Origin of the sequence: Pseudomonas sp. (assembly GCF_049300855.1) — a bacterium.
Lineage (GTDB): Bacteria > Pseudomonadota > Gammaproteobacteria > Pseudomonadales > Pseudomonadaceae > Aquipseudomonas.
Genome location: NZ_JBAQKH010000030.1, coordinates 57,672 through 173,014 on the forward strand (window position 1 = coordinate 57,672; position 115,343 = coordinate 173,014).

100 protein-coding genes and 1 pseudogene (2 of these 101 cut by a window edge) are annotated in these 115,343 nt (G+C 59.6%); 47 read left to right on the forward strand and 54 right to left on the reverse strand.

Features of this window, described 5'->3' with window-relative positions; genetic code table 11:
- The 6 genes from WA225_RS17910 to WA225_RS17935 form a co-directional block, all read left to right on the forward strand.
- Positions 1-152 carry the 3' portion of an alanine/glycine:cation symporter family protein gene (locus WA225_RS17910; protein WP_422608962.1) on the forward strand. It extends 1,297 nt beyond the left edge of the window, so 152 of the gene's 1,449 nt are visible here — the last part of the coding sequence; the start codon falls outside the window, past its left edge; its stop codon occupies positions 150-152.
- A gap of 171 nt (positions 153-323) precedes the next feature.
- The gene (locus WA225_RS17915; RefSeq protein ID WP_422608963.1) at positions 324-1,328 is read left to right on the forward strand and encodes an asparaginase; all 1,005 of its coding nucleotides are present in this window, start codon (positions 324-326) and stop codon (positions 1,326-1,328) included.
- A 248-nt stretch (positions 1,329-1,576) separates the two neighbouring features.
- Positions 1,577-2,572, forward strand: coding sequence for an AraC family transcriptional regulator (locus WA225_RS17920; protein ID WP_422608964.1), 996 nt, complete (start codon positions 1,577-1,579; stop codon positions 2,570-2,572).
- A 168-nt stretch (positions 2,573-2,740) separates the two neighbouring features.
- Positions 2,741-3,766 carry a histone deacetylase family protein gene (locus tag WA225_RS17925; RefSeq protein WP_422608965.1) on the forward strand — a complete coding sequence of 342 codons (1,026 nt, stop codon included), beginning with the start codon at positions 2,741-2,743 and terminating at the stop codon, positions 3,764-3,766.
- Complete coding sequence (locus tag WA225_RS17930; RefSeq protein WP_422608966.1) at positions 3,763-4,863, forward strand: polyamine ABC transporter substrate-binding protein; 1,101 nt, start codon at positions 3,763-3,765, stop codon at positions 4,861-4,863. Before WA225_RS17925 ends, WA225_RS17930 begins: the two co-directional genes overlap by 4 nt.
- Positions 4,864-5,007: 144 nt before the next feature.
- Entirely contained in the window at positions 5,008-9,612 is a 4,605-nt protein-coding gene (locus WA225_RS17935; protein ID WP_422608967.1) for a dermonecrotic toxin domain-containing protein, read from the forward strand.
- On the opposite strand, the gene WA225_RS17940 is transcribed toward WA225_RS17935, so the two are convergent.
- Positions 9,569-11,122: a PLP-dependent aminotransferase family protein gene (locus tag WA225_RS17940; RefSeq protein WP_422608968.1), complete on the reverse strand. Its 1,554-nt coding sequence runs from the start codon at positions 11,120-11,122 to the stop codon at positions 9,569-9,571. The genes WA225_RS17935 and WA225_RS17940 overlap by 44 nt on opposite strands.
- Before the next feature lie 92 nt (positions 11,123-11,214).
- Here WA225_RS17940 and WA225_RS17945 point away from each other — a divergent pair, with 92 nt between their 5' ends.
- From WA225_RS17945 to WA225_RS17955, 3 genes are read left to right on the forward strand one after another with little or no spacing between them, the layout of a single operon-like run.
- Positions 11,215-11,838, forward strand: coding sequence for an FMN-binding negative transcriptional regulator (locus tag WA225_RS17945; protein WP_422608969.1), 624 nt, complete (start codon positions 11,215-11,217; stop codon positions 11,836-11,838).
- A 10-nt stretch (positions 11,839-11,848) separates the two neighbouring features.
- On the forward strand, positions 11,849-12,295 hold the full coding sequence (locus WA225_RS17950) for a GNAT family N-acetyltransferase (RefSeq protein WP_422608970.1): 447 nt from the start codon (positions 11,849-11,851) through the stop codon (positions 12,293-12,295).
- A gap of 12 nt (positions 12,296-12,307) precedes the next feature.
- A complete protein-coding gene (locus WA225_RS17955) occupies positions 12,308-12,979 on the forward strand; it encodes a GNAT family N-acetyltransferase (RefSeq protein WP_422608971.1) in 672 nt (223 codons plus the stop codon).
- A gap of 94 nt (positions 12,980-13,073) precedes the next feature.
- Here the strand turns inward: WA225_RS17955 and WA225_RS17960 are convergent, their stop codons facing one another.
- Positions 13,074-13,973 (reverse strand): homocysteine S-methyltransferase family protein, encoded by a 900-nt coding sequence (locus tag WA225_RS17960; protein WP_422608972.1) that lies wholly within the window; start codon positions 13,971-13,973, stop codon positions 13,074-13,076.
- A gap of 113 nt (positions 13,974-14,086) precedes the next feature.
- On the opposite strand from WA225_RS17960, the gene WA225_RS17965 reads away from it, so the two are divergent.
- The 4 genes from WA225_RS17965 (at position 14,087) to WA225_RS17980 (ending at position 21,217) form a co-directional block, all read left to right on the forward strand.
- Positions 14,087-14,908: an ABC transporter substrate-binding protein gene (locus WA225_RS17965; protein ID WP_422608973.1), complete on the forward strand. Its 822-nt coding sequence runs from the start codon at positions 14,087-14,089 to the stop codon at positions 14,906-14,908.
- Positions 14,905-15,744, forward strand: a complete 840-nt coding sequence (locus WA225_RS17970; protein ID WP_422608974.1) for an amino acid ABC transporter permease — start codon at positions 14,905-14,907, stop codon at positions 15,742-15,744. The genes WA225_RS17965 and WA225_RS17970 overlap by 4 nt, the downstream gene beginning before the upstream one ends.
- Before the next feature lie 81 nt (positions 15,745-15,825).
- The gene (locus tag WA225_RS17975) at positions 15,826-18,783 is read left to right on the forward strand and encodes an autotransporter outer membrane beta-barrel domain-containing protein (RefSeq protein WP_422608975.1); all 2,958 of its coding nucleotides are present in this window, start codon (positions 15,826-15,828) and stop codon (positions 18,781-18,783) included.
- Between the two features lie 199 nt (positions 18,784-18,982).
- Positions 18,983-21,217: an autotransporter outer membrane beta-barrel domain-containing protein gene (locus WA225_RS17980; RefSeq protein WP_422608976.1), complete on the forward strand. Its 2,235-nt coding sequence runs from the start codon at positions 18,983-18,985 to the stop codon at positions 21,215-21,217.
- 132 nt (positions 21,218-21,349) lie between these two features.
- On the opposite strand, the gene oadA is transcribed toward WA225_RS17980, so the two are convergent.
- Positions 21,350-23,158 (reverse strand): sodium-extruding oxaloacetate decarboxylase subunit alpha, encoded by a 1,809-nt coding sequence (gene oadA, locus WA225_RS17985; RefSeq protein WP_016984008.1) that lies wholly within the window; start codon positions 23,156-23,158, stop codon positions 21,350-21,352.
- An 11-nt stretch (positions 23,159-23,169) separates the two neighbouring features.
- Entirely contained in the window at positions 23,170-24,585 is a 1,416-nt protein-coding gene (locus WA225_RS17990) for an acetyl-CoA carboxylase biotin carboxylase subunit (RefSeq protein ID WP_025112637.1), read from the reverse strand.
- 190 nt (positions 24,586-24,775) lie between these two features.
- Between WA225_RS17990 and WA225_RS17995 the strand changes: the two genes are divergently transcribed.
- Positions 24,776-25,738, forward strand: coding sequence for a LysR family transcriptional regulator (locus tag WA225_RS17995; RefSeq protein ID WP_016984010.1), 963 nt, complete (start codon positions 24,776-24,778; stop codon positions 25,736-25,738).
- On the opposite strand, the gene WA225_RS18000 is transcribed toward WA225_RS17995, so the two are convergent.
- The 3 genes from WA225_RS18000 to WA225_RS18010 all read right to left on the reverse strand — a co-directional run bounded on the left by WA225_RS18000 (position 25,680) and on the right by WA225_RS18010 (position 29,895).
- Complete coding sequence (locus WA225_RS18000) at positions 25,680-25,883, reverse strand: PA3496 family putative envelope integrity protein (RefSeq protein WP_008078845.1); 204 nt, start codon at positions 25,881-25,883, stop codon at positions 25,680-25,682. The two genes, WA225_RS17995 and WA225_RS18000, sit on opposite strands and share 59 nt — an antisense overlap.
- Positions 25,884-26,030: 147 nt before the next feature.
- Complete coding sequence (hexR, locus tag WA225_RS18005) at positions 26,031-26,897, reverse strand: transcriptional regulator HexR (RefSeq protein WP_007912071.1); 867 nt, start codon at positions 26,895-26,897, stop codon at positions 26,031-26,033.
- A 127-nt stretch (positions 26,898-27,024) separates the two neighbouring features.
- Positions 27,025-29,895, reverse strand: a complete 2,871-nt coding sequence (locus tag WA225_RS18010; RefSeq protein ID WP_422608977.1) for an EAL domain-containing protein — start codon at positions 29,893-29,895, stop codon at positions 27,025-27,027.
- A gap of 257 nt (positions 29,896-30,152) precedes the next feature.
- Here WA225_RS18010 and uvrD point away from each other — a divergent pair, with 257 nt between their 5' ends.
- From uvrD to WA225_RS18030, 4 genes are all read left to right on the forward strand, one after another.
- Positions 30,153-32,336 carry a DNA helicase II gene (uvrD, locus tag WA225_RS18015; protein ID WP_007912069.1) on the forward strand — a complete coding sequence of 728 codons (2,184 nt, stop codon included), beginning with the start codon at positions 30,153-30,155 and terminating at the stop codon, positions 32,334-32,336.
- A gap of 141 nt (positions 32,337-32,477) precedes the next feature.
- Entirely contained in the window at positions 32,478-32,918 is a 441-nt protein-coding gene (locus WA225_RS18020) for an EamA family transporter (RefSeq protein ID WP_016984014.1), read from the forward strand.
- A 177-nt stretch (positions 32,919-33,095) separates the two neighbouring features.
- Positions 33,096-33,971: a Tim44 domain-containing protein gene (locus WA225_RS18025; RefSeq protein ID WP_422608978.1), complete on the forward strand. Its 876-nt coding sequence runs from the start codon at positions 33,096-33,098 to the stop codon at positions 33,969-33,971.
- Positions 33,972-34,109: 138 nt separating this feature from the next.
- The gene (locus WA225_RS18030) at positions 34,110-34,517 is read left to right on the forward strand and encodes an SMI1/KNR4 family protein (RefSeq protein WP_008078852.1); all 408 of its coding nucleotides are present in this window, start codon (positions 34,110-34,112) and stop codon (positions 34,515-34,517) included.
- A 26-nt stretch (positions 34,518-34,543) separates the two neighbouring features.
- On the opposite strand, the gene WA225_RS18035 is transcribed toward WA225_RS18030, so the two are convergent.
- Positions 34,544-36,307: a cation:proton antiporter gene (locus WA225_RS18035; protein ID WP_422608979.1), complete on the reverse strand. Its 1,764-nt coding sequence runs from the start codon at positions 36,305-36,307 to the stop codon at positions 34,544-34,546.
- A gap of 280 nt (positions 36,308-36,587) precedes the next feature.
- Between WA225_RS18035 and WA225_RS18040 the strand changes: the two genes are divergently transcribed.
- A complete protein-coding gene (locus tag WA225_RS18040; protein ID WP_003229693.1) occupies positions 36,588-37,070 on the forward strand; it encodes an acyl-CoA thioesterase in 483 nt (160 codons plus the stop codon).
- Positions 37,071-37,197: 127 nt separating this feature from the next.
- Here WA225_RS18040 and pdxY read toward each other — a convergent pair whose 3' ends face one another.
- Positions 37,198-38,070 carry a pyridoxal kinase PdxY gene (gene pdxY / locus WA225_RS18045; RefSeq protein ID WP_422608980.1) on the reverse strand — a complete coding sequence of 291 codons (873 nt, stop codon included), beginning with the start codon at positions 38,068-38,070 and terminating at the stop codon, positions 37,198-37,200.
- 117 nt (positions 38,071-38,187) lie between these two features.
- On the opposite strand from pdxY, the gene WA225_RS18050 reads away from it, so the two are divergent.
- The gene (locus WA225_RS18050; RefSeq protein ID WP_064389782.1) at positions 38,188-38,601 is read left to right on the forward strand and encodes a DUF3301 domain-containing protein; all 414 of its coding nucleotides are present in this window, start codon (positions 38,188-38,190) and stop codon (positions 38,599-38,601) included.
- Between the two features lie 6 nt (positions 38,602-38,607).
- On the opposite strand, the gene WA225_RS18055 is transcribed toward WA225_RS18050, so the two are convergent.
- Entirely contained in the window at positions 38,608-39,573 is a 966-nt protein-coding gene (locus WA225_RS18055; RefSeq protein WP_422608981.1) for a CobW family GTP-binding protein, read from the reverse strand.
- 29 nt (positions 39,574-39,602) lie between these two features.
- Between WA225_RS18055 and WA225_RS18060 the strand changes: the two genes are divergently transcribed.
- Complete coding sequence (locus tag WA225_RS18060) at positions 39,603-39,959, forward strand: NADH:ubiquinone oxidoreductase (protein ID WP_212545393.1); 357 nt, start codon at positions 39,603-39,605, stop codon at positions 39,957-39,959.
- Between the two features lie 14 nt (positions 39,960-39,973).
- On the opposite strand, the gene WA225_RS18065 is transcribed toward WA225_RS18060, so the two are convergent.
- Together WA225_RS18065 and zigA are read right to left on the reverse strand one after the other, a co-directional pair.
- Entirely contained in the window at positions 39,974-40,618 is a 645-nt protein-coding gene (locus WA225_RS18065) for a DUF1826 domain-containing protein (protein ID WP_422608982.1), read from the reverse strand.
- The gene (gene zigA / locus WA225_RS18070) at positions 40,618-41,823 is read right to left on the reverse strand and encodes a zinc metallochaperone GTPase ZigA (protein ID WP_422608983.1); all 1,206 of its coding nucleotides are present in this window, start codon (positions 41,821-41,823) and stop codon (positions 40,618-40,620) included. The genes WA225_RS18065 and zigA overlap by 1 nt, the downstream gene beginning before the upstream one ends.
- A 222-nt stretch (positions 41,824-42,045) precedes the next feature.
- Between zigA and WA225_RS18075 the strand changes: the two are divergent.
- Both WA225_RS18075 and WA225_RS18080 read left to right on the forward strand, forming a co-directional pair.
- Positions 42,046-42,168: pseudogene (locus tag WA225_RS18075) on the forward strand (glutamine synthetase); the annotation flags it as partial.
- Complete coding sequence (locus WA225_RS18080) at positions 42,151-42,423, forward strand: glutamine synthetase (protein WP_422609118.1); 273 nt, start codon at positions 42,151-42,153, stop codon at positions 42,421-42,423. The pseudogene WA225_RS18075 and the gene WA225_RS18080, both read left to right, overlap by 18 nt.
- Here WA225_RS18080 and WA225_RS18085 read toward each other — a convergent pair.
- Positions 42,420-43,622 carry an N-acetylmuramoyl-L-alanine amidase gene (locus WA225_RS18085; protein ID WP_422608984.1) on the reverse strand — a complete coding sequence of 401 codons (1,203 nt, stop codon included), beginning with the start codon at positions 43,620-43,622 and terminating at the stop codon, positions 42,420-42,422. The genes WA225_RS18080 and WA225_RS18085 overlap by 4 nt on opposite strands.
- An 84-nt stretch (positions 43,623-43,706) precedes the next feature.
- On the opposite strand from WA225_RS18085, the gene folE2 reads away from it, so the two are divergent.
- The 6 genes from folE2 to WA225_RS18115 are packed head-to-tail and all read left to right on the forward strand — an operon-like array spanning position 43,707 to position 48,913.
- Positions 43,707-44,603, forward strand: a complete 897-nt coding sequence (gene folE2, locus WA225_RS18090) for a GTP cyclohydrolase FolE2 (RefSeq protein WP_422608985.1) — start codon at positions 43,707-43,709, stop codon at positions 44,601-44,603.
- Positions 44,600-45,268, forward strand: a complete 669-nt coding sequence (locus tag WA225_RS18095) for a metal ABC transporter ATP-binding protein (protein ID WP_422608986.1) — start codon at positions 44,600-44,602, stop codon at positions 45,266-45,268. The genes folE2 and WA225_RS18095 overlap by 4 nt, the downstream gene beginning before the upstream one ends.
- Complete coding sequence (locus WA225_RS18100; RefSeq protein ID WP_422608987.1) at positions 45,268-46,134, forward strand: metal ABC transporter permease; 867 nt, start codon at positions 45,268-45,270, stop codon at positions 46,132-46,134. The genes WA225_RS18095 and WA225_RS18100 overlap by 1 nt, the downstream gene beginning before the upstream one ends.
- Positions 46,135-46,145: 11 nt before the next feature.
- Complete coding sequence (locus tag WA225_RS18105; protein WP_422608988.1) at positions 46,146-47,021, forward strand: metal ABC transporter substrate-binding protein; 876 nt, start codon at positions 46,146-46,148, stop codon at positions 47,019-47,021.
- Positions 47,018-47,578 carry a carbonate dehydratase gene (locus tag WA225_RS18110; RefSeq protein WP_122842141.1) on the forward strand — a complete coding sequence of 187 codons (561 nt, stop codon included), beginning with the start codon at positions 47,018-47,020 and terminating at the stop codon, positions 47,576-47,578. The genes WA225_RS18105 and WA225_RS18110 overlap by 4 nt, the downstream gene beginning before the upstream one ends.
- Before the next feature lie 3 nt (positions 47,579-47,581).
- Positions 47,582-48,913: a dihydroorotase gene (locus tag WA225_RS18115; protein WP_422608989.1), complete on the forward strand. Its 1,332-nt coding sequence runs from the start codon at positions 47,582-47,584 to the stop codon at positions 48,911-48,913.
- Between the two features lie 54 nt (positions 48,914-48,967).
- On the opposite strand, the gene WA225_RS18120 is transcribed toward WA225_RS18115, so the two are convergent.
- A complete protein-coding gene (locus WA225_RS18120; RefSeq protein WP_034152149.1) occupies positions 48,968-49,486 on the reverse strand; it encodes a DUF3617 domain-containing protein in 519 nt (172 codons plus the stop codon).
- Positions 49,487-49,617: 131 nt separating this feature from the next.
- Between WA225_RS18120 and cls the strand changes: the two genes are divergently transcribed.
- Positions 49,618-51,057 carry a cardiolipin synthase gene (cls, locus tag WA225_RS18125; RefSeq protein WP_422608990.1) on the forward strand — a complete coding sequence of 480 codons (1,440 nt, stop codon included), beginning with the start codon at positions 49,618-49,620 and terminating at the stop codon, positions 51,055-51,057.
- 36 nt (positions 51,058-51,093) lie between these two features.
- On the opposite strand, the gene cfaB is transcribed toward cls, so the two are convergent.
- From cfaB to hflK (WA225_RS18165), 8 genes are all read right to left on the reverse strand, one after another.
- Positions 51,094-52,281, reverse strand: coding sequence for a C17 cyclopropane fatty acid synthase CfaB (gene cfaB / locus WA225_RS18130; RefSeq protein ID WP_422608991.1), 1,188 nt, complete (start codon positions 52,279-52,281; stop codon positions 51,094-51,096).
- A gap of 85 nt (positions 52,282-52,366) precedes the next feature.
- Positions 52,367-53,152 carry a putative DNA-binding domain-containing protein gene (locus WA225_RS18135; RefSeq protein ID WP_422608992.1) on the reverse strand — a complete coding sequence of 262 codons (786 nt, stop codon included), beginning with the start codon at positions 53,150-53,152 and terminating at the stop codon, positions 52,367-52,369.
- Positions 53,143-53,988 carry a DUF692 domain-containing protein gene (locus WA225_RS18140; protein WP_422608993.1) on the reverse strand — a complete coding sequence of 282 codons (846 nt, stop codon included), beginning with the start codon at positions 53,986-53,988 and terminating at the stop codon, positions 53,143-53,145. Before WA225_RS18140 ends, WA225_RS18135 begins: the two co-directional genes overlap by 10 nt.
- 66 nt (positions 53,989-54,054) lie before the next feature.
- Positions 54,055-54,306 carry a hypothetical protein gene (locus WA225_RS18145; protein WP_422608994.1) on the reverse strand — a complete coding sequence of 84 codons (252 nt, stop codon included), beginning with the start codon at positions 54,304-54,306 and terminating at the stop codon, positions 54,055-54,057.
- Between the two features lie 110 nt (positions 54,307-54,416).
- Positions 54,417-56,324 carry a heavy metal translocating P-type ATPase gene (locus WA225_RS18150; RefSeq protein WP_422608995.1) on the reverse strand — a complete coding sequence of 636 codons (1,908 nt, stop codon included), beginning with the start codon at positions 56,322-56,324 and terminating at the stop codon, positions 54,417-54,419.
- Positions 56,321-57,382: a protease modulator HflK gene (hflK, locus tag WA225_RS18155; RefSeq protein WP_422608996.1), complete on the reverse strand. Its 1,062-nt coding sequence runs from the start codon at positions 57,380-57,382 to the stop codon at positions 56,321-56,323. The genes WA225_RS18150 and hflK (WA225_RS18155) overlap by 4 nt, the downstream gene beginning before the upstream one ends.
- Entirely contained in the window at positions 57,379-58,419 is a 1,041-nt protein-coding gene (gene hflC / locus WA225_RS18160; RefSeq protein WP_422608997.1) for a protease modulator HflC, read from the reverse strand. Before hflC ends, hflK (WA225_RS18155) begins: the two co-directional genes overlap by 4 nt.
- On the reverse strand, positions 58,416-60,374 hold the full coding sequence (gene hflK / locus WA225_RS18165) for a protease modulator HflK (RefSeq protein WP_422608998.1): 1,959 nt from the start codon (positions 60,372-60,374) through the stop codon (positions 58,416-58,418). The genes hflC and hflK (WA225_RS18165) overlap by 4 nt, the downstream gene beginning before the upstream one ends.
- A 210-nt stretch (positions 60,375-60,584) precedes the next feature.
- Here hflK (WA225_RS18165) and lpdA point away from each other — a divergent pair, with 210 nt between their 5' ends.
- On the forward strand, positions 60,585-61,985 hold the full coding sequence (gene lpdA, locus WA225_RS18170) for a dihydrolipoyl dehydrogenase (protein ID WP_422608999.1): 1,401 nt from the start codon (positions 60,585-60,587) through the stop codon (positions 61,983-61,985).
- A gap of 93 nt (positions 61,986-62,078) precedes the next feature.
- On the opposite strand, the gene WA225_RS18175 is transcribed toward lpdA, so the two are convergent.
- The gene (locus WA225_RS18175; protein ID WP_064116528.1) at positions 62,079-62,552 is read right to left on the reverse strand and encodes an Lrp/AsnC family transcriptional regulator; all 474 of its coding nucleotides are present in this window, start codon (positions 62,550-62,552) and stop codon (positions 62,079-62,081) included.
- 144 nt (positions 62,553-62,696) lie between these two features.
- Between WA225_RS18175 and WA225_RS18180 the strand changes: the two genes are divergently transcribed.
- Positions 62,697-63,326: a LysE family translocator gene (locus tag WA225_RS18180; RefSeq protein WP_422609000.1), complete on the forward strand. Its 630-nt coding sequence runs from the start codon at positions 62,697-62,699 to the stop codon at positions 63,324-63,326.
- On the opposite strand, the gene WA225_RS18185 is transcribed toward WA225_RS18180, so the two are convergent.
- The 6 genes from WA225_RS18185 to WA225_RS18210 are packed head-to-tail and all read right to left on the reverse strand — an operon-like array spanning position 63,323 to position 71,537.
- The gene (locus WA225_RS18185; protein ID WP_422609001.1) at positions 63,323-65,461 is read right to left on the reverse strand and encodes a hypothetical protein; all 2,139 of its coding nucleotides are present in this window, start codon (positions 65,459-65,461) and stop codon (positions 63,323-63,325) included. The two genes, WA225_RS18180 and WA225_RS18185, sit on opposite strands and share 4 nt — an antisense overlap.
- Positions 65,448-66,632 (reverse strand): DUF3142 domain-containing protein, encoded by a 1,185-nt coding sequence (locus WA225_RS18190; protein ID WP_422609002.1) that lies wholly within the window; start codon positions 66,630-66,632, stop codon positions 65,448-65,450. Before WA225_RS18190 ends, WA225_RS18185 begins: the two co-directional genes overlap by 14 nt.
- Before the next feature lie 60 nt (positions 66,633-66,692).
- On the reverse strand, positions 66,693-67,520 hold the full coding sequence (locus tag WA225_RS18195; protein WP_422609003.1) for a class I SAM-dependent methyltransferase: 828 nt from the start codon (positions 67,518-67,520) through the stop codon (positions 66,693-66,695).
- Positions 67,514-68,668: an acyltransferase family protein gene (locus tag WA225_RS18200; protein WP_422609004.1), complete on the reverse strand. Its 1,155-nt coding sequence runs from the start codon at positions 68,666-68,668 to the stop codon at positions 67,514-67,516. The genes WA225_RS18195 and WA225_RS18200 overlap by 7 nt, the downstream gene beginning before the upstream one ends.
- Entirely contained in the window at positions 68,665-69,966 is a 1,302-nt protein-coding gene (locus WA225_RS18205) for a glycosyltransferase (protein ID WP_422609005.1), read from the reverse strand. The genes WA225_RS18200 and WA225_RS18205 overlap by 4 nt, the downstream gene beginning before the upstream one ends.
- Positions 69,960-71,537: a glycosyltransferase gene (locus WA225_RS18210; RefSeq protein WP_422609006.1), complete on the reverse strand. Its 1,578-nt coding sequence runs from the start codon at positions 71,535-71,537 to the stop codon at positions 69,960-69,962. Before WA225_RS18210 ends, WA225_RS18205 begins: the two co-directional genes overlap by 7 nt.
- A 425-nt stretch (positions 71,538-71,962) precedes the next feature.
- On the opposite strand from WA225_RS18210, the gene WA225_RS18215 reads away from it, so the two are divergent.
- The 8 genes from WA225_RS18215 to WA225_RS18250 are packed head-to-tail and all read left to right on the forward strand — an operon-like array spanning position 71,963 to position 80,951.
- Positions 71,963-72,877 (forward strand): GDP-mannose 4,6-dehydratase, encoded by a 915-nt coding sequence (locus tag WA225_RS18215; protein ID WP_422609007.1) that lies wholly within the window; start codon positions 71,963-71,965, stop codon positions 72,875-72,877.
- Positions 72,874-73,845 carry a GDP-mannose 4,6-dehydratase gene (gene gmd / locus WA225_RS18220; RefSeq protein ID WP_422609008.1) on the forward strand — a complete coding sequence of 324 codons (972 nt, stop codon included), beginning with the start codon at positions 72,874-72,876 and terminating at the stop codon, positions 73,843-73,845. Before WA225_RS18215 ends, gmd begins: the two co-directional genes overlap by 4 nt.
- A 3-nt stretch (positions 73,846-73,848) precedes the next feature.
- Complete coding sequence (locus WA225_RS18225) at positions 73,849-75,291, forward strand: mannose-1-phosphate guanylyltransferase/mannose-6-phosphate isomerase (RefSeq protein WP_422609009.1); 1,443 nt, start codon at positions 73,849-73,851, stop codon at positions 75,289-75,291.
- The gene (locus WA225_RS18230; RefSeq protein ID WP_422609010.1) at positions 75,292-76,089 is read left to right on the forward strand and encodes an ABC transporter permease; all 798 of its coding nucleotides are present in this window, start codon (positions 75,292-75,294) and stop codon (positions 76,087-76,089) included.
- Entirely contained in the window at positions 76,089-77,342 is a 1,254-nt protein-coding gene (locus WA225_RS18235; RefSeq protein ID WP_422609011.1) for an ABC transporter ATP-binding protein, read from the forward strand. The genes WA225_RS18230 and WA225_RS18235 overlap by 1 nt, the downstream gene beginning before the upstream one ends.
- A complete protein-coding gene (locus WA225_RS18240; RefSeq protein ID WP_422609012.1) occupies positions 77,339-78,706 on the forward strand; it encodes a glycosyltransferase family 4 protein in 1,368 nt (455 codons plus the stop codon). The genes WA225_RS18235 and WA225_RS18240 overlap by 4 nt, the downstream gene beginning before the upstream one ends.
- Complete coding sequence (locus tag WA225_RS18245) at positions 78,690-79,820, forward strand: glycosyltransferase family 4 protein (RefSeq protein WP_422609013.1); 1,131 nt, start codon at positions 78,690-78,692, stop codon at positions 79,818-79,820. The genes WA225_RS18240 and WA225_RS18245 overlap by 17 nt, the downstream gene beginning before the upstream one ends.
- Positions 79,821-80,951: a glycosyltransferase family 4 protein gene (locus tag WA225_RS18250; protein ID WP_422609014.1), complete on the forward strand. Its 1,131-nt coding sequence runs from the start codon at positions 79,821-79,823 to the stop codon at positions 80,949-80,951. It begins immediately after the preceding gene.
- A gap of 49 nt (positions 80,952-81,000) precedes the next feature.
- Here WA225_RS18250 and WA225_RS18255 read toward each other — a convergent pair whose 3' ends face one another.
- The 20 genes from WA225_RS18255 to mnmG form a co-directional block, all read right to left on the reverse strand.
- On the reverse strand, positions 81,001-83,031 hold the full coding sequence (locus WA225_RS18255; protein ID WP_422609015.1) for a pyridoxamine 5'-phosphate oxidase family protein: 2,031 nt from the start codon (positions 83,029-83,031) through the stop codon (positions 81,001-81,003).
- Between the two features lie 45 nt (positions 83,032-83,076).
- Positions 83,077-83,703: a glutathione S-transferase family protein gene (locus WA225_RS18260; RefSeq protein ID WP_422609016.1), complete on the reverse strand. Its 627-nt coding sequence runs from the start codon at positions 83,701-83,703 to the stop codon at positions 83,077-83,079.
- Between the two features lie 105 nt (positions 83,704-83,808).
- Positions 83,809-84,735 (reverse strand): LysR family transcriptional regulator, encoded by a 927-nt coding sequence (locus tag WA225_RS18265; RefSeq protein ID WP_422609017.1) that lies wholly within the window; start codon positions 84,733-84,735, stop codon positions 83,809-83,811.
- Between the two features lie 11 nt (positions 84,736-84,746).
- Complete coding sequence (locus WA225_RS18270; protein ID WP_422609018.1) at positions 84,747-85,946, reverse strand: Fic family protein; 1,200 nt, start codon at positions 85,944-85,946, stop codon at positions 84,747-84,749.
- A 206-nt stretch (positions 85,947-86,152) separates the two neighbouring features.
- Positions 86,153-87,985 carry a glutamine--fructose-6-phosphate transaminase (isomerizing) gene (glmS, locus tag WA225_RS18275; RefSeq protein ID WP_422609019.1) on the reverse strand — a complete coding sequence of 611 codons (1,833 nt, stop codon included), beginning with the start codon at positions 87,983-87,985 and terminating at the stop codon, positions 86,153-86,155.
- Between the two features lie 2 nt (positions 87,986-87,987).
- Positions 87,988-88,764: a DeoR/GlpR family DNA-binding transcription regulator gene (locus tag WA225_RS18280; protein ID WP_110718201.1), complete on the reverse strand. Its 777-nt coding sequence runs from the start codon at positions 88,762-88,764 to the stop codon at positions 87,988-87,990.
- A gap of 231 nt (positions 88,765-88,995) precedes the next feature.
- Positions 88,996-90,363, reverse strand: a complete 1,368-nt coding sequence (gene glmU / locus WA225_RS18285) for a bifunctional UDP-N-acetylglucosamine diphosphorylase/glucosamine-1-phosphate N-acetyltransferase GlmU (protein ID WP_422609020.1) — start codon at positions 90,361-90,363, stop codon at positions 88,996-88,998.
- Between the two features lie 118 nt (positions 90,364-90,481).
- Complete coding sequence (locus WA225_RS18290) at positions 90,482-90,907, reverse strand: F0F1 ATP synthase subunit epsilon (protein ID WP_053125284.1); 426 nt, start codon at positions 90,905-90,907, stop codon at positions 90,482-90,484.
- A gap of 45 nt (positions 90,908-90,952) precedes the next feature.
- The gene (gene atpD / locus WA225_RS18295; protein WP_016984062.1) at positions 90,953-92,332 is read right to left on the reverse strand and encodes a F0F1 ATP synthase subunit beta; all 1,380 of its coding nucleotides are present in this window, start codon (positions 92,330-92,332) and stop codon (positions 90,953-90,955) included.
- 27 nt (positions 92,333-92,359) lie between these two features.
- Entirely contained in the window at positions 92,360-93,220 is an 861-nt protein-coding gene (gene atpG / locus WA225_RS18300; RefSeq protein WP_008084419.1) for a F0F1 ATP synthase subunit gamma, read from the reverse strand.
- Between the two features lie 50 nt (positions 93,221-93,270).
- A complete protein-coding gene (gene atpA / locus WA225_RS18305; RefSeq protein WP_007911958.1) occupies positions 93,271-94,815 on the reverse strand; it encodes a F0F1 ATP synthase subunit alpha in 1,545 nt (514 codons plus the stop codon).
- 21 nt (positions 94,816-94,836) lie between these two features.
- Positions 94,837-95,373: a F0F1 ATP synthase subunit delta gene (locus tag WA225_RS18310; protein WP_007911956.1), complete on the reverse strand. Its 537-nt coding sequence runs from the start codon at positions 95,371-95,373 to the stop codon at positions 94,837-94,839.
- A gap of 12 nt (positions 95,374-95,385) precedes the next feature.
- Complete coding sequence (locus WA225_RS18315) at positions 95,386-95,856, reverse strand: F0F1 ATP synthase subunit B (RefSeq protein ID WP_064116541.1); 471 nt, start codon at positions 95,854-95,856, stop codon at positions 95,386-95,388.
- A gap of 59 nt (positions 95,857-95,915) precedes the next feature.
- Positions 95,916-96,173 (reverse strand): F0F1 ATP synthase subunit C, encoded by a 258-nt coding sequence (gene atpE / locus WA225_RS18320; protein WP_003097235.1) that lies wholly within the window; start codon positions 96,171-96,173, stop codon positions 95,916-95,918.
- A 133-nt stretch (positions 96,174-96,306) separates the two neighbouring features.
- Complete coding sequence (atpB, locus tag WA225_RS18325; protein WP_008084413.1) at positions 96,307-97,176, reverse strand: F0F1 ATP synthase subunit A; 870 nt, start codon at positions 97,174-97,176, stop codon at positions 96,307-96,309.
- A 16-nt stretch (positions 97,177-97,192) separates the two neighbouring features.
- Positions 97,193-97,600, reverse strand: coding sequence for a F0F1 ATP synthase subunit I (locus WA225_RS18330; RefSeq protein ID WP_003229783.1), 408 nt, complete (start codon positions 97,598-97,600; stop codon positions 97,193-97,195).
- A 148-nt stretch (positions 97,601-97,748) separates the two neighbouring features.
- Positions 97,749-98,621, reverse strand: coding sequence for a ParB/RepB/Spo0J family partition protein (locus WA225_RS18335; protein ID WP_158830524.1), 873 nt, complete (start codon positions 98,619-98,621; stop codon positions 97,749-97,751).
- 9 nt (positions 98,622-98,630) lie between these two features.
- Positions 98,631-99,428 (reverse strand): ParA family protein, encoded by a 798-nt coding sequence (locus WA225_RS18340; protein ID WP_003229787.1) that lies wholly within the window; start codon positions 99,426-99,428, stop codon positions 98,631-98,633.
- Positions 99,429-99,446: 18 nt separating this feature from the next.
- Positions 99,447-100,091 carry a 16S rRNA (guanine(527)-N(7))-methyltransferase RsmG gene (gene rsmG / locus WA225_RS18345; RefSeq protein WP_422609021.1) on the reverse strand — a complete coding sequence of 215 codons (645 nt, stop codon included), beginning with the start codon at positions 100,089-100,091 and terminating at the stop codon, positions 99,447-99,449.
- Positions 100,088-101,986 (reverse strand): tRNA uridine-5-carboxymethylaminomethyl(34) synthesis enzyme MnmG, encoded by a 1,899-nt coding sequence (gene mnmG, locus WA225_RS18350; protein ID WP_422609022.1) that lies wholly within the window; start codon positions 101,984-101,986, stop codon positions 100,088-100,090. Before mnmG ends, rsmG begins: the two co-directional genes overlap by 4 nt.
- 571 nt (positions 101,987-102,557) lie before the next feature.
- Between mnmG and WA225_RS18355 the strand changes: the two genes are divergently transcribed.
- The 3 genes from WA225_RS18355 to WA225_RS18365 all read left to right on the forward strand — a co-directional run bounded on the left by WA225_RS18355 (position 102,558) and on the right by WA225_RS18365 (position 106,566).
- Entirely contained in the window at positions 102,558-103,064 is a 507-nt protein-coding gene (locus tag WA225_RS18355) for a sigma-70 family RNA polymerase sigma factor (protein ID WP_422609023.1), read from the forward strand.
- The gene (locus WA225_RS18360; RefSeq protein ID WP_422609024.1) at positions 103,064-104,011 is read left to right on the forward strand and encodes a FecR domain-containing protein; all 948 of its coding nucleotides are present in this window, start codon (positions 103,064-103,066) and stop codon (positions 104,009-104,011) included. The genes WA225_RS18355 and WA225_RS18360 overlap by 1 nt, the downstream gene beginning before the upstream one ends.
- A gap of 119 nt (positions 104,012-104,130) precedes the next feature.
- The gene (locus WA225_RS18365) at positions 104,131-106,566 is read left to right on the forward strand and encodes a TonB-dependent siderophore receptor (protein ID WP_422609025.1); all 2,436 of its coding nucleotides are present in this window, start codon (positions 104,131-104,133) and stop codon (positions 106,564-106,566) included.
- Positions 106,567-106,608: 42 nt separating this feature from the next.
- Here WA225_RS18365 and mnmE read toward each other — a convergent pair whose 3' ends face one another.
- The 5 genes from mnmE to rpmH all read right to left on the reverse strand — a co-directional run bounded on the left by mnmE (position 106,609) and on the right by rpmH (position 110,531).
- Entirely contained in the window at positions 106,609-107,979 is a 1,371-nt protein-coding gene (gene mnmE / locus WA225_RS18370) for a tRNA uridine-5-carboxymethylaminomethyl(34) synthesis GTPase MnmE (RefSeq protein WP_422609026.1), read from the reverse strand.
- A gap of 79 nt (positions 107,980-108,058) precedes the next feature.
- Entirely contained in the window at positions 108,059-109,738 is a 1,680-nt protein-coding gene (yidC, locus tag WA225_RS18375) for a membrane protein insertase YidC (RefSeq protein WP_422609027.1), read from the reverse strand.
- A 2-nt stretch (positions 109,739-109,740) separates the two neighbouring features.
- Complete coding sequence (yidD, locus tag WA225_RS18380) at positions 109,741-109,986, reverse strand: membrane protein insertion efficiency factor YidD (protein WP_003213574.1); 246 nt, start codon at positions 109,984-109,986, stop codon at positions 109,741-109,743.
- Positions 109,979-110,380, reverse strand: a complete 402-nt coding sequence (gene rnpA, locus WA225_RS18385; RefSeq protein ID WP_011336726.1) for a ribonuclease P protein component — start codon at positions 110,378-110,380, stop codon at positions 109,979-109,981. The genes yidD and rnpA overlap by 8 nt, the downstream gene beginning before the upstream one ends.
- Before the next feature lie 16 nt (positions 110,381-110,396).
- Entirely contained in the window at positions 110,397-110,531 is a 135-nt protein-coding gene (rpmH, locus tag WA225_RS18390; RefSeq protein WP_003213577.1) for a 50S ribosomal protein L34, read from the reverse strand.
- A 565-nt stretch (positions 110,532-111,096) separates the two neighbouring features.
- Here rpmH and dnaA point away from each other — a divergent pair.
- The 4 genes in view from dnaA to gyrB are tightly spaced (at most 39 nt apart) and all read left to right on the forward strand, a layout consistent with a single transcriptional unit that may run on beyond the window.
- On the forward strand, positions 111,097-112,623 hold the full coding sequence (gene dnaA / locus WA225_RS18395) for a chromosomal replication initiator protein DnaA (RefSeq protein WP_422609028.1): 1,527 nt from the start codon (positions 111,097-111,099) through the stop codon (positions 112,621-112,623).
- A 39-nt stretch (positions 112,624-112,662) separates the two neighbouring features.
- A complete protein-coding gene (gene dnaN / locus WA225_RS18400; RefSeq protein WP_007911887.1) occupies positions 112,663-113,766 on the forward strand; it encodes a DNA polymerase III subunit beta in 1,104 nt (367 codons plus the stop codon).
- 14 nt (positions 113,767-113,780) lie between these two features.
- A complete protein-coding gene (gene recF, locus WA225_RS18405) occupies positions 113,781-114,884 on the forward strand; it encodes a DNA replication/repair protein RecF (RefSeq protein WP_102355512.1) in 1,104 nt (367 codons plus the stop codon).
- Between the two features lie 5 nt (positions 114,885-114,889).
- On the forward strand, positions 114,890-115,343 hold the 5' portion of the coding sequence (gyrB, locus tag WA225_RS18410; RefSeq protein ID WP_422609029.1) for a DNA topoisomerase (ATP-hydrolyzing) subunit B. The gene runs 1,964 nt beyond the window's last position; only the first 454 of its 2,418 coding nucleotides appear in the window; its start codon is at positions 114,890-114,892; the stop codon falls past the right edge of the window.

Genomic DNA, 115,343 nt, shown 5'->3' on the forward strand with positions numbered 1-115,343 from the left:
GGCAGCGCCGCGCCGGCGTCAAACAACCGGTGTTCGATTCCAGCAAATTTGCTGATCTGGACCTCGACCTGAAAGCCTGGCCAGCCAACCCGCCAGCAGCAGCGGGCAAGACCGAAGCCGAGCCGCAAGGCGTGCCTGCAGCGCAACGCTGACAGGTGAATGACGGGCGCATCCCCTGCGCCCGTCAGTTAAAGTGCAACGCATGACCTGTGGGAGCGAGCTTGCTCGCGAAGGCGGTGTGTCAATTGAGTAGATGTCGACTGACACGACGCCTTCGCGAGCAAGCTCGCTCCCACAAGGTATTCATCGTTTCGGAGAATCCTATGAACCCTTCGACTTATCCCGCCGCCCAACACGTCATGGTGCTCTACACCGGTGGCACCATCGGCATGCAGGCCAGCGCCAACGGTCTGGCCCCGGCATCCGGTTTCGAAGCGCGGATGCGCGACTACCTGCACAGCCAGCCAGAACTCGTTGTACCGCAGTGGCGCTTTAGCGAGATGGCGCCGCTGATCGACAGCGCCAACATGACCCCGGCCTATTGGCAGCAACTGCGTGAAGCCGTAGTCGATGCCGTCGACGTGCAAGGTTGCGACAGCGTGCTGATCCTGCACGGCACCGACACGCTGGCCTACAGCGCCGCAGCGATGTGCTTCCAGTTGCTCGGCCTGCACGCACGAGTGTGCTTCACCGGCTCGATGTTGCCGGCGGGCGTCGCCGACAGCGATGCCTGGGAAAACCTCGGCGGCGCACTGGTCGCCCTCGGCCAGGGCCTGGCGCCGGGCGTGCACTTGTACTTCCACGGCGAACTGCTCGCGCCGACCCGTTGCGCAAAAGTGCGCAGCTTCGGCCGGCATCCGTTCAAGCGTCTGGAGCGCCAGGGCGGCGGCGTGAAAGCCTCTTCGATTCCAGCGTCGTTGAACTACAACCAGCCGAAACAACTGGCCAAGGTTGCCGTGTTGCCCCTGTTCCCCGGCATCAGCGCTGAAGTCCTCGATGGTCTGCTCGACAGCGGCATTCAGGGCCTGGTGCTGGAGTGCTACGGCAGCGGCACCGGGCCGAGCGATAACCCTGAGTTTCTCGCCAGCCTCGTCCGGGCGCGGGATAACGGCGTGGTGGTGGTTGCCGTGACGCAATGCCATGAGGGTGGCGTCGAGCTGGATGTTTACGAGGCAGGCAGTCGCTTACGCAGTGTCGGCGTATTGTCAGGTGGCGGCATGACCCGTGAAGCGGCGTTCGGCAAGTTGCACGGGTTGCTGGGTGCTGGCCTTGAAACTCAAGAAGTGCGCCGGCTGATCGAACTGGATTTGTGTGGTGAGTTGCTCTGAGCAAGGCTCTGGAATGGCCCTCACCCTGGCCCTCTCCCGGAGGGAGAGGGGACTGACCTGAGTGTCTCGCGCTATACGCCGACCTGAAAAAAACAGTCGATTATGGATTCGCCAGCGTTTTTTCAGGTCGGCGTATCTGGCCAACATCCCCCAATCGGCCCCCTCTCCCTTTGGGAGAGGGCTGAGGTGAGGGGCTGCTGCGGCATGCAACTTGCTGCGCTCCAGCCACCCTCAGGCTGGAAGATCTTATGCTCCACTCCCACCTCACCACCCTCAACGCCGTTTCGCTGGTGCTCAACACCTTCAAGGCCGAAGGCTTGTCGAGCGAGGCGCTGCTGACCGGCAGCGGCATCAGTGCGGCGGATCTCAGCCGGGCCGACACGCGCATCACCACCAATCAGGAGATGCAGGTCTGCGCCAACGCGGTAGCACTCAAGCATGATATTGGTCTGGAACTGGGCCGGCGCATGCACGTTTCCTGCTACGGCATCCTCGGTTACGCCTTGCTGACCTGTGCCACCTTCGGTGACGCTTTGCGCCTGGCGATCCGCTATCCGGCGCTGTTGGGAACACTTTTCGAACTGAGTCTGGAAGACGATGGCGAGCGCGTCTGGTTCGTTGCCGCCGATTATCGCGAGAGCCCGGCGATGGCGGTGTTCAATGCCGAGTTCTGTCTGGTGTCGCTGAAAGTCATTTGCGATGACTTGCTCGGGCATCCGCTGCCGTTGCTGGCGACGCGGTTCGAACACGCCGCGCCGGACTATCGCGACAGTTATGCCGAGCACTTCGACAGTGCGCTGCACTTCGGCGCCAGGGACAACGCCTTTGCCTTCGACCGGCGCTGGCTCGAGCAGCCGCTGCCGCTGGCGGATGCGATCACCCATCAGGCCATGGCCGAACGCTGCCGCAAGCAGAATCTGGAGTTCACTGGACGTCAGGCGTGGCTGGGGCGGATTCGTCAGTTGCTCAGCGCGCAGTTGAATGCTGCGCCGGGGCTGGAAGGTCTGGCGCTACAGATGAAGTGTTCGCCGCGCACCCTGCGCCGGCATCTCAAAGACATGGGCAGCAGCTATCAGGAACTGCTCGATGAACTGCGTTTCGAGCGCGCCAAGCAGATGTTGTGTGAGGATCAGTTGCCGATCTATCGCATTGCCGAGACGCTCGGCTTCAGCGAGACCGCGAGTTTCCGCCATGCCTTTGTGCGCTGGAGCGGCGTGGCCCCGAGCCAGTTCCGGCCACACTGAAGATCCCACTGGGTTGGTATTTCATGGCCAGATCCGAGTCATTGAGGGGCCAATTGCGGTCAGAGTTTTTGGCCATATCGATCCCCTTTTGGCCTTTCCTGCCGTTCTCCGATTGATGCCTTGCCGCAACACTGGACGCAACCGAATCAGCCCTGCGGAGAACAACAAATGCTGACGATCTACTCAGACGATCACCACCTGCACCATGGCCGCTGCGAACTCATCGATGGCCAGCTCAAGCCGTGCTTCGAGATGCCGTCGCGTGCCGACCACGTGCTGCAACGGGTACAGAATCAGAACCTCGGCCCGGTCGAGGCGCCGAAGGATTTCGGCCTGGAGCCGATCGCGCGCATCCACAGCCGCGAATACCTCGACTTCTTCAAAGGCGCGTGGGCACGCTGGACGCAATTCAACACCGACGGCGACTTGCTGCCCTACACCTGGCCCGCGCGCACGTTACGTGCAATCAAACCAACCAGCCTGCATGGCCAGCTCGGCTATTACAGCTTCGACGGCGGCGCACCGATCACCGCCGGCACCTGGCAAGCGGCGTACAGCGCAGCGCAAGTTGCCCTGACCGCACAAGCGCAAATCCAGCGCGGCGCACGCAGTGCCTTCGCCCTGTGCCGGCCACCGGGACACCACGCCGCCAGCGATTTGATGGGCGGTTATTGCTACCTCAACAACGCCGCCATCGCCGCGCAAGCGTTCCTCGACCAGGGCCACAAGAAAGTCGCGATCCTCGACGTCGACTATCACCACGGCAATGGCACGCAGTCGATTTTCTATGACCGCAGCGACGTGTTGTTCACCTCGATTCACGGCCATCCGGAAGCAGAGTTTCCGTTCTTCCTCGGCTATGAAGATGAGCGCGGCGAAGGCGCCGGTGAAGGCTTCAACTTCAATTATCCGCTGCCGGCCGGCTCCGGCTGGGACGTATGGAGTGCGGCACTGGATCAGGCCTGCAACGAGATCGACGCCTACGGCGCCGACATCATTGTCGTCTCGCTGGGCGTCGACACCTTCAAGGACGACCCGATCTCGCAGTTCAAGCTCGACAGCCCGGACTATCTGGCGATGGGCAAGCGTATTGCCGCCCTCGGCAAGCCGACGCTGTTCGTCATGGAAGGCGGCTACGCCGTCGAAGAAATCGGCATCAACGCGGTGAACGTGCTGGAAGGTTTCGAACAATGAAAACCCTCAAGCAGGTCATCGCGCCAGCCGTGTGCGTCGCGCTGCTGAGCGGTGCCGTACACGCTGAAGAACGCACGCTGCGCGTCTATAACTGGTTCGACTACATCACGCCCAAGGCGCTGGAAGACTTCAAAGCACAGAACACCCAGACCAAACTGGTCTACGACATCTTCGACACCAACGAAGCGCTGGAGGCCAAGTTGCTCACCGGTAATTCCGGTTACGACGTAGTGGTGCCGTCCAACGTGTTCCTCGCCAAGCAGATCGAAGCCGGGGTGTTCCAGCCGCTGGACCGCAGCAAGTTGCCGAACTGGAATCACCTCGATCCGAAACTGATGAAGCTGATCGAAGCCAATGATCCGGGGAATAAATTTGCCGTGCCGTACATGTACGGCACCATCCTCATCGGTTTCAACCCGGCCAAGGTCAAAGCCGCGCTGGGCGACAATGCGCCGGTGGACAGCTGGGACCTGATCTTCAAGGAAGAAAACATCAGCAAGCTCAAGCAGTGCGGCGTCGCCCTGCTCGACTCGCCGTCGGAGATTCTGCCGCTGGCCCTGCAACACCTGGGGCTGGATCCGAACAGCAAGAACCCGGCGGATTACGCCAAGGCTGAAGCGCTGTTGATGAAGATCCGCCCGTACGTGACCTACTTCCATTCGTCCAAGTACATGGCCGACATCGCCAACGGCGACATCTGCGTGGCGGTCGGCTATTCCGGCAGCTTCTCGCAAGCCGCCAATCGGGCGAAGGAGGCCAAAAACGGTGTGGTGGTCGATATGCGCTTGCCGAAGGAAGGTGCGCCGATCTGGTTCGACATGCTCGCGATTCCCAAGGGCGCGAAGAACACCGACGACGCCTACACCTTCATCAACTACCTGCTGCAACCGGCGGTGATTGCTCCGGTCAGCGACTTTGTCGGCTATCCGAACCCGAACAAGGACGCCACCGAATTGGTCGATCCGGCGATCCGCAACAATCCCAACCTGTACCCGACCGACGCGGCCATGAACACGCTGTACACCCTGCAACCGCTGCCGCGCGATGCCGAGCGCGCACGCACCCGGGCGTGGACCAAGATCAAGTCCGGCACCTGAAAACCCCGCCCCCCCGAAGACCCGCCCATGCGGGTCTTTTTTTGCCGGCAAGATTTATCTACCGCACGCCAGCCCGGTGCGCGCCCTACCTTGCTGCGATCCGCTGCCCTTGTGGCGCGCCCCGATCAGAGCAGGAACTTGCCCATGCCCGAAATCACCTCCACCAGCGCCGTCGATGTGGTGACGCAACTGGTCACCGGCCCATCGCTGCAGGAAGTCGCCACCCAGGCACTGCGCCCGGCCCTCAAGACGTTGTACCCGGATCTGGATATCGATCCGCAACGGGCCGTGGTCGTGACGCCGACCTGGCTGAACATCGACGATCAAGTCATCGCCGGCCCCAGTCACCTCGAGTCGCTGAGCGATGCCTTGGTCCGCCTGGGCCTGTCCGGTACGACAGTGACTTACCTGGACGGCGAACATTTTCTGACCTTGCAGCCTGACGTTGAAGCGACGCTCCATTTGCCCGTAAAGATTGACGCCGTCGGCGGTCTGCTCAACGACCTCGCGCCGCTGCTGTTCGTAGCCTACAAGGAACAACAGGTCAGTTACTGGGATGAATTCACCTACCCGGGCCAACCGCGCTGGCAGCAATTGTCGGCGGCCTTGCAGAACCTCTGGAACGTCGACACCAGCCTTGGCTGGGATGCTGACCAAGTGGCCATGGCCCACACTGTGTTCAAACAGCCGGACCAAAGCCTGCGACCGTCCGACGATAAATACCGGAGCCGTGCCTGCCTGATCGACATCGACCGCGATCAACCCGGCAACTCGCACTTGATCCTGCTCGACATCGCGGTGCTGATCGGCAGCGTCGACAGTCGCGAATTGATCCTGACGTTCTCGGTGGTCGAGGGCTTCCAGAGCTTCGATTCGCTGGATGCCCTTGGCGAGGCGTTGCCGCGCCGATTCTGGCGCGACACCCCGGGCAGCCCGATCAAATGGCGACTGGTCGAGCCGCAGGGCAACTTCTTCGATCATCAGGCCTGCACCTTGATCGCCCTGGAAGCAGAGGCCCTCGGGGAGATCAATTTCTTTTCCGGCTCGACCGCTGACCGGCTCTACCCGCATGTCGGCACGGCCGGCAATCCGCGGCAACCGACACCGCGTCTCGAACCGAATTTCGAGCGCTTGCGTCCGAAGCTGCCGCAGTGGCTGGACAACGCCGCGGCCGCCGATCAAAGCCGTTACAGCCGGCACCTGCTGAACCTGACCACGGTGCAGCATGCCAACAAGGGCAAGTCCTTTCAGAACGAAGTGGCCAGCCTGCATGATTTCACTCGTAACGCGCTGAGCCGGCAACTGCTCAAAGACCACCCGACGGCCAGCGACGTGAAGATCGATCAGCTCGAAATCAGCATCACCAGTCTGGTGGTCTGGGGCACGTTCATGTTGCCCGGCAATACCCAGACCCAGACCCTGTCGCTGATCGAACTGGCCCTGCAAAACCTGGCAGGACAGCCGCTGGGCAATAAGACCGTGCGCTACAAAGACGACAGCGCCGTGCCAGACTGGATGACCGTGCCTTACCTGGAAAAACTGGTGAGCGCCGTCGACATCGGCACGACGTACCCGGAGCACCTGAAAAAACGGCTGGTCGATGACGATGAACAGGCAACCGCGCTACAGGCGCTTTACACCAGCCAGTTGACCATCGAGCTGCCGCTGCTGGCGTTGCAACACAAAATTCAGGGCAAGGCCGGCATCAGCGAACTGGGTTACCGCTACATCTGTGCTGCATTGGCCAACACGGACGCGGAGCGCCACGTCGATCGCGAGGAAATCATCATCCGTCCGCTGGCGTTCGTTGCCCACCGCCGTGGTGCACAAGCCGATACCGTCACCAACATGTTCATCATCGGCCCGCGCCAGGCGGACAAGGGACCCTGCGTGCTCTATCGTCCGTTGTTCGAAATGGCGCTGATGGAATATCCCGCACACGCCAATTTGCTGTACGCCATCCAGCATTCGCGGCAACTGCGTGAGTCGGTATTGGCCTGGCTGCCGGATGACGTGCGCTTCAACTACAGCCAGTTCGTGTTTCCCGCCCGACTGCCATCGGTGTGGACGATCCCGCTGTTGCTGGTCAACCCGAGCACTGCCCTCGACATGTCCGGGCCTTTCACGCTGGGCAACGCAAGCATCACCAGCGATGTGCTGGCAACCTTGCATCACAGCAATGTCGAGGCCCTCATCGCGCAAGCCGATCGCAAATCGGTGTCCAACGCCGAAGCGCGCTGGGCGACGCTGAAACACGGCGGCTGGATGGCATTCAACGCAGCCTTGCCGTTTCTCGGCCGCAGTGTCGGTACGGCGGCGTGGATCTGGCAGATCATGGACGACCTGCAGGAAGTCAGCGATGTGGCCAATCAGCAAACCGGCCAGACCGCCTGGGCCGCCATCGCCGATATCTTCCTCGCGTTGGGCATGGTGCTCGCCCACCGTGCGGCGTTCGGCAACAAGCCGCCGCCTGAATCGGCCACTGCGAGCGAACACGCGCTGGTGGTCGACGGACCACAGCCCTCCAGCGCCAAGCCATTGCAACTGCCGGACGTCAGTGACACGCAACTGCCTGCCACGCATGCCACCGTACTCAACGCTGTCACCGCACTGCAGCGCTCTCCCGGGGCCCTGTCGACGCTGCTCGACACGTTCAAAATCGACAAACCCAAAGGGCTCGGCAGCGCCGCCACTGCCGGCACACATCAGTACCTCTACGCGCACGACAACCGCTGGTACGCCCCTGTCGGCGAGCGCTGGTTCGAAGTCCTGATCAATGAGCACGCGGCCGTGCAAATCACCGACTCACGCCCGCTGACGCCGCGCGCCGGACCACTGCTCAGGCACCTCGCAAGCGGACAATGGGTGATCGATCTGCGCCTGCGTTTGCGTGGCGGCGGACTCGAAGACCGTTTGCAGAAAGTCAAAGACAAGAAACCCGCACGGGTGAAAAAACTGACCGCAGAGATCAGCGCTTTCGACACGACCATGGACGCCAAACAGACCCGGCTCAATACGGACTGCAACGCCGTACTCAATGCCCGGCCGGAGGCGCGCAAGGCGGCGCACAAGACCTATATGGCCACCCTCGTTGCGCAGCACAAGGCATACGGCGATGTCGTCGAAAAGATCAAGGAACTGAACCTGCTGGAAACCATTCCCAACTACCGCACGACCATGATCCAACGGCTGGAACTGCAGCTGTTTCTGGGGCAGGAATGGCTGAACGGGCACATCCCTGAATACCGCAACAGCCTGCGCAAGATGACAGTGATGCTCGACAATGAAGCCACTGTCAAACCACAAGCGTTTGTTGTGGCCTTCGAAAACATGACCGATCTGGTCCAAGGCATCATCGACAAAATGGAGTCCGCCGAAAGCCGTTTCAAAGAACTGAAACTGCTCGGAAAAGAAGCCGTCGAAGCGCTTGCCACCTATGAGGAGGCACTGCCGAATTTCAATCTGGATGACCTCAAACTTCTGCAGATCTGCCTGGGCCAGGAACTCTGTACCAAGGCCGGCACCTCAGCGATTCATGGCGAGGCGTATCAGGCGGTGAAAGTGCTTCTGGAAGACGCGGCGCTGAACATCCAGAGTTCGCGAAACCTCACGGGCGATGAAGGTCTGGGCAACCTGCGTGAACGGCTCGACGCCTTGAACAAGGCTTCAGAGCAGTTCGCTGCCGTCGAACAACGCTTCGCCAACGTGCTCAGCGAATATTCCACGCAGCTCAACCGCGAACGGCTGGAGCATCTGCGCAATCGGGTCAGAGCGTTCAGCGCTGCGGTGGAAAAGCGCCTCGCCGACTTGCTGCGCAACCGCCATCTACTGGAACCACAGCCAGGCCCGTCGCGGCCGGCCACGGCCTCCACACATAAAATCATCAAGACCAAACACAAGGGCACGCTCGTCGGCGCGCGGAAAAAGACCAGCGATGGCCAGGACACCGACCAGGTTGAAGTACGCTCAGACCTGACCGGCGTCATTGCCACGTTCCAGGAAGAATCACCCGGTGTCTGGGTCGAGCAAGGCACAGCGAGCCCGCCCCGCCCGCCCGCCAAAGCCAGGCCGGGGCTGAAAAAAGCCACCCGTGACGGCCAAGCCTTGATCGACGGTGTCGCGGCCTTCCATCGGCTGATGGATGCGCGGATCAAACGCGGATCTCGGCTGCCTGTTGAAGCCGAAGAAGATTACTTCACGCATGCCGCCCTGTTGCGCGAAGCCAATGCCGCCATTGATGAGGCGTTGACTGGCAGCAACCTCACCGAAGACCTCAAGGCGCCGACAGTGGCGCTGGGGCACTCGCTCGACAGGATGGCGAAAACCCTCGAAGCAAAAGGTACCAGCACCCGGATCACCATGATCAAGCAACGCTCACCGACTGCGGCGGGCGTCGAGTGGCTGAAAAGCAAAGGCGAAGTGACGATTGCGCAAACCGTCACGCGCCAGCCGCTGCGTACCCACGCCAATGACTTTCTCGACGAATACGAGGTCCGCGACGCCCACACCAAACGGGTGTTGTGCTACGCGCATTTTCATTACGACAGCGCCACCGCGCCTGCCGTGCCCTTTCGCAAAGGGCATATGAAAACCGTCGCGCAACAACGCCTGGGCGGTGCTTACGAGCCAGTCAACCCGAATAATCAGGTGCTCATCGACATCCACCGCAGCGAAATCTCCAGGCAGTCGGCCGAGGCCTTGTTCTTTAACCTTGCCAAGCCTGCCGCAACCGGCTCAACGCCGCTTTGATCGCAGGCTCCGGTACGGCGGCGAAGCCCAGTACCAGACCGGCGCGCAGAGCCGCAGGCGTTGTCGAATCCGGCAGCCAGTAATTGCTCAAGCCGCCGATTTCCACGTCCACGCGAGCGGCTTGTTCAATCAGTTGCTGCTCGCGCTCGATGCTGCTGACGGCGACCGACAAATGCAGCCCGGCGGAGACCACCGGCAGATTGCCGACCCCGGCCAGGCCCAGCGGCCAGCCCTCGAGCAACGTATTGCGGCGGCTGAGCGCCGCCCGGCGCATACGCCGGATATGCCGCTGAAAATGTCCGGCGGCCATGAACTCGGCCATCACCGCTTGCGTACTCACCTCGGAATGCCGGACGTCCACCGCGCGGCGTCGCGAAAACGCTTCCACCAACGCCGCAGGCAACACCAGATAGCCGAGCCGCAACGCCGGGAAGGCGACTTTGCCGAACGTGCCGACGTACAGCACGCGTGCGTTCTGGTCGAGCGCCGCCAACGGTGCCAAGGGTGCGCCGGTGTAACGGTACTCGCCGTCGTAGTCGTCTTCGATGATCCAGCCGTTTGTGCGTTCGGCCCAGGCGAGCAATTCCAGACGCCGCGCCAGACTCATCACCACGCCAGTCGGATATTGATGAGACGGAGTCACGTAAGCCACCCGGCAATCGCTGAGCCCGGCCATGGCGGCGCAATCAATGCCCTCGCTGTCCACCGCCACCCCGTGCAATCGTGCCCCGGCCACGGCGAACGCGTGACCGGCGGCGCGATAGCCCGGATTCTCGATCGCGACAGCGTCGCCAGGCTCCACCAGCAGCTGTGCACAAAGGCTGATGCCTTGCTGCGCGCCGCTGGTGATCACAATTTGTTCAGCCGAGCACTGCATGCCACGCGAGCTGCGCAAATACGCCGCGATCATCCCGCGCAAGCGGGCATCACCCGCAGGATCGCCGTAACACAGTTGCTGCAAATCCGGTTTTCGCCAAAAAGCCGCGTTCAGCTTGGCCCAGACCTCGAAAGGGAACAGATCGAATGCCGGTACGCCCACCCGGAAAGCCCGCGGCGGACCGCTCGGTGGACGGGGTAAATGGTTGTTTTCCAGACGCGAAAAAGTCCCGCTGTGGATAACTTTACTGGATGAAATTACAGGCAAATCCAGCCAATCTGTGGATAAGGCTGTGGGTAAGCCTGTCGATAAGCCTGTGGATACTTTTGTGGATAGTTTTTTTGCCGGGGTCAGTGGCTGCGCCAATTGCGCGACATAAGTGCCGTCCCCGACCCGCCCCTCGATAAAACCTTCGGCATACAGTTGGTCGTAGGCCCGTACCACGCTGTTGCGAGAAATTTCCAGAGCCGCCGCAAGATCACGGCTGGCGGGCAAGCGCGTACCACTGGCCAAGCGGCCATCGAGCACGCGCAAGCGTAATGCCTGATAGAGCTGACGGCTCAAACCCTGACGGCGATCGAGCTCGATACCGGCCGGATTGAACGGCATGGACAACGTCGGCGAATCGGACATGGCAATGGACCTATGAAATTGGTCGGTAATGGCTCTTACAACAGACCAATAGCCTGCCTACGATGCAAGCATTCGCCAAGGAAAATTTCTCCATGTATACGCCGCGCGCTTTTGCCATCGACGAGTTGTCCCAACTGCACGAGCTGATCCTCAATACCCGCCTCGCCGTGCTGGTAACCCATGGCGAAAACGGCCTGCAGGCCAGCCATATACCGGTACTGCTGCATTGCGAGCAGGGTGAAAACGGCACGCTTTACGGGCACTTGGCCAAAGCCAATCCACAGTGGAAAGACCTGCGTGACGGCGCCGAGGCGCTGGTGATTTTTTCCGGCGCCGACGCCTACGTCAGCCCGGGTTTTTACCCGAGCAAGGCCGAGCACGGCAAAGTCGTACCGACCTGGAACTATGTCGCCGTCCACGCCTATGGGCATGCCGAAACCTTCAGCGATGGCGGACGCCTGCTCGACATCGTCAGCACCCTCACCGACCGTCACGAAGCCGGCCGCGCACAACCGTGGTCAGTTGCCGATGCGCCCGCCGATTACATCGACGGCATGCTCCGGGCGATTGTCGGTTTCGCCATTCCCATCGAGCGCCTCGAAGGCAAACGCAAACTCAGCCAGAACCGCAGCGCCGAAGACATCGCCGGCGTACGCGACGGTTTGGCCGCCAGCCCGGAAATCAATGATCAAACCCTCGCCCAATTGATGCGCTAAGGAAATCAGCATGAGTCAGATCGACATTCGCCAGGTCAGCGCCGCCGACCACGCCGCGTGGCTGCCGCTGTGGCAGGCCTACCTGCGGTTCTACAACACCGAACTACCCGACGCGGTCACCGGCAGCACCTGGCAACGCTTTCTCGACCCCAACGAACCGACCCACGCGGCATTGGCCTGGACCGATGGCAAAGCCGTGGGCATGGTGCATTACATCTACCATCGCTCGAACTGGAGCATCGAAAACTCGTGCTACCTGCAGGATTTGCTGGTGGTACCGGAAACCCGCGGCAGCGGTGTCGGCCGCCTGTTGATCGAACATGTTTACGCCACCGCCAAGGCTGACGGCTGCGGCAAAGTGCACTGGCTGACCCACGAAACCAACGCCACCGCGATCCAGCTCTACGAGCGCATCGCCGAACGCCCGGGCTTCATCCAGTTTCGCAAAGCCATTTAAGGAGACGCACGCATGACCGCTTCACTCACTGACTGGAAAGGCGTCCCCGCCCCCACCGCCACACTGCTCGAAGGGCGCTTTATCCGCTTGGAAAGGCTTGACCCGGCGCGCCATGGCGAGCAACTGTTCGCCGCACTGGAAGGCCCTGGCGCGGACCCGAAACTCTGGGATTATTTGCCCTACGGTCCGTTTCCGGAACGCACCGTTTTTGACGCCTGGCTGAAGAACCATGCCGCCAGCAGCGAGCCGTATTTTTTCGCTGTCATCGACCGCGCGAACAACCAGGTGCAAGGCATCCTCAGCCTGATGTCGATCGTCCCGGCCCAAGGCCGCATCGAGATCGGCCACGTCACCTTCGGCGCACCGATGCAGCGCTCGCCGAAAAGCACCGAGGCGGTGTATCTCCTGGCCAAGCACGCCTTCGACCTCGGTTACCGTCGCCTCGAATGGAAGTGCAACAACGGCAACGCCCGCTCCAAATACGCCGCCGAACGACTGGGCTTCAGCTTCGAGGGCGTGTTCCGCCAGCACATGGTGGTCAAGGGCCAGAACCGCGACACCGCGTGGTACTCGATTCTGGATGGCGAGTGGCCGGCGATTGCGGCAGGTTTCGAGCAGTGGCTGTCGGATGATAATCAGACGCCCGACGGGCAGGTGAAAGGCTTGGTTGAATGTCGTTCCTGATTGCTTGAAAGCAGATCGCCGCCTGCGGCAGCGCCTAAAGGGTGAATTAATCCCATGCAGGAGCTGCCACAGGCGGCGATCTTTTGCTCTGCTGTCAGCCGAGCTTTTGCGCAAGCACCGCAATGTGTTCCGGCCCGATCCCGCAGCAACCCCCCAAATGGCTGGCGCCGCGCTGCTGCCAGTCAATCGCCCAGTGCAAGTAACCCGGCGGATCGAGGTCATCGCGCAACGGATCGAGTCCATCATTGGCCGTGGCTTCTTTTGGCTGCGGTGGAAACGCATTGGCGTAAGCACCAATGTTTATCTTCACCCCCAGACGCTCGAAGGTTTCACGCGCGGCATCAATCGCGCCACCGATCACTTCCGGCTGACTGCAGTTGAACAGCAACGTCTCGACGCCCAACTCAGCCGCCACCGCCGCCGCTTCGGCGACCGGCTCGCCAGAGCGCAGGCGCGGCACTTCATCAGTGTCTTCGTCCTTCAAGGTGAACGACAGCCAGAACGGTTTGCCATCCTTCGGCAACCCGGCGTGAATAGCTCGCGCCTCGATGATCGAACTCTGGGTTTCCGCCAACCACAGATCAACATGCGGAGCCAGGCCATTGACCAAGGGCGTCAGCAACTCAGTCACTCGGTCGGCGTTGAACAGATCCGGACGATAGGAGCCGAACAGCGGCGGCAATGAGCCGGCCACACGCACGGATTTCCCCGACGCTTGCACCGCACGCCGCGCCAGTTCGCCGGCCAACGCCGCCAGCGCCTGCCCTTCAGCGGCGAAACGCTCTTCGCCAATATGGAACGGCACCACGGCATAACTGTTGGTGGTAATCACATTGGCGCCACTGGCGATATAAGCCGCGTGTACCGCCTCGACCGCTTGCGGCGCTTCGCTCAACGCCAGCGCCGACCACTCCGGCTGACGAAACGGCGCACCGGCGCGCTGCAGTTCACGGCCCATGCCGCCGTCGAGAATAATCGTGCTTGCTGCGCCCATATGCTTTTCACTCATATGCTTATGAAAATAACTCACTATCAGAGTCGTTCTTATAACTATTTAATACGCACCATTCGGTTAATAACAACCTCTTTTTCGCTCAGGGATCGACTGTGAAATTTCAACCGCTACTGGCCCTGGGCCTGACGATTCTGGCCGCCTCCACGCAAGCCTTCGGTGGCACAACGCTGGACCGTATCGAGCAAAAAAAAGAACTGGTCGGCGTGCTGATGGAAAGCTATCCACCGTTCTCGTTTCTCAATGACCAGAACCAACTCGACGGCTTCGACGTGGATGTCGCCAAAGCCGTAGCCGATAAATTGGGCGTCACGTTGCGCCTCGAAACGCCATCGTGGGACGTCATTGCCGCCGGACGCTGGAGCGGGCGCTACGACATCTGCATCTGCTCGATGACGCCGAGCAAGGCCCGCGCCGAAGTGTTCGATTTCCCGGTCGAGTACTACGCTTCGCCAGCGGTGATCGTGGTCAACGCCAAGGATGAGCGGATCCACGCTGCCAAGGATCTGAGTGGCAAAAAAGTCGGCCTCACCAGCGCATCCAGTTACGAAAGCTATCTGAACAAGAACCTGGTCATCGAAGGCGCCGAAGACACGCAGTTGCAGTACCCATTCGAAGACGTGCAGATCGCCCCGTACGACACCGACAACGTCGCCTTCCAGGATTTGGGCCTGGGCGCCGGCGTGCGCCTGGATGCCATCCTCACTAACCTCGTCACCGCGCAGCCACGCCTGAACCAAGACAAACGCTTCAAACTGGCGGGTCCGGCGCTGTACTCGGAGCCGAACTCGGTGGCCATCGAAAAGGGTGACGCGCAATGGGACGCCAAGGTGCGTGAAGTCTTCGCGCAACTGAAGCAGGACGGCACCCTGAGCAAGCTGTCGCAAAAATGGATCGGCGCTGATATCAGCCAATGACTTCTTTCCCGACACCGCCACAGCCGCCGCAACCGGTGGCTGAAACTCGCCTGCAACGGATGTTCGGTTTTCGTACGCGGCTGTACCTGACCTGGGCAACGCTGTTCTGCCTGTTCGCCGGGTTCTTCCTGAGCTTCGACCTGAAGTTCTCGATCATCCTCGACAAACTGCCCAATCTGGTCGGCCTGCACCTGGCACCCAACGGCTTTTTGCAAGGCGCAGCGCTGACGCTTTTCCTCTGTGCCTGCTCGATTGTCGCCTCGTCCCTGCTGGGCTTCATCACGGCATTGGCACGCCTGTCGACAAGCGCCGTGGCGTTCGGCATCGCCAGTTTTTACACCTCGTTCTTTCGCGGCACGCCACTGCTCATCCAGATTTTGCTGATCTACCTGGGCTTGCCGCAATTGGGCATCGTGCCTGGCGCCATCGTCGCCGGAATCATTGCCCTGTCGCTGAACTACGGCGCCTATCTCAGCGAGATCTTCCGCGCTGGCATCCTCGGAGTCGACCACGGCCAGCGCGAAGCTTCGCTGGCATTGGGAATGCGCGAGACAGTGATTTTCTGGCGCATCACCCTGCCGCAAGCCATGCGCACGATCATCCCGCCCACCACCAACCAGTTCATCTCAATGCTTAAGGACTCGTCACTGATTTCGGTGATGGGCGTCTGGGAAGTGATGTTTCTCGCACAGTCATACGGGCGCTCAAGCTACCGCTACATCGAAATGCTGACGACGGCGGCGATCATCTACTGGCTGATGTCGATTGGTCTGGAGTTGATTCAGGCACGGATGGAGCGGCATTACGGCAAGGCTTACGTGCGTCGCGATCAGTGACTCATCACCTCAAAGACATCATTCTGTAAAAACCCTTCGCTATACAGGACGGCCCGCTTATAACAAGAAGGCCGTCCACTCATGCCGTTCCCGCCCCAGCGTCTGTCCCTCGCCATTGCCCTGTTGATCACCGCCACGACAGCCCACGGCAAAACCGTGCAGATCGACACCGCCACCACCGCAGCGCAAACGCTGGGTGGCAGCGACACGCTGACGATTTCGGCGCCGGGCAGTATCACCAACAGCGGCAAGGCCGTGAGCCTGAAAGACAAGACCAGCGGTGCCGGTGTGGTGATCGATAACGCTGGCAAAATCGTTTCCAGCGGTGGCCGCGCGATCGACAGCAGTGGCGACCTGAGCCAGGCGCGCAACTACACGATCTACAACCGCAGCGGCGGGCAGATTCTCGGCGCCAACGACGCATTACGCATCGACAGCAACTTTGTCAACGGCAGCCTGTTGATCGACAACAGCGGCGTGATTCGCTCCACCACCGGCCAGGGTCTGGATCTGGATGCGCTGCGCACTGACGGCGTGAAGACCACCATTATCAACCGCGCCGGCGGGCTGATTCGCGGCGACGCCAGCGACGGCATGAAGACCGGCGCCAACGCGACGATCACTAACTACGGTGAGATCTCCACCGGCGATTCGCACAATGCCGACGAGAAGTTCGACGGCATCGATATCGATTCCGCGAGCGGTGTCAGCGTGACTAACTATGAAGTGATTTCCGGCGGCCGGCACGGCATCACTACCGACCTTGGTGCGACGCTGATCAACTACGGGCAGATCACCGGGCGCAACGGTTCGGGTTTCGGCTCCGATGGCTACGGTACGGTGATCAACCACGGCACCATTACCGGCGCCTATTCGGGCCTGCAAGCCAACGGTGATGGTGACGGCGTGGACATCGACAAGATCGCCCACATCGAAAACTACGGGACCATTCAGGGCGTCGGTGCCGGCGGCGTAGACAAGGGCGGGTTCGCCAATGGCAGCGAAGGCATTGCCTTGGGTGGCGGCTACATTCTCAACGCCAACAGCGCTTTGATCAGCGGCGCCGACAGCGCCATTCTGGTCGACGATGGCAGTGGCGGCTCGGGACTGGCGGCGACCACTCTGGAGAACTTCGGCACCATTCAAGGCTTAAACGGCTTCGGTGTGAAATTCGTCGGCGAGTTTGCCGACAACGTCATCAACGGCGGCACGATCAGCGGCAGCAATGGCCTGGCGCTGGATCTGGGCGCTGGCAACGACAACCTGACGCTGCGCAACGGCAGCCGTTTTGTCGGCGTGGTCGACGGCGGCAGCGGTTACGACCGCGTGGTGATGGACGACGCGGCCGGCGGCAGCTTCGGCAGCAGTCGCAACTTCGAATGGCTGGAGGTCAAGCAAGGTACCTGGACGCTGTCCGGCAGCGGCGATTTCAGTGACGGCGGCGCAGTGCGCAACGGTGCAACGCTGATCAACCAGGGTGGCATCGCCGGCAGCCTGACCGTGGACACGGGCGGTGTGTATGCCGGCGGCGGTTCCGTCGGCACGCTCAACGTCAACGGCTCATTGCGCACCGACACCAGCATCGGTCGCGCAACCATCGTTCGCGATTTGAACATGGGCAGCGCTGCCACCCTCGCCTACGGCGTTAATGCCGATGGCAGCAGCGCACCCGTGCAGGTCGGCGGCATCGCCAATCTGAATGGCGCGACCCTCGCCGTGAATCCCGGCAGCGGCACGTACCCGTGGCAGAGCCATTACACGGTGCTGCAGGCGGCGCAGGTCAACGGTACGTTCGGCACAGTCACCAGTGACTACGCGTTTCTTACGCCGACCCTTGCCTACACGCCGACTCAGGTCGACCTGACCTACACCCGTAACGACGTGGCCTTCAGCCAGTTCGCCGCGACCGGCAACGGCAGCAACGCCGCCAACAGCCTGGCCTCGATCGGTAAAAACAACACGCTCTACAACGCCCTGCTCAACACCACACAAAGCAGCGCCGGTGCGGCGATCGAACAACTGGCCGGCGCCAGCAACGCCAATCTGACCAGCGCGACCTTGGGCGCCAGCAGTCAGGTCGGCAGCAGCATGCTCTCGGCGATGCAGCAAATGGGCGGCAGCCCGGGCCTGATGGTCGGTCTCGATCAGCGCGACACCCCCGTGCTGGCGGCCAACGGCGTGCCGTCCGAAGCACGCAATCTGAATGACCCGAACGCTCGCGGCCGTCTCTGGCTGCAAGGCATTGGCGGCTACGGCAAGCTCGACGGCGAACACGGCAGCAGTGGTCTGGAACAACGCACCAAGGGCAGCGTGCTCGGCGCCGACTGGTCGCTGAGTCCGGCCTGGCGTGTGGGCGTGCTGGGCGGTTATTCGAAAACCGATCTGGACGCCAGCGGCGTCGACGGCAATGTCGAAAGCTGGCACGCCGGCGTTTACGCGCTGCATCAGAACGGCCCGATTTCGCTACGTTTGGGCGCGGCGTACAGCGGCCATCAGGGCGACAGCAAACGCACCATTGCCTTCAATGGTTTCAGCGATCGCCCGAAAGGCGACTACGACGCCGACAGTCAGCAAGCCTTCGTCGAACTCGGCTACGCCATGGGCAGCGGCCGTCTCAGCGCCGAGCCATTCGCCAGCCTCGGCTATCAGCGCTACCACCGCGACCGTTACCAGGAAAAAGGTGGCGCCGCCGCGCTGCAAGTCGACAGCCAGACCCAGGACAACTTCAGCAGCACCTTCGGCCTGCGCCTGGCGCACCTGAGCAGTCTGGACAACGGCATGAGCCTGACCCCACGCATGGCGGCCGGCTGGAAACACACTTACGGCGATGTCAGCAGTTCGACGCGGCAGGCGTTCGTCACCGGCGGCACGGCGTTCAATGTCGATGGCAGCTCGCTGGATCGTGACAGTCTGGTGCTTGAGGCCGGGCTGGATGTGGGGATCTCGGCGCGGCATACATTGGGTCTGGGTTACAGCGGCGAGATCGGCAGCAACAGTCGCAACCACGGGCTGATCGGGCAGTGGCAGATGAGTTTTTGAGGGTTGAACAGCCGGCGGGGTCTTGATTGAGTGTAGGAAAAGGCGCCGCTGGTGCCAAGTAAAAATACTGGTTCCGGATCTCACGGTAATTTTCTACAAAATGATCCGATGTCGCCTGCAACACTGCGGGAAGCAGCCGACATCGGATTTTTCAGTGCATCAATAAAGTTAGGTCTCCTGTCAAAAGAGGCCGTACTCAATGCCCGTTCAACACACCTGCAAACCGAAACATCTGGCTCTGGCGATTGCACTGGCAATCGGATGCGTAGAGACCTCGATAGCACAACAACCCGAACCTGCTATCGCCGCAGAAACAGATGACAGCAAGCCGCGAAAAAAAACGCGCGCAGCTAAAGCATTGGCACCTGTGGTTCCTGGCGATGTAATGGAACCGATCGAGGACCTCTTCGCGATCGAAGAATTTATCGGACCACTCGAACACACTTCACCATTCCTCAGGAATCTGAGAAGGCCCGTCACTACTGTCGAATTTGACGATTCCTTTTACGCGGGCCTGGAATTTCCCGAGATCGTAATGGAAGAACACAGTGATGCCGGGGTTGACTTGGTCGCTCCTTTTGATCGGGACATGAATGTCTACACGACGGCCGTTTCGTTTCTTTCCGGTCCGGCTGAGAGTGTCAATGGCGTGTCCCTGCAACTGGGCGAAGGAGATGACTTACTGGTGATCAACAACGGCGCCCGCTGGAATGGGCGACTGGATGGTGGCGCTGGCATCAACGGCCTGCTACTCAATGGAACCGAGGGCGGCGAGATCGGCGAGACGCGTAACTTTTCAAGTCTGCGTGTCGCCCGAGGCCTATGGACGCTCAGCCATGAGTTTAGCGGTGACGCTGACGTCCAATCGGGGGCAGCCCTCGTCAACTCAGGCTCGATTGGCGGGGTCACTGTAGACAAAGGTGCGGTATTCGGTGGTTCCGGCCATGTTGCCAACTTGTATGTCGGCGGATCGCTGTTGGCGTCCCAGTTGCATGGAGCGCCCAAAATACAAGGCGATCTGGTGTTTGATAAGGGCGCGATACTTTCCTATGGCGTCTCTGCTGACGGTGGATCAGACCCTGTGGTCGTCAAAGGCACCGCGACTCTGGGGGGCGCTCAGGTTCAGGTTTACGGGAAGCCCGGAGTCTACGCGATCAACACGGAACACTTGATTCTGACCGCTGACACCATTGAAGGTGAATTTGGTGAGGTCACCACTAACCTCGCCTATATGACCCCTACGCTGTCTTATGAAAAACAAAAGGTGAACCTGAATTACACCCGCAGTGGGGTAGCGCTCGCAGACCTTGCAAAAACCCGTAATGGACGATCGATTGCAGACAGTATTGTCGAGCCGACGGCGCGAACAGCAAATCAAGCAACAAAGCCTTCAAACACCGCCGTTGCATCATTGCTCACCAGCGACAAAGCCACCGCACCTGTCGCCCTCGAACAACTCGCTGCCGGCAGCAACGCCAACCTCGCCAAAGCCACGCTGAGCAGTATCACCCCCGTGAGCGCGAGCATGCTCTCGGCCATGCAACAACTGAATAGCCGTTACGGCTCCGCTTACAGATCCGGCAACTCGCCGCGTCAGGCGACCGGCGCGGCCGATTCCGGGCGGGTGTGGATTCAGGCGCTCGGCCATGGCGGCAAGGTCGACCGCGACTTCGACAGCACCCTCAAACACGCGACCCAGGGTCTGGTCATGGGCGCCGACTGGCTGTTGAATGAGCAATGGCATGTCGGCGTGGTGGGTGGCAAATCGCAGACCAGACTCGACGCCCGGCAGTACGATGGCGACCTCGACAGCTGGCACCTCGGTGCTTACGCCGTGCGTCAGGACGGACCGCTGGCCCTGCGCCTCGGCGCGACCTACGCCAGTCATGACGGCGACAGCAAACGTCGCGTGGCTTTCAACGGCTTCAGTGATCATCTCAAGGGCAACTACAACGCCAACACCCAGCAAGCCTTTGCCGAACTGGGTTTCAACCTTGGCCGAAACAACGCGACCATAGAGCCGTTCGCCAGCCTCGGTTATCAGCGTTACCAACGCGACAGCTACAACGAAAAGGGTGGCGATGCAGCGCTGAAAGTCTTTGGCCAAACCCGCGACAACATCAGCAGCACCTTTGGTTTGCGTACGGCGAAAATCACTCGGCTGGATAACGGCATGAGTCTGACGCCTCGCTTCAGTGCCGGCTGGAAACACACCTTTGGCGAGATTGAAAACGACACCCGCCAGCAACTGGTCAAGGGTGGCAAGAGGTTTGAGGTTGCCGGTGCAGCGCTGGATCGCAACAGCCTGTCGGTGGATGCCGGCCTCGACCTTGGGCTGTCTGCCAATCACACGGTCGGTGTGGGTCTCACCGGTGAAATGGCCACTGACAGCCGCACTCACGGCGTGATGGGCCAGTGGCGCATGGCGTTCTGATCGGCTAAACATTGCCCCTATAGGAGTAGGCCTGCGCCTATAGGGGACTTGTGTCAGCAGACAAATTCCGGTCAAAAAAAAGGGGAGCACATGCTCCCCCGAGGTTTAAAGCGTTGGATCGCGGCCGTTATCTCAGCCTTCGATCTCGATCAGAATTTCACCCGGATTGACCCGATCGCCCTTGGCCACATGAATCGCGGTGACCTTGCCGGCGATGGCGGCCTGGACTTCGGTTTCCATCTTCATCGCTTCGGTGATCAACACAGCCTGGCCGGCCTTCACGGTGTCGCCTTCCTTGACCAGCACATCGACGATGTTGCCGGGCATGGTGGTGCTGACGTGGCCAGGTGCCGACGCCTGTTTGCGCTTGCTGCTGCCACCGCTGACGAATTCGTTGAGCGGTTCGAACACCACTTCTTCCGGCATGCCGTCGATGGACAGGTAGAAGTGACGCTTGCCTTCCGCCTTGACGCCGACACCGGTGATGTCGACGCGGTAGGTTTCACCGTGGACGTCGATGACGAACTCGGTCGGCACACCTTCGCCGCCCGCCTTGGTCACACCGCCCGCTTCCGGAATCGGCAGCAGCACTTCCGGCGTCAGGGTGCCGGCGGCACGCTCTTCGAGGAATTTGCGGCCGATGTCCGGGAACATGGCGAAGGTCAGCACGTCCTCTTCCGACTTGGCCAGTGCGCCGATGTCAGCGCGCAGCTTGGTCATTTCCGGCTTGAGCAGATCGGCCGGACGCACATCGATAACTTCTTCGCTGCCGATGGCCTGACGCCGCAGCTTCTCGTTGACCACGCCCGGCGCTTTGCCGTAGCCACCTTGCAGGTAGAGCTTCACTTCGTTGGTGATGGTCTTGTAGCGCTCGCCGGCCAGCACGTTGAAGAACGCCTGGGTGCCGACGATCTGCGAAGTCGGCGTCACCAGCGGCGGGAAGCCGAGGTCTTCACGCACCCGCGGGATTTCTGCCAACACTTCGGCCATGCGGTTGAGGGCGCCCTGCTCTTTCAACTGGTTGGCGAGGTTGGAAATCATCCCGCCCGGCACCTGGTTGACTTGCACACGGGTGTCGACGGCGGTGAATTCGCTTTCGAACTGGTGGTACTTCTTGCGCACGGCATAGAAGTACAGGCCAATCTCTTGCAGCAGCTCGAGGTTCAGGCCGGTGTCGTACTCGGTGCCCTTGAGTGCAGCGACCATCGACTCGGTGCCCGGGTGGCTGGTGCCCGACGCGAAGCTGGAGATCGCGGTGTCGATGTGGTCGGCGCCGTTTTCGATCGCCTTGAGCTGGCACATGGTCGCCAGACCGGCAGTGTCGTGCGAGTGGATGAACACCGGCAGCGACTGCTCGGCTTTCAGTGCGCGAACCAGTTCACCGGTGGCGTACGGGGTCAGCAGACCGGCCATGTCCTTGATCGCCACCGAGTCGCAACCCATGGCTTCCATCTGCTTGGCTTGCGCCACGAACGCATCGATGGTGTGCACCGGACTGGTGGTGTAAGCGATGGTGCCTTGGGCATGTTTGCCGGCAGCCTTCACCGCTTCGATGGCCACGCGCAGGTTACGCACGTCGTTCATCGCGTCGAAGATACGGAACACGTCGATGCCATTCACCGCCGCCTTGGCGACGAAGGCTTTGACCACGTCGTCGCTGTAGTGGCGGTAGCCCAGCAGGTTCTGCCCGCGCAAAAGCATTTGCAGACGGGTGTTAGGCAGCGCCGCGCGCAGTTGGCGCAGACGCTCCCACGGGTCTTCTTTCAGAAAGCGTACGCAGGCGTCGAAGGTCGCGCCGCCCCAGCATTCCAGCGACCAATAGCCGACTTTGTCGAGCTTGTCGCAGATCGGCAGCATGTCTTCGGTGCGCATGCGGGTGGCGAGCAGCGATTGGTGAGCGTCGCGCAGGATGGTATCGGTAACGAAGATCTTCTTGGACATTGTTGTATTCCTCACAGGCCTGCGTGGGCGGCGATGGCGGCGGCGATGGCCAGGGCCAGCTCTTCGGGTTTGCGCTTGATCGAGTAGTTGGTCAGTTCAGGATGGCTTTCAACGAAGCTGGTATTGAACTGGCCGCTACGGAATTCCGGGTTGCGCAGGATTTCCTGGTAGTACGCGGCGGTGGTCTTCACACCCTGCAGACGCATGTCATCCAGCGCACGCAGGCCACGGTCCATTGCCTCTTCCCAGGTCAGTGCCCAGACCACCAGTTTCAGGCACATCGAGTCGTAGAACGGCGGAATGGTGTAGCCGGTGTAGATCGCGGTGTCGGTGCGCACGCCCGGACCACCGGGGGCGTAGTAACGGGTGATCTTGCCGAAGCTCGGCAGGAAGTTGTTCTTCGGGTCTTCGGCGTTGATACGAAACTGCAAGGCGAAACCACGGTGCTGAATGTCTTCCTGCTTCACCGACAGCGGCAGGCCGGAGGCGATGCGGATCTGTTCGCGGACGATGTCGATCCCGGTAATTTCTTCGGTGATGGTGTGTTCCACCTGCACCCGGGTGTTCATCTCCATGAAGTACACCTCGCCTTCGGCGAGCAGGAACTCCACGGTGCCGGCGTTCTCGTAACCCACCGCCTTGGCCGCACGTACCGACAAGTCGCCGATGTAGGCGCGTTGCTCCGGGGTCAGTTGCGGGCTCGGGGCGATTTCGATGAGCTTCTGGTTGCGACGCTGGATCGAGCAGTCACGCTCGAACAGATGCACGACGTTGCCGAAGCTGTCGCCGAGGATCTGCGCTTCGATGTGCTTGGGATTGACGATGCATTTTTCCAGGAACACTTCGGCAGAACCGAAGGCCTTGGTCGCTTCGGAAATCACCCGAGGGAAATTCTGTTCGAGCTCTTCACGGCTGTTGCAGCGACGAATGCCGCGACCACCACCACCGGAGGTGGCCTTGAGCATCACCGGGTAACCGATGCGGTCACCTTCGGCCAAGGCCTCTTCGATGTCGGCAACGTTGCCTTCGGTGCCCGGCGTGACCGGAACGCCGGCCTTGATCATGCTGCGGCGTGCTTCGGTCTTGTCGCCCATGCGGCGAATGACTTCCGCCGACGGGCCGATGAATTTGATCCCGCGCTCGGCGCAGATGTCTGCCAGTTCGGCATTTTCCGAAAGGAAACCGTAACCGGGGTGCAATGCATCGCAGCCGGTTTCAACCGCCAGGTTCACCAGCTTGCGCGGGTTCAGGTAACCGGCCAGTGGCTCGGCACCGATGCTGTGGGCCTCGTCCGCTCGCTTCACATGCAGTGCATGACGGTCGGCGTCGGAAAAAATCGCAACCGAGCGAATGCCCATTTCGGCGCAGGCTCGCACGATTCGTACGGCAATCTCACCACGGTTGGCGATCAGGATCTTTGTTATCACTTGGAGGTTCCCTTGAGCCGGTGGCACCACGACCTGCTAGACCCAGGTCGACGCGTGACCAAATGTTTCAATTTAGTCGCAGGTCCACACTAGCGCTCATGAGGGATTAACAAAAATGAATAAAAATTGGGTTAGCCATAAGTAAAGACTTATAGTTAAACGATCAGCCCGCCGAAAGAGCCAATAATAAATGCGTAAGTCATTGATGCGTATGACATTGCGTCAGTTGCAGATCTTCAACGAAGTGTGTGATTTACGCTCTTATAGCCGCGCAGCCGAGGAAATGTCGCTCACGCAACCGGCCGTCAGCCTACAGATTCGTCAGCTTGAAGAGCTGATCGGGCAGCCATTATTCGATTATGTCGGCAAAAAACTCTACATGACCGAAGCCGCCGAAGCACTCCAGCGCGCCAGCCGGGACATTTTCGGACGCCTGGAAAACCTCGATATGCAGCTCTCGGACATGCAGGGATCGTTGCAAGGTCAGCTGAAACTGGCGGTGGAATCCAGCGCCAAATACTTCGTCCCGCATCTGTTCGCCGCGTTCAAACGCCAGCACCCGGAAGTGAATCTGCAACTGACCGTGGTCAACCGTGGCCAGGTGATTCGCAGGCTGTCCGACAACCGCGACGATCTGGTGATCATGTCGATGGTGCCGCAGGACATGGGCCTGGAATTCCTGCCGTTCCTCAACAATCCGATTGTTGCCGTGGCGCGCCCGGATCATCCGTTGGCACACATGGGCCCGCTACGTTTGCAGGATCTGGAACCCTACACGCTGCTGATCCGCGAACCGGGGTCGGGTACGCGACTGGCCTGCGAAGAGTATTTCAAAGAGAAACGCGTGCATTTCACCCAGACCCAGGAAGTGGCCTCGGCTGAAGCCCAGCGTGAATGTGTGCAGGCGGGTTTGGGCCTGGCGCTATTGACGCGCCACGCCCTGAACCTGGAGCTGGCGACCGGTGGACTCGTCGAGTTGCCGGTCGAGGAACTGCCGCTGCTGCGTAGCTGGTGCCTGGTGCAAGCCAAGGCCAAACGCCTGTCACCGGTGGCGCACGCCTTCCTGGCGTTTATCCGTAGCGAGCGCGTGCAGATCAGCGCGCTGGTTGAGCGCTTCGACGGGAAGCTGCGGGTGCTGCCTGCCAGTGAGTGATCTCGGGAAAGTCGCCGATTTCGGCCTGAAGCTGACGGAGTTCGAAGCGATCTTCGATAGCGCGGCGAAATTCCATGCGGCGCTGGTCTTCCTGCTGACGACGGGTTTTCGCGGCGCTGTTGCGTTCTTCGTAGGGCTGAGCCATTTCGAGTCTCCCAAGGCGATGACGGGAGTTTCACGATAGGCGGGAGGGATGACGGTTTGGCTGCGCGGGGATGACAGTGCGATGAAACTTGCGCAGAGGGGTGATTAACTTGTGGCGAGGGAGCTTGCTCCCTCGCCACAACAGCTGTCAGTCATCCAGGGCTTTGGCGGCCTTTGGCGACAAACGCAAACTACGCAGACTGCGCTTCACGCTCTTCAGGTGATTGACCAGGCTCGGACCGCGCGCCATGGCCACGCCCATCGCCAGCACATCAATCACCACCAGATGCGCAATGCGTGAAGTCAGCGGCGTATAGATTTCGGTGTCTTCGTGCACATCGATCGCCAGATTGACCGTCGACAGCTCGGCCAACGGCGTCTGGCTCGGGCACAAGGTGATCAGCGACGCGCCGCTCTCGCGCACCAGATTGGCGGTGATCAGCAGATCCTTGGAACGCCCCGACTGCGAAATACAGATCGCCACATCGGTCGGTTTCAACGTCACCGCCGACATCGCCTGCATGTGCGGGTCGGAGTACGCCGCTGCCGTCAGCAGCAAACGGAAGAATTTGTGCTGGGCATCCGCCGCCACTGCGCCGGAGGCACCGAAGCCGTAGAACTCGACACGCTGCGCCTGCGACATCAGCGTCACCGCGCGCTGCAACTCAACCGGATCGAGCTTCTCGCGAACCTCCATCAAAGTGTGCAACGTGGTGTCGAAAATCTTCAGGCTGTAATCGGCGACCGAGTCGTCTTCGTGGATCGCGAACTGGCCGAAGCTGGCACCGGCCGCGAGGCTTTGCGCTAACTTCAGTTTGAGATCCTGAAAACCGGAGCAACCGATGGCGCGACAGAAGCGCACGATGGTCGGCTCACTGATGCCGACGCTGTGGGCCAGATCGGCCATGGAACTGTGCATCACCGCCGCCGGGTCAAGCAGCACGTGGTCGGCGACCTTGAGCTCCGACTTGCGTAACAGGTGACGTGACTGGGCGATGTGTTGCAGCAGATTCAAGGGGCTGGACTCTTCTTATGGGCAAGGATGTAGCACGCTTGTAGTTATACTACATGAATTGGCTTTTTGCCTGCTCAATGCGTAACTCGATGTCCCCATATCAGGCGCGATGAGGTGCATGTAGCCCTTAAAACGGTTTTTCCTGTTCGCGCAACAGCCCGGCCAGACTGTCAGCTTCCACGGGCCGGCTGATCAGATAGCCCTGCACTTCATCGCAGCGCTCGGCGCGTAAAAATTCCAGTTGATCCTGCCGCTCGACGCCCTCAGCCACCACCTTCAGTGACAAGCCGTGGGCCATGGCTATGATCGCGCGAGTGATCGCTGCATCTTCGCTGCCCTCGCCCAGCCCGCGAATGAACGCCTGATCGATCTTCACGTAATCCACCGGAATGCGCTTGAGATAACTCAGCGATGAATAGCCGGTGCCGAAGTCATCAATGGCCAGTTTCACCCCCAGATCGCGCAGTTGCTGGAAGGTCGCGATGATGTGTTCGACACTGTCGAGCAGTTGGCTCTCGGTCAGTTCCAGTTCGAGGTAGTGCGGCGCCAGCCCGGTTTCCTCGAGCACTTGCCGCACCAGGCTGACCAGTTTTCCCTGACGCAATTGATGCACCGACAGGTTCACCGAAACGCGGATCGGTTCCAGGCCCTGACGCTGCCATTCGCAGGCCTGCCAGCACGCCTGACGCAGGACGAATTCGCCGATCGGGCCGATCAGCCCGGTTTCCTCCGCCAATCCGATGAAATCCCCCGGCGGTACTCGGCCCATGGTCGGATGATCCCAGCGCACCAGCGCTTCCGCCGCATTCAGGCGCCCGGTTTGCAGGCACAGCTTCGGTTGATAAAACACTTTCAGCTGCTTGTCTTCGATGGCTTTGCGCAGCTGGTTTTCCAGTTGCAAGCGCTCGAGGGTGCTGGCCTGCAAGCTGTCGGTGTAGAACTGAAAATTGTTACCGCCCAAGTGTTTGGCATGTTGCATGGCCATGTTCGACTGGCTGACCAGCGCGGAAATCTCCCGGGCATTGTCCGGCAGCATGCTGATGCCCATCGAGGCGCTGACCACCAGTTCATGCCCTTCCACCGTCAGCGGCAAACGCAGTTTGCTCGACAGTCGCGTGGCGACCCGCGCCAGACTCGACAGGTTGCCGTAGGCGTCGAACAGCACCGCGAACTCATCACCGGACAAACGGGCAATGGTGTCGGCTTCCGGCAACGCGTTGACCAAGCGGCGCGCCATTTTCTGCAGCAACTGATCGGCAATCTCATGGCCCAGACTGTCGTTGAGCAATTTGAAGCGATCAAGGTTGATGTGCAGCAACGCCAGACTGCGCCGGCCCTGACGCGAACGCTGATGTGCTTCGTGCAGGCGCTCGCGGAACAGCGAGCGGTTGGCCAGCCCGGTGAGCTCGTCGTAGTGTGTCAGGTAACGCATGCGCTCTTCGGATTCGCGCCGCGCTGAAAGATCGGCGAAGAAGCCGACAATATGACTGACATTCCCACGACTATCGCGCACTGCATTCAACTGCAGCCACTGCGGATACAGCTCACCATTCTTGCGGGTTTCGACCAGTTCGCCCTGCCAACTGCCATGCTGCTCCAGTGCATGGCGAATCGCGACGTAATGGCGGCGGGCATCGCGACTGCACGGCAATTCGACGACGTTGCGCCCGAGCATGTCCTCGATGTCATAACCGGTGACGCGACTGAACGCCTGATTGATCGCGATCAGCGCATAGTTCGGGTCGAGAATGACGATGCCTTCGCTGGCCGCCTCGAACACCGTCGCCGCCAGGCGCTGCTGTTCTTCGAGGCGTTTGCTCGCGCTGATGTCGCGACGCGTGCCGACCATGCGGATCACCTGCCCGCTGTCGCTGCGCTCGACGGCGCGGCCACGGTCTTCGATCCACACCCAGTGGCCATCGCCATGGCGCACGCGGTACTCGATCTGATAATCCTCGGTACGGCCTTTCAGATGTTCGATCAACGCATGTTTAAGCGCCGGCACGTCTTCCGGATGCAGACGGGGTTTGAGGTCACGAAGGATCGCCGTGACGTATTCCGGAGCGAGGCCGAACAGCTCCTGAATCTGCGTGTGGTGGACTTCGTCGGTTTGCAGGTTCCAGTCCCACAGTCCCAGCTCACTGGCCTTCAACGCCAGTGCCAGCCGTGCCTCGCTCTTGCTCAGGGCCTGATTGGCCGCGTCCAGTTCGCGGCTGCGCTGGGCGACGCGGTCTTCGAGTTCGACCTGTGCTTCGCGCAACTTGCCCTCGGCGCAGCGCCGTTGTTCGATTTCTCTGGCCAGCTCCTGATTGAGCTGCTCGCTGCGCGACTGCGTCTGTTGCAAGTGTTCGATCAGGTGCTGATTCTGGAAGCGCCGCAGCAAACCACGATCGATCAGCCGATTGACCTGCCACGCCACCACGCTCAGCGAACCGAGCAGGATCAACCCGAGCCAGCCCCAGCCGCGTGCCTGCTCGTCACCGCCCCAGAACAGAAAGCCGATCGCCGGCAACAGACAGGGCAAGGTAAACGACAGAAACGCCGGCAGGCTCACCGCGTAGGCCACACTGGCCGACAGCGTCGCCGCGCCGATCAGGCCGAACACCCAGGCTTGTTGCATGAAATTATCGGCGGGCACCAGCGCGATGCCGGCACCGGCCAGGGTCAGCCCGGTCATGGTCGAGCCAAGCAGGAACATGCGGAACCAGATGGGCTGGGCCTGGCGATTGGGGATCGCCGAATCGAACGCCGCCACCTGAATAACCCGCAACGCGACCAGCGACAGCAACCAGACCAGCCAGACGCTGACCACGAAGTAGCGCTGCGGGCTCCAGAGCAAACCGGCGCAGACCAGACCATTGATCAACATGAACAGCGTGGGCAACAACGAGCCCTGATACAGCAGACGCGTGCGTTCCACCGCCATTTCGACGGCATAGTGCTTGCGGATAACCCGGGGTTCCACGGAGGGGCCCGACAGTTCGGCGCTGAGGGTCATGGGCAACGTTCTTGTTCTTATAAGGAGGGCGTGCGCCCGAAACGTGGACGGAGCATACACAAGCCGATCCCGTTGCCAAACTGCTCCAGATCATAATTTCAGCGAAACTATTCCGCCCTTTGCCACCCGCGAAACCCTCGGAGCGCGGCGGGCCGATGCCTGTAGCCAGTGACCGACCGGTCGTCATCGGCAGGAGTTTCATCGGCTAATGCAAAGCTCGGTTTGCCCGGGCCTGCGGCGCACCCTAGAATGCCCCGATGCGCGATGATCTCTCCCTTCTGCTGAATTCCCTCAACGATGCCCAACGCCAGGCCGTAGCGGCCCCCGTTGGCCGTCAGTTGGTCCTGGCCGGTGCTGGCTCCGGTAAAACCCGAGTGCTGGTGCACCGTATCGCCTGGTTGATCCAGGTCGAAAACGCCTCGCCCCACTCCATTCTGTCGGTGACCTTCACCAACAAGGCCGCTGCCGAGATGCGTCACCGCATCGAGCAGTTGCTGGGTATCAACCCGGCGGGCATGTGGGTCGGCACCTTCCACGGCCTCGCGCACCGCTTGCTGCGGGCGCACTGGCAGGAAGCGGGCCTGAGCCAGACCTTTCAGATTCTCGACAGCGACGACCAGCAACGGCTGGTCAAGCGGGTGATCCGCGAGCTCGGTCTCGACGAGCAACGCTGGCCGGCGCGTCAGGCGCAGTGGTTCATCAACGGTCAAAAAGACGAAGGCCTGCGTCCGCAGCACATTCAGGCCAGCGGTGATTTGTACCTGGCGACCATGCGCGGCATTTACGAAGCCTACGAGGCAGCGTGCCAGCGTGCCGGGGTTATCGATTTCTCCGAATTGCTCCTGCGTGCCCTCGACCTGTGGCGCGATCATCCGGGCCTGCTGGCGCATTATCAGAAGCGCTTCCGTCATATTCTGGTGGACGAATTCCAGGACACCAACGCCGTGCAGTACGCCTGGTTGCGCCTGCTCGGCAAGGGCGGCGACAGCCTGATGGTGGTCGGCGACGACGACCAGTCGATTTACGGCTGGCGCGGCGCGAAGATCGAAAACATTCATCAGTACTCCTCCGACTTCGCGGATTCGGTAACCATTCGCCTCGAGCAGAACTATCGCTCCACCGCCGGCATTCTCAAGGCTGCCAACGCCCTGATCGCCAACAATACCGGGCGCCTCGGCAAAGAGCTGTGGACCGACGGCGGCGACGGCGAAGCGATCAATCTGTACGCCGCGTTCAACGAACACGACGAAGCACGCTACGTTGTCGAAACCATCGAAAGCGCGCTGAAAACCGGCTTGGCCCGTAGCGATATCGCGATTCTGTACCGCTCCAACGCCCAATCGCGCGTTCTCGAAGAAGCTTTGCTGCGTGAACGTATTCCGTACCGTATCTACGGTGGCCAGCGCTTCTTCGAGCGTGCGGAAATCAAAAACGCCATGGCTTACCTGCGCTTGCTCGAAGGTCGCGGCAACGATGCGGCGCTGGAACGGGTGATCAATGTGCCCGCCCGTGGCATCGGCGAAAAAACCGTCGAAGCCATCCGTGATCACGCGCGCCACAGCGATGTATCGATGTGGGAAGCGATGCGTCAACTAGTCGCCAACAAAGGCCTGACCGGCCGCGCGGCCGGTGCCTTGGGTGCGTTTATCGAACTGATCGAGAACCTCGCCGCCAAGTGCATGGAAATGCCGTTGCACCTGATGACGCAAACCGTCATCGAGCAATCCGGCCTCATTGCCTACCACGAAGCGGAAAAAGGCGAGAAAGGCCAGGCTCGGGTAGAAAACCTTGAGGAACTGGTCAGCGCCGCGCGCAACTTCGAGAACACCGAAGAAGACGAAGAGCTGACGCCACTGGCAGCGTTTCTCGGCCACGCTTCGCTGGAGGCCGGCGACACTCAGGCCGACGAACACGAAGACAGCATTCAGTTGATGACGCTGCACAGCGCCAAAGGCCTGGAATTCCCTTACGTGTTCCTCGTGGGCATGGAAGAAGGCCTGTTCCCGCACAAAATGAGCCTGGAAGAACCCGGTCGTCTTGAAGAAGAGCGGCGTCTGGCCTACGTCGGCATCACCCGGGCGATGCAGAATCTGGTCATGACCTATGCTGAAACCCGACGCCTGTACGGCAGCGAAACCTACAACAAGGTCTCGCGTTTCGTACGCGAGGTGCCGAAAGGCCTGATACAGGAAGTGCGCTTGTCGAACAGCGTCAGCCGTCCATTCGGCGGTAATCAGTCGATGAGCGGCAGCAACCTGTTCAGCGGCAGCGAGATTCCGGAAACGGGTTTCAGCCTCGGTCAGGCAGTACGCCATTCGATCTTTGGCGACGGCGTGATCCTCAACTTCGAGGGCGCGGGTGCACAGGCGCGGGTGCAGGTGAACTTCAGCGAAGGCAGCAAGTGGCTGATGCTCGGTTACGCCAAGCTGGAAGCGATCTGATACCAACGCAAGACCAATGTGGGAGCGAGCTGCTCGCGAAGGCGTCCTGTCAGTCAACATAGATGTCTCTGCAATAGCGCATTCGCGAGCAAGCTCGCTCCCACAGGATCTGGGTCAGCAGGTTGATCAAAGGACATTTCCATGGGCTCAGGCTTCTTTTCTTCCTGGACATTCTGGGCCTTGCTCTCGGCCACTTTCGCCGCATTGACGGCGATCTTCGCCAAAGTCGGCATCGAAAACGTCAATTCCGACTTCGCCACCCTGCTGCGGACCATCGTGGTACTGGTCAGCCTGGCCTTGATTTTGTACGCGACGGGCCAATATCAGTCATTGGGATCGATCTCTGCGAAGAGTTATCTGTTCCTGTTGCTGTCCGGCCTGGGAACCGGTGCGTCGTGGCTGTGCTATTTCCGCGCGCTGAAAGTCGGCCCGGCCTCACTGGTCGCTCCGGTGGACAAACTCAGCGTGGTGCTGGTGGCGGTGCTCGGCGTGATTCTGCTGGGTGAGAAACTCGACCTGCGCCAATGGGGCGGCATCGGCCTGATCACTGCCGGTGTAGTGATGCTGGCGTTTCGTCGCTAAGCGTACTTTCTCACTGAACCTGTCCCGATTTCCTACAGCCAAAAGTACATGGCCTTATTGCCCCGACCGAGCTGAACGTAACCTGTCAGGCAAAAGCCCGAAACACTCTCTCGCTAGCCAGTAACACTTCAGCTGTGCAACATGGCGCGCGTGTCTCCACAAACGGGAATTCCCTTTATGAAACGTTTTCTTAGCATCGCCATGGCGTTGTGCATCGGCCTGACGATGAGCCTCGACGCCAACGCCAAGCGCTTTGGTGGTGGCAAAAGCGCCGGCGCTGCGCCGACGCACCAGACCAGCCAGATGGCTCCTTCTTCTCCAGGCATGGGCGGCGCTGCTGCGACCGCTGGTGCTGCCGGTGCCGCGGGCGCTGCGGCCAAGGCCGGCGGTGCTTCGAAATGGCTCGGCCCGCTGGCCGGCATCGCGGCTGGTGGCCTGCTCGCATCCATGTTCATGGGCGGCGGCTTCCAGGGCATGCAGATCTTCGACATCCTGATCATGGCCGTGATCGCGTTCGTGATCTTCCGCTTCATCGCCGCACGTCGACGCAAGCAGCAGGAGCAATTCGCTCCGGCCGGCGCGCCGATGCAGCGTGAAGTGTTCGAGCAAAAGCCTGCTGCCATGGGTTCGATCTTCGGTGGTTCGGCTGCACCTGCTGCCGCTCGTCCGGTGATCAACGCACCCGCGTGGTTCAACGAGCAGAACTTCCTTGAAGCTGCACGTAGCCACTTCCAGTCGCTGCAGCAGCACTGGGACGCCAACGAAATGGACAAGATCGCCGAGTTCGTGACCCCGCAAATGCTTGAGTTCCTCAAGCGTGAGCGTGCGGATCTGGGCGACGCGTTCCAGTCGACCTACATCGACAACCTCCAGGTGCAACTGGACGGCGTCGATGACCGTGCCGACAAGACCATCGCCACCCTGACTTTCAACGGTGTGTCGAAGTCCTCGCGCTTCGATCAGGGCGAAGTGTTCAGCGAAAGCTGGAACATGGAACGTCCGCAGGGCGAGAACCAGCCTTGGCTGGTTGCAGGTATCCGCCAGAACGGCTGATCCCCCCGCGCGCTTCACTTGCGGTAATAAAAACCCCAGCCTCGGCTGGGGTTTTCTATTTCGCGGTTGCATCTATAGCGAGCTACTGTATAAACCGGCCCATATAAACCGCGCCATTCAAGCAAGAGGATCCCGGACGTGGAAGAAATCATCGAACAACTGCGCGAAGCCAACGAACCCGTACCGGTTCCTTTGGAGTTGCCTGACGAAGACCAACTGGTGGAAGTCGAAGAAGAACTCTTCATCAACATCCCGTTCGTCTTCAAAGAATTTTTGCTGACCGTTAGCGATGTGGTTTACGGCAGCCTGGAGCCGGTGACTGTCACCGACCCGCAATCGCACACCTATTTGCCGGACGTCGCGGCCAATGCGTGGGACATCGGCGTACCGCGTGACCTGATCCCGATCTGCCAGGACGGTGAGAACTACTACTGCGTCGAAGAGGACGGCACCGTGGTGCTGTGGTCCGGCGAAGAAGAGCTGATCACCGAAGAGTCCTGGGAATCGGTGTGGCACTGGGCGCGGGACGTCTGGCTGGAAAGCTGATCGGCCAGCCGCCCCGGCCCGGTGGGTCAATGCCCCGACGACTCCTTGTGGTTGTCGAGGGTTTCCAGCAGCGCTACCTGCATCCGCGTGTGCACGCGGATGAACCAGCGCCAGAGCAGCGCCGCCACGGCGGCCGCGACCACGGCGATCAGCACCAGCAACTTGTTGGTCGGCAAGATACTGGCCGACAAGGCTGCCAACAGCAGGAAAATCACCAGCAGCGAGAGGATCGGGATCACTTCGGCGATCACCCGGCGCACTCGCTGTGTGTGACGCCCGGCCATCTCCGGCTTCACGCCCATCTCTGCCAGCAGCATCGACAGCGCCTTGAGCTTGCGATACGCCGCGATCAGGAACGGCAGCGATACCAACAGCGCTCCGCCCCAGATCAACGCCTTCTGCCAGCTCGGATCGCTGATCCAGTCCTGCAACCACAGCGAGATGCGTTCGGCGAAATACGCGCCGGCGAAGAAGATCGCAATCACCAGCGCCAGGTTGACGCCGACCTGCAGCAAGATCTTGCGAATGATTGAAGCCAGCATCGCACCCTCGCCTTGCGGCTGAATGCTGCGCAACCATTCCCCGTACATGCCCAGCACGCGGCCGAGAGGCTTGGGCACCGCCGCCGACAACTTGATCGACAGCGGATCAGCCGCACGAATCAGATACGGCGTCAGCAGCGTGGTAATCACCGACACGGCCACGGCGACCGGATAAAGGAAATTGCTGGTGACCTGCAAGGTCATGCCCAGCGCGGCGATGATGAAGGAAAATTCGCCAATCTGTGACAGTCCCATGCCCACGCGCAGTGAGGTACGTCCGTCATTACCGGCGATAAATGCACCGAGGCCGCAGGACAACATCTTGCCCAGTACCACGGCGACGGTAATCACCGCGATCGGCCACGCGTATTCGAGAAGAATCATCGGGTCGAGCATCAGGCCGATGGCCACAAAGAAGATCGCGCTGAACAGATCGCGAACCGGCTCGATCAGCCGTTCGATTTTCAGCAACTGCCGCGACTCGGCCATGATCGCGCCGATCAGGAAGGCGCCGAGCACCATGCTGTACTCAAGTTTGACCACCAGCAGGCAGAAGCCGAAACACAGGCCGAGCACGGTGATCAGCAGCATCTCGTTGCTTTCGAATTTGGCCACGTAGGCCAACAATCGTGGGACCAGCAGGATACCGATGACCAGCGCGACGATCATGAACAGCGACAACTTGCCGACTGTGGAAAACACTTCGCCGGAGCTGACAGTGCCGCTGACGGCAATGCTTGATAGCAGCGCGATGATGCCGATGCCGAGGATGTCTTCGACGATCAGCACGCCGAAGATCAACTGCGCAAAGCGCTCGTTCTTCATCTTCAGATCATTGAGTGCCTTGACGATGATGGTGGTCGACGAGATTGCCAGAATCGCGCCGAGGAACAGCGAGTCCATGGTGTTCCAGTCGAACCAGCGGCCGATTTCATAGCCGATCCAGATCATCAGGACAATTTCGAGGAACGCCGCGATAAACGCCGTTGCGCCAACCTTGAACAACTTGCGCAGGCTGAACTCCAGGCCGAGACAGAACATCAGGAAGATCACCCCGAGTTCGGCAAGAGTCTTGATGGTTTCTTCATCGTGAATCAGGCCGAACGGCGGTGTGTGCGGGCCGATGATGAAACCGGCGACGATGTAGCCGAGCACCACCGGCTGCTTGAAACGGTGGAACAGCACGGTCACCACACCTGCAACCAACATGATCACTGCCAAGTCCTGAATAAAACTGATGGCATGCATGGCGTGGCCTCCTTGAATGACGAGACTCGCGGGCAGACGTCAGAAAGGTCTGGGCGAGTTGGGTAAAAATCCGCTTTTCATGTGGGAATTGCCCTTGAGCAGGGCCTTTTGCAGGTTAACACCGCGACTTCCCACGGGAAGGCGGTGCAATATAAGGAAACAGATCGATTCCGGCGTGACGGCGGCCAGTTGCCCGGCGTCCCGATAACGGTGCTTTTGAAAAGTGACCAGGCACCCGCAGAGGTGCTTCCAGAAACCAGCCTTGATCCGTGAGAACGTTATGGAACCCGGAAACGCCCAGCTGTCGATGACGGTACTGATGACCCCCGACATGGCCAACTTCTCAGGCAATGTCCACGGCGGCACCCTGCTCAAATACCTCGACGAAGTGGCTTACGCCTGCGCGAGCCGTTATGCCGGCCGCTACGTGGTGACGCTGTCGGTGGATCAGGTGATTTTCCGCGAGCCGATCCATGTCGGCGAACTGGTGACCTTCCTCGCCTCGGTCAACTACACCGGCAACACCTCGATGGAAGTCGGCATTAAAGTCGTCACCGAAAACATCCGCGAACGCTCGGTGCGTCATACCAATAGCTGCTTCTTCACCATGGTCGCGGTAGACGACCAGCGCAAACCAGCCGCCGTGCCGCCGCTGCAGCCGCAGAACAGTGAAGACAAGCGTCGTTATATGCAGGCGCAGCAGCGCCGGCAGATTCGCCAGGAGCTGGAGAAGCGCTATCAGGAGATCAAGGGCGACGCCTGATCAGTCTTTGGATTGATGCTGTCTGAGCTATAGCCTTCGCGAGCAAGCTCGCTCCCACACTGGATCTGTGGCGTACACAAAACCAAATGTGGGAGCGAGCTTGCTCGCGAATGGGGGCAACGCGGTCTTACAAACTGATCGCAGTAGCCTCGAACTTCACCCGCGGATGCGCAATCCGGTCCTGCGCCCGCACCAGTTGCAGCTCATAACTGGCGCACGCCTGCGTTTCCAGCAGCACCTCATGCACCGCCGCCGCCGTGAATTCAAACGCCGCCACCAGGCTGTCGCCCAACAGCACCCGCGCCAGAAACAGGCCGGATGTCAGATCGCCCACACCCACCGGCTGACGCGGAAACGCCAGCAACGGACGGCGCAAATGCCAGCTGCCCTCGGCCGTTACCAGCAACATTTCAAAACCATCAGCCGGTTTGCCCGGATAGTCCAGATGCTTGACCAGCACCGCTTTCGGCCCGCGTGCCAGCAGCGCCCGCGCCATCGCCAGGCAATCGAACAGCGACTGCGGCTTGCGCCCGGAAAAACTATCGAGCTCCAACTGGTTCGGACACATGATGTCCGCCACGGCCGCTGCCTCATCCAACAGGAAATCGCTGACCTCGGTCGGCACACTGCAACCCTTCTCCGGGTGGCCCATCACCGGATCACACAGATACAAGGCCTTCGGGTTGACCGACTTGATGCGCTCGACACCGCTGAGAATCGCCCGCCCCTGCGCCGCGCTGCCGAGATAACCGGACAGCACCGCATCGCAGTTGCCCAGCTCGCCAATGGCCGCAATGCCTTCGACCAGCTCGGGAATCTGCTGCGGCGCCAACACTTCGCCGGCCCACTGGCCGTACTGGGTGTGGTTGGAAAACTGCACAGTGTTGAGCGGCCAGACGTTCACCCCGACCCGCTGCATCGGAAAAACCGCAGCGCTGTTGCCGGCGTGGCCGAACACGACGTGGGACTGAATGGCGAGCAGATGAGGCGTACGTTTCATTCGGGTCATTCCGTAAAACGATTGAAATTCAAGCCGCGCAGTATGCGACGAAACGCAGCCTGTACGACAGACCGGCGACGCAGTTAAGCTGACGCTATCTTTTGGAGTTCGATGTTGATGCTGACCCTGGAAAACATCTTCGTGCTGATGCTGTTCGCCGCCGCGGGCGCGTGGCTATGGCACAACCACGGCTTGCGCGAGCGGGCGCTGGAGCGGGTCAAGCAGCATTGTCTCAACGTGCGCGTGGAGTTGCTCGACGGCAACGTTGCACTGAAGAAGATCGGCTTCATCAAGGACGCCAACGGTCGCCGACGACTGGCGCGGGTCTACAACTTCGAATTCACCGTGACCGGTGAAACCCGGCATAACGGCACGATTACCCAGTTTGGAGCGCACAGTGCGCAGATCGAACTGGCGCCCTACCCGGCGCCGTTCGACGATACTCCGCCGGTGGTTGAAGTGCACAAACCGCGCGCGGAAGTAATCGAGCTAAGTCAGTGGCGGCAGGAACACACCAAGTGGAAGCCTTGAGCTGAATCACCGGGTTCGGCATCGCGCCAGCCCCGCCTGCAATTGATCAATATTTTGCGGATCGACGAAGATCAGTTCGATTCGCGAATCTTTGCGCCATTCGCTGGCCTGCCAGATCAGCTTGGCATTATCCAAAGCATTCGCAGACAACCAGCCATCCGAGCTGCGGATCACCAGTTTTGCTCGCTTCCAATCAAGGCCTGTTAACCAGTCGGCAATGCGTTGCTTGTCGAACGTCTGGCCCGGATGCCAACGCCAACCAATGCTCCAGCCACCCTCCTGCGCCTGACTCAGGCAAATCGGCAACGTCGGATCGCTCCAGACGGCCGGCATTTGTCCCAACCCTTTGGGCACGGCCAGGTTGTCCACACCGTTGACTGCTTTTGCAGCCAGGCCCGGCAGTTCGTTCAACGGTAGTTGCGCCTGTTGCGTCCAGATCAGCGGGACTGACGGCAATCGGTTGGCGATATTTGCCCGTGCCGTGTCATCAAGGTTTTCGGCTTTGTTCAGCAGCAGCAATCCGGCGCTCGCCAACGCGTCCTGTTGCGCGGCTGGTAATGCTTTCCCGACATGCAGCGCCTGAGCATCCAGCACCAGCACACAGGGCTGAACCGCCAGAACGCCTGACCATGGCGCTTCATTCAACTGCTTGAGCAACTGCGCTGGATGCCCCAGCCCGGACGGCTCGATGAACAGTCGATCCGGCCTCGCCTTGCGCAACAACCGCCCAAGGCCGATCTGAAACGGCGCGCCATTGACGCAACACAAGCAACCGCCGGCGACTTCGCCCAATGCGATACCCTCGGCGTCGCGGGTCAGCAGCGCCGCATCGAGGCCGATCTGGCCGAACTCGTTGATCAGCACCGCCCAGCGCTCACCTTCTGGCCGCTGGGCCATGAGCTGGCGAATCAGGCTGGTCTTGCCGGCGCCCAAAGGGCCAGCAATGACATGGGTAGGAATGTTCTGCAACATGGCGGGAAGCTTTCTTGGGAGATGCAAAGATGCGTTGGATGGGATGGTCGTTGCTGTTGGCGCTGCTGTCGAGCGAAGCGTGGGCTCAGGCCTGCGTGGTGCACAGTCAGGGCGAGCGGCTCGACGTCAAAGTCTGCCAGCAGAACCGCAATATCCCGCAGAAGCTGTTCAACGACGGTTTTTGCCAGCCAACGCTGGCCGGGCAGAAAGTCGAGGTGCAATACGTCGATCAATGCCCGAGCGGTGCGTTTGGCGTGTGCAGTAACGCGCAAGTCGCCAATATGCCTTATCGCCAAGACATCCACTATTACGGCGTCGCCACTGATGCGGCGTATTTGAAGCCATATTGCGAAGATCAGAGCCAAGGATCGTGGCTAAAACCTTGAAGCGTCTTGAGCCGTTAGCCGAGCCAGTCGAGGGTGAGGATCAATCGACGCTCGCCTGCGGGCGGTTGCGGCGAGCGATGGATGAGACCGAAGCCTTCATTGCCGTGCCATTTCTCGCCTTTCAATAGCGCAACGTCGCCACTGCCGAGTTGCTGAATGTGCGCTTGGGGTTCGGCGTTGGCCTGCCCCAGTTGCTGCCGATCCATCGCGCCTTCCTTGAGCCATTGGCTGCCGACCCCGGCGTACGTGGTGATCAGCCGCACCGGCACGTGATCAACGTGGAAACGCGGGCACATGGCTTTATCGAGCACCCGCAGGCGCAGGCCGATCCGCTTGGCGCCCAGCAAGCAGGCGAAGGCACTGACCAGCCATTTCAGGTCGGCGATAAAGCCTTCGTAACCCTCCAGATCACGGAAGCCTGCGGCCAACCCGGTTAAGTCAGGCTCGGCGTCCTCATCCGGCAACTCCAGACACAATGATTCTGCCAAGGGTTCATTAAGCGACAGCAGCAACCGGGCGAACTCGCCGATGTGCAACGGCAGTTGTCGCTGCCAGACGGCGAGGTTGCTGTCGTCGTCCAGAATTCGCGTCAGCGTCTTTGGAGTCGGGCCCTGGTGCTGATGACGGGTACGGTTTTGCTGCAGTTTGAGTGCGAGCATCAGGCAGCCTCTTCGTGCCAAGGCCCGAACGGATCCGGCAGTAATCGCCAGCCCTCTACGCCGAGGGCCATTTCTTCATCGGTGAGCAGGCAGTCGTCCAGTTCTTCAGAAAGCTGTAGGAAATCGATGTTCTGGCCAATGAAAACCAGCTCCTGGCGACAATCTCCTACGCTCGGCGTCCAGTTTTCCATGATCGCTGCAGTGCTTTCCTGATCCTGTGGCCATTGGGTCTTCGGCACGAAACGCCACCAGCGTCCGGCGAAACCATGCCGCATCAACCCGCCGGCCTGCGACCAGCTACCAGCGTCTGTGGGTTTGCTGGCGAGCCAGAAAAAGCCTTTGGAGCGCAGCAGTTTGCCGTTCAGCCACGGCCGATCAATAAAGCTGAAGAAACGTTGCGGGTGAAACGGGCGACGCGCGCGGAAGGCAGTGGAGGCGATGCCGTATTCGTCGGTTTCCGGCACATGCTCACCGCGTAACTCCTGCAGCCAGCCCGGCGCTTGCGCTGCTTTCTCGAAGTCGAAGCGGCCGGTGTTGAGGATCTTCTCCAACGGCACCTCGCCCATCACCATCGGGATGATTTCAGCCTGGGCATTGAGGCGCTTGAGGATCGCGATCAGCTCTTCGCGCTCGCTCTGGCTGATCAGGTCGATCTTGCTGATCAGCAATACGTCGGCAAACTCGATCTGTTCGATCAACAGATCGGTGATGGCGCGCTCGTCTTCCTCGCCGAGCATCTCGCCACGGGAGGCAAGGCTTTCCGCCGCCTGATAGTCCGGCAGGAAATTCATACCGTCGACTACAGTCACCATGGTGTCGAGTCGGGCGATGTCGGAGAGGCTTTGGCCATGTTCATCGCGGAAGGTGAAGGTTTCTGCGACCGGCAGCGGCTCGGAGATGCCGGTGGACTCAATCAACAAATAGTCGAAGCGACCTTCTCGGGCGAGCTTGCTGACTTCTTCGAGTAAATCTTCGCGTAACGTACAGCAGATGCAGCCGTTACTCATCTCGACGATTTTTTCTTCTGCGCGGTTCAGGCTGACATCACGCTGAACTTCGCTGCCATCGATGTTGATCTCACTCATATCATTGACGATGACCGCTACGCGCAATCCCTTGCGGTTACGTAGTACGTAATTCAAAAGTGTACTTTTTCCGGCGCCGAGAAATCCTGAAAGTACGGTGACGGGCAATTCGGCTGACATTGGATAATCCTCATAGGAAGGCAGGCGATTGGCGCTTTTGCCAGCGCTTGGCGTTTTTGCGCTTCATGCGAGGGTTTCGCTGAAGGTAAACGCTTGAAATCGGCCCGCTCAGGCTCAGTTATTATTTATGTTATAGTATAACAACATGAATAAACCAGCCCTGCTCTTGTCGTGCGCGATGAACAGCAGGAAGCTGAGCTAATCCCAGATTCGGAATCCCTGATGAAAACTGCGCTGAAATGCTCACTGTTGAGCCTTGGATTGCTGCTGGCTGGCAATGCGTGGGCGCAGTTACCGGCGCTCGCTGCCTGCACACGCAGCGCCAACCTGTTGGCATGCGTGGATGCCGAAGGGAACGCTTACAGCGTCAATACGGCCGGCACCACCCTTTACCTGCGCGGCTTTGAGAAGCATGGTCAACGCTATTGGGCGCAGACCAACAGTCGGTTTGGTCAACTGACGTTCTTCACCGGAATCGCCTCCGATGGCGAAGCCTGGGTTGGCTATACCCGACGTGTCGGCTGGACGACGATCAATCGCTTCTCCAGCTCTGGCGGCAGCAGCGCAAAATTCACCTGCAGCCGCATTACCGGATGTTAGACCTGCGCTTTCTGTTCCTCCCGCCGCCAGGCAAGGTAGCTGTCGACCGGCGGATTTTTTTCAAAATAACGCTGCAAGCCCTCAAATAAACCGTCGGCCACCGCCTGCTGGTGGCGTGCCGTGACCAGCCGCTGGCTGTCACGCGCATTGGAGATGAAACCGGTTTCGACCAGGATCGACGGAACATCCGGAGACTTCAGCACGGCAAATCCTGCCTGTTCCACGCGCTTCTGATGCAGTGTGGTGATGCCGGCGAGACTGCCAAGAACCGTGCTGCCGAGTTGCAGACTGGCAGCGATCGTAGCGTTCATCGACATGTCGAGAATGACCCCGGCCAGCATCGGATCCTTGTCTTTCAGATTGAGCAGGCTGGTAGCACCGAGCAGATCCGCGCCGTTCTCACGCTGCGCCATAAAGCGCGCTGTCGCCGATGTGGCACCGCCCTCGGACAAGCAATACACCGACGCACCCGACGCTGTGAGTCGTGGCGCGGCATCGGCATGAACCGACATGAACATGTCGGCCTTGTGCTGACGGGCGATCTCCACGCGTTTGCGCAAAGGCACAAAAAAGTCGTCATTGCGCACCAGCTTTACGTCGAAACCCTTCTCTTTCTTCAAGCGCTTGGCGAGCAGTTGCGCGATGGAAAGCACCACATCTTTTTCCCTTTCCCCCTTGGCACCGACCGCGCCGGGATCCTTTCCGCCGTGCCCTGGATCGACAACTACGATGATGTCGCGCTTAGGGTGAGCCCCCACCTTGAGTGTTTCACGTGGAACCATTGGTGCCGGTGGCGCCTCTTTTGCGCTGACCAAATCCAGAACCAAGCGATGACTTTGGCCATCCTGGGGCGCCAAAAGGAAGCTGTTCAGCAGTACCGGTTTGCTTAGATCGAGAACAATCCGCGTATCACTGCCGCCCAATGGGCCGGAGCGAATCGAACGAATGACCGTGCCATCCAATGCCAACTGGCTGAAATCTCCGCTCAACTTGGCACCGGACACATCAATCACCAGCCGCTCCGGAGCGCTGAGCGTGAAGGTTTTGTAGCGCACCGGCCCGCTCAGATCAAAAACCAATCGCAGCTTTTCATCAGAACGCCATAGCCGCGCGTTACGAATCTGGGTGGCTGAAACACTGAAAGGGAGGGTAAAGGCCGCACTGGCCAAAATCAGATTAAGTAGATGACGTCTGTGCATATGAAAGCCTGTTCATGAAAAAGGCATCGTGAATCGCATTGTTATAATGTAACATTGAATTCAATTAACACGATGGTCCTGAACATGAATTCGATGACACTTCCGGATATCGCCGCGCAATCCACTCGCCAAGCCCTGCCACTTGAATGGGTGGGCATGCGCGGCATCGCTTTACCTGTCTCATTGGAAGGCCAACGCCTAAGTGCCAAGGCAGATGCCGGAGTGAGTCTTGATGATGGCGAAGCGCGAGGCATCCACATGTCGCGGCTGTATTTGGCGTTGGCAGCGCTTGAGCAGGAAAGCCTTTCCCCGTCTTTGCTGCATCAGGTACTAAAACGTTTCCTGAACAGTCACGACGGTTTATCCAGCCGCGCCTACTTGAACATTCACACGGATTTGCTGTTGAAAAGGCCCGCGCTGATCAGCCCATTAGCCGGCTGGAAGTCCTATCCAGCGATCATTTCGGCCAGCCTGAAAAATCAGATGTTCCACGTGGAACTCAAAATCGAAGTGCCCTACTCCTCAACTTGCCCCTGCTCCGCGGCCTTGGCACGGCAGTTGATCCAGCAACAATTCATCGACGACTTCGCAAATAAAACCTTGCAGCACGCCGACGTTTTGGCCTGGCTCGGTTCGACTCAAGGCATTGTCGCTACACCTCACAGTCAACGCAGCATTGCGCAACTGCATATTTACCTCGACGAATTCGTTGATGAATTCCCCCTCATCGCCATCATCGATGACGCCGAAGCCGCCCTCGGCACCGCCGTGCAAACCGCAGTCAAGCGCGCAGACGAACAAGCCTTCGCCCTCGCCAATGGGCAAAATCTGATGTTCTGCGAAGACGCCGCACGTCGATTGAACCTCGCGCTTCGCCGCACACCCGGCGTTAATCAGTTCCATCTGCGAGTGATTCACGCCGAAAGCTTGCACGCCCATGACGCCGTCGCCGAAAGCCACTGGCAGCGTGAGCAAGCATGATCCGCTGCCAATCCTTGAGTTGGGGGACTCCAGGCCAACCGCTAACCGCCCCCCTGAATCTGGAACTGGACAGCGGTAGCTTGACCGCAATCATCGGCGCCAATGGCTGTGGTAAAAGCAGTCTTTTAAAAGTCATCGCCGGATTGCAGAAACCCTTGGCCGGCAAAGTCGCCCTGAGTGTTCCACGGCAAAGTGGATTGTCTTTCCTGCCACAGCAACAGCATCTCGATCGCCAATTCCCGATCAGCCTCGAAGAGCTGATTGCTGCCGGTTTCTGGGGGCGCCGACTTTCAACACAACTGCGCGCGCAACGTCTGAAAGACGCATTGGAAAACTGGCACCTGAGTGGACTGGAACAACGTCCGCTCATGGCGCTCTCAGGCGGCGAGTTGCAACGCGCCCTACTCGCTCGTTTGAGTCTGACCGACGCTCCCGTCCTGCTGCTCGACGAACCTCACGCCGCACTCGATGAACTTGGCCAACAGTTACTCTGGCAACACCTGCGCGCCTGGCACGGCGAAGGTCGAACGCTCGTCGTGGTCTGTCATGACCTCGCCGCCGTACGCCAGCACATCCCGCAAACCCTGCTGATTAAAAACCGCGAATGCGTGTACGGCGCCAGCGTCGAATTGATCCGGCAAACTCCTCACACACAGGTGGCCTGATGCTCACCGTCGCCCACTTCTGGCAACCGTTCAACGAGTTCGTGTTCATGCGCCGCGCGCTCCTTGGCGGATTGGTATTGGCATGTAGCACGGCACCACTCGGTGTGTTTTTGATCCTGCGACGGATGAGCCTGATCGGTGACGCGGTGGCTCACGGCATCCTTCCCGGCGCGGCATTAGGATTCTGGTTTGCCGGTTTGAGTCTGCCCGCCCTCACACTCGGAGGCCTCGGCGCCGGCCTGAGCATGGCCGGACTTGCCGCCTGGATCACCCGCAGAACCGGTCTGCGCGAAGACGCCAGTCTTGCCGCAATTTATCCAATCTCCCTCGCCAGCGGCGTACTGATCCTCGGCATCGCCGGCAAACGCCTCGACCTCCTGCACCTGTTGTTCGGCTCGGCTCTGGCCGTCGATGGACCGACACTCAATGGCATGTTGTGGGTTTCGGCATTCAGCCTGATTGCCATGGCATTGATCTACAGACCACTGCTGCTCGACACCCTCGACCCGCTGTTTCTGAGAACCGTGAGCCGGCTCGGCCCGCTCGCCCACGGCGTGTTCCTGACCCTCGTGGTGCTGAATCTGGTGATCGGTTTCCAGGCTATCGGCGCACTGATGGTGGTCGGGTTGATGATGCTTCCCGCCGCGGCCTCGCGATTCTGGAGTCGTCGCCTGCCGGTCCTGATTGCCATCGCCGCCCTGCTCGGTTGCCTCTCGGTCTGGTTCGGTCTGTTGCTGTCGTTCTACTACTCGCTGCCCAGTGGTCCGGCCATCGTGCTGGTCGCGGGCCTCGGTTATCTGCTGTCCGTGGTGTTCGGGCCGGTGCACGGCTTGCTGCGCCGCCCGCCTTTGCTCACATCCCAATGAGGTGTTTCCCGATGCGCGCTCTACTCGTGTTGTTCAGCCTGATGCTGTCGATGTCCTTGTCGGCGGCGGAAAAATTACCGGTGGTGACCAGCTTCAGCATTCTCGCCGACATGGTGCATCAGGTCGGCGGCGAACATATCCAGATCACCAACATGGTCGGCCCGGACGCCGACGCGCACACCTACGAACCGACGCCGGACGATGCCAAAGCGCTGCTCAGCGCCAAACTGATCATCAAGAACGGCCTCGGTTTCGAGCCGTGGCTGGATCGACTGGTCACCAGCACCGAGACCAAAGCCACGGTCATCAGTGCCAGCCATGGTGTGATTCCACGTTCACTGGATGAAGACGGTGAAACCGTTCCCGACCCGCATGCCTGGCACAATCTGGCGAACACCGAGCTGTACATCGCCAACATCACCAAGGCGCTGATTGCTGCCGACCCGGCGAACAAGGCCGACTACGAACGCAACAGCAAAACCTATCTGAAGCAGATCTACGCCCTGCTCGCTGAAGCTAAAACCAAACTCGGCTCGCTGCCCCCGGGCAACCGCAAGATCGTCACCAGCCACGATGCGTTCGGTTATCTCGGTCAGGCATACGGAATCGACTTCATGGCACCGCAGGGTTTGTCCACTGAGCGTGAACCCTCGGCTGCCGAAGTCGCAGCACTGATCACCCAGATTCGTCAGGCCAAGGTCAAAGCGGTGTTCATGGAAAACATCAAGGATGCGCGCCTGCTTAAACAGATCGCCGACGAAAGCGGCGCGCACATCGGCGGCACACTCTATTCGGATGCCCTCGCCGCCAGCGGCCCAGCCAGCACTTTCACCGGCATGTTCGAATACAACCTCAACACCCTTTACGACGCGCTGAGCCGACCATGATCCGCAAGAATCCTTCAGGTGATTTACCGCAGATCGCCGAGTCGGCCTACGTCGATAAAACCGCGATCATCTGCGGCAAGGTGGTGATCGGCGAGAACGTCTTCGTCGGCCCCTATGCGGTGATCCGCGCCGACGAAGTGGATGCGTCGGGCGAGATGGAGCCGATCACCATCGGTGCCAATTCGAACATTCAGGACGGTGTGGTGATCCATTCCAAATCCGGTGCAGCGGTGACCATCGGCGAGTTCAGCTCCATCGCCCACCGCTCGATCGTGCATGGACCCTGCGTGGTTGGCGACCGGGTGTTCATCGGCTTCAACAGCGTCCTGTTCAATTGCGTGGTGGGTAACGGCTGCGTGGTACGGCACAACTCGGTGGTCGATGGTCGCGATTTGCCGGATGCCTTTTACGTGCCCTCCACCACCCGCATTGGTCCGAACACCGACCTCTCGTTGTTTCCACCGGTGAGCGTCAGCGCTTCGGAGTTTTCCGAAGACGTGGCGCGCACCAACGTCGATCTGGTGCGCGGCTACAAAGCCTTGCAGAACGAGTTCTGAACCATGAGCAGCGTGCTGATTCGCAACGCCAGGCTGGTCAACGAAGGGCGTGAGTTCGACGCGGATCTGTTGGTCAGCAATGGACGCATCGTCAAGATCGCGCGCAGCATCGAAGGTGAAAACGCCACGGTGGAAATCGATGCCAACGGCCAATGGCTGCTGCCGGGGATGATTGATGACCAGGTACATTTTCGTGAGCCGGGTGCCCCGGCCAAGGGCAGCATTCACAGAGAATCGCGTGCGGCGGTTGCCGGGGGCATCACCAGTTTCATGGACATGCCCAACACCGACCCGGCGACCCTCAACCTCGAAGCGCTGGCGGATAAAAAGCGTCGAGCGGCGATCAATTCGGTGGCCAATTACGGCTTTCACTTTGGGGTGAGCCGCGACAACCTCGACACGGTCGCCGCGCTCAATCCGTGTGAAGTGGCCGGGGTGAAAGTGTTCATGGGCGCCTCGACCGGCAACATGCTGGTGGACGATCCGCAGATTCTCGAGCGGCTGTTTGCCGAGGTGCCGACGATTCTCTTGGCGCACTGCGAACACACGCCGAGCATCGACGCCAACGCGGCCAATCTGCGAGAGTTGTTCGGCGATCGTATTCCGCCCGCCGCTCACCCGCTTATTCGCAATGCCGAGGCGTGTTATCGATCCTCATCACTGGCGGTGGAATTGGCCAAACGTCACGGCACACGTCTGCATGTTTTGCACCTGACCACAGCACGTGAACTGGCGTTGTTCGAGGACAAACCGTTGGCGCAGAAACGCATCACCGCTGAAGTGTGTCTGCATCATTTGTTGTTCGATGATCGTGACTATCCAAACCTCGGCAACCTGATCAAGTGCAACCCGGCGATCAAGAGTCAAAGCGATCGTGATGCTTTGCGTGAAGCTTTGAACAGCAATCGGCTGGACGTTATCGGCAGCGATCATGCGCCGCATACCTGGGAAGAAAAGCAGCGGCCCTACGCGCAAGCGCCTTCAGGATTGCCACTGGTGCAGCATGCATTGCCGGCGCTGATGGAGTTGGTTGCGGATAGGGTTCTGCCAATCACGACCTTGGTAGCGAAGATCAGCCATCGTGTCGCGGATCTGTTTGCGATTCCGGATCGTGGTTATTTGCGTGAGGGGTATTGGGCGGATCTGGTGCTGGTTGAGGCGCAGACGCTGGAGGTCGATCGGCAACCGATTCTGTCGCAGTGCGGCTGGACGCCGTTTGCCGGACGCAGCTTTCGGTATCGGGTAAATACGACGATTGTGTCGGGGCAGATTGCCTGGCGGGAGGGTCGGGTGAATGACGGGTGTCGGGGGTTGGCGCTGAGGTTTATGCGCTGAATGTTATGACGCTTTCGCGAGCAGGTGCGACGATTCGACCTGCTCGCGAAGCTTTTAGGCTCTAGGCTTCACAGCGCCGCAATCCTGGCCGAGCCAAACCGCGCGCGTCTCCAGACTGCCCTTCTGGTTGATCCCGATCGCATTGAACGTGCCATTGGCCACCGTGGTGAACTCACGATCACTGAGGAACGTCGCCACGCCAGTGCCCTGCGCTTTCGGGCAACTGAAACGGAATTTCCACTGGTTACCGGTGCGATCGGTGATCTGCTGTTTGCAGCCCGATTGTGGATCGGCCAATGGAATGTCGTTGGTTGCCACCTGCTCCGGCGTCAGACACGCGCGGATGCCCTTGCCGCCGATATTGATGCCGTTCTTCTCCAGCGCCGCGCGCTGTTGCGGGGTCATCTGGCCTTGCAGTTGGCCGAGGATCGATTGCACATCCATTGGCTGGTCATCGACCTTGACGTTGCTCGAGGTCATTTCCCACAGCCCTGGCTGCAGCATCTGCGCTTGCGCAACCACCGGCAATGCCAAACCCAGACCCAGCGCCAAACCCAGCAGACGAACGTTCATCGAGAAACTCCTGATCAGTAGTGGCCGTTAGACGCCGGCCGATTGCTTCGGTTCATGCGCCAATTAAATAGCGACATTCGCCACAGAACATGGTCTGTTAAGCATTGAATCTTCCGGAGCAAGGCTGCCCCATGGATTATTTTGGACCGCACATTTTCGGTTATCTGATTGCCCTGTTGCATACCCTCGGCCTGATCGCCGCCGTCCACGCGGTGCTCACCGTGCGCACGGCTCAAGGCTCGATTGCCTGGGCATTGTCGCTGATCTTCATTCCTTATCTCACGCTTATTCCGTATCTGGTGTTCGGCCGCAGTACCTTCGACGGCTACATCAAGGCGCGACGCCAGGCCAACGAACAAATGCGCCAGGCCATTTCCGAACTGAACTGGCGCCCGTGGGTGGAGGAAGCTCTGACCGCTCGTGCCTCGAATGCCTACGCGTCGTTGCGGGCGATGCCCAAACTCGGACGCATGCCGTGTCTGGCAAACAACGAAGTGCAGTTGTTGATAAACGGTACGGCAACTTTTGATGCGATCTTCCAGGCCATCGATCAGGCGAAAGAAGCCGTGCTGATCCAGTTTTTCATCATCCACGATGACCGCTTGGGCCAACGTCTGCGCGACATGCTGCTGAAGAAAGCCGCCGAAGGCGTGACGATTCATCTACTCTACGACCGCATCGGCAGCCACGCCCTGCCGCATAGTTACGTGCAAGCGCTGCGCGATGGCGGCGTCGAGGTCAAAGCGTTCGCCACGCGCAGCGGTTGGCTTAATCGCTTTCAGGTCAACTTCCGTAACCACCGCAAAATCGTTGTGGTCGATGGTGTCGTCGGCTTCGTCGGCGGACACAATGTCGGCGACGAGTATCTGGGTGAAAAACCGCCGCTGGCGCCGTGGCGCGATACCCACGTTAAAGTCCGTGGCCCGGTGGTGGCGTGCATGCAGGAATCCTTCGCCGAAGACTGGTTCTGGGCGGCGCGAACGTTGCCGCCGCTGATCCTGCCGGATCAATACCCGGATGACGGCGTGCTCTGCCAACTGCTCGCCAGCGGCCCCGCCGATGCCTACGAAACCTGTTCGCTGTTCTTTGTCGAAGCGATCCACGCGGCAACGGAACGGGTGTGGATCACCAGCCCGTATTTCATCCCCGACGAAGCGGTATTCGCCGCGTTACGGCTGGCGGTACTGCGCGGTGTCGATGTGCGTTTGCTGCTGCCTTCACGTCCCGACCATCGCATCGTCTACGCGGCCTCCAGCTTGTACGCCTTTGAAGCCGTGCGCGCCGGCGTCCGGGTGTTCCGTTACGAACCCGGGTTTCTGCATCAGAAAGTGGTATTGATCGACAGCGAGATCAGTGCGATCGGCAGCGCCAACCTCGACAACCGCTCGTTCCGGCTGAATTTCGAAGTGATGTTGCTGACCGTCGACAGTGTTTTCGCTGCCAGCGTGGAAGAGATGCTTAACGAGGATTTCGCGCAGGCCTACGAGGTTGCCAAAGAAGAAAGCCGGGAGGTCCACCGCCTGCAACAAGTCGGCATGCGGATCGCCCGGCTGATTTCGCCGATTCTTTGAAACCCTCTCCCCGCGAGGAGAGAGTTTCGCGCGGCATCAAGGATTGTAGATATCGTCGCGGGTCCATGGCAGTTCATGGCTGCCATCCGGATGCGCTTTCACCGCGAGTATCTGGTGCAGGTTGATCCAGCCGCGTGCAAACGCGTACGCACAACCGGCCAGGTACAAACGCCAGATGCGCAGTGCTTGATCGGGCACCAGTTTGCCAGCCGCTTCGAGGTTGTCTTCCAGCCGCTCACTCCAGTGATCGAGCGTACGCGCGTAATGCAGGCGCAGGCTTTCGACGTCGACAATTTCCAGCCCGGCTTCGCTGATCTCGGCGGAGATCATCGACAAGTGCGGTAGCTCGCCGTTGGGGAATACGTACTTCTCGATGAAATCCCCGGCACCGCGCCCCACCGGACGGCCGTCGGTGTGTTTGGCGGTAATGCCGTGGTTCATCACCAGCCCGCCCTCCTTCACCGCACCGAACAGGGTTTTACCGTACTCGGCGAGATTGGCGTGGCCGACGTGCTCGAACATCCCCACGCTGACGACTTTGTCGAAACGCCCGTCTTGCGGCAAATCGCGGTAATCGAGCAACTGCAGTTCGATCTGGTCTTCCAGGCCTTCGGCTTTAACTCGCTCGCGCGCCAGTTCCAGTTGTTCCTTGCTCAGGGTGATGCCAAAGACCTTGGCGCCGAATTCACGCGCGGCATACCGCGCCAACCCGCCCCAACCGCAGCCGACATCCAGCAAATAGTCGCCCGGCTGCAAACGCAGCTTGCGACACAGATGGCGGAATTTGGCTTGCTGCGCCTGCTCCAGGGTTTCGCTGCCCGTTTCGAAATACGCGCAGGAATACGCCATGTCGCTGTCCAGCCAGAGCTGGTAAAACGCGTTGGACAAATCGTAGTGGTAGGAAATGGCTTTGGCGTCGGCTTCCTTGTCGTGCAAGACCCGCACCGGCTGATTGTCGTCATCGTCACCGAGCAACGCGTTGCTCAATTCGTCGCAGACCCGGATGACCTCGCTGATCGAGCCCTCCAGCTCAAGTTTGCCTTCAACGAATGCCGCTCCGAGTGCATCAAGGCTTGGATGGGTGAACTGGGTGACCATCTGCGGGTCCTTGACCACGATGGTGACGCTGGGCGCCGGCCCCAGGTTGAACTCATGGCCGTCCCAGAGTCGCAGTCGAAGCGGTAGCTGCAGATTCTGTAAGGCCGGTGGAAGTTGCGCGAGCATGGAAAATCCCCCTTGTTTCAGACCGTCAGATCTGAGGGTAGACCATCCTTGAAAAATAGCAGGCTATCGATTTGATTAGCCAAATCTATCGTTGCAGGCGCTCCAGCAAACCGTCCTGGACCCACTGTTTCAGCCAGGTAACGGCTTGCAGCGCAGCGCCCTCACCATAAGTGACTGCTAACTCTGCGCACAGTTCGGAGAAATTCCAGGCCTGGTTCAACAGCCCATCAAGGGCATCGGCCTCAGCGCTTGCGAGGCTGCGATAACTGCACACCAACTCACTGCGCCAGATAACACAGACTTGTGGCGATGCCAGCGCCTGGCTCTCGGGAAAATCCGCTTCAGCCTTTACCGAGCGCCATATCGCAACACTGTTGTATGCGCACCGCAGCCATTGCAGGGAAGGCGCCGGTTTGACTTGCAGGGTCGGCCATTCTTCGGCGGCGAGCGTCGCCATTGCATCGATCGTCAGTGGCGTGCCTGCCGGGGAATCGAATGCCAGAGTGAACGCCCATTCCAGCGCGGCCAATTCAGCCAGCGGAGCACTTTGCTCGCGCACCAGATGCTCGCGGATGAAATCTTCAAAGCCTTTGCCCAGCCAGCGCAGGCTGTAATGAGCTGACGGCTGTTGGCGAATGTACGCCGTGGCGAGCTGATCAAACTCTGCGTCACCCAGCCAGTGCCAGATCGTTGGAAAGTCATTGCGCAGTACGTCCAGCAGACGCGCCTTGTAGGCGTTGTGATAAATCGCCAGACCAGTACCGACATTCAGTGTCGGCCCGCCAATCAGGCTGTTGCCCAAGCCAGCATCCGCCGCCGTTTCATCCAGCAGAAACGCCTCGAATGCCAACTGCCATTCATTCAGGCGCATGGCTGTCTCCCGGTCAGGACTTGGTCGCCCAGTTCACGCGCGGTGCGCAACTCATCGAGCAGCTCTTCGAAAGGCGGGAAATGATCGTCGCGCTCCAGCAATGTCGCCACCGGGCCGAAGTGTTCCAGCGTGCGCTGATACAACGCCCAGACCGGATCGCTTACCGGGTGGTCGTGGGTATCGATGACGTAGTCGCCGTAATCACTGTGGCCGGCAAGGTGCAACTGGCGGACTTTGTCAGTCGGCAGACTTTGAATGAAGGTCCAGGGATCGAAACCATGATTGCGTGAACTGACATAGACGTTGTTCACATCCAGCAGTAACTCACAGCCAGTCGCTTGGCTTAGCGCGCCAAGAAACTCCCACTCGGTGAAATCATCCGCGGCAGCGCGTACGTAACTGGAGACGTTTTCCAACACCAGCGGCCGCTGCAGCACGTCCTGCACCTGAGCCACGCGGCCAGCAATGTATTCGAGACTTTCTTCGGTGTATGGCAGCGGCAACAAGTCATGCAACTGATGGGCGTTGCCGCGGCTCCAGCACAAGTGATCGGAGATCCACGCGGGTTTGATCCGCTCGGCCAATTGTTTGAGCTGCTTGAGGTAGTCCGGATCGAGGGCATGCGGCCCGCCGATGGACAGGGAGACGCCGTGCATCACCAGTGGGTAGCGTTCGGCGATGGCGTCCAGGTAGTACAGGGCTTTGCCGCCCGGCACCATGAAATTTTCCGAGACCACTTCAAACCAGTCGACATCAGGCGACTGTTCGAGGATCTGCTGGTAGTAAGTACTGCGCAATCCCAGGCCATAGCCGAGGAAGGGATGTGAAGCGGACATGAGCCGACTCCTGCAAAAAAAGTGGCCGCAGTGGCCTGAACCACTGCGGCGGCACTTGGCGGTCAGTTATTCGCCGACCTTGCCACCGGCTTTTTCGCAAGCCGATTGAGTCATCGCTTTGAAGCCCTGGCCTTTGCAGGCGCCCATGCCTTTGCAGGCGTGGTCTTTGGTTTTGCAGTCGTTCTGGCCTTTGCAGGCGTTGACGCCGTAGCAGTGAACGTTGGCATCGGCAGCCATCGCGTTGGTGGCAATACCGGCAAACATCGTGGCGGCGGCGAAAGCGAGAGCAGCACCAGCAGCAGCGGTCTTGATGGTCATTTTTCTTATCCTCGGTAATCGTCAGGGGTGTCGGCTGGAAGGTTGTTCAGTCCCGACATAGCACTAGAGAAGGCTGCCCTTGTGGCGTTACAGAGGCTGCGAAAATAATTTCAATGGTCTTTCTCGAGCTTGAGCAAAGGCTCCTGAAAGCGCAGCAAGCGCCCGGCATTGCCCAGCACCAGCAGCGTGCTGAGGTTATGCAGCAGCGCCGCAATCATCGCCCCCGCAGCGCCGAGCCAGCCGAATGCGGCAAACACCACGATCGCCAGCGTCCAGCCCAGGCCAATGATCACGTTGACTTGCAACGTCCGCCGGCACTGCCGGCTCAGTCGCACGCAGGTGCCGAGCCGGCGCAGGTCGCTTCCGATCAGCACGATGTCGGCCGAGGCCAACGCAATGTCGGCACCGCCCGCCCCCATCGCGACGCCCACCACGCCAGCCTTCAGTGCCAGCGAATCGTTGATGCCGTCGCCCACCACCATCGGGCGGAAACCGTCATCGATTTCCTTGAGCACACGATTGAGTTTGTCCTCGGGCAACGCTTGCGCCTGCACCTCGTGCAAACCGACATCTTTGGCCAAGGCCTGAGCAACGCTGTGGCGGTCACCCGTCAGCAACAATTGCCGCCCCAAACCCAACTCGCGCAATTCGCCGAGGGCGAAACGCGCTTCCGGTTTGATGCTGTCGGCCAGCAATAGCCAGGCGAGGAATTCACCGTTCAGCGCCAGTCCGGCAATCGGGCCATCGTGTTCGGGAACTGCCGTGGTGGCGATGCCCAACTGTGCGAACAACTCCGGACGGCCGAGCGCTGCTTCGCCCTGCGCGGTCATGGCGACGACCCCGAGGCCTTGGCGCTCGTGAATATCAGTCAGCGCCACACAATCCTGCGGACTGACCAACCCGGCGAGTGCGCGACTGACCGGATGACTGCTGGCCGCGCCGAGGCTGGCGGCCAGCGCCCGCACACTGGAAGAGTCCGCGCGCGGGCTGCTGATCGACTGTAAGTGCAGGCTGCCATACGTCAGCGTGCCGGTCTTGTCGACCACCAGCGAAGTCAGATCAGCGAGCTCTTCGAGGAACGCCGAGCTGCGGATCAGAATGCCGTGGCGCGCGGCCACCGCTACCCCGGCAATCGCCGTGGCCGGCGCCGACAACACCAAGGCGCACGGACACGCGGCAACCAATACCGCGAGCATCGCTTGCGCGTTGTTGGTGATGAACCAGGTCACCGCCGCCAGCAACAACACCAGCACCATATAGCTGCCGGCATAGCGCTCCAGCAATCGGGTGATCGGTGGTTTCGAACGTTCGGCGTTTTGCATCAGCGCGATGACTTTACCGAGGGTCGACTCTTCGCCGGTGCGGGTGACTTCGATGCGCAGCAGGCCATCCAGATTGATCGCGCCGCCGAACACGGTCATGCCGACACCCGCCTCCACCGGTACCGATTCACCGGTAATCGAAGCTGTGTCGAGGCTGGCCTGGCCGGACAACACACGACCGTCCGCCGGGATCCGATCACCTGCACGAACTTCAACGCTGTCACCGGGTTTCAGCGTGCCATTGTCGACTTCGATGATCGTCCCGTCCGCCTGAATCTTGCGGGCATGGCTGCGGGTCAATTGGCCGAGGGCGTGAATCGCTTCCTGCGAACCGATGACACTGCGCTCTTCCAGCACATGGCCGAAGATCATGATGATCGGCAGCAGCGCCGCCGTGAGTAAATCCCCGGTCGCCCAGGCCCCGAGCATCGCCAGAGCAATCAGTTGATCGGTAATGCCGTGCAGGCTCGGATAACGCAGGCTGTACCACGCCGAACGCATTACCGGCACGGCCACTAATAAGGAAGCGAAACCAAGCAGCAACTGACTCACGCCGCTCTGCTCCGGCAGCAGCCAACGCCAGATCAGGCCGAGCCCGAGCAGGCCCAACGCGAGCATGGCCAAGGTCAGTTGGCGCGCGGCGCGGCGTTGTTCGGCCGACGACAGCAGGCTCGGCGCAGCGGTGGTTGCACTCATTTTGTCGCTCCCTGAATGATCAGGCGGGAATCGTCTTTCGGATCGACCGTGGTCACCGAGCCGGCCTGGCCGAGAATCTTCGGCATGCGCTCGCGATACAAACGCAGGAGCATTTGCGGGTCGGTGCCCTGCTGTTGTGCCTTGGCCAGACTCAACACCGTTGCCGTGTCCGCCGAAGCTTTGGCCAAACGCTCACCCGCTTGTGCGTGCGCAACCTGCAATGTGCGGTCAGCCTGTTCGTTGGCGGTCTGGGTGAGCTTTTCTGCATCGGTCCGCGCGTTGGCTACGGCTTTGTCGGCTTGCTGACTGGCAGTCAACACCGCATTGAAAGCGCTGACCGCAGGATCCGGCAGGCTCGATTGCACATCGACCCGGGCCACTTCGACACCGATGCCCTGCCCGCTCGCCTTCAATTCAGCGAGGCGCTGATTGATGCCTTGCACCAGATCACCGCGCAGTCGCTCGCGACGTTCAGCGGCCTGATTGTCGGCACCGATCAATTCCGGACGGGCAACCAGAATGGTGTCCAGATCGCGCGCAGCGGTGAGTGCGACGGCACTGCGGGTGACCAGACGATCCAGTGCCGGCAACACATGATCGCCCTGCAACACGAAATCATACGGGGCGGTGACTTTGTAAAACACCCGCACATCCAGTTGCACAACGCCGGCGTCACCGGTCAATAAATAACCAGAGCCCGCCAGCGCATCACTGATCGGCACAGCGAATGAAGCGACCCGATCGGCTTTGATCGCCTCATCGCTGCGCAACAGGTTTTCCACTCGACGCTCGATGACCCGGTCGGCTGCCGGCAGCAAAATGACTTGCTCGAATGGCTGTGGCCACGCCAATAACAGCCCCGCATTTTGAATGCGGTCCAGCGCTCCCAAGTGCAAAACCACGGCACGATTTTGCGGATCAATCTGCCGCACATTGGAAACCGCCCACGCCAACGCGGCCAACAATGTCACCGCATACAGCGCAATAAACGCCAAACGACCGGCCTGAATCCACGGGCTGTTCAGCGAATGTGTTCCACGTGGAACTTCTTCACTCATGGCTGCGATCCGGGTGTGCTGTCGATTGTCGGCGGGCCATCAACCAACACGCGGAAAGGCGCAGCATCGGTACGCAGAATCAGTTTCGTGTCAGGGCTGACGATGGTGCCGAGGGTGTCCAGTGAACGCAGCAAGTTGTAGAGCTGCGGCGAACTGGCGTACGCACGCCCGTAGATTTGCGCGGCTTCGACGCGCGATTGCGCTTCAATGTCGGCGGCCTTCACCGTTGCGTCGGCTTGCACAATCCGCGCATCGCGCTCGGCGGCGGAGCGGATTTGCGCCGCTTCGCGTTTGCCAATCGCCGTGCGTTCGGTGGCAATGGTTTCACGCTCGGCGCGCATGCGGTCGACCGTGGCGGTGAGTGTCACCGACGGCAAGGTCAATCGTTCGATGCCCACCTGGACCACGCGCACCCCGTAGGTGGCAAGCAATTGCTGATCGATCTGCTGACGCAATTGAGCTTCAAAATCGGCGATGCGCACCTGACTGGCGTCGGTGTTGACCAGACTCGCCAGATCAAAACTGCTGGCCGTGGTTTCCAGCGCCGAGCCGACAAACGTACGAATCTGCCGCGCCGCTTCGTCCGGTTGGTTCTGCACGGCGCGCATGAAGCGCTGCACATTGTCCGGGTCGCCCTGCACCTGCCACGCCACGTAAGCCTGGACAATGATGCGCAAACCGTCGCGAGTACCGACATCCTGTAAACCGCTAGAGGTGGTACGCAGGCGCAGATCTACCGGAATCGCCGCTTCGAATGGCGCCGGCCAGCGCCAGCTCAAGCCCGGATCGAGCAACACCCGCGACGGATTACCAAAACGGGTAATGACCGTGGCTTCACCCGAGCGCACTTGCACCAGACTCGCCGCCGCAATGGCAAACGCCACCAGCAACGCCGCCCAGCCCATGCGCCGCCACGGGAAAGGACCCGCCTCTGCCGGCGCGCCGTGGTGGTGATGCCCGTGATGATGGTGATGCCCGCCGTGGCCGTGATCGTGGCCGCCGTGGTCATGATGATCGTGAGTGTGCGACTGGCTCAATGGGCAACTCCTGGTTGAGCGGTGGTGCGCGCTGGCGTTGGGTCTGCCGGCAGCGTGAACGTACGCAGGTCGATGGTCGGTGCGTTGCTGCTGCCGCCAAGTCGATGATCAAGCACAAGCAACCTGGCTTTGCTCAGGCCTTGGCTGAGCTGACTAAAGTATTGCTCCAGCACGAATGCCTGGCCGGCACTGGCGTAGGCTTTCTGTTCGGCGGTGAATTTCAGGTCCGCAGCCTGCGCCGCCGCCTGGGTTTCACGCGCGTTGGCGCTGGCCTGATCGCGCGCGAGGCTGGCCTGCAACTGCGCCTGATTACTCGCTTGCGCCGCAGCGCCACGCTCACGCGAGATCAACGCCTGCGCACCAATCTGCGCCGCTTGCACACTGTGATAGGCATTGGCTGCGCCGGCCGGCGGATGAATCGCCTCGACCACGGTCGCCAGGATTTCCACGCCACTGTCGAGTGTCTGCAGGTCTGCTTGCACTGCGCGACCGATTTCCTCGCCCAACCCTACCCGATCAGCACCGAGCAATCCGTCGAGGGTGCGCGAGGCAAAGTCATGCACCAGAATCCGGCTGGCCGTGCTGCGAATCAGCGTGGGTACGTCGGCGCTGTTGTAGCTGGCGGCCAGTGCCGCCTGATCGGTCAGGCCAATGCGATAAACGAAGCGCACGTCCATGTTGACGATCTGAAAGCTCTGCTGCGCGCCACGGCTGCTGGCGATAACTTGGGACTTATCATTGACGTGGCTGGCATCCCACAGGCGATTGGCCGTGAAGGGCGCAGGACCTTCGGCAGGCCCCGGTTGCACCGCCAGCGGGTTTTCGACGCTGGTCGCCAACTCGTGCACCACGCCGTTTTCAATATTGATTACTCGCCCCAATGGCCAAGGCAATCCCGTATGCAAACCGGGGCCGAACACTTCAACCGGTTTGCCGAAACGCTCGTAGATGCCACGACCTTGCAGGGGTATTTCATGAATGCCGGTGAGTAACCAACCGAGCGCGGCGATCAGCAACAACACTGGCAAAAACGCGCGGCGCATGTAGCTGAACGCCCAGATCTGGCGCAAATCAATACCAAACCGGTTGTGCAATTCATCCTGCAACGCAAGCAACGGTTGCGGTGGCCAGCGCAGCAGGTCGGCGACAAAACTGCGCGCCAGCAGGGTCGGCTCAAGCAGTTCACGGCGTGGACTGAACACCGAGAGCACGGCTCGCAATAGCAGCTCGATCGCGACCAATCCCGGCAAAATACCGATCAACACCGCCAGCCGTATAGGCCACACAACGCTCTCGCTGGCGAACAATAAACACAACGCACTGAGCAGCAAACTGATGATTGCCACCCGCGTCAGCTGCGCCAGTGTTCCGGCTTCGGGCCATTGCGCGGGACTTTCCTGCGCCAGGTGACGCTCCAGTACCAGCAACGCAAACGCCAGCAGTAACGCCAACACCGCACCGACGGTGGCCGACAAACCCACGGCGGCCGGCGGTAATGCGAGGTTCCATACCTGCTCGATACTTGACACTGCCAATAGCGCCCAAGCGCCCAGCCACAGTGTCGCGGCACCCATCTGGCCGAGCAGATACAGGCTGCGCTGACTCAAGCGTTCCAGCAGCCGCTCGTACCAGCCATCTGGCGCGGCCTGCTCGTCCACCGATTGAGGAACTGCCGCCAGCGGATTGATCACCCTTGCCCGCCACGCAGCCACCCACCAGGCCGCTTGCAACCCGCCGACCAACACCAGCAATGCCGCACTCTGATTGATCAACAGCGGCAGCCACAGCGATTGCGGTGCAAACAGCCCGACAAAAAAAGCCAGCACCCAACCCGCACCGGCAAGACTGCCAAAGCCAATGGCCCAGCGTCGTAATCGCCGTCCTTGCGCTGCCGCTTGTTGAAAGCGCGGCAATCCGCTCACTTGCGTGCCATCAACCTCCAGATCGACTTGCATATCACCCCAAAATCTTCGGCTCGCTGTTCATATCGTTACGATATAACGAAAAGCGTGAAATATTCGTACACAATTGCGCTTATCTAAAGACGCCCAACCTGTCGCTTGCCTGAAGCCTTGACCGAAATGCCCAGAAACGCACATATTACGTGCGTAATTTTATCCGAGAACTACTTTTAGCGATCGCATCCATCGAACTGGAGTAAGCGCATGAACAACTATGACGTGGTGATTCTGGGTGGCGGCCCCGGTGGTTATAACGCGGCGATCCGCGCCGGCCAGTTGGGCCTCAAGGCCGCGTGTGTCGAAGGTCGCGCAACCCTCGGTGGCACCTGCCTGAATGTCGGTTGCATGCCCTCCAAAGCCTTGCTGCATGCCTCGGAGCTGTACGATGCAGCGATGGGTGCGGAGTTCGCCAACCTCGGTATCGAAGTCAAACCGACGTTGAATCTCGCGCAAATGATGAAGCAGAAAGATGAAAGCGTGGCAGGCCTGACGAAGGGTATCGAATTCCTCTTTCGCAAAAACAAGGTCGACTGGATCAAGGGCTGGGGCCACATCGACGGCCCGGGCAAGGTCACGGTAACCGCCGATCAGGGCAGTAAGGTCGAGCTGACCGCCAAGGACATCATCATCGCCACCGGCTCCGAGCCCACTCCCCTGCCCGGTGTCGAGATCGACAATAAATGCATTCTGGATTCCACCGGCGCGCTGTCGCTGAGCGAAGTGCCCAAACACCTGGTGGTGATTGGTGCCGGTGTCATCGGCCTCGAACTCGGCTCGGTGTGGCGGCGTCTGGGCGCGCAGGTCACCGTGGTCGAATACCTCGACCGCATTTGCCCCGGCGTCGATGGCGAAGCGGGTAAAACCTTGCAGCGCTCGCTGAGCAAACAGGGCATCACCTTCAGACTGAGTTCGAAAGTCACCAGCGCCACCTCCTCAGCCAGCGGCGTGCAGCTCAGCGTCGAGCCCGCCGCCGGTGGTACCGCCGAGTTACTGGAAGCCGATTACGTGCTGGTGGCCATCGGTCGCCGTCCGTACACCCAAGGCCTGGGTCTGGAGAACGTTGGCCTGAGCACCGACAAGCGCGGCATGCTCGCCAACAAGCAGCATCGCACTGAGGCCGCTGGCGTCTGGGTCATCGGCGACGTGACATCCGGCGCGATGCTCGCGCACAAGGCCGAGGACGAAGCCATGGCCTGTGTCGAGCAGATCCATGGCAAGGCTGGCGAGGTCAATTACGACCTGATCCCCAATGTCATCTACACCAAACCGGAGCTGGCCAGCGTCGGCAAGACCGAAGAGCAGCTCAAGGCCGAAGGGCGCGCCTACAAGGTTGGCAAGTTTCCGTTCACCGCCAACAGCCGGGCGAAGATCAATCATGAAACCGAGGGTTTCGCCAAAGTCATCGCTGACGAACGCACCGATGAAGTGCTCGGTGTGCATCTTGTCGGCCCGAGCGTCAGTGAAATGATTGGCGAGTTTTGTGTGGCGATGGAATTCAGCGCGTCGGCCGAGGACATTGCGCTGACGTGCCATCCACACCCGACGCGCTCCGAGGCGTTGCGTCAGGCGGCGATGAATGTCGAGGGGATGGCGACGCAGATGTAGGTGGCCACCCAGCTCCCACAGTTGACCGTGTTCCTGCTGGAGAACTGCGCTCGAATGTGGGAGCGAGCTTGCTCGCGAAGGGTGCGACTCGGTCTACAGCGGAAGATGCCCCAACGGCAAAGCACCCGGCGTCTTCACCGTGTGGATCGCAAAGTTGCTGCGAATATCGCTCACGCCCGGCAACTTCAACAGGCAGCCGCTGAGAAAGCGGTCATACGCGCGCAGATCCGGCACCACCACTTGCAGCAGAAAATCCGATTCGCCCGACACCAGAAACGCTGAAATCACTTCCGGCAACGCGGTCACGGCTTTGTAAAACGCTTCGGCCTGCTCGTCGTTATGCCGCTCGACCTTGACCCCGACAAACACCGTCAGCCCCAACCCGACTTCGTCGCGATCCAGATTGGCCTGGTAGCCGCGAATCACCCCGGCCTCCTCAAGCATGCGCACTCGGCGTAAACATGGCGACGCCGACAGCCCGATTTCGTCTGCCAGCTCAACGTTACTCAAGCGACCGTTGCGTTGCAGGGCGGCGAGAATCTTGCGGTCGAAAGCATCCAGTTTCATCGTTGGCAGATCCTGATCGTCATGGTGCTGAAAACCAGCAGGTTATGCCAAAGCTGCGTACTTTTGAAGCGGACTACGCAAGCACCTGCCCCACCCTTCGGCTCTAGACTTGGCTCACCGAATCGACAACGAAAGGGCTGTGGCATGGCGAGTCTCTGGCTGTTTTTCCTGGCATTGGCGGTGGTTTATCTGCTGCCCGGCCCGGACATGATCCTGCTCCTGCAAACCGGCGCCCGTCAGGGTCGCGGCGCGGCGTTGGCCACGGCGGTCGGCCTGGGAATTGCCCGCGGCTGTCATGTGGCGCTGGCGGCGTTGGGTTTGGCGGCGCTGTTCAAGGCCGCGCCCTGGACGTTTGAGGTGGTGCGCATGGCGGGCGCGGCGTATCTGCTGTGGATCGGCGTTCAATGCTTGCGCAGTACGCTGCTGCCGAACCTGACTGCTGGCTATATTGCCAATACGCAGGGGCAATGGCGCGAGGCGATCCGGCGCGGTTTGCTGACCAATCTGCTCAACCCCAAAGCGCTGCTGTTCTGCTCGGTGCTGTTGCCGCAATTCATCGTCGCCGACGGCGCACCGGTACTGAGCCAATTCGCCGTGCTCGGTGCGCTATTGGTCGGCGTCGGCCTGCTGTTCGACAGCGCTTATGCGCTGACCGGCGCCGCATTGGGCCGCTGGCTGCAACACAGCCCAACGGCGCAACGGGTTCAACAATGGCTGTTCGGCAGCCTGTTGATCGGCTTCGCGGTGCGCCTGACCTTCGTCCAGCAGGCTTAGCCTTTGCGCACCTTGCGCTGACGTCGCGAGATCAACAGCAACGCGGCCGCCGTGACCAACACAATGGCGCCGATCTGCACCGGCCACTTGTACGGTCGCAGCGATGAGCGCACGGCATCCGTTACTTGGGTCACGTAGCGTTTGTCGGCGTTTCCGAAGTCCGGGTACGGGCACTGATTGCCGAAATCCACCGCCCACGGTACGAACGGGCCTTCTTTGATGTAACGCTGATACAGCGCGCTCTGATCGTCCAGGCTGCTGTTCCAGCCGGCGGCGTTGCACAGTACAGCGGCAAACGCCTGACTGGTGTGTGGCAGATTGTCAGCCGCGCGCCCGGCCAGTTCGGTGGCAACGAAACGGTAGTGATAGCGCTGATCCGGTTTCGCCTCGCTGGCGACCTGACGTTGCACTTCGGCGTCGCTGACCAGCGGGCCGACTTTCAGCTCCGTGGTTTCCAGGCTGTAATTGCCTCCGAACGTGGCGTAGTCCGGAGCCATCTCGTAACCGAGAATATCCATGCCCCATTCGCGCGCCGTCCACGCCGCGTTGTACAGCGCACTGGCACGCTTGGTCGGCCACCAAGCGGCATCGGCTTTCAAGCGTTGCTCGCCGTAGAGGCGAGCCTTGTTTTGCAGGTCGGGATTGTCGAAGTAAACCACCGCATCGGCGTAATGGCCTTCACGCAACAAGCGGCGCCCGAGCAGATTGCGCAGGCTGGCGGCGACGGGCAGCGGCACGTAGTTGTCGCGCTGCTGCTGGGTCAACGCTGGCGGCGCCGGTACGTTTTCATCGACGTAGCGTTTCAGTTCATCAACCGTCAGCACCCGTTCGGCCACGGTCGCGGCGTCAAACCAATAAGTGCTGTTGCTGCGATACAACTGCACGAAGGCTTGCAGATATTCACCACGCTGCAACGCCAGAATGGCACTTTCACCTTCGACCCGGCACTTGGGCTGAACGCTTTCAAACGCCCAGTCCGGCGTGCGTCGATAGCCCCAATCCTCATTCTGCGGAAAGGCCTGCGCGGCTTTGGAATAGGCTTGCGCGGCGGCAGTCCTGTCGCCGTCGCGTACCGCCAGTTTCGCCCGCAGCCACCACGCCAGACCGCCGTCCCCGGCGTTTTCGAGGAAGGCCTTGGCGCCGGCATAGTCGCCCTGTTGATAACTCATCGCGGCCAGACGATCAGCGTTTTCGAGGCTGCCGCGCGTGCTGTTTTGCAGCAACTTGACGAGTTTTTTCTCGTTCGGCGGTTCATCGCCATACGACCAGCCTTCGCGGCTGACCAGCGATGCCGTGACCAGTTGCTGCACCGCTTTATGCTGGAACAACTCAGCCAGTTCGGCCTCGGGCAATTCGGCCAGTTCATTCATCAATTGTTTGAGCGAGGTGTAACCCACGCCCGAGCCGTGCAGGTTTTGCGCTTCATACAACTCGATGGCGCCGCTCCAGTTGCCAGCCGTGCGCAGCACCCGCGCCTCTTCACCGAGGCTGGCAACGCCCAACTCCAGCGGATCGCTGAGGCCGTCGATGCTCATCTGTCGGACCTGGCGGAACGCCGCCAGCGATTGCTCCAGCGCATCGACTGCATCGCCGCTTTCACTGCTCATGGCGAACCAGGTGCGGCCCAGCGAGTAGGCGGCCCACGTACTGCGCAACGGACGCTGATCCGCCGGCAACGCCAGCAGTTTGTTGAAATATTCGACGGCCAGTTGATGATCGCCCGTGGCAAACGCCACCGCGCCGGCCACGTACAAACGGATTTCTGCCGGCAGGCTGGCGCCCTGCGCCTCGGCCTGGCGTGCATCGGTCAGGCCGCGCAGTTGTTTGACCAGTGCTTGCTGTTCGGCGCTCAGGCCGGCCTGTTCGGCGATTTCCCGAGACGCGGCGGCGGCGTTGTCCTCACCGTACACGTCGTTCGGATTGTGGGTCGCTGCGGTGACGTTCTTCAGCCCGGCGATGGTTTTGCCGAGGCGACTGAGTTCGAAGTGGAAGTTGCCTTCAGGCAGATCCGCCAGCGTCTGCCCGCGATTGTCGAGCAGGCGCATCGGGAAATCCGGCCCACAGGCCAGCGCCGAACCCAGCGGCAAGCAGAGGCTCAGGCAGAGCAGATGGCGAGGCCAGTTACGGGTCAACATGCGAACCTCCTTGATCAATATGTGCGCAACGTGCCCAACCGATGGCGCGTTGTCCACCCGCCGGCAAGCGGCCGTCGCGCAGGCGGGTGAAGGTAAGCAGATCCGGGCTTTGTTGCAACGAGTAACCGGCGAGCGCATCGGCGCCTTCACAGCTGTGCGCCTTGAGGGTGATCCGCGCAGGCCAGGCGTTGTCGAGATTGCCGGGGTTGTCGAGTTTGATGTCGTAGAGACCGTCGTGTTCGCTCAACGTCACGCCGAGCCGACTGTCGAGTTGATCGCCACGGGCGACGGCACGCAGTGTGGTCAGGCTCCAGGCGCGGCGATCATTGGCCAGCGGCAAGCGAAACCAGATCAGCCCGGCCAGATGCGCCGGCGGGTCTTCGCGCAAGGTCTTGCCGAGTTGGCTTAATTGCAGTGGATCGGCGAGCAGTTCCTGACGCTTGCCAGCGCGCTCAAGTTGCACTTCGCTTTCCACCACCGGTGCCCCGCCGTCATCCGGCAACAGCGCCACGCCATAAGCCGGCAGCGCCAGATAGAACGGCTTGTCGGTGATCCGTGCCCAGGCCTTGGCCCACATCAACGCCTGCTCAGAATCAAACAGTCCTCGACGTGGATCGCTGACGGCGTGCACTTGCAGCACGCTGCTGTCGACGCTTTGCAGGAGCTCAGGCAATTGCGCGCTATTGAGCCAGGCTGGCAGCGCCGTGATGCTCAGCGGTAGCGCGCTCGGCAATGCCGAGCGCAAGTGGTTGAGGAATTGCGCGTAGTCCGGCAAGCGCGCATTACCCGCGTCGTGATCGATCTCGACGCCGCTCAGCGTCAGACCTTGCGCCTGCCAATCGGCCAACACCTGCAGAATCTGTGCAGTCACTTGCTGCTGATCCAGCGACTTGAGTTGCCCGTCGAGACGAATTACTGCAATCAACGGACGGCCATCGGCTTTCAGCAGTTGCGCATCGATCCGCGCCCTGCTCCATCCGGCATCAGGAAAGGCCTGCAACGCCAGCACGCGCAGTGTCGAGAAGTCAGGACGACTGTCACGCAACGCCGCCGCATGGGCCGGCGTCCATTGGCGTTGCCAGATATAGAGTTGTTGATCCAGCGGTGGCGCGTCCTGCTGCCTGCAAGCAGAAAGCACCATCAACGCAAACAGACCGACGAGCAACCGCATACCTTACAAGCCCCTGAAACCACAAAGCTGCAAGGTTACACAAAACCTTGTGGCAGGCGATCAGGGTTTGCGGGCGATGATCACCTGACTTTTCGCGACTACCGCATCCAGGGCTTTTTTGATCTGCGCGCCGCGCGGCGAATCGAGCACTGCCTGCCAGGTATCGGCCCAGCGATTAAGCAGCGGATGGTCAGGGTCGCTGAACTCGACCTTGGCTTCCCAGAACAACAGCATCCACATCGACCAATAAAACCCGTACTGACTATGGCTGATGATCTCCAGCCCGGCCTCACTGACCATCGCCTTGAACTGCTCTTCGCTGATGATGCGAATGTGGTTGGGCTTCTGGAAGTACTCGGGCGCGGCGATGTCTTTTTGCAGGTCTTCGGAACTCGGGTGCGGCACGCTCAGCAGGTACAGGGCGCCCGGCTTGCCGACCCGTACCAGTTCAGCGAGAAACTGCGCCGGGTCGTCGACATGCTCGATGACTTCGGTGGAAACCACCCGTGTTGCGGTGGCGTCGGCGATCGGCAGTGGGTTGCAGTCAGTGACGTGGCATTCGATTTCGCGCGCCGGGGTATCACCCAGACGTTGACGGGTGGCCTCAACCTTGGCGCCATCAATGTCGGCAATGATGATCTTCGCTCCGCGCATGCCGCAAAAATGCACGTTGCCGCCATCGCCGCAGCCGACGTCGAGCAGGGTGTCATCGGCAGTCACCGGGAAGCCTTTGAACAACTCGCCGGTTTCCTGATTGAACCAGCCACTGAGCATCGCATCGTGCAGGCCGAGCATGTACGGATCGGTCTTTTCCACGGTCACCGCGACAGGCTGCGCGGGGGCCGGTGCAGGCGTGCCCGCCGTGAGTTTCTTCAAAAGGCTCAGCATGAGGTGGCTCCAGAGGATGGGACGGCGGTTCGGGACGAGCCGAGGCGTTTGACCAGCGCAGCGCCACGGTTGCGCATCGGCATTTCGATAAAGCGGTAATTCAGTTCGCTGAGCAGCACGATCAGGCCGAACGCCAGCAACAGCGTGACGATCGGGTGCGCGGCGGGGCTAGGCAAACCGGCATTCTGAAGACGGAAAATCAGTTCACGCACCAGTTGATAAGCCGGAATGTGGATCAGATAAATCCCGTAGGACCGACCGCCGATCCACGCCAGCAAGCGCTGCACAGCCCCGGCCGGCATCAAGTAATCGCGGTTGTATGAGGCGATCCACACCAGCACGGCGCTGAGCACGGCAATCGAACCGATGCGGTAACTGGCAAAGGTGAAACGGTCGGTGGCCATAAAGTTCAACAGCAAACCGATAGCGATCAACGCTGAAATACCGCCCCACGGTCGACGCAAGAACGTCGGCTGCCAGCGTTGATAACTCGGCTGCACGCTCCACATCGCCAACAGCACACCGAGGGCCAGCGCATCGGTGCGCACCACCATCAGCAACGGCGTGCGCACCGTCAGAATCTGCACCGCGACCAGCGCCAGCAAGGCCCAGACCAGATGTCGGCGAAACAGCAGAATCAGCAGCGGGAACAGCAGATAAAACTGCTCCTCCAGCGCCAGGCTCCAGTAAACAAAACTGCTGCCGTATTCGTAATGAAAGAAACTGTCGGCAAAGCGGAAATTGGCATACTGCAACACCCCGGCCAGCGTCGCTTGCAGGTTGGCGGCTAGCGTGCCGAACGCCCCGGAGCGATTGAGAAACACGCAGGCCAGCAACATCAGCGCCAGCCATAACCACGCCGAAGGCAATAAGCGAAACGCCCGGCGCAGCCAGAAATTGCGCGTCTCCTGCCAATATTCCTGGCGCGTCGTACAGTCTTGCAGCATCGGGATCAGGCTGCGGGCGATGACAAACCCGGAGATCGCGAAAAACAGATCTACGCCCCACCACGGCTGCGCCCAGCCATGAATCTTCTCCAGCAACGGCACCGGATCGGTGAACAGGCTGCCCTGCAAGTGATGGAACAACACGCCCAGCACGGCAATCGCGCGCAGGACTTCAATGTCCATGATCCGTTTACTGGTCATGCTTCAGGGGCTTCCATGGCTACAGCGCGCTGCTCGAACAACTGCGCAAGGAACACTTGCAACCGTTGCTCGGCCACGGCCTGACTGCAGAAGCCTTGCAGGCTGCTGACCGCTTGCGCCGACATCTGTGCATAACGCGCCGGCTGGTTTTTCGCCACGTCGTAACTGGCTTTATAGGCCTCGCACAACGACGCCCAGTTGGTCACGTAGCGCAACGTGCGGAAGGCTCGACGAGGATCGTGCGGCCAGGCGGTGAGCTCGTCGGTGGACTTGATCAGGAACGCATTATCGGCGTTCAGGTAATCGATCATCGCCGTGGTGCGCGGCGCCACCGCCGGTTTGCCGCAGGACATGAACTCCATCAGCGGCAAGCACTGGCCTTCACCATACGAGGTGTTGACCACGTAACGGGTGGCCTGCACCAGCCGCTCGTAATCCGGGTCGGCGAGGTAGCCGTAAATCAATACGATGCGGCAGCGATAGGACTGGTTTTTGTACAAGTGGTGCAGGATATCGCCGAGCGCTTCTTCAGCGTCGTGATGAGTCAGTTTGAGCACCAGCGTGGCATCTTCGACGTCGCGAAAAGTCACGCAAAAAGCGCTGAGCATGTCTTCCCAGTTCTTGCGCCCGTCACCGGGATTGAACACCGAGGTGTACACCACGCCATCGAGCAGCAGCTCATGTTCGGTGACCGGCGCAGTAAAATCGATGCCTTCGCCACTGCGCAAATGCGCCGGGCCAAATGCATTCAGATCGAGGGTTCGACTGTCCGCCACCAGGCCTTTGATGGTCAGGTGCAGCGGTTCAGTCGAAGTTTGACCCTGCAACTGCGCGCCGCGTGCGGCAAAGCGATCCCACACCGGCGCCGGTACCGCGACGATCGGGTAATCCTCGGTCATCGCCTCGCGCACGGCGTTGACCGTGTAACTGGAATGGGTGATCGCTGCGCCACAAGCCGCCAGCACGGAGCGCCAGTCGTTGCGCGGTTCACCGGCAAACGGCTCGTTGGGGATGGTGCTGAACTCCCACGCAAACACCGGCAACGTCGGACACGCCAACTGCACCGGGGTGCGATGCGGCGGCGAGAACGACAGAAACACGCACGGCTCGCCCCGGCTCAGGCATTCCCGGTACAGCGCATCGACTTCGGCTTGGGGATCGAGCACTTCCACCACTCGCCCGATTCGTTCGAGCACCGGCCGATATTCCTTGAGCACAAAGTAGTAGCTGTACTCCGAACGCCCAAGGTTCTGCGCAATGGTGTGCTGGTTGGTTTCCGAATGAATGATGATCAGCATGAGGCGTTATCCGTCACGGGCGTGGCATCGGCAGCCTTGGGTGCCAGCGTGAAAAAGTCCGCCATGCGTTTTTGCACCGGCGCGAACGCGCAGTAGTCGTGCATGCGCGCGACGGCGACCGCCGACATCCGCTGATAATCCTGCGGCTGGGTCTTGGCCATCCGATAGCTGGTTTCGTAAGCGGTTTTCAGCGAGCCCCAATCCGGGCGATAACGCAACGTGCGGTAGATGATGCGCGTGTCCTGCGGCCAGATCGTCAGCTCTTCGCTGGACTTGACCACGAACGCCACCGACTCATCGATGTAATCTTCCATCGCCGTGTGATCGGGGGCGATCACCGGTTTGCCGCTGGACATGAACTCCATCAACGGCAGGCACAGGCCTTCGCAGCGCGAGGCGTTCACATAGAAACTCGCGGCCTGATAGAGCCTGGCGTACTGCGCATCGTCGAGGTAACCGTGCATCACCACCACCCGACAGGCGAACGGCGTGAGCTGCGCGAGCAAGGTCATCAACTCGCTGTAATAGGACGCCAGATCGTTCTGGGTAATCTTCAGCACCAGCGTGGCGTCGGACGTTTCGCGAAACGCCCAGCAGAATGCGGTGATCAGTTGATGCCAGTTCTTGCGGCCATCCTTGGGGTTGAACACGCTGACGTACACCACGCCGTCGACTGTGGTCTCGACCACAGAAGTGGTGTCCGGCAAATCCAGCGGCAGCGGTTCAATAACAGGTATCGGCAATGCGCCGCACACCGCCGGCAGTCGCTGTTCGAGCCAGCCGTGCAGCGTGTCCGGCACCAGATCGCGAATGCCTTCCCAGTACCAGTTGTAGAGAAACTTCACTCGCGGCACCGGTTCGGCCTGCTCGTGACCGAGATTCAGTGCCCACAGCCGCAGGTAATGTCGGGCGATGACAAAGCGGCGTTTGAGGGTCAGCGGTGGCGGGCGCGCGGCTTCGATGGCGGCGGCCAGCGCGGCCTCTTCTTCAGGAGTGATCGGCACCGGAATCAGCGCATCGGCGCAGAGGCCGAGCGTGCGCGTGTCGAAAATGCAGCCCTTGATCGCCAGCGAACTGCCCGGATTAACCGGTGTATTCAGCATCTGCTGACGAATCGTGGCGAAGTTTTCCCACAGCGGCGTCGGCAACACCAGCACCGGAAAGTCTTCACCCATGGCGCGACGAATCGCCCGGGCGGTATGGCTCGACAGCGTAATAACGCGGCCCTGGCGGGCAAGCATCTGCGTCCAGTCCTGACGCGGGTCGTTGTCCCACTGCTCATCGGGTATCGAGTCGAACTCCCAAGCCACCACGCAAATCGTCGGGCATTCGAGGTCGACCGGGGTTTTCTGCGGCGGGGTGAACGACAGAAACAGGCTGTCTTCACCGGCGGCAAGCAGCTGTCGATAGAGCGTGTCGACATCGGCGGGAGACGCGACCACGTGCACGCGCCCAAGGCTTTCCAGCACCGGACGATAGGCCTTGAGCACGAAGTAATAACTGTATTCGGGACGTCCGAGGCTCTGGCTGATGGAGCTGTCGTTGACGTCCGAGTAAAGAATGAAATTCATGGCATCCCACGATGAAGCTGCCATCCCGGCACCTTCATGCTATGACGGCCGAGCGTCGGATCGGGTCGGCAGGGCCGGCACTCGTCCTTCGTCATCAAACACGTCTTCGTTCTTGTTTTAGTGGTCGGTTTCACCCTGCGTCGCGGTTCCCGAATCAAACCCCGGGATTTGGCGACGAGGGGCATTCTAAACACATCCGTTGAGGATTCGTGAACCGCCCGGCGAGAATAAATCCGCTACGCTGACGAGAACTGACCAGTCACGGTATGGCCAGTTGAAATTGCTCGGCAATTGGCACAGATTGACAGCAAATAACTACAACAACGTTTTCGCCTGTCGTCTTAGCGGTTTTTTCCACCGATCTGACAGACCCTTCTCTAAGCCTGTAGGAAGTGCTGCGAAAACCAAGACCAAGGGGTCGCTGTTTGAAAAAGCGTCTGTTCGTCACGGGTCTCAGCGGATTCGTAGGACAACATATTCAGTCACGTTTGGCCTCGCCTGACGCTGCGTGGGAACTGCTGCCTGCAGCTTCACGTTTTGACCTGACGGATCCCGACAGCCTTGTCGACCAGTGGCCGCAAATGCCTGATGCGGTCATTCATCTGGCTGGCCAGACATTCGTCCCCGAAGCCTTCCGCGACCCGGCCCGCACCTTCGACATCAATCTGCTCGGCACCCTCAATCTGTTGCAGGCCCTCAAGGCTCGCGGCTTTCAGGGCACCTTTCTATACGTCAGCTCTGGCGACGTTTACGGTCAGGTCAGCGAGAACGATCTGCCGATCACCGAACAACAAGCCCCCTGCCCGCGCAACCCGTACGCGGTGAGCAAACTATCGGCCGAGTTTCTCAGCCTGCAATGGGGTTTGAGCGAGGGCTGGCCGGTGCTGGTCGCGCGGCCGTTTAACCACATCGGCAACGGACAGAAAGACAGTTTTGTCATCGCCAGCGCGGCGCGGCAGATCATTCGCATCAAGCAGAGCCTGCAAGCGCCACAACTTGAGGTTGGGGATATTGACGTCAGCCGCGATTTTCTCGATGTTGGCGACGTGGTTTCGGCGTATTTCGCGTTGCTGGAAAAAGGCCAGGCAGGACAGGTTTACAACATCTGCTCGGGGCGGGAGCAGAGCATCCGCAGTCTGATTGAACAACTGGCCGATCTGGCCGAAGTAAACATGCAACTGGTTCAGGATCCGGCGCGTATGCGACGCGCCGATCAGCGTCGCGTTTGCGGCAGCCATGCCAGGCTGACCAAAACCACAGGATGGATGCCTGAAATCACTACACAACAATCCCTGCGGGCGATCCTGTCCGACTGGGAGAAGCGAGTAAAACAAGAATGACTAAAAGTGCACTGATCACAGGGATCACCGGCCAGGACGGCGCTTATCTGGCGAAACTGTTGCTCGACAAGGGCTACAAGGTTCATGGCCTGGTTGCACGGCGCAGCAGCGATTCGCGCTGGCGTCTGCGCGAGATGGGTGTCGAAGCCGACATCGTTTATCTCGACGGCGACATGGCCGATGCCTGCTCGGTACAGCGCGCGGTCATCAAGTCAGCGCCGGACGAAGTCTATAACCTCGCCGCGCAAAGTTTTGTCGCCGCCTCGTGGGATCAACCGGTGACCACCGGCATCGTCGATGGTCTGGGCGTGACGCACTTGCTTGAAGCGATCCGTCAGTTCAGCCCGCACACCCGGTTCTATCAGGCCTCGACCAGCGAAATGTTCGGCCTGATCCAGGCTGAGCAACAGGACGAAAACACACCGTTCTATCCGCGCAGCCCTTATGGCGTGGCCAAACTGTACGGTCACTGGATAACCGTCAACTACCGCGAAAGTTTCAACCTGCACGCCAGCAGCGGCATCCTCTTCAACCATGAATCACCGCTGCGCGGCATCGAGTTCGTGACCCGCAAGGTCACCGACGCCGCCGCCCGTATCAAGCAAGGCAAACAGCAGGAGCTGGCGCTGGGCAACATCGACGCCAAACGCGATTGGGGGTTTGCCGGCGACTACGTCGAAGCCATGTGGCTGATGCTGCAACAGGACAAGCCTGACGATTTTGTGGTCGCCACCGGCGTCACCACCACGGTGCGCGAAATGTGCCGCATCGCCTTCGATCACGTCGGCCTCAACTACCGCGATTACGTGAAGATCGACCCGGCGTTTTTCCGCCCGGCCGAAGTTGAAGTGCTGCTCGGCAATCCGGCCAAGGCTCAGCGCGTGCTGGGCTGGAAGCCGAAAACCGGCCTGGATACCTTGATCCGCATGATGATGGATGCGGACATGAAACGCGTCGCCAAGGAGTAGGCCATGCTGATTCCCGTGATTCTGTCCGGCGGTGCCGGCACCCGTTTGTGGCCGGTGTCCCGCGAGGGCCATCCCAAGCCGTTCATGGTTCTGCCCGACGGCCAGTCGCTGCTCGGCAAGACCTACCAGCGTGCGGCAGCACTGCTCGACGGCTGGGGCGACATTGTCACGGTGACCAACCGCGAGTACTACTTCCAGAGCAAGGATCACTATTGCGCCGCCCACGTCTCGCGCCATCGCGGGCACTTTCTGCTCGAGCCGACGGGGCGCAACACCGCGCCCGCCATCGCCGCAGCCGCGTTGTCGCTGCAAGCGTTGCACGGGGACGACGCGATCATGGTGGTGATGCCCGCCGACCACTTGATCGTCAATCAGGACGCGCTGAAAACGGCGGTCGAGCACGCGGTCAATCTCGCCAAAGACGGTTACCTGGTGACCTTCGGCGTGATCCCGACCGCAGCGGAAACCGGTTTCGGCTACATCGAAACCGGCGCGCCGCTGGACGCCAAAGGCGCGGCGAAAGTGCAGCGTTTCGTCGAGAAACCCGACCTGCAAACCGCCACGCATTATCTGGAAAGCGGCAACTTCCTGTGGAATTCGGGGATGTTCTGTTTCACCACCGCCACCGTGATTGCCGAGCTGCAATTGCATGCGCCTGAACTGCTGGAACAGACCCGCGCCTGCATGGCCGCCAGCGCGCCGATCGAAACCGTCGGTTGCCTGCAGCAAGAACTGTCGCCGGCGCTGTTCGCTGAAATCACCGACATTTCCATCGACTACGCACTGATGGAACGCTCGGAAAAAGTCGTCGTAGTGCCGGCCGGATTCGACTGGAGCGACATTGGTTCGTGGGGTGCCGTTGCGGCGCTGGTCCCGGCCGACGCCGACAACAACCGCGCCAGCGGTGAAGCGATCTTCATCGACAGCCACAACAACTTCGTGCAGAGCGAAGGCCGCCTGGTGGCGACGGTGGGTGTGGATAACCTGATCGTGGTCGACACTGCCGATGCCGTGCTGGTGGCCCATGCCGACCGTGCGCAGGACGTACGCCGGGTGGCCAAGCAGCTCAAGGACAAATCCCACGAAGCCTATCGGCTGCATCGCACCGTCAGCCGCCCGTGGGGTACTTACACGGTTCTTGAAGAAGGCCCGCGCTTCAAGATCAAGCGCATCGTGGTCAAGCCTGGCGGCAAGTTATCGCTGCAAATGCACCATCACCGCAACGAACACTGGGTGGTGGTCGAAGGCATGGCCAAGGTCACCAACAATGGCAGTGGTACGACGCTGGTGGCCAAGAACGAATCGACTTTCATCGCCGCCGGCCACAAGCATCGCCTGGAAAACCCCGGCGTGATCGATCTGGTGATCATCGAAGTGCAAAGCGGTGAATACCTGGGCGAGGACGACATTGTGCGCTTCGAAGACCAATACGGCAGGACGGTTTAAATGCTGCTTTCCCTGTACCGCTCGTTGCATGGCTACCGGGGTTTCATCCTCGGCAGCGTGCAGCGAGAGTTTCAAGCGCGGTATCGCAATTCGTTGTTCGGCGCCCTATGGCCGATCTTCAATCCGCTGTCGATGATCGTCGTTTACACCGTGATCTTTTCCCACATCATGCGCGCCCGTTTACCCGGGGTGGATGACAGCATGGCCTACAGCGTCTACCTCTGCGCCGGGCTGCTGGCGTGGGGACTGTTTTCCGAAATTACCCTGCGCAGCCAGAACATGTTTCTGGAAAACGCCAACCTGCTAAAGAAAATCAGCTTCCCGCGCATCTGTCTGCCGGTGATAGTGCTGTGCAACGCCGGGATCAACTTCGCGATCATCATCAGCCTGTTTCTCGGCTTTCTACTGATCACCGGACGCTGGCCGGGTATGGCGTTGCTGGCGCTGATTCCATTGATCGCCCTGCAAATGATGTTCTGCGCCGGACTGGGCATGGTGCTCGGCGTATTGAACGTGTTCTTCCGCGATGTCGGCCAGCTCTTCGGTATCTGCCTGCAATTCTGGTTCTGGCTGACGCCGATCGTTTACCCGATCACGATCCTGCCGGAATGGGTGCAGCGCCTGCTGCAACTCAACCCGCTGACCAACCTGTTCAGCAGTTATCAGAACCTGTTCCTCTACGGTCAGTGGCCGGTCTGGAGCTCGCTGCTGCCGATCTTCGTCACGGGCGTGCTGTTTTGTCTGATCGGCCTGCGGCTGTTTCGCCAGCGCGTCGGCGAAATGGTGGATGAACTCTGATGGGGCATATTCGCGTCACCGGCCTGAGCAAGGCCTACAAGCAATACCCCAACCGCTGGAGCCGACTGGCTGAGTGGCTGATCCCGTTTTCGCCGATCCGCCATCGCCAGCACTGGGTGCTGCAAGACGTCGAGTTCGAAATCGCCCCCGGTGAAGCCGTGGGCATCGTCGGCGCCAACGGTGCCGGCAAAAGCACCTTGCTGAAGATGATCACCGGCACCACCCAACCCACCAGCGGCAAGATCGAACTGCAAGGTCGCGTGGCTGCATTGCTGGAACTGGGCATGGGTTTCCACCCGGACTTCACCGGTCGCCAGAACGCAATCATGGCCGGTCAGTTGCTGGGCATGCAGCTCGAAGAAATCGAAGCACTGATGCCCGACATCGAGCATTTCGCCGAGATCGGCGATGCCATCGACCACCCGGTGCGCACCTATTCCAGCGGTATGCAGATGCGCTTGGCATTCAGCGTCGCCACAGCCCGGCGCCCGGACATTCTCATTGTCGATGAAGCGCTCTCGGTGGGTGATGCCTACTTCCAGCACAAAAGCTTCGAACGCATCCGCAGCTTCCGCAAGTCCGGCACCACGCTGCTGATCGTGTCCCACGACCGTTCGGCCATTCAATCGATCTGCGATTCGGCAATCCTGCTCCAGGACGGCCGCATGGCCATGTACGGCAAACCGGAACCGGTACTCGACTACTACAACGCGCTGATGGCCGAACGCGAAGGCCAGATCGTCCGTCAGGAAATGCTCGCCGGTGGCGAAGTGCAAACCGTGTCCGGCACCGGCGAAGCGGCGATTCTCGGTGTGCGACTGCTCGATGAAAACGATCGCAGCATCGATGCCACCGAAGTCGGCCAGCCAGTGGTGCTCGAAGTACGGGTCGAAGTGCGCAAGGACATCGAACGGCTGGTGCTGGGTTTTATCCTCAAGGATCGTCTGGGCCAGATGATGTACGGCATCAATACCCATCGCCTCGACAAGGCGTTGACCGACCTGCACGCCGGCGAACGCTTCACCTACCGTTTCTCGTTCATCATGGGTTTGGGCAAAGGCAACTATTCGGTGTCGCTGAGCCTGTCGCGTCTGGACTCGCACCTCGATCGCAATTTCGAATGGCGCGACTACGGGCTGGTGTTCCACGTGATCAACAACCGTCAGGAAGATTTCGTCGGCTGCTCATGGCTCGGCGCTAAAACCACCATCACTCGCGACACCGAAGCCCGGCACGTGGAACGTGCGCCATGACCCGCTTGCTGGTGGAATGCACCCATGTGTTCAAACACCCGACGGTCAACTCGGGAATTCAGCGCGTGGTGCGCAACGTCATCAAGCAACTGCCTGCCAGCGCCGCAGGCATCGAATGCATGCCTGTGGTGCTGCTCAATGGCGAACTCTATCGCGTGCTGCAACTGGCATCGTTCGATACGCCTTTTTTCAACAAACTGGAAACCTTCGGCGGACGCCTGGAGCGCCTCGCTCATCGCTTCTGGCAGTGGCATCAGCGGCGTGATGCGCAACTCACCTCGAAACTGGCGCGACGGATTTTGTATGTCGGCTACCGGCTGACGATCTTCGGCGCGTTCGGCCTGCCGATCCGCCTGATCCGACGGATCAACCGCAAGCAATTGCTCAAACGGTGTTCACCCCTGCAACATCAGCCGGGTGATCAACTGGTGCTGCTGGACTCTTCCTGGCACTCGGATTTTTTCGCCCACGTCGAACGGCTCAAACGCGACGGTGTCGGCATGATCGCGGTGATCTACGACCTCATCCCACTGACTCATCCGCAGTTTTACGACACGCGTCTGGTCGAGGTGTTCAGCGAGTGGTTTGACTGGATCACTCGCACGGCTGATGGCTACATGGCCATTTCTGCCACGGTGCGCGATCAGCTGCGCGAAGAATTGCAGCGCAGAATCGGTGCAGAACACACCGACCAGAGCTGGTTCGATTTCTTCCATCTGGGTTCCGAACTGGATCTGCACAACAACCAGGCCACGGTCGAGCCGCGCCTGAAGCAATTGTTCACGACAACAGACCCGGTGTACCTGATGGTCAGCACCATCGAGCCACGCAAGAACCACGCGTATTTGCTCGATGCCTTCGAACGCGCCTGGGCCGCTGGCTCAACCGCGCGGCTGTGCATCGCCGGGCGGGTCGGCTGGAAATGCGACGCCCTCCTCGCCCGGGTGCGCAATCATCCCGAGCTGAACCAGCGTCTGTCCATGTTCAACGACCTCAGTGACACCAGCCTTGAACACGCCTACGCCCACGCCAGTGCGCTGGTGTTTCCCTCGTTCGTCGAAGGGTTTGGTTTGCCCTTGGTGGAAGCCATGCAGCGAGGCTTGCCGGCGATGGGCAGTGATATTGCGGTGTTCCGCGAAATCGGTGGCGAGTTCATGGCGTACTTTGATCTGCAGGATCCGCAAAGCCTTGCCGACTTGATCAACGTCTTCCAGCGTAGCGGCCAATTCCCCGCCGCTCGCGATGTCGCCGATTGGCAGTGGATCGGCTGGCGCGAAGCCAGTCAGCAATTGGCCGAGCGCAGCGTGCGTAACGTCCTGCAAGCGCCGGCGGCGCCAGCGAGGCAGCATGCGCATAGCGCTTAACGCACGCATTCTCCAGGCACCGCGCACCGGCATCGGCCAATATGTCGCCGAACTGGTCAACGCCCTGCGCAGTGAACCCGACGTGGACGTGACGTTGTTCCACGGCTGGGGCTGGAGTTCGGCACTGCCGCAAGCGGCCATGCCCGGCTATTCGCGTCTTACGCCACTACTGCGGCAGATACCCGGAGCCTATCAGGCGCGCCGCTGGCTGGAGCAGAAACGCTTCGATCAGGGCCGCGCGCAAGGCATCGACCTCTATCACGAGCCGAGCCTGTGGCCGTTGGCCTTCGATGGCCCGACGGTGATCACTCTGCACGACCTGACTCACCTGCATTTTCCCGACACGCAGCCCGCCGCGCGGCTCAAGGAAATCGAGCGCCGATTGGCCGCAGGCGTTCAACAGGCGCGCGTGATTCTTACCGACTCGCAAGCGATTGCCGATGAAGCCCAAGCGTATTTCGGCCTGCCTGCCGAGCGTTTTGTGGTGGCACCACTGGGGGTCGCCGAGCGCTTTCATCCGCGCGACGCATGCGCCATTGATCCAGTGCTAAAGACGCATGCGGTGCAGGCGCGGGAGTATTTTCTATGCGTGGGCACGCTGGAGCCGCGCAAGAACCTTGGCCTCGCCCTACGCGCCCATGCCCTGTTGCCGGACCCAGTACGTCAACGCTTTCCGCTGCTGATTGTCGGCATGGCCGGGTGGGAACGCGAGCAGTTCAGCGAACCGCTGCGTCAGGCGCTGGCCAGCGGCCATGTGTGCCTGCTCGGCTATTTGCCCGATGAACAGGTGGCGCAATTGCTGGCCGGCGCCCGGGCGCTGATTTTCCCCTCGCTGTATGAAGGTTTTGGCCTGCCGGTACTGGAGGCCATGGCCAGCGGCACACCGGTGGTGCTCACGCGTTCTTCGGCAATGCCGGAAGTCGCAGGCGCTGCGGGCAACTATATTCAAGCTGACGATGCGCAAGGCCTGCGTGATGCGCTGAGCCGACTCATCGACGATCAAGCGCATTGGCAGGCATGCCAAGAAGCCGGGTTACAGCAGTCACGGCTTTTTTCCTGGGAGCGTTGTGCACAGGCCACGGCCAGTGCCTACCGCCAGGCCATGGGAGGTTGAATGCGAGTTCTTCATTTTTTCAAGACGTACCTGCCTGACTCGGTCGGCGGCATTGAGCAAGTGATCTTCCAACTGTGCGAGAGCGGCGCTCAACACGGTATCGATGGCCAGGTGCTGACGCTCAGTGCTGACCCGACACCGCCCGTGGTGAAGTTGGGTCAGCACGAAGTGCACCGGGCCAAACTCGATATTCAATTCGCCTCCACCGGTTTTTCCTGGAGCGTGTTCAAACAGTTTCGCGAGATGGCGGCCGAAGCCGATGTGGTCAACTATCACTTCCCCTGGCCGTTCATGGACCTGGTGCATTTCGCCAGTGCGATGAATAAACCGAGCGTGGTGACTTACCACTCGGACATCATCCGCCAGAAGCACCTGCTCAAACTCTACCGTCCCCTGATGAACCGCTTCCTCGCCAATGCCGACCGCATTGTTGCCGCTTCGCCGAACTACCTGCACACCAGCGATGTGTTGCAGCAATTCCAGGACAAGACCCGGGTGATTCCCTACGGTTTGAACAAGGCCGGTTATCCACAGCTCGATGCCGAGCGGATGAATCGCTGGCGCCAGCAGCTTGGGGATAAGTTTTTCCTGTTTGTCGGCGTGATGCGTTACTACAAAGGTCTGCACATTTTGCTGGAGGCCCTGAAAGACGTGGACTATCCCGTGGTCATCGTCGGTGCCGGGCCACTGGAGCTGGAACTGCACGCTCAGGCGCAGGCGCTGGGTCTGCGCAACATTCATTTCCTCGGGCGCCTGGGTGACGAGGACAAGGTCGCACTGCTGCAACTGAGCTACGCCATTGTCTTCCCTTCGCACCTGCGCTCGGAAGCTTTCGGCATTTCTTTGCTGGAAGGTGCGATGTACGGCAAGCCGATGATTTCCAGCGAGATCGGCACCGGTACCAGCTACATCAATATCCACAACGAAACCGGGTTGGTGGTACCGCCCAGTCATCCGCAGGCGTTTCGCGAGGCGATGCGCACACTCTGGGAAGACCCAGTGCGCGCCGCCGCCATGGGTGTGAAGGCCGAAGCGCGTTACCGACAGCTATTCACAGCCGATGAAATGGGGCGCAAGTGGACAGAGCTGTATCAGGAATTGCTGGAAGAGAAATCGCTGTCCTACGCCTGAACTCCGGCACAAACACATCTAGCACAGGGCCTTTGTGGTGGTTTCGAAATTACAGATCCAGCACTAAAGGCTGCGTGCTTTGCGCCGGAACCGCGCAGCAAATCAGCACATGCCCCGCTTCCGGAATATCCGCCGGCACCTGTGGATAATTCACCGCACCACTGACCAGCCGAGTCTTGCAGGTGCCGCACGATCCACCCCGGCAACTGAATTCCGGACGTAATCCGCGGCTTTCCGCCAGTTCCAGCAAACTGCCGCCATCGGGCTGCCAGCGCGCCTCTTTCGCCGACCGCTCGAACACTACCGGCACCGACATGGTTGCTGCGGGCGGTTGTTCGATGACGATCGCGTCCGGATCGGACTGACGCTTCAGCGTCGACGGACCAAAGGTTTCCGCGTGAATCTGCGCGTCGCGCACATCCAGTTCACGCAAAGTGTCGTACAACCCCTGGGTAAACCCTCCGGGGCCGCAGAGCACAAAGTCGAGCTGCTCGAAATCCTCGGCATCCAGCAGGTTTCTCAGCACTTGCGCGTCGATACGCCCCGACAGATCGAAATCCTCACCTTCGTGCAGTCCGGCTTCCGGCTGGCTGAGTAAACGCAACACGCGCACTGAATCGCCAGCACTCTCAAGCAAGCGATCCAGTTCCTTGCGAAACGGCTGATCCGCCAGGCTGCGCGAACTCTGCAATAACAACGTCGGCCGAATACCCCGCGTCCGCAGGCCTTGGTAGACCACTTCGCGCAGCATCGACAGCAACGGCGTGATACCGACGCCCGCCGCCAACAACACCAAAGGCCGGCGTTCCAGCGGCGCTACGGTGAAATGTCCCTGCGGTGCCCGCGCCTCCAGCACATCGCCGACGCGGATCTGTTCATGCAGATGCGATGAAATCAGGCCTTCGCGCTTGACGCTGATGCGGTAAAAACCATCCGACGGCGCACTCGAAAGGCTGTAGGTGCGAATGTGCACCTCACCGTCGAGAGTGAACCGCAGCGGCAGATGCTGACCGGCAAGAAACACCGGCAAACCGGCACCATCGGCGGGCTCCAGATAGATCGAGCGAATGTGCTGACTCTCGGCTTCGATCTTCGCCACCCGCAGCGGCCGCCATTGATTGCCCAGCGCCTGCGCCTGCAAACGCGCATCCGCTTCGGCCCAGTTGCCGGTCAACAGGCTGGTCGGCGACATGCCGTCGAAGCGCCAGCGCAGCGCCAAAGCGGCCGGGCGTCGCACCAGTTTCTCCACCTCAAATGTCCACAGCCGCTCGGCACCTTGAAAGGCCTCGATCTGCGGATCATCGAGAAGAATCTCGGTGCGCCCGCTGAGTTGCAGCAAATCACCTGTGGAAAAGTCGATGAACAGCAAGCCCGCCTTGGGGTTGAGCAGCAGATTGCCGAGCGTGTTGAAGTGCAGGTTGCCGGCAAAATCCGGGATGGTCAGACGATTCCCTTCAACGCGTACGAAACCGGGTTGACCACCGCGATGAGAAACATCCACAGCACGCTGGCCATCGACATCGACGTAACTGGCGACGAAGAATGTGTCGGCGCCCTCGATCAACGCGATGGCCGCATCGTCGAGACCACCAAGATGCTCAGCCGGGCGAGTCTGCGGATCCGTCAGTGGCACACGCTGAAACTGGCGCAGTTGAATGTACTGCGGGCAGTTACCGAAAGCCTGGTCGACACTGACGTCGAACCCCTCAGCCGACAGATTACCGACATGGCCGTTGAGGCGATTGCGCCGCCGGGTGTGCAACTCGATGCCGAGCAAACCGATCGGCTCACCGCTGCGCAGTTGCGCCGGGTCATCCGTGGCGGGTTGGCTGGCGAAATGCAAATGTTCGGGATCGGGCGAGTGGGCAAACCCCGGGGCGCCCTCGAGCACACTGGCCCACGGCCGCCCCTGCGCATCGACTGCGCCGTACAGCATGAAGGGCAGTTGCTGATAGAACTCACGGTGCTGATCCGGCATCCACGTGCGAATCACCTTACGCCCGAACGCCTCCATGCGTTCGGCAACCCCGACTTTCGCTTGCAACTGTTGCTCGCCTGCGTGCCACGGTGAACGTTCCATCACGACCTCTCCCCTGCACCGTCGGCACAGTGTGGATTGCGAAAATCAGGCAGTGGTTTGCAGACCGGCGACCGTGCGCGGCATGCCGACGAAACCGGGCAGGGCTTCAACCCGTGCCAGCCAGGCGCGAACGTTGCCGTAATCGTCGAGCGACACGTTGCCCTCCGGAGCGTGGGCGATATAGCTGTAGGCAGAAACGTCGGCAATGCTCGGTTCGGCGCCGGCCAGAAACGGCGTTTTACCCAACTCGGCGTCCATCACCTTGAGCAGGTTGTGCGCACGGGTAATCGCTTCTTCAGCATTCAGTTGCGCGCCGAATACGGTGACCAAACGGGCGGCAGCGGGGCCGAAAGCAATCGGTCCAGCGGCGGCCGACAACCAGCGCTGCACCCGTGCCGCACCCACTGGATCGGTTGGCAACCAGCGACCGTGGCCGTATTTCTGCGCCAGATAAACCAGAATCGCGTTGGAGTCGGCAAGCACCACGCCATTGTCATCGATGGCTGGCACCTGGCCAAAACTGTTGATCGCCAGGTACGCCGGTTGCTTGTGCTCGCCCTTGGCCAGATCGACGAAGATCAGCTCGGTCGGCAGTTGCAGCAGGGACAGCATCAGCTCGACACGGTGGGCGTGGCCGGAACGTGGGAAGTTGTAGAGTTTGATCGCTTGCATGGTCGACTCCGCTGAACAGGGGCGCCGCTGCGGGGATGAGCGGGCCGATGGAGGCCATCTTCCCCCTGCCGTGAAAAGAACAGAATCACCAGCAACTGCAATCGATTATTTCAGCTCATGCAATAACGCAGCATTTTTAAGCGCCGGGTGCTCACGTAACGCCTTTACCGTGAAATCAACAAAGCTGCGGATCCGCGCCGGGGCCTTGCGCCCCCCCTGATACACCACGTGGATCGGTAATGGCGGCAGCTCGAATTCGGCGAGGACGATTTCCAGCTCGCCGGTGGCGACCTTGCTGGCGACCTGATAGGACAACACCCGAGTGAACCCCAATCCCAGACAGGCAGCAGCGATGGCCGCCTGATTCGCCGTCACCACCAGACGCGGTTCCGGGCGCACGCTCAACGGCTCGCCGTGTTCGAGAAACGGCCAACTGCGCTGCTGCCCGATCGATGAAGTCGCCACCACCGGCGCCCCGGCCAACGCCCGTGGATGGTCGGGCCGACCGTGCTTGTTCAGGTAAGCGGGCGAAGCGCAAATCACCCGCCGCACCTCACCCACGCGAATCGCATGCTGATTGCTGTCCGGCAGATCACCGATACGCACCGCGACATCAATGCCTTCCTCGACAACACTCACTACGCGGTCGACCAACAATGCATTGATGCACACGTCCGGGTACTGCGCGAGATAACCCGCCATCACCGGCGTGACAAACAACTCGCCGAACAACACCGGCGCCGTCACCGTCAGTTGCCCACGCGGCTCGGCATGACTGCCCGCAGCCGAATCCTCGGCTTCCTGCACCTCGGCGAGAATCCGCCGACAATCTTCCAGATACCGCTGCCCCGCTTCGCTCAAATGCACGCTGCGCGTAGTACGAATCAGCAACTGCGTGCCAATGCGCAACTCCAGCGCCGCCACCGCGCGCGTGACGCTGGCGGCCGACAACCCCAGACGCCGCGCGGCAGCAGAGAAGCCTTGCTCCTGGGCGACGGTGGTGAAGATGTGCATTTCCTGGAAGCGGTCCATCCATCAACTCCTTAGCTTGCAGCCATCATTCGTTGATGCAAGTCCGGAAATAGAAGTTGCGCAAACCACACGGGCAAACCTGGATAAAGATCTCGGGCTTTAGGCGTGGCACTTTCCACAAGCCCTAACTGAACCAGGCTTCTAAGTTGATCAGTCGCGACTCGGTCAGACAGTCCGGTGAATATCTTGAAGTCCGCCCGACTTAACACGCCTTGGGTCAGCAGAATATGCAACGCCCGGGCGGACTCAGGCTTGAGTCCTGCCCTTTTAACGCGCTCATCCCAAGCAAAAATTGTATGAAGTCTTTCACGCATGTTGGAGACGTTAAGCGCGTGTTCGGTATAGCGCATCTGATCCAGACAGGTCTCCAGCATGAAACCGACAAATTCGAACAACCCGGCTTGGGTGAGTTGGCCACGCCCATCCAGATCACCGCGACGCGATTTGTCCGCATTGGCCAAACGCGCGTAATAAGTATCCTGCTGGCGAGCAAGTCCTCGAGATAACGACCACAAGGGCGATACAAGTCCCAGTTTCTGCAGTTGCAGGTGGGTGATCAGCCTGCCGGTGCGACCGTTTCCATCAACGAAAGGATGCACCCAAGCCAATCGATGATGATAAGCCATGACCGCGAGCAAGCGGCTCCGTGCATCGGGCAAACGGCCGTAGACCTGCTGCATACGATTGAGCATCGGTGTTACGGATTGACTGGAGGGCGCGGCATGATTGCCGACGAGAACTTCCTGGGCCGCTACATCTCGAAGCTGGCCAGGCACCAATCGACTTGCGTCGCTCAAATGCAATTGGTCACTGCTGGCCCCCTGAAACAGGCGCTTATGTACCCGGGAAACAAAAACGCTGCTGAACATTGCCTCCCAAGGCAGTTTGTTGTGCAGTGACAGCGCTCGTTCAAAAGCTTGCTGTGTACCAATATGCGTCACCGCCAACTCAGTCAGCTCTTTGGGATTACGTCTCGGGGCAGTCGGCGCAAGCGTTACCGGCTCAGTAAACTGGCCCTCAATCAGATTGCTGTAAAAGCTGCTGGTGACCCGCAGCAATCCACCCACTCTCCGAACCATTTGCGGAGCAACTATTGCGCTGAGTTTGCCTGCCTGAAATGGCACTTGCTCTGCCAATTGCAGAATTTCACTGGGAAATGTCGGAACCAACGGCTCCAGCCAATGATTTCCCAAGATAGCTTCAGCGCTCATTCGACCTCCTAGATTCGCGGATTTTTTCGCGGATTTCAGAGTACGCCACAACCCCCGTTTTACCTAGCTATAGGTGATGTAGGAATAGTCAGAAGTTCGAGTAGTACGCGGATTTATTTGCGGATTTTTTGAAGATAAATAGCGAGAGTGTGGAGCCTAAAAAGCAACGCAGGAGCAAGAGAATTCTCGCCCCTGCGTAGGACCAATTACTCCACCGTCACCGACTTCGCCAGGTTACGCGGCTGATCCACGTCCGTGCCCTTGAGCACCGCAACGTAGTACGACAGCAACTGCAGCGGAACCGTGTAGAGGATCGGCGAGAGGATGTCGTGGATGTGCGGCATCTGCACCACGTGGGTGCCTTCGCCGTTGGTCATCCCGGCTTTTTCGTCGGCGAACACGATCAGTTCGCCGCCACGGGCGCGGACTTCCTGCAGGTTGGATTTGAGCTTTTCCAGCAGTTCGTTGTTCGGCGCCACGGTGACCACTGGCATGTCGTTATCCACAAGTGCCAGCGGGCCGTGTTTCAGTTCGCCGGCCGGGTAGGCTTCGGCGTGGATGTAGGAGATTTCCTTGAGCTTCAGGGCGCCTTCCATCGCCACCGGGAATTGCGCACCCCGGCCGAGGAACAGGGTGTGGTTCTTCTCGGCGAACAGTTCGGCGATTTTTTCCACGGTGCTGTCCATCGCCAGCGCTTCGCCCAGACGGGTTGGCAGGCGACGCAGTTCTTCGACCAGACGGGCTTCAACGCCCTCGGCCAAGGTGCCGCGCACTTGACCCAGCGACAGGGTCAGCAACAACAGACCGACCAGTTGCGTGGTGAAGGCTTTGGTTGAAGCAACGCCGATTTCCCGACCGGCCTGGGTCAGCAGGGTCAGATCGGACTCGCGCACCAGTGAGCTGATGCCGACGTTGCAGATCGCCAGGCTGGCGAGGAAGCCCAGCTCTTTGGCGTTGCGCAGGGCCGCGAGGGTGTCGGCGGTTTCGCCAGACTGCGAGATGGTCACGAACAAGGTGTCCGGCTGCACCACCACTTTGCGGTAGCGGAATTCGCTGGCGACTTCGACCTGGCACGGGATCCCGGCCAGTTCTTCCAGCCAGTAACGGGCGACCATGCCGGCGTGATAACTGGTGCCACAGGCGACGATCTGTACGTTACGGACTTTGGCGAACAGCTCGGCCGCTTGTGGGCCGAACGCTTGCACCAGCACTTGATCGTTGCTCAGGCGACCTTCGAGGGTGCGCTGCACAACCGCCGGTTGCTCGTGGATTTCCTTGAGCATGTAGTGGCGATATTCACCTTTGTCGGCGGCTTCGGCACCGTCGGTGTACTGCACGGTCTGGCGCTCGACGGCGTTGCCGTTAACGTCCCAGATCTGCACGTTGTCGCGGCGAATTTCGGCGATATCGCCTTCTTCCAGGTACATGAAGCGGTCGGTGACCTGACGCAGGGCCAACTGGTCAGAGGCAAGGAAGTTCTCGCCCAGACCCAGACCGATCACCAACGGGCTGCCACTGCGCGCGGCGACCAGACGATCCGGCTGCTTGGCATTGATCACGGCCAGACCGTAAGCACCGTGCAGTTCCTTGACCGTTGCTTTAAGCGCAACACTCAGATCAGGCTGATCCTTGAGTTTATGGCTGAGCAGGTGAGCGATGACTTCGGTATCGGTATCCGAAGTAAACACATAACCCAGCGCTTTCAGCTGTTCACGCAGGGCTTCGTGGTTTTCGATGATGCCGTTGTGCACCACCGCGATGTCGCCGGAGAAATGCGGGTGCGCATTGCGTTCGCACGGTGCGCCGTGGGTGGCCCAGCGGGTGTGGGCGATACCCAGACGACCAACCAGCGGATGTTCGGCCAGCGCTGCTTCGAGTTCGCTGACCTTGCCCGGGCGACGCATGCGCTCAAGGGTTTCGTCGTTGGTGAAAACCGCGACACCGGCGCTGTCATAGCCGCGGTATTCGAGGCGCTTGAGGCCTTCGAGCAGGATGGCGGTGATGTTGCGTTCAGCGACTGCGCCGACAATTCCACACATGCTTATTTCTCCTGACTGACAGCCGCGCAAATCACGGTGATACCGCGGGCCTGTATCTGATCGCGTGCCTCGCTAGGCAGGCGATCATCGGTAATTAGGGTATGGACGCTGCTCCACGGCAGCTCCAGGTTGGGAATCTTGCGGCCGATCTTGTCGGCCTCGACCATGACGATGACTTCCCGCGCCACTTCAGCCATGACCCGGCTCAAACCGAGCAATTCATTGAAGGTTGTCGTGCCGCGCACCAGATCAATGCCATCGGCGCCGATGAACAACTGGTCGAAGTCGTAAGAGCGTAGTACCTGCTCGGCGACCTGACCCTGAAAGGATTCCGAATGCGGATCCCAGGTGCCACCGGTCATCAACAACACCGGTTCGTGTTCGAGTTCGCTCAGGGCGTTGGCGACGTGCAGGGAATTGGTCATCACCACCAGGCCTGGCTGTTGGCCAAGTTCCGGGATCATCGCGGCGGTGGTGCTGCCGCTGTCGATGATGATCCGCGCGTGTTCGCGGATGCGTTTCACCGCTGCACGGGCGATGGCCTGTTTGTACTTGGAAACGCTCTGCGCCGTTTCCGCGACCAGTTCCTGCGGCATGGTGATCGCCCCGCCGTAGCGGCGCAGCAACAGACCATGACTTTCCAGCGCGGCGAGATCCTTGCGAATCGTAACTTCGGAGGTTTCGAAGCGCTTGGCCAGTTCATCCACACTGACTTCGCCCTGCTCGTTGAGTAAGGCGAGAATGTTATGGCGGCGTTGTGGCGTGTTGCGTTTCGACATGGCGACCTAAGTTTCGATTCGAAAGATAACGGAAGCAATCAAAACCTATCGGCTCTAAATCGTCAAGCGGCAGTCAGACTTTTTTGACAACGACACAAACAAAAATGTGGGAGCGAGCTTGCTCGCGAAAGCATCGTGTCAGTCAACATCAATATTGAATGATCTACGGCATTCGCGAGCAAGCTCGCTCCCACATTGGATCTTCCTCGCTAAAAAGAAACTGTGGATAACTCAGCTCTTCTTGATCTTCTCCGGCCGCTTCCAGCCGTCGATGTTCTTCTGCCGCGCACGACCGACCGCCAACTGCGCGTTATCCACATTCTGCGTGATCGTCGACCCAGCCGCCGTGGTTGCACCGTCAGAGATATCCACAGGCGCAACCAACGAATTATTGGAGCCGATGAACACGTCCGCACCCAACACGGTTTTCCACTTGTTGGCGCCGTCGTAGTTGCAGGTGATGGTGCCAGCGCCAACGTTGGTGCGCGCACCGATTTCGGCATCACCCAGATAAGTCAGGTGACCGGCCTTGGCGCCTTCGCCCATGTGGGCATTTTTCAGTTCGACAAAGTTACCCACATGCGCGCGCGCTTCGAGCACGGTGCCTGGACGCAGACGCGCGAACGGGCCGGCATCACTGCCCTCGCCCAGAACGGCGCCTTCGATATGACTGTTGGCCTTGATCACCACGCCTTTGCGCAGGGTGCTGTCCTTGATCACACAGTTGGGGCCGATCTCCACATCATCTTCGATGACCACGTTGCCTTCGAGGATCACGTTGATGTCGATCAGCACATCGCGACCAACGGTCACTTCGCCACGCACATCAAAACGCGCCGGGTCACGCAGGGTTACACCTTGCGCCATCAAACGACGGCCAGCGCGCAACTGGTAATGACGCTCCAGCTCGGCCAGTTGTTTGCGATCGTTGGCGCCCTGCACTTCCATCGGGTCGTGCGGTTGTTCGGTGGCCACTACCAGACCGTCGCTGACCGCCATTTCAATCACGTCAGTAAGGTAATACTCGCCCTGAGCGTTATTGTTCGACAGGCGGCTCATCCAGTCGGCCAGACGATCGGCCGGAACAGCGAGAATGCCGGTGTTGCCTTCAGTGATCGCGCGCTGCGCTTCGCTGGCGTCTTTGTGTTCAACGATGGCCGCGACCTTACCGTCTGCGTCGCGCACGATGCGGCCATAACCGGTCGGATCGTCCAGCTCGACGGTGAGCAAACCCATTTGCCCCGGCACGACGTGCTTGAGCAGGCGTTGCAGGGTTTCGACTTCGATCAGCGGCACGTCACCGTAGAGGATCAACACGGTATCGGCAGTAATGAACGGCACCGCTTGAGCCGTGGCGTGACCGGTGCCCAGTTGCTTGTCCTGCAGGACGAAATTCAAATCGTCAGCGGCCAGACGTTCACGCACTACGTCGGCGCCATGACCGATCACCACATGAATGCGTTGTGGATCGAGTTGGCGGGCGCTGTGGATAACATGGCCCAGCATGGAGTTGCCGGCAATCGGGTGCAGCACTTTCGGCAGCGCCGAACGCATACGAGTGCCTTGACCGGCCGCGAGGATAACGATTTCAAGAGACATGACTGGCTACCAATCCTGGGTGGTCAGCAACTGCGACCGGGTTTCGGGAATTCGGAAAAGAAAAAAGGGTAGCCGAGGCTACCCTTTTTTATCAATCGCACAACAAGCGGCTGACGGATTAACCGCCAAACTTCTTGCGGATCTGCTGGACGGTGCGCAGCTGAGCTGCAGCCTCGGCCAGACGTGCTGACGCAGCGCTATAGTCGAAATCAGCGCCTTTTTCATGCAGAGCATGCTCGGCAGCCTTGAGAGCTGCTTGAGCTTGAGCTTCATCCAGGTCGGCGGCGCGTTGCACGGTATCGGCAAGCACCTTGACCATGTTCGGCTGAACCTCGAGGAAACCACCGGAGATGTAAAACACCTCGGCTTCCCCGCCTTGCTTGATCAGGCGGATCGGACCTGGCTTCAGATTAGTGATCAGCGGCGCGTGACCCAGAGCGATACCAAGATCACCCAGTGCACCGTGCGCAATCACCATCTCGACCAGGCCGGAAAAGATTTCCCCTTCCGCGCTGACGATATCGCAATGGACTGTCATAGCCATCTGATTGCCTCAACCTTAATGAGCGCCCGTTGCCGGGCGCCGGGATTACAGTTTCTTGGCTTTCTCGATCGCTTCTTCGATGCCGCCAACCATGTAGAACGCTTGTTCTGGCAGGTGGTCGTAGTCACCGTTGAGGATGCCTTTGAAGCCAGCAATGGTGTCTTTCAGGGAAACGTATTTACCCGAAGCACCGGTGAAGACTTCAGCCACGAAGAACGGCTGCGACAAGAAGCGCTGGATCTTACGAGCACGGTTTACCAACTGCTTGTCGGCTTCCGACAGCTCGTCCATACCCAGGATCGCGATGATGTCCTTCAGCTCTTTGTAACGTTGCAGAACGTACTGAACGCCGCGAGCGGTGTCGTAGTGGTCCTGGCCGATTACGTTCGGGTCCAGCTGGCGCGAGGTCGAATCCAGTGGATCTACCGCTGGGTAGATACCCAGGGAAGCGATGTCACGGGACAGAACGACGGTGGCGTCCAAGTGGGCGAAGGTGGTCGCTGGCGACGGGTCGGTCAAGTCATCCGCAGGTACGTATACCGCTTGGATCGAAGTGATCGAACCTTCCTTGGTCGAAGTGATACGTTCTTGCAGAACGCCCATCTCTTCAGCCAGGGTCGGCTGGTAACCTACTGCCGAAGGCATACGGCCCAGCAGTGCGGATACTTCAGTACCGGCCAGGGTGTAACGATAGATGTTGTCGACGAACAGCAGAACGTCGTTACCTTCGTCACGGAACTTCTCGGCCATGGTCAGGCCGGTCAGTGCTACGCGCAGACGGTTACCCGGCGGCTCGTTCATCTGACCGTAAACCAGTGCCACTTTGTCCAGAACGTTGGAGTCCTTCATCTCGTGGTAGAAGTCGTTACCCTCACGAGTACGCTCACCCACACCGGCGAACACGGAATAACCGCTGTGCTCGATGGCGATGTTACGGATCAGTTCCATCATGTTTACGGTTTTGCCTACACCGGCACCACCGAACAGACCGACTTTACCGCCTTTGGCAAACGGGCAAACCAGGTCGATAACCTTGATGCCGGTTTCCAGCAGGTCGTTGCCGCCTGCCTGTTCAGCGAACGAAGGCGCTGGACGGTGAATGCCCCAACGCTCTTCGGTGTCGATCGGGCCAGCTTCGTCGATCGGGTTACCGAGCACGTCCATGATCCGGCCCAGGGTCGCTTTACCGACCGGTACGGAGATGGCTGCGCCAGAATCGGTAACTTCCAGACCGCGCTTCAAGCCCTCGGTGGAACCCATCGCAATGGTACGAACCACGCCGTCGCCCAGCTGTTGCTGAACTTCCAGAGTGGTGCCGGCATCGCTTTTGACTTTCAAAGCGTTGTAGATGCTCGGTACGCTGTCGCGTGGAAATTCCACGTCGATAACGGCGCCGATGATTTGAACGATACGTCCGCTACTCATAGCTGGATCCTCTGAATATTTGAACCGTTAAACCGCGGCAGCGCCGCCGACGATTTCCGAGATCTCTTGGGTGATCGCAGCCTGACGCGCCTTGTTGTAGATCAGCTGCAAATCGCTGATCAAATCACCGGCGTTGTCGGTAGCGTTCTTCATCGCGATCATCCGCGCAGCTTGTTCAGCCGCGTTGTTCTCGACCACCGCCTGGTAGACCTGCGACTCAACGTAGCGGACCATCAAGCCGTCAAGCAGCTCTTTGGCATCCGGTTCGTAGAGATAGTCCCAGTGGTGCTTGAGATCCTGATCCGGGGTCGCCACCAGTGGAATCAACTGCTCCACGGTAGGCTGTTGCGTCATGGTGTTGATGAACTTGTTGGACACCACGGACAGGCGGTCAATACGGCCGTCCAGGTAGGCATCCAGCATCACCTTGACGCTGCCGATCAGATCATTGATCGACGGCTCTTCACCCAGGTGGCTGATAGCTGCAACGACGTTACCGCCGAAGTTACGGAAAAAGGCCGCACCCTTGCTACCAACGACACACAGATCAATCTCGACGCCGTTTTCGCGGTTTACCGCCATGTCCTTGACCAGGGCCTTGAACAGGTTGGTGTTCAAGCCGCCGCACAAACCACGGTCACTGCTCACCACAACATAACCGACACGCTTGATAGCGCGGTCGATCATGAACGGGTGGCGGTATTCCGGGTTGGCGTTGGCCAGATGCCCAATAACCTGGCGGATACGCTCCGCATAAGGACGGCTAGCAGCCATGCGCATTTGTGCCTTGCGCATTTTGCTGACCGCCACTTTTTCCATGGCGCTGGTAATCTTTTGCGTGCTTTTGATGCTCGCAATCTTACTGCGAATCTCTTTTGCGCCTGCCATGTAACACCTATCAGGTTAGCAAGCGGGAGCCTCGCGGCTCCCGCTGCGGCTTACCAGGTTTGGGTGGCCTTGAACTTCTCGATACCGGCTTTCATGCCAGCGTCGATTTCGTCATTGAAGTCACCTTTAACGTTGATCTTGGCCATCAAATCGGCGTGATCGCGGTTGAAGAAAGCGATCAGCGCTTGTTCGAAGCTGCCGATCTTGGCGATTTCAATGTCAGTCAGGAACCCACGCTCAGCGGCATACAGCGACAGCGCCATGTCAGCGATCGACATTGGTGCGTATTGCTTCTGCTTCATCAGCTCGGTAACGCGCTGACCATGCTCAAGTTGCTTACGGGTCGCTTCGTCCAGGTCAGAAGCGAACTGGGCGAATGCCGCCAGTTCACGGTACTGAGCCAGAGCGGTACGGATACCACCGGAGAGCTTCTTGATGATCTTGGTCTGAGCGGCACCACCCACACGGGATACCGAAACACCGGCGTTCACTGCAGGGCGGATGCCCGAGTTGAACATGGCCGATTCCAGGAAGATCTGACCGTCGGTGATGGAAATCACGTTGGTCGGAACGAACGCGGAAACGTCGCCAGCCTGGGTTTCGATGATCGGCAGTGCGGTCAGGGAACCGGTTTTGCCGGTCACTGCGCCGTTGGTGAACTTCTCTACGTATTCTTCCGAAACGCGGGATGCGCGCTCCAGCAGACGGGAGTGGAGATAGAACACGTCGCCTGGGTAAGCTTCACGGCCTGGTGGACGGCGCAGCAGCAGGGAAATCTGGCGGTAAGCCACTGCTTGCTTGGACAGATCGTCATAAACGATCAGCGCGTCTTCACCGCGGTCGCGGAAGAATTCACCCATGGTGCAACCGGAGTACGGTGCCAGGAATTGCAGCGCAGGAGATTCCGAAGCACTGGCAGCCACGATGATCGTGTTGGCCAGGGCGCCGTTTTCTTCCAGCTTGCGAACCACGTTGGCGATGGTCGATTGCTTCTGACCAATAGCTACGTAGACGCAGAAAATGCCGCTGTCTTTCTGGTTGATGATCGCGTCGATCGCCAGAGCGGTTTTACCGATCTGACGGTCACCGATGATCAGCTCACGCTGGCCACGGCCGACAGGAATCATGGCATCGACAGCCTTGTAGCCAGTCTGTACAGGCTGGTCTACCGACTTACGCCAGATCACGCCCGGTGCAACTTTCTCGACCGCGTCGGTCAAGGTGTTGCCCAGTGGACCTTTGCCGTCAACAGGGTTACCCAGTGCGTCGACTACGCGACCCAGCAGTTCCTTACCAACAGGAACTTCGAGGATGCGGCCGGTGCACTTGGCGCTCATGCCTTCGGCCAGAGACTGGTAAGCGCCCAGTACAACGGCACCTACGGAGTCCTGCTCCAGGTTGAGGGCCATACCGTAGACGCCGCCCGGAAACTCGATCATCTCGCCGTACATAACGTCGGCCAGACCGTGAATCCGCACGATGCCGTCAGATACGCTGACGACAGTGCCTTCGTTACGGGCTTGGGAGGTCACATCGAGCTTGTCGATGCGGCCCTTGATAATTTCACTTATTTCGGAAGGATTGAGTTGCTGCATTGCTCTGCTGCCCCTTCAAACTCAAGATTTCAATGCTTCGGCAAGTTTCGCGATTTTGCCGCGAATCGAGCCATCGATAACCAGGTCGCCGGCGCGGATGACGACACCACCTATAAGGGCAGCATCCTCCGCAACTTGCAGGCGCACTTCCCGGTTGAGTCGTGCACTGAGAACCTTGGCGAGTTTGTCTTGCTGTTCTTGGTTCAATGCGAAAGCACTGGTCACTTCAACGTCTACCGACTTCTCTTGCTCGGCCTTGTACAGGTCGAAAAGAGCGGCAATCTCCGGCAGAAGCGGGAGACGGTCGTTTTCGGCAACGACGTTGATGAAGTTCTGTGCCTTTGCATCAAACTTGTCGCCGCACACGTCAATAAACGTGGCGGCCTTTTCTGCGCTCGTCAGTCGCGGGGCCTTGAGCACGCGCTGCATGGTGTCGTCTTGCGACACCGCTGCAGCCAGGCCGAGCATGGCTGACCAATTGGCCAGTTGCTGGTGGGCCTGAGCGTGCTCGAAGGCCGCCTTAGCGTAAGGTCGGGCCAACGTGGTCAGTTCTGCCATGATCGCCCTCGCTTAGATTTCAGCAGCCAGTTGGTTAACCAGCTCTGCGTGCGCGTTTTGATCGATTGTGGCACCCAGGATCTTCTCGGCGCCGCCGACAGCCAGCATGCCCACTTGGGCGCGCAGCTTGTCTTTGACACTGTTCAGTTCCTGTTCGATCTCGGCTTGAGCCTGAACCTTCACACGGTCAGCATCGACACGGGCCTTTTCAACGGCCTCTTCGACAATCTGGTTACCGCGTTTCTTGGCTTGCTCGATGATTTCAGCTGCCTGAGCTTTCGCTTCGCGCAGTTGCTGACCCGCTTTTTCTTGGGCCAACTCCAGGTCGCGAGCTGCACGGCTGGCAGCGTCCAGACCATCAGCGATCTTCTTTTGACGTTCGTGCAGAGCAGCGATGACCGGAGGCCATACATACTTCATGCAGAACAGTACAAAAATCAGGAACGCAACGGACTGGCCAATCAGGGTCGCATTAATGTTCACGCCAACACCTCGCAGTTACGTTGTCCATCACATCAAATTACTCGGAAGAATCCGGGTAATTAGCCAGCGATCTGACCAACGAACGGGTTCGCAAAGGTGAAGAACAGAGCGATACCAACACCGATCATGGTTACGGCGTCGAGCAGACCGGCAACGATGAACATTTTAACTTGCAGCATTGGAACCATTTCTGGCTGACGCGCTGCGCCTTCCAGGAACTTGCCGCCCAGCAGGCCGAAACCAATTGCGGTACCCAGTGCGCCCAGGCCGATCAACAGTGCAACAGCGATAGCGGTTAGACCAACTACAGTTTCCATCTTTCCTCCCGACTTTTACGTCGTATGGTTTAGGTTTTTTAGATTAAAGCGGTAAAACAAATCGTTTCAGGTGCCCTGTGAAGAGCCCCTTCCCGTTTGACCGGGAAGGACATCAGACTAGTCGAGACTGGCCTTAATGGTTTTCTTCGTGCGCCATCGACAGGTAGACGATGGTCAGCATCATGAAGATGAACGCCTGCAGGGTGATGATCAGGATGTGGAACACAGCCCACGCCCACTGCAGAACAACGCCCAGGCCGCTCAGCCAGAGCAGGCCACTGCCGAACATCACAGCGATCAGAATGAACACCAGCTCGCCGGCATACATGTTGCCGAACAGACGCAGAGCCAGAGAGATCGGCTTGGCGATCAGGGTCACGAATTCGAGCAGGAAGTTCACCGGGATCAGCAGGGCCTGAACAAAGATGTTCTTGCTGCCGAACGGGTGCAGGGTCAGTTCGCCGATGAAGCCGCCGATGCCCTTGACCTTGATGCTGTAGAAAATGATCAGTGCGAAAACCGACAAAGCCATGCCCAGGGTCGCGTTCGGGTCGGTAGTCGACACGGCGCGGAACGGGATGTGGTGATCACCGGTGATCAGGATGGCCAGCTGAGGAATCCAGTCGACCGGGATCAGGTCGACGGCGTTCATCAGGAACACCCAGACGAAGATGGTCAGTGCCAGCGGTGCAATCACCGGGCTACGGCCATGGAAGCTGTCTTTCACGCTGCCATCGACGAATTCGACCAATACTTCAACGAAGTTCTGCAAAGCACCCGGCTGACCCGAAGTCGCTTTCTTTGCCGCCATGCGGAAAAGAAAAACGAAGATCAGACCCAACGCGACCGACCAGCCGAGAGTATCGACGTGGAAAGCCCAGAAGCCCATTTCCTTGGCTTCTGCTGCGGTGTGGGCAAAGCCCCAGCCGCCGTTAGGTAGCTGACCGAAGGTCAGGTTCTGCAAGTGGTGCTGGATATAGCCCGAAGCGGTTGTTTCTGCCATGGTTGCCTCAAACGCCCTAAGGTCTCGAAAGTCTTGTTCTCATCAGCAGGGGAGCGAACCAGCTGACCGACTGAGTCAGCACGAACGCGCCGAATACAGCTATCGGCGCCAGTGGCTTCACACCTGCAAACACCAGCGCAAAAAGCACTGCTGTCAAAATCAGTTTGCCTGCCTCGCCGGCATAAAAAGACCGGACGATGGACTGGGCTGCTCGGGCGCCGGAAAACCGAAATGCCTTGTGAGCGAAATAAACATTGGGCAGCAAGGCTATCAGGCCTCCGCAAAGTCCCGAGTATCCGGCAACGACTCCGTGCCATTGCCAGAGCGCCAAAGCGGCAATGAGCAAAATGACAAATTGAGCCATCAACACCGGAAAAACCGCCAGGCGATGGAACGGCAGGCGGTTTGGCTTGCGGGTTTCCATCACTATTGCTCTCCAATGGTCGGCTGCCAGAATTCAATAACTTGGCATAATTTGTGCCGACAAAATGCGCGCAGAGTATAGGGGCGGTTCTGCCCCTATTCAACTGTCAGGTAGTGATTTCCGACTGCGCGCTACATGAGGAAATGTTTCAGCGGATGTGTGCGAGCACACCTTGAAGCTCATCGAGGGAGTTGTAACCGATCACCAACTGACCCTTTCCCTTCTTGCCGTGGCGAATCTGCACCGCAGAGCCTAGGCGCTCGGCCAGACGCTGCTCGAGGCGGGCGATATCCGGGTCGGGTTTGCTCGCTTCCACAGGCTCCGGTTTGCCACTCAACCACTGACGAACCAGTGCCTCAGTTTGGCGCACGGTCAGGCCGCGTGCGACAACATGTCGCGCCCCCTCAACCTGCTGATTGTCCGGCAGACCGAGCAAGGCACGGGCATGACCCATTTCCAGATCGCCGTGCGACAGCATGGTCTTGATGACTTCAGGCAGTGCAATCAGACGCAACAGGTTGGCCACAGTGACCCGGGACTTGCCCACAGCCTCGGCGACCTGTTGCTGAGTCAGCTGGAATTCCTGCTGCAAACGCTGCAGGGCCACCGCTTCTTCGATCGGGTTGAGGTCTTCGCGCTGGATGTTCTCGATCAGCGCAATGGCGATCGCGGTTTCATCCGGTACATCGCGGACCATGGCCGGAATGGTTTCCTGCCCGGCTTGCTGGCTCGCGCGCCAACGGCGTTCACCGGCGATGATTTCGAAGCGACCACCGCCAATCGGGCGCACCACGATCGGCTGCATCACGCCTTGCGCCTTGATCGACAGCGCCAGCTCCTCGAGCGCCTGCGGATCCATATCCCGGCGCGGCTGGTATTTGCCACGCTGGAGCAGATCCAGCGGCAGGTGTTGCAACTCACGGGTGTCAGCCTGCGCCGCTTGTTCTTCCAGCGCGCTGACGGTCGGACCACTCAGCAGTGCATCCAGTCCACGTCCGAGACCTCGTTTCTTGACGGCCATGGGGATTCCTTAAGTTGGCTGAGCGGCAGCAATGCGTGAATTTTTGCGTTGACGGCGAACCATCTCGCCCGCCAAAGCCAGATAGGCCAGCGCGCCACGCGATTGCTTGTCGTAGGCCAGTGCCGGCATACCGTAACTCGGCGCTTCGGCCAGGCGGATGTTGCGCGGGATCACCGTGTCGTACAGCTGCTCGCCGAAGTGTTCCTTGAGCTGCGCCGAAACGTCGTTCATCAGGCTCAGGCGCGGGTCGTACATCGTGCGCAGCAAACCTTCGACTTTCAGGTTCGGGTTCAACAACTCGGCGATGCGCTTGATGTTATCCACAAGGTCGCTGAGACCTTCGAGCGCAAAGTACTCGCACTGCATGGGGATAATCACCCCGTCAGCGGCGACCAATGCATTCAGCGTGAGCATCGACAGCGACGGCGGGCAGTCGATCAAAATGTAATCGTAGTTTTCACGGATCGGCGCCAGCGCGCTGCGCAGACGGCTTTCCTTCATCTGCATTTCCAGCAGCACCACTTCGGCCGCCGTCAAATCGCGGTTGGCCGGCAGCAGTTGATAACCGCCGTGTTCGGAATAGTGCATGGCCTGGGCCAGATCGCATTCGCCGATCAGCAGGTCATAGACCGAGTTTTCCAGGCCGTGTTTATCCACACCGCTACCCATGGTGGCGTTGCCCTGTGGATCGAGATCGATCAACAGCACCCGGCGCTTGGTCGCGACCAGGGATGCTGCGAGGTTGATGCAGGTGGTGGTCTTGCCCACACCACCCTTTTGGTTCGCTATCGCGAATACCTTAGCCATTCTTGCTTGTGTTCCCAATCATGCCGTGCGGCGCAGTATCAGCAGATGGCGTTGGCCTTGGCAACCGGGTACGGCCAGGGCGTGTTCGCTATCGAGTTTGAAGTCTGCCGGCAATGCTACCAGCTCATCGGCCGGATGAACGCCCTTCATTGCCAGCCAGCGTGTATCGGCATCGCCAAGGTGGCGAGTCCAGTGGGTGAAGTTCTCCATGCTGCTGAACGCCCGGGAAATGATCCCGTTGAACGGTTGAGCAGGCTGGAAGGCTTCGACACGACTGTGGATAACTTGCAGGTTATCCAGTTTGAGTTCGAGTTTGACCTGGGTCAGGAAGCGGGTTTTCTTGCCGTTGCTGTCCAGACAGGTCACTTGCGAGTCCGGATACAGGATCGCCAACGGGATGCCCGGCATGCCCCCGCCGCTACCGACGTCGAGCCAGCGACCGTTTTCGATGAACGACATCACGCTGAGACTATCGAGCAAGTGCCGCGAAACCATTTCGTCCGGATCGCGCACCGCGGTCAGGTTGTAGGCCTGGTTCCATTTGATCAACAGGGCCAGATAACCCAGCAGCAATTCGTGCTGGGTTTCAGTGAGATGGACACCGAGCGCGCGGGCTCCTGTGGATAACTCTTCGGCGTGTTGCGAAGTGACCTTAGAACTCAAGCGCTTTGCTCCAACTGACGGCCCGCGCCGCGTTTTTTCAAATGAATCATCAACAGCGAAATCGCTGCCGGGGTCACGCCCGGGATCCGCGAAGCCTGGCCCAGCGTCTCTGGTCGAGTCGCGCCGAGCTTGCTCTGGATCTCCTTGGAGAGACCGGAAATGTTGGTGTAATCGATATCCACAGGCAATTTCGTGTCTTCACTGGCGCGCAGACGGGCAATTTCGTCCTGTTGACGATCGATGTAACCGGCGTATTTGGTCTTGATTTCAACCTGCTCGGCGACCTGTGGATCTTCGGCACCGTTGCCGGTCACTTCGACCAGACCAGCGTAGTCGATTTCCGGACGACTCAAGAGATTGAGCAAGTTGTATTCGTGGGTCAGCGGCGTGCCGAATTTCTCGGCAATCGCATCGCCCTGCTGCGTATTCGGGCGAACCCAAGTGCTTTTCAGGCGCTGCTCTTCGAGCTCGATACTTTCGCGTTTCTTGCAGAAGGCCGCCCAACGCGCGTCATCGACCAGACCGAGTTCGCGACCTTTTTCGGTCAGACGCAGGTCGGCGTTGTCCTCGCGCAGAATCAGGCGGTACTCGGCACGGGAAGTGAACATGCGGTACGGCTCTTGGGTGCCGAGGGTGATCAGGTCGTCGACCAACACACCGATGTACGCTTCATCGCGACGCGGACACCAGGCTTCTTTGCCCTTGGCGCGCAGTGCAGCGTTGGCGCCAGCGAGCAAACCCTGGGCGCCGGCTTCTTCGTAACCGGTGGTGCCGTTGATTTGCCCGGCGAAGAACAGACCGCCGATGACTTTGGTTTCGAGGCTGTACTTCAGGTCGCGCGGATCGAAGTAGTCGTACTCGATCGCATAACCCGGACGCACGATGTGCGCGTTTTCCATGCCGCGGATCGATTGCACTATCTGCAATTGCACGTCGAACGGCAAGCTTGTGGATATCCCGTTCGGGTACAGCTCATGGGTGGTCAAACCTTCCGGTTCGATAAACACCTGATGGCTTTCCTTGTCGGCAAAGCGGTGGATCTTGTCTTCGATCGACGGGCAATAGCGCGGGCCGATGCCTTCGATTTCACCGGCAGCGGAATACATCGGCGAACGATCGAGGTTCGCCGCGATGATTTCGTGGGTGCGCGCGTTGGTGTGAGTAATCCAGCAGCTGACCTGGCGTGGATGCTGTGCTTTGTTGCCCATGAACGACATCACCGGGATCGGCGTATCGCCCGGTTGCTCGGTCATCACCGAGAAATCCACAGACTTGCCATCGATACGCGGCGGTGTGCCGGTTTTCAGGCGGCCGACACGCAGTGGCAGTTCACGCAGACGGTGAGCCAGGGCGATTGACGGCGGATCACCGGCACGACCGCCGGAAAAATTCTGCAAACCAATGTGGATAAGTCCGCCGAGGAACGTACCGGTGGTCAACACCACGGAATCGGCGAAGAAGCGCAGACCCATTTGCGTGACAACACCACGGACTTGTTCCTGCTCGACGATCAGGTCGTCAGCGGCTTGTTGAAATATCCACAGGTTCGGCTGGTTTTCGAGGATTTCGCGGACAGCGGCTTTGTACAGAATCCGGTCGGCCTGTGCGCGGGTCGCCCGTACGGCTGGGCCTTTGCGGCTGTTCAACACGCGAAACTGGATGCCGCCCAAATCGGTAGCTGTGGCCATCGCGCCGCCGAGGGCATCGATTTCCTTGACCAGATGGCTTTTGCCAATGCCACCGATGGCCGGGTTGCAACTCATGGCACCGAGGGTTTCCACGTTATGCGTCAGCAACAGGGTTTTTGCCCCCATACGTGCTGAGGCCAGTGCTGCCTCGGTACCGGCATGACCGCCGCCGATGACGATCACTTCAAAACGGGAAGGGAAATCCACCACGCACCTCGTGCCTGCTTAAGTAGGTAATTCAGGAATAGTTTGAGATCAGGTTTCTGGACCTGGTCGACAAGTATAGGGACTTCGCCGTTCCTAAAGAACCCTCTGCACAAAATTTAACCAGCTGTGGAGAACTCAAGGTTAAAAGAATAAAAAAGAGAGAAATTTATAAAACCTTTGTTTTTATGTTTATTCTTACTGAGCGACCTTTCTGTGGATAGATTGCTACAAGCCTTTATATTCAATATGTACAGAGTTTCAAAACCCTGTGCTCATGTGCCAATGAGGCCGTTGGATAACCGGTCTAAGCCTGTGGATGAAAGGGGTGTTTATCCACAGAGGGGGTTATATCCAGTTTTGAAGCCCTGTTATCAACTGACCTCAGTGGCAGTTATTCACAGGGCTTAATCCACAGAAAATCGACAAAACGGCGTTTTCGGGACGCAAAAAAAATCGCCAACGAGGGTTCGCTGGCGACAAAGAAGCTGATGGAGGGAAGTGCGAGAGCTATTGTGAGAGAACGTAACAGAGGCTAATAATAGGCATTATCATTAACTCGCCCACTTTGCCCATGTCCCTACCCGCCCACACTGCTGCGATCGAGCAAATCTACGAGCAACACCATTCGTGGCTATACGGGTGGCTCAGGGGCAAACTGCATGACGCCTGCGATGCCGCCGATATCGCGCATGACACCTTCGTGCGGATTTTGGCGGCCCGTAATGCCACGCAGATTCGCGAACCACGGGACTATTTAGCGACCATTGCACGCGGCCTGGTCATTGATCGTTATCGAAGACAGGCCATCGAAGTCGCCTACTTGCAGACCTTGGCGGCTCGACCAGAAGCCACCGCCATCAGCGAAGAAGACAAGGCGCTGATCATCGAAACCCTGGTCGCTGTCGATAAAGCCTTGGCCGGGCTCGGCACGCGAACCCAGCAGATCTTCATGCTTTCGCAGATCGACGGCCTGACTTATCAACAGATCGCCGTGCAGTTGAAGGTGTCTTTGACCACGGTGAAGAAGCACATGGTCCGCGCCCTGACGGAATGTGCCCTGATCATGGCGCAGCGGTGATGGCCATCGCACCGAACCGCAAGGTTTTCGAAGCCGCCGCCAGTTGGTACGTGCAGTTTCAGGCAGATCCGCCGACGCTCGCGGAGCAGAAAGCCTGGCAGCTGTGGATAGATAGCGACCCAGCGCATCTGGCGGCGTGGACCCAGATGGAACAACTGCAGCGCCATCTCGGCACACTGCCGCAGGAGCTGAAACGTCGCGCGCTGAATACCGGGCAGCAACGGCGTCAGGTGCTGAAGCTGTTGCTGCTTGCTGTGGGGACGGGGTTCGTTGGCTGGAATGTTCAGCAACATACATCCTTGGGGAATGTCTGGGCCGACTATAAAACTGGCATTGGCCAGCGTCGCAACCTGACATTGGCCGATGGCAGTCAGATTCAGCTCAATACCGACACGGCCATTGATGTGTCTTTCGACCCAGCGCAGCGACTGATTCGCCTGCACTCCGGCGAGATCCTCATTCAAACCGGCAAGCTTGGCGATCAACGACCGTTTTTTGTCGAAACCCGTGATGGCCGGATTCAAGCGCTGGGCACCCGGTTTTCCGTACATCAGCTATCAGGGTCTACCCGTGTGGGTGTGCTGGAAGACCGAGTCAGCGTACAGCCCGCCGATCTATCAACAGCCGCAATTGTTCTGAACGCAGGCGAAGGCGCCGATTTTGATCGTCGACACGTAGGGCTCATTCACCCCTTCAAATCCACGGAAGTGGCATGGACCAACGGCCAATTGATCGTGCTCAACGCACGCTTGGGCAATGTAATTGAAGAATTGGGCCGCTATCGCAGCGGTGTTTTACATTGCGATGCGCGAGCCCGGGAGCTGCGTGTCTCCGGGACATTTCGCCTCAACTCCACCGATGCAGTCCTGGCCAACCTTCAGGCGTCACTACCGATCAACGTGCGCTATTTCACTCGTTACTGGGTCTCGATCAGCCACAACACTTGATTGAAATTTCACCTGGGGAAAATAAATCGACAACAGGGTTATCTTTTTTTGCCCTGACCCGGCCCTACAGGTAATCGCGATAAACGCGGCTCTTTGCCACCTTCAGGGCTTATCCACACATGCGTCTTCCCACGTTTCGTCAGCGTTTTTCCTACCATTGCATTGCCTACAGCTTACTGATGACCAGCGCCGCATCCTGTCTGGTGATTAGCCATAACGCCGTCGCTGCATCGACCACCCAGCGTTATGCGATTGCAGCGGGCCCGCTGGACAATGCACTGAGCCAGTTCGCCTCGGCCGCCAACGTGATTCTGTCGTTCTCGCCGCAACAGACCAGCCGCTTGCGCAGCGTCGGGCTGAACGGCAACTTCACCGTCGACCAGGGTTTCGCCCAACTGCTGCAAGGCTCGGGTTTGCAAGCCGTGCCGCAGGCGCCGGGCAGTTACATTCTGCAGGCGCTTCCGAACGGTGATTCGCTGGAGCTGGCCCCGACCAACATCAATGGTCAGTTGGCCAACCCGATGAATCTGGATTACGCGGCGGACGTCGGTTACAAGGCGCAGAACAGCCGGATCGGTACGAAAACCAGTACGCCGTTGTCTGAAACGCCGCGCTCGGTGTCAGTCGTCACCGGCCAGCGCATGAAAGATCAGAAATCTCAGACACTCACTGAGGTGCTCGGCTACGTACCGGGGATCTTTGCCCCACCGTTCGCCGCCGGCGACAGCCTGGCCGGGGATCTGTTTTACATTCGCGGTTTCAACGCCACCGATTATGGCTACGGTCTGTTGCGCGATGGGCTGCGCGTCCAGGGCAATCGTTATGACACCAGCACCGAGCCTTACGGACTTGAGCGCGTCGAGATTTTCCGTGGCCCGTCTTCTCTGCTCTATGGGGAAAACGCACCGGGCGGACTGGTCAATCTGGTGAGCAAACGCCCGACCGCCGCACCGCAAGGCGAAGTGCAATTGGGTTATGGCTCGAACAATCGTCGGCAGATCGGCGTTGATGTCTCCGGCCCGCTCAATGACAGCGGCAACGTTCTCGGGCGTGTGGTGATGCTCGGGCGCAAGTCCGACACCCAGACCGATCACGTACCGGATGACCGAATCTACATCGCGCCATCGCTGACCCTGAATTTCGACGATTACAACACGCTGACCCTGCTGGCCAACTACCAGAAGGATCACACCAACATGGAACTTGGCCTGCCGGCCGCCGGGACATTGCTGACCAACCCCAACGGCAAGTTATCCAAAGGCACCATGCTCGGCGACCCGGACTGGAACACCTTTGAAAGGGAAACCTGGAGCACCGGTTACGAGTTCAGCCACTCATTCAATGATGATTGGCAGTTCCGGCAGAACTCGCGCTACATGCAGTCACGCATTACCCGCCACGAAACCTGGCCGGGCAACCTCAACAACGCCGGTTTTGGCACGCGCCTGAACATGACCGCCTACGATCGCTTCAACAAATCGATGGTCTATTCGCTGGATAACCAACTGGAAGGCAAATTCCAGGTCGGCGGTCTGGAGAACACCGTGTTGTTCGGCGCCAGTTACGACCGTACCTCGTTCAATCAAGACTGGAACGCCGGCATCGTCGGGCCGATCGATGTGTATAACCCGGTATACCTGCGCGACCCGACCACACCGATTGCAGTGCAAAACACCCTGCTCGAACAACAGATGAAAGGGGTTTATGCACAGATCCAGAGCAAGTATGACCACTGGCTGTTCCTGCTCGGTGGCCGTCAGGATTGGGTCGACAGCGATTTCCGCGACAAGGTCGCCCAGTCGAGCGACATCAGCTCCGAGGACAAGAAATTCACTTATCAGGGCGGCGTGATGTACCAGTTCGACAACGGCATGACGCCGTATGTCAGCTATTCCACCTCGTTCGTGCCGGTGCAGCAGATTTCCAATGCCGGCGCACCGCTCGAGCCGATCACCAGCAGCCAATATGAAGTGGGCCTGAAGTACGAACCGATCGGCTGGGACACCGCGTTCACTGCGTCGGTGTATGACTTGCGCAAAAAGGACGACACCTATTTCGATGCCACCACGTCCAGCTACCGCCAAGTGGGCGAAAGCCGTTCCAAAGGTGTGGAATTGGAGCTCAACAGCAACCTGACGCAGAACCTCAACGTAACCGCGGCTTACACCTACACCGACGCGCGAATCACCAAGGACGCCGCGACCTCATTGGTCAAAGGCCATCAGATGACCGGTGTGCCGCGTAATCAGGCCTCGGTCTGGGCAAAATACCGATTCCTCGATGGCGATCTGAAAGGTTTGTATGTGGGTGGCGGTGTGCGTTACTTCGACAGTGCCTTCGCCTACACCTCGCCTTCTCTATACGGGAAGCTGGATGCCGGCGACGTCACCTTGGTCGATGCGGCGATCGGTTATCAGATCGATACGCACTGGAGCGTCGACCTGAATGCGAAGAACCTGTTCGACAAGGAATATGTGTCGGGATGCAACGATGCCGGTCGTTGCTATTGGGGCGAAGACCGCACCTTGCTCGGTACGGTGTCCTACAACTGGTAAAACGAAAAGGGGCTGTGGATAAATTTTCCACAGCCCCTGGTTTCATTTACCGATACAGAAGCTGGAAAAGATTCTTCCCAGCAGATCATCAGAGCTGAAAGCCCCGGTGATTTCGCCCAGGGAATGCTGTGCCTGGCGTAAATCTTCAGCCAGCAATTCACCGGCGCCCGCCAACGTCAGCTGGGCACGGCCGTGTTCCAATGCGGCACTGGCATGGCGCAGTGCTTCGAGATGGCGGCGGCGGGCACTGAAGCTGCTTTCCGACGTTTGCTCGTAACCCATGCAAGCCTTGAGATGGTCACGGAGCAAGTCCAGCCCTTCACCGGCCGACTTGGCGCTGAGGCTGATCGTCACGTGGCCATCTTCACTGGTTTCCAGGGCAATGGCTTCGCCGGTCAGATCGGCTTTGTTGCGGATCAGGGTGACTTTCGCCGGATCCGGACGGGTTTCGAGGAACTCCGGCCACAACGCAAACGGATCGAGCGCTTCCGGTGCAGTCGCATCGACCACCAACAACACTCGATCGGCTTCACCGATGGCCTTCAATGCCCGTTCGACCCCGATCTTTTCCACATGATCATCGGTATCGCGCAGCCCTGCAGTATCGACAACGTGCAGCGGCATGCCGTCGATGTGGATATGTTCACGCAGAATGTCGCGGGTGGTTCCGGCAATCTCGGTGACGATCGCCGCTTCGCGACCCGCTAACGCATTCAACAGGCTGGACTTGCCAGCATTCGGACGACCGGCAATCACCACGGTCATACCATCGCGGAGCAAGGCACCCTGCCCAGCCTCACGCAGTACTGTGGATAACTCATCACGGACTTTGTCGAGCATGCTCAACACGTGGCCATCGGCGAGGAAGTCGATTTCTTCTTCCGGGAAGTCGATGGCGGCTTCGACGTAGATGCGCAGACCGATCAGTTGTTCAGTCAAGTTATGCACACGCTGGGAAAACGCGCCTTGCAATGAACGCAGGGCATTACGCGCAGCCTGTGCAGAACTGGCTTCGATCAAATCGGCAATCGCCTCGGCCTGGGCCAGGTCGAGTTTGTCATTGAGGAAGGCGCGTTCGCTGAATTCACCGGGACGCGCCAAACGGCAACCCAATTCCACGCAACGCTTGAGCAACATGTCCAGAACGATCGGGCCGCCGTGACCCTGCAATTCCAGCACGTCTTCACCGGTGAACGAGTTCGGCCCCGGGAAATACAGCGCCAGACCTTCATCAAGCACTTGCTGGTCGTCGCTGAAAAACGGCCCGTAATGGGCGTAACGCGGCTTCAGTTCACGGCCGCTGATGGCTTTCGCCGCAACACTGGCCAAGGGCCCGGAAATACGGACGATGCCCACACCACCACGGCCTTGAGCAGTGGCGACGGCGGCGATGGTTTCACGAGGTACGCTCATTAACCGGAATCCAGACAAAAATGACAGATAGCAAAACGCCCCACTAGGGGGCGTTTTGAGTGGTTATCCACAGTGTAAATCAAGCGGCTGCTTTGGTAGCCCGTTCGATCTTACGTGTGATGTACCACTGTTGGGTGATGGACAGGCAGTTGTTCACAACCCAGTACAGCACCAGACCTGCCGGGAACCACAAGAAGAAGAAGGTGAAGATGATTGGCATCATTTTCATGACCTTCGCCTGCATCGGATCCGGAGGTGTCGGGTTCAGCTGCTGCTGGATGAACATGGTTGCGCCCATGATGATCGGCAGAATGAAGAACGGATCCTTGATCGACAGGTCAGTGATCCACAGCATGAACGGCGCCTGGCGCATTTCCACGCTTTCCAGCAGAACCCAGTACAGCGAAAGGAAAACCGGCATCTGCACGAGGATCGGCAAGCAGCCGCCCAGCGGATTGATCTTCTCTTTCTTGTACAGCTCCATCATGGCTTGCGACATTTTCTGCCGGTCATCGCCATGTTGCTCTTTCAGCGCAGCCAGTTTCGGTGCAACGGCACGCATGCGCGCCATCGATTTGTAGCTGGCAGCCGACAGAGGGAAGAACAAACCCTTGATCAGCATGGTCAGGAAGATGATCGACCAGCCCCAGTTACCGACAATGGCGTGAATGTGTTGCAGCAACCAGAAGATTGGCTGGGCAATGAACCACAGAATGCCGTAGTCGACGGTCAGTTCCAGACCTGGGGACAACTCTTTCAGCACAGCCTGGCTTTTCGGACCGGCGTACAGCACAGCGCTGGTTTCGACTTTGGCACCCGGAGCAGCGGTCAGTGTAGGACCGGTGTAACCGATGATGTAGTTGCCTTTGCTGTCTTTACGGGTCTGGACGACGTTGTTTTCGCCCTTCGCCGGAATCCACGCAGTCACGAAGTAGTGTTGCAGCCAGGCTACCCAACCACCGGTGACGGTTTCTTTCAGCTGTGCCTTGTCCATGTCCTTCATGGACACTTTCTTGTACGGCTCCGAACTTGTCCACAGGGCGGCGCCCAGGTAAGTCGCGGTGCCAGTAGCCGTTGTGGACGAAGGATCAGCGCTGTTATCGCGCTTCAACTGAGCGAACATCGCGCCATTCCAGGGCTGAGCGCTCTGGTTATCCACAATGTAGGAAACGGCTACGTCATACAGGCCGCGTTTCAGGGTGAAACGCTTGACGTAATTGACGCCGTCCTTGCTGAACTTCAGGTCTACGACCAGTTGGTCCTGACCATCAGCCAGTTGATAAGTCTTCTTCTCCGAGGAGTAAACCGGACGACCGGCCGGATTTGCATCCGGGCCATTGGTGCCGATCAGACCGCTTTGTGCCAGATAAACACGTTCGCCGCCGTTATCGAACAGCTGGAACGGCACATCAGGACGATCCTGACGACGCGGATACAGAGGCAAGGTCAGTTGAGCAACGTCACCACCCTGTGGATCGATCGCGAGATCGAGCACGTCGGTTTTGATCTGGATCAGATCCTTGCTGGCGGCTACCGGAGTTTCGGCAGGTGCGCTGGTATCGCTAGCGGCGCGCGGAATATCGTCACTGGCGGCAGCAGTATTGCCAGTGGCGGTGTCCGGCAAACCGGATGTAGTCGTACTGGAAGCAACATTCTGAGTCGGCAGGGCAGCCTGACCGTAGTCCTGGTTCCATTTAAGGACCATAACGTAGGCCACGATTGCCAGGGCGACGATCAGGATCGTGCGTTTGATATCCATGATTACTCGGCCATCGAAGAAGAACGGGAGGTAGGGATAGGTGGAACCGGGTCATAACCACCGGGATTCCACGGATGACAGCGACCTAAACGACGAAAGGTCAGCCAGCCACCGCGCAGAAGGCCATGATTTTCGATGGCTTCTAACGCGTAGCAAGAACAGCTGGGGTAGAAACGACAGTGATTGGCCATCAGGGGACTAATGGCATAGCGGTAAAACTGGATCGGAACGAGTGCCAGTTTACGCATCTGGACTGTCTACCCCTACAGTTTCGGTTTTGACTGCTGGAACCGGCTTGTTACGAGCCAGACGCTTCCAGAGCTTGCCGAAATGCTGAATCAATTCGGGGTTTTCTACATCACCCAAACCTTTGCGCGCGACGATAACGATGTCCCAGCCGACCAGTGAATCCTGGTGCAGACGGAACGATTCGCGCATCAGACGTTTGAGGCGATTGCGCTCAACGGAGAGCTTTACGCTCTTTTTCCCGATAACCAGCCCGAGACGGGGGTGATCAAGATCGTTGTTGCGTGCAAGGAGCAGGAGATTTTTCCCCGGAACCTTGCCGGTAGGGGAGTCAAAGACTGCCTTGAAATGCCGGGGAGTAAGCAGACGCTTTTCCCGACTGAAGTCCTGACTCACCTCCAGTACCGGATTATCAAACTGCCAGACGCGCACGACCTTTGGCGCGACGACGCGACAGGACTGCGCGGCCGTTCTTGGTAGCCATGCGAGCACGGAAACCGTGGGTACGAGCGCGTTTGATAGTGCTTGGTTGGAAAGTACGTTTCATGTCGTGTTACCTGGTTCGTCCACAACGGGCCGGAATGGCCCCCGTTTTAAGAGACCGGGGATTCTAGAGAAAGCAAGCCTTCAGGTCAATTTCCAACCAACGTTTACTTATAAATAGATCTCGAGAGCATTTCTCCCGATCACCTGTTCGCCATACATAAAAATAAAGAAGGGAATTATTTAAAGCTTTTCTGTAAAGCTTATAAAAGCTAGGCACGCCTTCCTCTGTGGATAAGTGCCATCAGCCCTTGTTCGACCTGATGTACAGAGAATGACAACTACAGTGGAAAACCGTGGTCAGCCTGTGCTGCGCTATCGGATAACCTGTGTGTGGAAAGGCCTGTTATCCACAGGCAGGTTATCCACCGAGTTTCGCCCCCACTTGTCCAGTGCCCTCAGAGGCGGTTATCCACAGAGCTTATTCACATGCCGTTGGTCGCCTTTTTGCGGTTTAACGCATTGATAAATCATGTTCAGTGAGTAACCCGCATGTGGATAAGTGGACGGCTCGCCGCTACAATGGCCGCTTGTTTTTGCCTCACCGGCTTTCAACTTAGGGGATATCCGTGTCAGTGGAACTTTGGCAGCAGTGCGTGGAGCTTTTGCGCGAGGAGCTGCCTGCCCAACAATTCAACACCTGGATCCGTCCACTACAGGTCGAAGCCGAAGGCGACGAGTTGCGCGTCTACGCACCGAACCGTTTTGTGCTGGACTGGGTCAACGAAAAGTACCTGGGCCGCGTCCTTGAACTGCTGGATGAGCATGGCAACGGCATGGCGCCGGCGCTCTCCTTATTAATAGGCAGCAAACGCAGTTCGGCTCCGCGTGCCGCACCGAATGCTCCGCTGGCCGCCGCACAGGTTTCCCACGCCCAGGCAAACGCTGCGTCTGCGGGTACCTTGGCACCGACTCAGGCGCCAGCCCCGGTGGCCAAGCGTTCGACGCAAAAGAGCCCCGAAGTCAGCGATGAGCCATCGCGCGACAGCTTCGATCCGATGTCCGGCGCGGCGTCGCAACAAGCCCCGGTTCGTGCAGAACAGCGTTCCGTGCAGGTCGAAGGCGCGCTCAAGCACACCAGTTACTTGAACCGCACCTTTACCTTCGAAAACTTCGTCGAAGGTAAATCCAACCAGCTCGCCCGCGCGGCGGCCTGGCAAGTGGCGGATAACCCCAAGCATGGCTACAACCCACTGTTCCTTTATGGTGGCGTCGGTCTGGGTAAAACTCACTTGATGCACGCGGTGGGTAACCACCTGTTAAAGAAGAACCCGAATGCCAAGGTCGTGTACCTGCATTCCGAGCGTTTCGTGGCCGACATGGTCAAGGCGCTGCAACTGAACGCGATCAACGAGTTCAAGCGTTTCTACCGCTCGGTGGATGCACTGCTGATCGACGACATTCAGTTCTTCGCCCGTAAAGAGCGTTCGCAGGAAGAGTTTTTCCACACCTTCAACGCCCTGCTTGAAGGTGGCCAGCAGGTCATTCTCACGAGTGACCGCTACCCGAAAGAAATCGAAGGCCTTGAAGAGCGCCTCAAATCCCGCTTTGGCTGGGGCCTGACGGTTGCCGTCGAGCCGCCGGAGCTGGAAACCCGTGTGGCGATCTTGATGAAGAAGGCCGATCAGGCCAAAGTTGACTTGCCGCACGACGCCGCGTTCTTCATTGCCCAACGCATTCGTTCCAACGTCCGTGAGCTGGAAGGCGCGCTGAAACGCGTGATCGCCCACTCGCACTTCATGGGCCGCGACATCACCATCGAGTTGATTCGCGAATCCCTGAAAGACCTGTTGGCGTTGCAGGACAAACTGGTCTCTGTGGATAACATTCAGCGCACCGTCGCCGAGTACTACAAGATCAAGATCTCGGATCTGCTGTCCAAGCGCCGTTCGCGCTCGGTCGCACGTCCACGTCAGGTAGCCATGGCGTTGTCCAAGGAACTGACCAACCACAGCCTGCCGGAAATCGGCGATGTGTTTGGCGGCCGCGATCACACCACCGTGTTGCACGCCTGCCGCAAGATCAACGAACTTAAGGAATCCGACGCGGACATCCGCGAGGACTACAAGAACCTGCTGCGTACACTGACCACTTGATGAACACCAGCGCAGCTTATTAAGGCAAGGGACTAGACCATGCATTTCACCATTCAACGCGAAGCCCTGTTGAAACCCCTGCAACTGGTCGCAGGCGTCGTCGAGCGTCGACAGACCTTGCCGGTACTGTCCAACGTGCTGTTGGTAGTCGAAGGCCAGCAACTGTCGCTGACCGGTACCGACCTTGAGGTCGAGCTGGTCGGTCGTGTGCAACTTGAAGAGCCGGCTGAAACAGGTTCTATCACCGTGCCTGCGCGCAAGCTGATGGACATCTGCAAAAGCTTGCCCAACGATGCGCTGATCGACATCAAGGTCGACGAGCAGAAGCTGGTCGTCAAGGCGGGTCGCAGCCGTTTCACTCTGTCGACGCTGCCGGCCAACGATTTCCCGACTGTTGAAGAAGGTCCGGGTTCGCTGACCTGCAGCCTTGAGCAAAGCAAACTGCGTCGTCTGATCGAACGCACCAGTTTCGCCATGGCTCAGCAGGACGTGCGTTATTACCTCAACGGCATGCTGCTGGAAGTGTCCGAAGGCATCATCCGCGCGGTGGCTACAGACGGTCACCGTCTGGCCATGTGCTCGATGAAAGCCGATATCGGCCAGCCGGATCGCCACCAGGTGATCGTGCCGCGCAAAGGTATCCTTGAACTGGCACGTCTGCTCACTGAGCCGGACGGCAATGTCAGCATCGTTCTGGGTCAACACCACATCCGCGCCACCACCGGCGAATTCACCTTCACCTCGAAACTGGTCGACGGCAAATTCCCGGATTACGAACGTGTGCTGCCGAAGGGCGGTGACAAGCTGGTACTCGGCGATCGCCAGGCACTGCGTGAAGCGTTCAGCCGTACCGCGATTCTGTCCAACGAGAAGTACCGCGGTATCCGTCTGCAACTGGCCAGCGGTCAGTTGAAAATCCAGGCCAACAACCCGGAGCAGGAAGAAGCGGAAGAAGAAGTGGGCGTTGAATACAACGGCGGGTCGCTGGAAATCGGCTTCAACGTGAGCTATTTGCTCGACGTGCTGGGCGTGATGACCACCGAGCAGGTTCGTCTGATCCTGTCCGACTCCAACAGCAGTGCGCTGGTGCAAGAGTCCGACAACGACGATTCGGCTTACGTTGTCATGCCGATGCGTCTGTAATCAGCTGATCCTGGATGTCCTTAAGTCGTGTTTCGGTCACCGCGGTGCGCAATCTGCACCCGGTGACCTTCTCCCCCTCCCCCCGCATCAACATTCTTTACGGCGCCAACGGCAGCGGCAAAACCAGTGTTCTGGAAGCCATTCATCTGCTGGGGCTTGCCCGTTCGTTTCGCAGCACGCGTCTGTTGCCGGTCATCCAGTACGAACAACTCGCCTGTACCGTGTTCGGTCAGGTCGAATTGGCCGAGGGTGGCCATAGCGCTTTGGGCATTTCCCGAGACCGTCAGGGCGAGTTCCAGATCCGCATCGACGGCCAGAACGCGCGCAGTGCCGCGCAGTTGGCGGAGATCCTGCCGCTGCAGTTGATCAACCCCGACAGCTTCCGTCTGCTCGAAGGCGCACCGAAGATTCGCCGGCAGTTTCTCGATTGGGGTGTGTTCCATGTCGAGCCACGGTTCATGGCCACCTGGCAGCGTTTGCAGAAGGCCCTGCGCCAGAGAAACTCCTGGCTGCGGCATGGTACACTTGACGCCGTTTCGCAAGCGGTTTGGGACAGGGAACTGTGCCAGGCCAGCGCTGAAATCGATGAATACCGCCGCGCCTACATCAAAGCCTTGAAACCAGTCTTTGAACAAACCTTGAGCGAACTGGTTGAGCTCGAAGGTTTGACGCTCAGCTATTACCGAGGCTGGGACAAAGACCGGGAATTGAGCGCCGTACTGGCCGGTTCCGTGCAACGGGATCAGCAAATGGGTCATACCCAGGCCGGACCGCAACGAGCTGATTTGCGTCTTAGATTGGGCGCACACAACGCCGCGGACATCTTGTCCCGGGGTCAGCAGAAGCTGGTGGTCTGTGCACTGCGGATTGCCCAAGGGCACCTGGTTAGCCAGGCCCGTCGCGGTCAGTGTATTTATCTGGTGGATGACCTGCCGTCCGAACTGGACGAGAACCACCGACGCGCGTTGTGCCGCTTGCTGGAAGACTTACGCTGCCAGGTGTTCATCACCTGTGTAGATCACGAATTATTGAGGGAAGGCTGGCAGACGGAAACGCCAGTCGCTCTGTTCCACGTGGAACAGGGCCGTATCACCCAGACCCACGACCATCGGGAGTGAAGGCATTGAGCGAAGAAAATACGTACGACTCAACGAGCATTAAAGTGCTGAAAGGCCTGGATGCCGTACGCAAACGTCCCGGTATGTACATTGGTGACACCGACGATGGCAGCGGTCTGCACCACATGGTGTTCGAGGTGGTCGACAATTCGATCGACGAAGCCCTCGCTGGCCACTGCGACGACATCAGCATCATCATCCACCCGGATGAGTCCATTACCGTTAAAGACAACGGCCGTGGCATCCCGGTAGACGTGCACAAAGAGGAAGGCGTTTCTGCCGCCGAGGTCATCATGACCGTCCTCCACGCTGGCGGTAAGTTCGACGACAACTCCTACAAAGTATCCGGCGGTCTGCACGGTGTAGGCGTGTCGGTAGTGAACGCACTGTCCGAAGAGCTGGTGCTCACCGTACGCCGCAGCGGCAAGATCTGGGAACAGACCTACGTCCACGGCGTGC

Excerpts from the sequence above, each read along its gene's own strand:
- WA225_RS18105 (WP_422608988.1), top strand. The coding sequence starts at position 46,146 with ATGCGCGCTCTACTCGTGTTGTTCAGCCTGATGCTGTCGATGTCCTTG.
- WA225_RS18195 (WP_422609003.1), bottom strand. The coding sequence starts at position 67,520 with ATGCTGAGCCTTTTGAAGAAACTCACGGCGGGCACGCCTGCACCGGCC.
- WA225_RS17955 (WP_422608971.1), top strand. The coding sequence starts at position 12,308 with ATGACCGCTTCACTCACTGACTGGAAAGGCGTCCCCGCCCCCACCGCC.
- WA225_RS18150 (WP_422608995.1), bottom strand. The coding sequence starts at position 56,324 with ATGAGTGCAACCACCGCTGCGCCGAGCCTGCTGTCGTCGGCCGAACAA.
- WA225_RS18095 (WP_422608986.1), top strand. The coding sequence starts at position 44,600 with ATGATCCGCTGCCAATCCTTGAGTTGGGGGACTCCAGGCCAACCGCTA.
- hflK (WP_422608998.1), bottom strand. The coding sequence starts at position 60,374 with ATGCAAGTCGATCTGGAGGTTGATGGCACGCAAGTGAGCGGATTGCCG.
- WA225_RS18060 (WP_212545393.1), top strand. The coding sequence starts at position 39,603 with ATGCGTTGGATGGGATGGTCGTTGCTGTTGGCGCTGCTGTCGAGCGAA.
- WA225_RS17945 (WP_422608969.1), top strand. The coding sequence starts at position 11,215 with ATGTATACGCCGCGCGCTTTTGCCATCGACGAGTTGTCCCAACTGCAC.
- WA225_RS18110 (WP_122842141.1), top strand. The coding sequence starts at position 47,018 with ATGATCCGCAAGAATCCTTCAGGTGATTTACCGCAGATCGCCGAGTCG.
- atpG (WP_008084419.1), bottom strand. The coding sequence starts at position 93,220 with ATGGCAGGCGCAAAAGAGATTCGCAGTAAGATTGCGAGCATCAAAAGC.
- yidC (WP_422609027.1), bottom strand. The coding sequence starts at position 109,738 with ATGGATATCAAACGCACGATCCTGATCGTCGCCCTGGCAATCGTGGCC.
- WA225_RS18035 (WP_422608979.1), bottom strand. The coding sequence starts at position 36,307 with ATGCATGCCATCAGTTTTATTCAGGACTTGGCAGTGATCATGTTGGTT.
- WA225_RS18250 (WP_422609014.1), top strand. The coding sequence starts at position 79,821 with ATGCGAGTTCTTCATTTTTTCAAGACGTACCTGCCTGACTCGGTCGGC.
- WA225_RS18025 (WP_422608978.1), top strand. The coding sequence starts at position 33,096 with ATGAAACGTTTTCTTAGCATCGCCATGGCGTTGTGCATCGGCCTGACG.
- WA225_RS18270 (WP_422609018.1), bottom strand. The coding sequence starts at position 85,946 with ATGAGCGCTGAAGCTATCTTGGGAAATCATTGGCTGGAGCCGTTGGTT.
- hflK (WP_422608996.1), bottom strand. The coding sequence starts at position 57,382 with ATGAGTGAAGAAGTTCCACGTGGAACACATTCGCTGAACAGCCCGTGG.
- WA225_RS18180 (WP_422609000.1), top strand. The coding sequence starts at position 62,697 with ATGGCGAGTCTCTGGCTGTTTTTCCTGGCATTGGCGGTGGTTTATCTG.
- WA225_RS17960 (WP_422608972.1), bottom strand. The coding sequence starts at position 13,973 with ATGGGCGCAGCAAGCACGATTATTCTCGACGGCGGCATGGGCCGTGAA.
- cfaB (WP_422608991.1), bottom strand. The coding sequence starts at position 52,281 with ATGCTCGCGCAACTTCCACCGGCCTTACAGAATCTGCAGCTACCGCTT.
- WA225_RS18065 (WP_422608982.1), bottom strand. The coding sequence starts at position 40,618 with ATGCTCGCACTCAAACTGCAGCAAAACCGTACCCGTCATCAGCACCAG.
- WA225_RS17915 (WP_422608963.1), top strand. The coding sequence starts at position 324 with ATGAACCCTTCGACTTATCCCGCCGCCCAACACGTCATGGTGCTCTAC.
- WA225_RS17975 (WP_422608975.1), top strand. The coding sequence starts at position 15,826 with ATGCCGTTCCCGCCCCAGCGTCTGTCCCTCGCCATTGCCCTGTTGATC.
- atpA (WP_007911958.1), bottom strand. The coding sequence starts at position 94,815 with ATGCAGCAACTCAATCCTTCCGAAATAAGTGAAATTATCAAGGGCCGC.
- WA225_RS17930 (WP_422608966.1), top strand. The coding sequence starts at position 3,763 with ATGAAAACCCTCAAGCAGGTCATCGCGCCAGCCGTGTGCGTCGCGCTG.
- rpmH (WP_003213577.1), bottom strand. The coding sequence starts at position 110,531 with ATGAAACGTACTTTCCAACCAAGCACTATCAAACGCGCTCGTACCCAC.
- WA225_RS18240 (WP_422609012.1), top strand. The coding sequence starts at position 77,339 with ATGACCCGCTTGCTGGTGGAATGCACCCATGTGTTCAAACACCCGACG.
- WA225_RS17950 (WP_422608970.1), top strand. The coding sequence starts at position 11,849 with ATGAGTCAGATCGACATTCGCCAGGTCAGCGCCGCCGACCACGCCGCG.
- WA225_RS18050 (WP_064389782.1), top strand. The coding sequence starts at position 38,188 with ATGCTGACCCTGGAAAACATCTTCGTGCTGATGCTGTTCGCCGCCGCG.
- WA225_RS18190 (WP_422609002.1), bottom strand. The coding sequence starts at position 66,632 with ATGCGGTTGCTCGTCGGTCTGTTTGCGTTGATGGTGCTTTCTGCTTGC.
- WA225_RS17920 (WP_422608964.1), top strand. The coding sequence starts at position 1,577 with ATGCTCCACTCCCACCTCACCACCCTCAACGCCGTTTCGCTGGTGCTC.
- WA225_RS18085 (WP_422608984.1), bottom strand. The coding sequence starts at position 43,622 with ATGCACAGACGTCATCTACTTAATCTGATTTTGGCCAGTGCGGCCTTT.
- WA225_RS18000 (WP_008078845.1), bottom strand. The coding sequence starts at position 25,883 with ATGGCTCAGCCCTACGAAGAACGCAACAGCGCCGCGAAAACCCGTCGT.
- glmU (WP_422609020.1), bottom strand. The coding sequence starts at position 90,363 with ATGTCTCTTGAAATCGTTATCCTCGCGGCCGGTCAAGGCACTCGTATG.
- WA225_RS18010 (WP_422608977.1), bottom strand. The coding sequence starts at position 29,895 with ATGACCCTCAGCGCCGAACTGTCGGGCCCCTCCGTGGAACCCCGGGTT.
- WA225_RS18020 (WP_016984014.1), top strand. The coding sequence starts at position 32,478 with ATGGGCTCAGGCTTCTTTTCTTCCTGGACATTCTGGGCCTTGCTCTCG.
- atpD (WP_016984062.1), bottom strand. The coding sequence starts at position 92,332 with ATGAGTAGCGGACGTATCGTTCAAATCATCGGCGCCGTTATCGACGTG.
- WA225_RS17940 (WP_422608968.1), bottom strand. The coding sequence starts at position 11,122 with ATGTCCGATTCGCCGACGTTGTCCATGCCGTTCAATCCGGCCGGTATC.
- WA225_RS18135 (WP_422608992.1), bottom strand. The coding sequence starts at position 53,152 with ATGCGCCTGAATGAATGGCAGTTGGCATTCGAGGCGTTTCTGCTGGAT.
- WA225_RS18225 (WP_422609009.1), top strand. The coding sequence starts at position 73,849 with ATGCTGATTCCCGTGATTCTGTCCGGCGGTGCCGGCACCCGTTTGTGG.
- WA225_RS18055 (WP_422608981.1), bottom strand. The coding sequence starts at position 39,573 with ATGTTGCAGAACATTCCTACCCATGTCATTGCTGGCCCTTTGGGCGCC.
- WA225_RS18255 (WP_422609015.1), bottom strand. The coding sequence starts at position 83,031 with ATGGAACGTTCACCGTGGCACGCAGGCGAGCAACAGTTGCAAGCGAAA.
- WA225_RS18145 (WP_422608994.1), bottom strand. The coding sequence starts at position 54,306 with ATGACCATCAAGACCGCTGCTGCTGGTGCTGCTCTCGCTTTCGCCGCC.
- WA225_RS18230 (WP_422609010.1), top strand. The coding sequence starts at position 75,292 with ATGCTGCTTTCCCTGTACCGCTCGTTGCATGGCTACCGGGGTTTCATC.
- WA225_RS18335 (WP_158830524.1), bottom strand. The coding sequence starts at position 98,621 with ATGGCCGTCAAGAAACGAGGTCTCGGACGTGGACTGGATGCACTGCTG.
- WA225_RS18040 (WP_003229693.1), top strand. The coding sequence starts at position 36,588 with ATGGAACCCGGAAACGCCCAGCTGTCGATGACGGTACTGATGACCCCC.
- WA225_RS18210 (WP_422609006.1), bottom strand. The coding sequence starts at position 71,537 with ATGAATTTCATTCTTTACTCGGACGTCAACGACAGCTCCATCAGCCAG.
- lpdA (WP_422608999.1), top strand. The coding sequence starts at position 60,585 with ATGAACAACTATGACGTGGTGATTCTGGGTGGCGGCCCCGGTGGTTAT.
- WA225_RS18200 (WP_422609004.1), bottom strand. The coding sequence starts at position 68,668 with ATGACCAGTAAACGGATCATGGACATTGAAGTCCTGCGCGCGATTGCC.
- glmS (WP_422609019.1), bottom strand. The coding sequence starts at position 87,985 with ATGTGTGGAATTGTCGGCGCAGTCGCTGAACGCAACATCACCGCCATC.
- WA225_RS18205 (WP_422609005.1), bottom strand. The coding sequence starts at position 69,966 with ATGCTGATCATCATTCATTCGGAAACCAACCAGCACACCATTGCGCAG.
- WA225_RS17935 (WP_422608967.1), top strand. The coding sequence starts at position 5,008 with ATGCCCGAAATCACCTCCACCAGCGCCGTCGATGTGGTGACGCAACTG.
- dnaN (WP_007911887.1), top strand. The coding sequence starts at position 112,663 with ATGCATTTCACCATTCAACGCGAAGCCCTGTTGAAACCCCTGCAACTG.
- WA225_RS18120 (WP_034152149.1), bottom strand. The coding sequence starts at position 49,486 with ATGAACGTTCGTCTGCTGGGTTTGGCGCTGGGTCTGGGTTTGGCATTG.
- WA225_RS18245 (WP_422609013.1), top strand. The coding sequence starts at position 78,690 with ATGCGCATAGCGCTTAACGCACGCATTCTCCAGGCACCGCGCACCGGC.
- cls (WP_422608990.1), top strand. The coding sequence starts at position 49,618 with ATGGATTATTTTGGACCGCACATTTTCGGTTATCTGATTGCCCTGTTG.
- WA225_RS18365 (WP_422609025.1), top strand. The coding sequence starts at position 104,131 with ATGCGTCTTCCCACGTTTCGTCAGCGTTTTTCCTACCATTGCATTGCC.
- WA225_RS18175 (WP_064116528.1), bottom strand. The coding sequence starts at position 62,552 with ATGAAACTGGATGCTTTCGACCGCAAGATTCTCGCCGCCCTGCAACGC.
- WA225_RS18310 (WP_007911956.1), bottom strand. The coding sequence starts at position 95,373 with ATGGCAGAACTGACCACGTTGGCCCGACCTTACGCTAAGGCGGCCTTC.
- WA225_RS17925 (WP_422608965.1), top strand. The coding sequence starts at position 2,741 with ATGCTGACGATCTACTCAGACGATCACCACCTGCACCATGGCCGCTGC.
- recF (WP_102355512.1), top strand. The coding sequence starts at position 113,781 with ATGTCCTTAAGTCGTGTTTCGGTCACCGCGGTGCGCAATCTGCACCCG.
- pdxY (WP_422608980.1), bottom strand. The coding sequence starts at position 38,070 with ATGAAACGTACGCCTCATCTGCTCGCCATTCAGTCCCACGTCGTGTTC.
- WA225_RS18100 (WP_422608987.1), top strand. The coding sequence starts at position 45,268 with ATGCTCACCGTCGCCCACTTCTGGCAACCGTTCAACGAGTTCGTGTTC.
- mnmE (WP_422609026.1), bottom strand. The coding sequence starts at position 107,979 with ATGAGCGTACCTCGTGAAACCATCGCCGCCGTCGCCACTGCTCAAGGC.
- WA225_RS18360 (WP_422609024.1), top strand. The coding sequence starts at position 103,064 with ATGGCCATCGCACCGAACCGCAAGGTTTTCGAAGCCGCCGCCAGTTGG.
- uvrD (WP_007912069.1), top strand. The coding sequence starts at position 30,153 with ATGCGCGATGATCTCTCCCTTCTGCTGAATTCCCTCAACGATGCCCAA.
- WA225_RS17970 (WP_422608974.1), top strand. The coding sequence starts at position 14,905 with ATGACTTCTTTCCCGACACCGCCACAGCCGCCGCAACCGGTGGCTGAA.
- WA225_RS18265 (WP_422609017.1), bottom strand. The coding sequence starts at position 84,735 with ATGGACCGCTTCCAGGAAATGCACATCTTCACCACCGTCGCCCAGGAG.
- WA225_RS17980 (WP_422608976.1), top strand. The coding sequence starts at position 18,983 with ATGCCCGTTCAACACACCTGCAAACCGAAACATCTGGCTCTGGCGATT.
- WA225_RS18355 (WP_422609023.1), top strand. The coding sequence starts at position 102,558 with ATGTCCCTACCCGCCCACACTGCTGCGATCGAGCAAATCTACGAGCAA.
- yidD (WP_003213574.1), bottom strand. The coding sequence starts at position 109,986 with ATGCGTAAACTGGCACTCGTTCCGATCCAGTTTTACCGCTATGCCATT.
- WA225_RS18115 (WP_422608989.1), top strand. The coding sequence starts at position 47,582 with ATGAGCAGCGTGCTGATTCGCAACGCCAGGCTGGTCAACGAAGGGCGT.
- WA225_RS18330 (WP_003229783.1), bottom strand. The coding sequence starts at position 97,600 with ATGGAAACCCGCAAGCCAAACCGCCTGCCGTTCCATCGCCTGGCGGTT.
- WA225_RS17995 (WP_016984010.1), top strand. The coding sequence starts at position 24,776 with ATGCGTAAGTCATTGATGCGTATGACATTGCGTCAGTTGCAGATCTTC.
- WA225_RS18340 (WP_003229787.1), bottom strand. The coding sequence starts at position 99,428 with ATGGCTAAGGTATTCGCGATAGCGAACCAAAAGGGTGGTGTGGGCAAG.
- WA225_RS18260 (WP_422609016.1), bottom strand. The coding sequence starts at position 83,703 with ATGCAAGCGATCAAACTCTACAACTTCCCACGTTCCGGCCACGCCCAC.
- WA225_RS18290 (WP_053125284.1), bottom strand. The coding sequence starts at position 90,907 with ATGGCTATGACAGTCCATTGCGATATCGTCAGCGCGGAAGGGGAAATC.
- atpB (WP_008084413.1), bottom strand. The coding sequence starts at position 97,176 with ATGGCAGAAACAACCGCTTCGGGCTATATCCAGCACCACTTGCAGAAC.
- WA225_RS18280 (WP_110718201.1), bottom strand. The coding sequence starts at position 88,764 with ATGTCGAAACGCAACACGCCACAACGCCGCCATAACATTCTCGCCTTA.
- WA225_RS18185 (WP_422609001.1), bottom strand. The coding sequence starts at position 65,461 with ATGTTGACCCGTAACTGGCCTCGCCATCTGCTCTGCCTGAGCCTCTGC.
- zigA (WP_422608983.1), bottom strand. The coding sequence starts at position 41,823 with ATGTCAGCCGAATTGCCCGTCACCGTACTTTCAGGATTTCTCGGCGCC.
- WA225_RS18140 (WP_422608993.1), bottom strand. The coding sequence starts at position 53,988 with ATGTCCGCTTCACATCCCTTCCTCGGCTATGGCCTGGGATTGCGCAGT.
- WA225_RS18235 (WP_422609011.1), top strand. The coding sequence starts at position 76,089 with ATGGGGCATATTCGCGTCACCGGCCTGAGCAAGGCCTACAAGCAATAC.
- folE2 (WP_422608985.1), top strand. The coding sequence starts at position 43,707 with ATGAATTCGATGACACTTCCGGATATCGCCGCGCAATCCACTCGCCAA.
- oadA (WP_016984008.1), bottom strand. The coding sequence starts at position 23,158 with ATGTCCAAGAAGATCTTCGTTACCGATACCATCCTGCGCGACGCTCAC.
- gmd (WP_422609008.1), top strand. The coding sequence starts at position 72,874 with ATGACTAAAAGTGCACTGATCACAGGGATCACCGGCCAGGACGGCGCT.
- atpE (WP_003097235.1), bottom strand. The coding sequence starts at position 96,173 with ATGGAAACTGTAGTTGGTCTAACCGCTATCGCTGTTGCACTGTTGATC.